We start from the raw sequence: 111,399 nt of genomic DNA, 5'->3' as shown, positions 1-111,399 counted from the left end.
ATGGGCCTGGGCCGCGGCGATCAGCGCATGCGCTGCGGCCACGGGGTCCAGCGCGCCTTCTGCTGGCGCATGGCAAGCAGACTCGGGCGGGTGTTTGAGATTGGGTTCAAGACCGACAATCTGCGTTCGACAGACCCTGTCAGCCGCGGACGAATCACTGGCAGGCGTCGGTGCCGCGCTGGACATCGTGCTGTAGGACAAGGCGCCAGTCCATCGCACCGTCAAGCCCGGCAACTCGGCCTCGAGTTGCCGGTACGCCTCGATTGCCGCGCCGCGCAGCGGGGCGATGGGGTCGGTTTCGGGGGCAGCGGTATTGATCCAGGCGAACGAGCGGCTCGTCACGCCTGACGCGATACCGTCAGCCTCGAGCACTGTGACATTGGCGCCTTTGCGCGCCAGGTGGTAGGCCAGTGATGCGCCGATGATGCCGGCACCAATGACAACGACCCGCTTGCCTTGACCTGTTGCCATATCAACCTCCGTGCTGTCGATGGGCCGAGGGTACGACAACGGCAGGCATCCATAAACCGAGGGCTGGGTTTTTTGCTTGTCGGGTGCCTGGGACCGTACCTTTCTCTACTAATTAAGGGCTTAGCCGCAGAGCCGAGCACATCATCAGGCGTCTTTTTTATTCAGGACCTACCCAGTCAAAGCCGGTATTGCAACAGCCGTGGCTGGCGAAGCATGAGGACAACCGAAGGGGTACGCTCAGACTGCCATGAGCTCGGCGAGGTTGCGGTATTGTCCCTTGAAGTACAGCAATGGCTGCGAATCTGCAGCCTTCTGCAGGTTGAACGCCTTCACCTCACCAATCACGATCAGGTGGTCGCCCGCTTCGTGCTCTGCGTGAATTTCGCAATCGAGCCAGTACAAGCTGCCAGCAATGGCTGGATTACCCAAAGGTGATTGCTGCCACTCCACGCCGTGCCACTTGTCCGTGCCTCGCCGAGCGAACTGGTTGGAGATCTTGGCCTGTTCAGCAGACAGAATGTTGACCGCGAACCGACCAGCCTGGCGAATTCTAGGGTAGCTTGCCGAGCTGCGCATTACGCTGAATGACACCAGCGGCGGGCTCATTGACACGCTGTAGAACGACTGGCAAGTAAAACCAATCGGTTCGTCATCAATGTGCGTTGTAATCACCGTGATGCCGGAGGCGTAGTGCCCAAGCGCTTCGCGGAAGCTCAACGGCTCGATAGCAGTACTGGGGAGTGACATATTGGGTCCTGGCTATTGATTACCGCTCGAAGGTGCAGGGAAAGGCCGAATCAGCCCAAGTATTTGGGCTGAACTTCATCTGAGCATTCGCTGACCACCTTCGACATAGGCTCAGCGCTTGTTTAGTAGCTCTTGACGGACAATTTCCGCGCCGGCACTCAGCGCATTGAGCTTGCCTCTTGCCACGTGACGCGGCAGGGGCGCCATACCGCAGTTGGTGCATGGATAGAGCTTGTCGGCGTCCACGAACTGCAGTGCGTTGCGCAGGGTATTGGCCACTTCTTCAGGGGTTTCGATAGCGTGGTTAGCCACATCGATGGCGCCTACCATCACTTTCTTGCCACGGATCAGCTCGATCAGGTCCATCGGCACGTGGGAGTTGTGGCACTCCAACGAGACGATATCGATGCTCGATTTTTGCAGCTTAGGGAAGGCTTCTTCGTATTGCCGCCACTCCGAGCCCAAGGTTTTTTTCCAATCGGTATTAGCCTTGATGCCGTAGCCGTAGCAGATGTGCACGGCGGTTTCGCACTTGAGGCCTTCGATGGCTCGCTCCAGCGTAGCGACGCCCCACTCGTTAACCTCGTCGAAGAAGACGTTGAAGGCGGGTTCGTCGAACTGGATGATGTCGACACCGGCCGCTTCGAGTTCGTGAGCTTCCTGGTTGAGGATCTTGGCGAATTCCCAAGCCAGCTTTTCGCGGCTCTTGTAATGCGCGTCATACAACGTGTCGATCATGGTCATGGGGCCTGGCAGCGCCCATTTGATCGGTTGCGAGGTTTGCTGACGCAGGAACTTGGCGTCTTCGACGAAGACGGGCTTGCGACGCGCAACGGCGCCTACCACCGTTGGTACGCTGGCATCGTAGCGATCACGAATCCTGACGGTTTCACGTTTTTCAAAATCCACGCCATCGAGATGTTCGATGAAGGTCGTGACGAAATGCTGACGTGTTTGCTCGCCATCGCTGACGATGTCGATACCGGCGTGCTGCTGCTCTTGCAAAGACAAGCGCAGCGCGTCGTGCTTGCCTTCGATCAGTTCATCACCTTCCAATTTCCACGGTGACCAAAGTTTTTCAGGTTCTGCGAGCCAGGAAGGTTTAGGCAAGCTGCCGGCAGTCGACGTAGGGAGCAATTTTTTCACAATAAAAGACCTTGTACAGGGGCGATTCAAGCGGCGTAACTGGCAGACCACTGCTCAAGAATGGCGTGGTAGGGTTTGATGAAGTGCTCTTCGGCAAACTTTCCCTGCTCAATAGCGAGGCGGCCACGTTCTTCTCGATCATAAATGATACGCGTCAGCGAATAATCCTGATGTTGCAAGCTAGGCTGATAGGACTTTCCAGCTGCGGAGTTCGCATTGTAGATTTCAGGGCGGTAAATTTTCTGGAAAGTGTCCATCGTGCTGATGGTACTGATCAGTTCCAGATTGGTGTAGTCACCCAGCAAGTCACCGGCAAAGTAGAAGGCCAGGGGGGCAACACTGTTCGGCGGCATGAAGTAACGAACCTTCAGGCCCATCTTCTTGAAATACTCATCCGTCAGGGAGTATTCATTTTGCTGGTATTCAACACCGAGTACCGGATGCTGGTTCTCCATCCGCTGGTAGGTCTTGGCACTGGAGACACTCAGGCAGATTACAGGCGGCTTGTCGAAGTGTTCCTTGTAAGCATCTGAGCTGACGAAAGACTTGAACAGCTTGCCGTGGAGGTCGCCGAAGTTAGCGGGCGTACTGAACTCAGCTTTGTCCTTGTTATGTCCCAGCAATAGCACGCTGAAGTCATAATCCCGCACATACGATGAGAAGTTGTTCCCCACCATTCCGGCAATGCGTTCGTTGGTTTGACGGTCAACGACCGTGGTTTTCAAGATTTCAATCAAGGGTAGAGCATGATCGCTGTGCTCGGCAGCAATGTTCATTTCGACAGAAATGATCTCAAGGCCTACCGAGTACCGATCAGCGCTGGGGTTGTCCCAGTGCGCCAGAGCATTGAAGCGATTATCAATCATCTTCAATGTGTTGCGCAGATTTTCCTGGCGACTTGCCCCTCTCGCCAAGTTGGCGAAGTTGGTGGTTATGCGCGTATTGTTCGATGGCTGGTAGTTTTCATCGAAACAAATGCTCTTAATGGCAAATGCAAAGTCATTGCTCATTTTAACCTGACACCCTAATCTCGTAATGGTTTCAGTGCACCGTATAGCTTTGCTACTCAGCTAATTGGTTGGACACTGTCTCTAATTAAGAGGCATTCTAGAGGGGGCTGTTGAGGGGTGGCTAATGAATTGATTTCAAAAAAACTTTAGTTCTGCTCATCTGCCCTTCGATGGTCACACGCCCATAGCTGCGGGCAATACTGTAGCGGGAGCTTTTGACCTGCTGAGTGATTTCCGGTAGCTGCTCAGGTGGCAAATCCATCTCGACCAATCAGGCTTTTCCTGACTTTTTGAACGAAGCTCAGGCGTTACCTTGTTCATCCTCTTCATCGCCGTAGTACTTCACGCCAATGCGAATGATGTCCCGGCCTTGCGCTTTGCGGTGATGGTTGGAGTCTCGCAGCGAGTAGATACAACCACAGTACTCCTGCTGATAGAAGCGCTCGCGCTTGCTGATCTCCACCATGCGCGCAGCTCCACCACCCTTGCGCCAGTTGTAGTCCCAATAGGTGATACCAGGATACTTGGCGGCCGAACGAAGACCGCAGCCGTTGATTTGCTGCATGTCCTTCCAGCGTGAAATACCCAGTGAGCTGCTGATCACCGAGAACCCATGCTCGTAGGCATACAAGGCGGTGCGCTCGAAACGCATATCGAAGCACATGGTGCAGCGCTCCCCGCGTTCTGGCGCTTGCTCCATGCCTTTGGCCCGCGCAAACCAGTTGTCGGTATCGTAATCGGCATCGACGAACGGCACATTGTGCTGCTCCGCGAAGCGAATGTTCTCTTCCTTGCGCAGCAGGTACTCACGCTCAGGATGGATGTTGGGGTTGTAAAAGAAAATCGTGTAGTCAATGCCGGAAGCCGTGATGGCCTCCATCACCTCACCGGAGCACGGCGCGCAGCAAGAGTGCAGAAGCAGGCGATTGGCGCCGTCCGGTAGGGTGAGTTTTGATCGATCGATAATGCTCACGGCTTTACCTCGCCCAGCGAGACGAAACCGGAGTGACGCCGAGGTTGAGTGTCAGTGTCAAAGTGCTCTGCCCTCAAACAGAAAATTCAATGAGGGGGATTGTCAGGGATCAAGGAGCCATGAGACAAACTCATTTTTTTTGCATTGAAATGTAGTTTTCCTCATGATCGACTTAAGGCACCTGCGTACTATCCATGCCCTGCGAGAAACAGAAAGCCTGCAGGAAGCAGCCGAGCGACTGTGCCTGACCCAGTCGGCGCTTTCGCACCAGTGCCGGCCTCAAGTTGCTTCAACTGGCCGAGCAGGTGCTGCCGCTGGTTCGCTCGGCGGAACGCGATTTGGGTAAGCTCACCAGTGGTAGCGCGGGCCGGCTGCACATCGCCATTGAGTGCCATAGTTGCTACCAATGGTTGATGCCTTCTGTGGACGAATTCCGCGGTGCCTGGCCGGAAGTTGAACTGGACTTGGCCTCCGGGTTTGCGTTCGCACCACTACCGGCGCTTGAGCGAGGAGACCTGGACCTGGTCGTGACCTCCGATCCTGTTGATCTACCGGGAATCACATACGTGCCGCTTTTCGGCTACGAGGCATTACTGGCCATCGATAACCACCACGCGCTGTGCGAAAAGCCGCACCTTGAGCCTGCAGACATCGCTGGCGAGACACTGATCACCTACCCGATCGAGCGAAATCGGCTGGACATCTTCACCCGATTCCTCGATCCGGCAGACATTGAACCGCCGCAAGTACGCACCTGCGAACTGACGGTGATGATGATGCAGCTTGTGGCCAGTGGGCGTGGCGTGTGCTGCCTACCCAACTGGGCGGTGCATGAGTACAGCTCCCGGGGCTACGTGACGGCCAAACGATTGGGAGAGAAAGGGCTACAGGCCACATTGTTCGCAGCTATTCGCTCCGACATGCTGGAAGTGCCCTATCTGAGCGACTTCTTGCTCACCGCCAAGGACACATCGTTTGCCACATTAGAGGGAGTTAACGCAGTCGCTGAACGCAAGGTCTGAAATGTCAACCATGCCGCTATGGGTCGATAGCTGTCCTCGCAAGTGACCACAATCGATCCAAAGCGGACGTTTGAATGCTCGGTGATTGCTTCGACGCTTTTCAATGAGCATCATCGGGGTTCGACAAGGAGACGTCTCTATGCACAAACCAGTGCTGCATCTCATCTCAGGAAAGATTGCATCCGGTAAGTCAACGCTAGCCAAAAGTTTGGCAACTGAAGGATCGACGGTTCTGCTGACTGAGGATCATTGGCTCTCACGGCTATACCCTGGACAGATCAAGTCAGTCACCGACTATGTGCGTTTTGCGCACCAGATTCGGGAGGTGCTGGGCCCGCTCGTCATTGATGTTCTTCGGGCTGGAGTGACTGTCGTTTTGGATTTTCCTGCCAATACTCCTCAAGATCGACAATGGCTGCGCGGCCTGGCTGACGCCGCCGAGGTTTCACATTGCGTCCACTATATCGAGGTGGACGATGACACCTGTCGAGACAGGTTGCATATTCGTAATCACCATGGCGAGCATGAGTTTGCGGCAACTGACGCGGAGTTCGATCTGATCACTAGCTACTTTCGAGCGCCACATGAGAATGAAGGGCTCCAGATTGAAATTCACCGATAACGAGTAGCCCCTGTGGGATTGAGTTATCTCTAATGCGGCATTGGGCCGCTAACGGCCCACATCGGATGGCCTCCATGGGACGGTAGCAGCCCTTCAATGCCGGCAGCTTTCGACCCATGGCGGACATTGCTGTGAGTTGTCCAAATCTAATCGAACCAGGTTTGCTGATGCGCGCCAGTGCGAAATTCAAAGGCACGCTCAATGTCTTCAAGCACGACGCGATCGGTGCATAGCGCCGGAAGCGCATCGATACTGAAAAATTTCACTGCCAGCGTCTCGGCACCAGGTTGAGGTGCAGCATCATCGATGCGATCGCAAAGAAAGTAGAGTTTGTAGAAGTCTCGGATATCAGGCTTGAACGGCCCCTTAGCCTTGTGCCTCACGCTGTACAAAGCCTCCGCGGTGACGGCGATACACGCTTCTTCGAGGACTTCTTTGGCCACATTTTCGGCAGCGGAAAGACCTACTTCAGCGAATCCGCCGGGCATAGTCCATAATTCGTTATCCCTTTCTTGAACCAGGAGAATCTGATCATCCCTGATCACTGCCGCGCGCACGTCGACTTTGGGTGTTGGGTAGCTCTTGCTGTCGGGGCTCAGTTCGATAATTCGCTCAAGAGGGGTAGAGCTCAACTGGGCAAGCATCTGAGCAGTGATGAGGTTGATTTGCTCAAATCGCTCTTGGTCGTATTGGTCACGACTATAAGCCAGACCGGTTGCAGACAGAGCCTGGAGTCTCTTGATCTGGTTCAACCATGTTGCTTCCATGCTTACTCTCCCAGCATCGCAATCAAAAGATTGAGCTTGCTCAAATCCTTGCACAACTGGACTGGATTAGTAAAGTGAGTGGTACGCATCCCGCCGGCTGCTGCCTCGACATTTTCTGTACGTCGTCAATGAAAAGCGTTCTGGACGTAGTGAGATCGTAGCGATGGTTCAGCAGCTGGAATATTTCCGGTCATGGTTTCAGCAATTTTTCCTGACCGCAGATGAGTATTTTTTCGAGCCTTCTGAGGAAATCGAAGCGCTCCTCTGCAACGTCGAAGGTCCCGGCTGGCCGGGTCGTAAGCGCCAATAGGCAATCTCGAGATTGACCGAGCTCATCACGTATATGTACCGTTTTTAGGGCTCCGCCCGGCATCTTGTCCCAGCGATCGCGATACGCACGGATGGACGGTGCAGGTTGAGACAGGCTGAGCATCGATCAGAGGAATTGGGATGATCGCCTCTCTGGCCGAGAGGCCCACGTCCGGCCCGGATCAATCCAGGTGAGCAAACAACTACTATTGACACGTTTCGCACTCTTCTGACCTTAGTGCGCTTTTTCGATCTGACGGGCTTGTTCGGAGTTGCCTTAACGGCGAAAAGCGATCAGTTGGCAGATTCACCATAAGCGAGTCCGCTCTAGTGGGAAATCAGCCATAGGCGGGGTATATCTGTCAGGTATTATTTAACACTGGCGTAGCGCTGACTAAGTTCCCTCGCGGTAGCTGCTAAACAAAGGAATGTGAATATGCGGCACTGGTTTGACTCAGGAGTGGCGAAAAGAATCTTCACTGTCTCGTTTCCGTTGATGGGAACGATGGTCGGCAATTTACTGATGATGCTGGTCGACAGACTATGCCTGGCGCACTACTCACAAGATACGCTGGCCGCGTCTGGCCCTGCGGTATTCACAAGCATGGCGATTATCGCGCTTTTCTGTAGCACCGTGGGGGTGTCACGTTCCTTTATTGCGCAGGCGCATGGTCGATCAGGGCTCAGTGCAGCTTCGCGTGAAGCTGCACTGGGGTTGCTCCTTGGTATGGTCTGTGGGGTCCTGCTGTTCATCGCCGCTCCGCTGATCGCGATGATCCCACAGCTCAGCTCTCGACCTGCGCAGATTGTCAACCTAGAGTCGCGGTACATGCTCTGGGCGGCGCTCTTCGGTGGCGTAATGACGATCGACACGGCGCTGTCCTCGTTTTTCAACGGTGTCGGTCGCACCCGCGAAACACTTATAGTGGGCATCATGGGTCAAGTAATCGACTCGATCTTCACTGTCGGCCTGGTCTTCGGCAAGTTCGGGCTACCCGAAATGGGCATGACCGGGGCCGCTGTCGGTACATTGATCGGCACGCTATCCATGCTGGCATGCTATGCCGTAATGCTGCCTCGAGAAATCTGGCTTGAGTTGCTGAACATCTTCATTGCCCGCAGCGAGCACCTAGTGCCGCAGCTGTTTTTTCGGTTGCGTAGAGGTGTTCCCGGTGGCCTATCCGCCGGAGTGGATCAGCTTGGCAACACTGCGTTCATCTGGATTGTGGCGGTACTGGGCGCCAGTGCACTAGCGGCAAACAACGTCAACCTGACGGTCAATTACCTGGGCATCATCCCGATCATCGGTTTAGGCATTGGTTGCAGCATTCTGTGTGCCACTGCAGTGGGCAAGGGGCGCTACACCGAGTTGGCAATGATCCTGCGGGTGACGGTGATCATCGAGCTGCTCTACGTCCTGCTGGTTTCCACCGTTCAAATCACTATGCCGCAAGTCTTGCTCAGGGCGTTTGGTGACCTGGGACAAAACGCGCAGACCATGGCCCTGGCCATCGATACACAACGCGTGCTGTGGACATTCTCCGCCGCCTTTGTCTTCTCGATGACCGGGGCCGCCGTCCTGGAGAGTATTGGCATGGCCCGATTTTCACTGGTCGTGCGCCTGACGCTGATGTGGTGCATAAGCATTCCGTTGATCTATTGCGTCGCCATGAGCAATCGTGACGCCCCGTCGTCGCTAATAACCTGCTGGGTTATTGGTTCGGTGTTCGAACTTTTGATTGGCTTAATTTATTTCTGGCGAATCGCCAAAGCCATTCGGGGGGCCGAAAACCGTCTTCACATGGAGTCTGATTCAGCTAGCGAGAACGCTTTGCGAGCTTCAAGGAAGTAATTCATTTCGCATGTTATAGCGATCACTGAGTCACCCCAGGTTATGAAAACGCCTTCGGCAAACGTCCTTGCGTCGATAGCGGCCGCTGCTCACCGTCCTCTATGGTTCGTACGGCGACGGTCATATCGGCCCAGAGCCGCTAACCGACCCATAGGGGACAGTCATTAGCTCTGTGTTGTTGGTATCCGCCCCCCCTCCGAAAGTCGTGGCCCATGGTGATACGCCAGTCACCGGCAGCTCTAAGTATCAGGGCAGGCGGGCTCTACGATTGCAGCCTGACCAACGTCCACAATCTCGGCCTGCCATTGCCTGCCCGAATAGGGCTAAGTGTTGGCACTTGCGACGGCGCCGACGGGCTCTAGGTTTACCGGGCTGGCCGCAATCCTCTGAATCCGTCCTGCACTCCCTGCATGCATATCTAATTGATTTATAAGTGATAAAAAATTCTTGTAGCGTGCTAGTGGCATTGCTGATCAAATGTATCGTCAAGAGTTGGTCAATTGATCTAGTCTAGCGACCATGATCCTGGGGCTGCCGCCCCGATGAGAGGGTTGGATGAACCAACAACCTCCCTGGCCTGGGGCTGAAAATTGGTAGAGGGTCGGTATGAGAATAATAATCGTTGCATCACTGGTAGCATCGCTTTCGGGTTGCGGGCTGGATGAACAGCCGGCTGAGAAATCCAACACGGACTGGGAGTTTCTTGGAAACTCCAGCGAGATGCAGCATTCCTCTTCGCTGAAGGCCATCAACAGGGACACCGTCGGTGCACTGGGCCTGGCCTGGTGGGTGGACCTCCCGGTTAGTGACGGTCTGGTGGGTAACCCCCTGGTCAAGGACGGTATTGTTTTTCAAGGGGCACCCAACGGCCAGGTCATTGCCAACGATGTAAAGACAGGTCAGTTGATCTGGAATTTCAAAGATGAGAATGCGCAGCAGGGCTCATCGTTTGCAGGCTACTGGGGGCGTCGATTCAATCGCGGAGTGGCACTGAGTGGCAGCAATGTCATCATCGCCTCGGGTGACTGCCGTCTGATCGCGGTCGACCAGCGCACGGGCAAGAAAGTGTGGGAAGCGACATCGTGCGACTCCGCCGACATGTACGCGATTACCGCGGCGCCGCGGGTGGGCAACGGCTTGGTATTCACCGGCAATGCCTGCCTCGATACCGGAACGACCCGTGGCTATGTCGATGCCTTCGACGCCAAGAGCGGCGCTCATCGCTGGCGTTTCTACACGGTGCCTGACGATCCCTCGAAGCCGCAATCGGCGCTGTATGAGAATGCGGCCAAGACCTGGGGTAAAGACTGGTACTCGAAGACCCACGGGTGTGGCAGCGCCTGGGACGCCATGACCTATGACCCACAGCTGAATCTGCTCTACATAGGGGTAGGGGGGCCGGCACCGTTCGATCCGTCGAAGCGTGGCGAACAGGCAGGCGATGAGCTGTTCACCAACTCCATCGTGGCCCTGGATGCCAGCACGGGCGAGTACAAATGGCATTTCAAGCAAACCCCCCAGGATGCTTGGAACTATGACTCCAGCGTCGGCATCATGGTTGCCAATATCACCGTGAACGGGCAGGCGACACGGGCGGTGCTGAGCGTGCCGAAGAGTGGCTTCGCCTACGCCCTGGATGCGCAGACCGGCAAGTTCATTTCCGGCGGTGCCTACATGCCGATGGAGTGGGCTTCAGGATTGGACGCCAATGGTCGTCCGATCATGAAGCGGGAGGGACAGTATTGGCTCAATGACGCCAAGCAGTACATGCAACTGCCCAATGGCCTGGGTGCCCATGGCTGGGAAGCGCTGGCCTTCAACCCGGACGACGAGACGGTGTTCATTCCCGCCATGTCTCAGCCGACGCTGGTCAAGGATGATCCCGATTCCGCGCTCGGCGGCCAGTCGTTCGAGCCTGTTCAGCGCTCTGCCGATGGCCAGTACGAGACCTACGGCGAAACCGTTGCCTGGGATGTACGTCACAACAGTGTGAAGTGGCGGTCGCGCTTGCCGATGCCTACCAACGGCGGCCTGCTGCATACGGCTGGAGGCCTGGTGTTCCAAGGCACCGGCGACGGGCGCATGCAGGTGCTGGACGCGGCGACGGGCAAGACACTGTGGAGTCACGAGATCGGTGGCGCGGTGCGTGCCGCGCCGTCGACCGTAATGCTTGACGGTGAACAATACGTTTTGCTGGCGACCGGTACCGGCACCGCGGCCGCGACTGGGTCGTTGAACGCAGACTCAGCTTCCGCGCCGAAGGCCAGGACCACGCCACGGTTACTGGCGTTCAAGTTGGGCGGCGTCAAGGACTACCCACCGTTCGCACAAGTGCAAAAGGTGCCTGCGCCGCTCACCCCCCGGCAGCCAGAAGCACTGACAGCACTTGGTCGCAAGCTGTTCGAGGGCAGTGGCTGCATCGAGTGCCATGGTTTGCGTGGCAATGCTGCCGGTGGCCGTGTGCCCAACCTCATCTACGCGCCACCACCGAGCTACGACTTCTTCGAAGCCGTTGTGCGCCAAGGCCTACTTTCCAAGGCTGGCGGCGGCATGCCAGCGTTTGCGGATTTTACCGATGATCAACTCAAGGCCGTTTTTGCCTACCTGATCAACCAGGCTTGGGACGCTCATGAGGGTAAGGAGCCGCTGGCTGGCACTCACTGACCGAACACGAGGTTTGTGCGGCGGACAAGGACGTGCGCTGCCTTTTATCAATCAAACAACCGAGAGAGCACGCACTATGTGGACCAAACCCAGCTTTACCGACTTGCGCATTGGCTTTGAAGTGACGATGTACTTTGCCAATCGTTGAGTGCTAAGGCAGCACCAGGGTGCCGCCAGCAACCAGTGCCTGGGGTGATTAGGTTTCGAAGGACCTGACCAGGTTCGTCGAGCTGATGGGCCATGCTAAGAATATGGGAGCGAAAGCGATCACCCACGACTGGCAGCTTTTGGCCGTGTAGTACCAGCTTGGAGGGGCAGCGATGGGTGGATAGCTACCCTTCACCACGGGCAGCTTTAGGTCGAAAGCGGTTGCCCACGGAGGGCGGCTATCGACCCAATGCGGACCTTCACTCAACCAATTGAAGCCATGGCCAACTTGACCGCTAGCAGATGGCTATTCGAGTGCGCAGATGAGATTTCGGCTAAATAGGCGTTGACGGCAGAATCTATGATAGAGCTGGGGGCGGTCGTGGCTGTCATTATCGGCTCCGTGGACATTGTCACACCTGCGCTGACAAGCCGCTTACTCGACAGCCTCAAACGCCTCGTGATACTGCACCGTGCCTACTGGCGATTCACCGGCAAATAGCCGGGCCTGGAAGTATTCCTGGGGAACCCCCGGCAGTTGCAAACCTGGGAGGGTGTTGAAACCGAAGCGCCCATAATAGCCAGGATCTCCCAGTACCACGCAGCCAACGCCACCGAGCTGTTGCAACCGCGCCAACGCGGCTTTCATCAAGGCCGAGCCGATGCCTCGGCCCTGCCGATCTGGCCGCACGGAGATCGGCCCGAGCCCGAACCAGCCCCTTGCGCCAGACGAAACCCGAACGGGAGAAATGGCCACATGGCCGACGATCTGGTCGTTCTCCAGCGCCACCAGGGACAGGGTGAGCTGCTGGCTGCGGCGTAGCGCATTGACGATAAATTGCTCGGTGTGGCTGGAGTGCTCTTGGTGTTCGAATGCCGCCGTGGTCAGCCGTGTAATAGTGTCGATGTCGTCGAGGTGTTCGTTGCGGATTTCTATGTTCACAGATGTTTCCCTTTCTAGAGCGATATATTGCGCGTATTCCGAGTACAGTCCCGAGTGATGCTGCCTTGCCTGAAAGCCGCAGGCGCCCTTGGCTGTCATAAGCTGATGGCCGGTCTTGAGGGCACTTAGCACTGGGGCTGCTATGCACCTTGCTTGCGCAAGACGAACAGTTGATAGCCATATTCGCCAAGGTATTGCTGGTGAATGCCCAGCTCTTGATCGATGTCTGCCAGTGCGCTTGAGGAAAAGGCATGTGGCGCAAGGCTTGCGACCTTCTCGCGCAGTGGCGCCAGGTAGTTTGCCCACGCTTGCCGGCTCAGAGGGAAGCTGCTCAGCACCTGGTAATCCAGCTTGGCAATGCTGGCCAAGCGCTCGTCCACTGTGGTCATGCCTGGGTATCGTTGCTGCCAGAATGCCAAGGCTTGCCGATGAGGTTCAGCGGTTAGCCACACCAGGTCGCTGACCACCAGAAAGCCTTGCGGCTTGATAAACGACTTCCAGCGTTCCAAGGCCTTGGCAAAACCCATGATGTAAGCACTGCCTTCGGCCCAGATCGCATCGAACTGCGCTGTTGCAAACGGCAGTTCGGTCATGCTTGCGCACAGCAGCTGCACCCTGTCCTGCAACGCGCTTTCCCGAAGGGTTTCCTGCAGGCGGGCCAAGTTGTACTCGTCATTGTCCAGGGCGGTAATCAGGCCCAGTGTGTGTTCAGCCAACAGCACGCTGGTGACGCCTCTGCCGCAACCAATCTCCAGCACCGTGCGGGGCAGTGCAGGCAGCGCCTGTAGTGCTTGCAAGCTATCCTCGGCGCAGCCGGGCCCCAGACGATCCAAACCGGTAAAAATCTGCTCGAAATCGGCCATGTATTGCTCATGGGCATTCATGTCCTTGGACAGCCACTTCAGGCGCAGCGCTTGCTTTTCACTGAAACCTTGCTTGAGCAGCCACGCCAGGTGCGCGCCTGGCGCCTGGTTTTCCAGGGCCTGGTGCCAGCCGCGCATGGGGGCCATCCCCAGCATGCAGGCCAGCAGATCCCGGGAGCGCTGTTTTTCGGCGATTTCTTGCTCCAAGGTGCGCAGGCGCTCCAGCAGCAAGCCGCGATCGATGCGTGTTTCCAGGCATGCCTGGCACTCCTTCAACGTCAGGCCGCCTGCCTGAAGCTGCTGCAGCAACCTCAGTTGCTGGAGATCCTGATCCGAGTACCCGCGATAGCCGTTGGCTTGGCGTATTGATGAGATCAGCCCGATCTTTTCGTAATAGAGCAGCGTGGAGCGGCTCAAGCCCACCTCAGTCGCCAACTCGGAAATGCGATACATAGCCAGTCCCTCACGTTGTCGACTACGACGATAAACTATGAAGTCATAGACAGGTAAAGGGGCAATGTGCGCGGTTGCGTCGCGGGCAGGCACATGGCGATGCGGGTAAACCTCGACCGGCCGTCCTTGGGTTGGAAAAAGCGTTTGTTGCGCTGTTGCGGGCCTGTCGACATGCCGCCTCTAAGTCCCCCGGGTAACCTGACCAGGCGTGTTTGCGACGCTCGCGAGAAAAACCTCGGCCTCCCGGTTGCAACGCAGGCAGACCACACGGCAACCCGAGGGTGCCGTCGCCACCAGTTGCTTCATCTTCGCCCGTGCTGAGGTTTTCGTTCGCCACATGAAGCGGAAAAACGCCGGTAGATTGCCCAGCAGCTCTGGGCAGCCGTCTGGCAGGTCCGGCCGGGTCTGCCCGCGGTGTCGCAGCGCCCTGAGCAATACGCGCCAGAATCGGAGCGGCGTCGGGCGGTCGATCCAGATCAACAGGTCGGCGCGGGCAACCCGGTTGTGCCACGTCGCGCTATGGCCGCCTTCGAATATCCAGCGCTCACCGGCCTCGACCTCGTGACAAAGACGGGTCTTTTCGTCGCGGCTGCGTTCGACCCAGCCTGGCTGCCAGTGAATGGTGTCGATATGCACGACCGGCAAGCCCGTGCGCTCGCCAAGCTGTCGGGCCAGGGTGCTTTTCCCGGACCCAGGCTGACCCACTATCATCACCCGTTGCATTGCCGCTCCGTATTGCCACGCCGGCTGATTTTGGGGGCGCGATTGTAGTAATGGACGATGCCGTCAACGGCGAGTCAAGGCCCATGATCGATGGCTTACAGGCGGCCGTCTTTGCCCTCGGCGGGCTGTGCCAGAAACGCGCTGATCAGCCCGGCCAACTGCTGCTGGATCACTTCCCGTGGGCGACCGTGCTCGGCATCGGTGCAGATGATGCCATCGCCGGGTACTGCCTCTTCGAGCACGGCCACCGCGCCCGGCTTGCACACGGCCATGAAGGTGAAGTGGCTGGCGTCGTTGATTTCGACGTAGCGGCTCGAGGCCGAGGGCAGGCGTTTGGCCAGATCGGCAGACTCCAGCCGCGCGGGCAGCGCTTTGGACGGGACGCCGGCAGCGATCACCAGCACGGGTACCGGCAGCGCGGCCAGGCTTTCGTCGGTCAGCCCGCGAGATAGCCCCAGGTCCAGGGAGACCACGGCGCTGACTCGCTGGTCACGCCAGTCGGCGGCCAAGCTGTTCTTCAAGGCCGGAGTGCTGGCCGGATTCATCTGTTGGTAGACGCTGCAACTGGCCAGCTGCGGGTGGGCTTGGCAGTCGCGCGCGAAGCGCTCAGGGTCGAAACGGGCGCCGGCGATTTCCATGGCGGTCCAGCCACCCAGCGAATGGCCCACCACGGCGATTCGCTGCTTGGCGACCACGCCAAATTTGTCCGGTTGGGCCGTGACCGCATCGATGGCTCGGCTCAGATCGACGGGGCGCTGCCATAACTGCGCGGCGGCCGCGGCGCTACGGTCCCGGCTGGTGCTGCCAGGGTGGTTGACCGCGGCGACGATGTAGCCTTTCTGGGCCAGGGCGCTGGCCAGCCAGGCCTGGTTGCCCCAGTTGCCGGCAAAACCGTGGGACAGCACCACCATGGGATGTTCGCCGGCGGCCGGCGGCGTGTCACGAGCGGCAGGCACACCGACAAATACCGCGTTATCGGCGACCAATTGCGCCTTGGTAGCTGCTGCGCCGGGGTACCAGACGACCATCTCCAGCGTGCGCTCATGGTGCGGGTCTGGCAGGGTGGCGGCGTGGAAACCGACAGGGTTTTCTGTAGCGAATGCGCTGGCGGCCAGGCAGGTGAACAGCAGGGTGCTCAAAGCGGTTTTCATTGTAGTTGTCGTCCTTGACCAGGCACAGGCGTGGCTACCCTGACCAGGGCCCTACGCGCAGGCTGAGAAATCCAATATTGGATACCCGAAAGCCCCGCAGCTTAGTAGCACCGTCGGCCTGCCGGCAAGGGGGCCTCAGGCTCAGACCTTTCCGACCGCTCCGTACCGGGGCGTGCTCTTGTAGGCGCGGCCTTGTGTCGCGAAAGGGTCGCAAAGCGGCCCCGACAAGTCCAAGTCGAGTGCCAATTCTCAACACCCTGAGAGGACTGGCCCTCAGGCTCAGTACCCAATACCTAGGCGATGTCGAAGTCCGCCCAGATGCAATGGTGATCGGACGCCTCGGTGGTCGCAGTGACCCCGGCGAAGGAGGGCCAGAGCTTCGGGTGGTAGCTGCCACGGCGCTCGATGCCCACGCCGACCAGTTGCTCGCGCAGGGCCTTGGACATGATCAGGTAGTCGATCTTGTTGCTGGCGGTACCCGTGGCGAAGGTACCCGGGCGATCGGCCGGGTAGCCTGGATGGCTTTGTATGTCCGACCAACCGTCGAGCAGCAGCGGGGCGACGGCCGGGCTGTCCGGGGTGTCGTTCAAGTCGCCGCCGACCAGCACCCAGGGAATGGTCTTTTCCGCGGCCCTGGCGATTTGCGCCGCTCGCTTGCATTGGGCCAGCCGACGCGCCTGGGCGGCCTGATCGTTGCCCCCGCGCTTGGACTTGAAGTGGTTCGGGCAGATCACCAGTTGCTCGCCCGATGGCAAGGCCACCACGTATTCGGGGCAATCTCGCGAAAACACCAGTTTGCCGTCATGGCGGTCATCGACGTGCGAGCGAATGGTCACGATCGGGTAGCGACTCAGCAGGCCGACGTCGATACCCCGCGCATCGTTGCCATCGATGACCATGACATGAGGGAAGCGCTCTTCGAGCACCGCCCCGAGCACCTGGTCGTTGAAGCGCTGCAAGGTGGGGCGGTCCTCGACTTCCACGCAGATCAGGATATCGGGCTTGACCTCCTGGATGACCCGCCCGGTATTGAGCACGGCCTGCCAGGAGACATCATCGCGGCGCAGCTCGAACCAACCGGTCCAGTCGCCCCGGCCATTGGCCGCGACCGAGACGGTGCCGGCGGCTGTGCGATACAACTGCCCGCGCACCTTGTTCAAGCGCACCAACGCGTTTGCCGGGGGATTGAGCGCGGAAAAATGGTAGCGGCCATCCAGTGCCAGCAACTGCTGTTTGTCGGCCTCGCTGTAGGTCGGCTTGGCCACGATCAGGTTGGCCAAGGCATGGTCGTCCAGGGCACGCTGGCCTTCCTCGTTCTCCATCATCATTGCACTGGGGCGGGTGAACAGGTTCTCAAGGTTGAAGGATGCTATCCGGGTGACCATTGGGGCGTGCTCCTTGCTGAAGGTTTACACAGCGTAGCCAGTGTTTCGGTGATGCTGAGGCCGAATGGGAGTACGTAACCTTTCAGGGGCGGCTGGCACTGCATCTGGCCGGCAACAACTGCGCGAACGCCTTGGCTTAGCGGGCAAAACCCTCTAGCCTGCGCCCCTCGTTCATTGCCACAGGGCCCCGACATGCCATCGACCATCCGCCGCCGCCACCTGCTCCAGGGCGCCCTGGGCTGTTCCGCCGCCCTGGCGCTGCCGGCTTGGGCCGCAGACACCGTGCAACACCAACTGCAGCAACTCGAACACAGCGCCGGCATCACCCTTGGCCTGTGGGCCCTCGACACCGGCAGCGGCAAGCAACTGGCCTACCGCGCCGAACAACGCTTTGCTTTCTGCAGCACCTTCAAGGCCGTGCTGGCCGGCGCCATCCTGCACCGCAGCGAGACCGACAGCGGCCTGCTGAACCGCCGTATCGCCTACGCTGCCGAGCAGCTGGTGGTCTATTCGCCGATTACCGAAAAGCACGTGGGCGCGGGCATGACCGTCGCCGAGCTGTGCGCCGCCACCCTGCAATACAGCGACAACACCGCTGGCAACCTGCTGCTGGAGCAGGTCGGCGGCCCGGCGGGCCTCACTGCCTTCGCCCGCCAGCTCGGTGACCCGACGTTCCGCCTGGACCGCAACGAGCCGACGTTGAATACCGCGTTGCCCGACGACCCGCGCGACACCACCACGCCGCTGGCGATGGGTGTCACCCTGCAACGCCTACTGCTCGGCGATGCCCTGGCGCCGGCCGGGCGCGAGCAATTGCAGGCCTGGCTCAAGGGCAACACCACCGGCGATGCGCGGATCCGCGCCGGGGTGCCAAAGGGCTGGATAGTGGGAGACAAGACTGGTTCGGGCGACTACGGCGTGGCCAACGATGTCGGCATCGTCTGGCCCCAGGGGCGGGCGCCGTGGATCCTCGTGGTATTCAGCCGTGGGCCGCAGCAGTCCTCGCCATGGAGCCACGAGCCGATCGCCGCGGCGACCCGGCTGGTGGTGCAGGCGTGGCAGGGCTGAGCACCTCAAGGCCAGGGGCGAACACCGTCGCCCCCACCTGAGTCCACGCATTAACCTCGCTCAGAAGCCAAAGTCACTCAGCCCCGGGTGATCGTCCGGCCGCCGCCCCAGCGGCCAGCGGAACTTGCGTTCTGCCTCGCTGATGGGTTGCTCGTTGATGCTGGCATGGCGGTTGCGCATCAGGCCGTCTTCGGCGAACTCCCAATTCTCGTTGCCATAGGCGCGGAACCATTGGCCGCTGTCGTCGCGATACTCGTAGGCATAGCGCACGGCGATGCGGTTGTCGGTGAAGGCCCACAGCTCCTTGATCAGGCGGTATTCGAGCTCGCGGTTCCATTTGCGGGTGAGAAAGGCCTGCGCCTGCTTGCGGTTGTTGCAGAACTCGGCACGGTTACGCCAATGGGTGTCGGTGGTGTAGGCCAGGGCGACCTTGGCGGCATCGCGGCTGTTCCAGCCATCCTCGGCCAGGCGTACCTTCTCGATGGCGGTTTCACGGGTGAACGGGGGCAATGGCGGACGGGACATGCTGGCAATTCCTCTGGAGGGATGAGCGACAGGAGGGAGCGTAGACCGGCCCCCTGGCGCTGGGAATAACTGCCTTTGGCACTTCACAATTGCGCACGCGGGAACAATGTCCCGCCAGGCCGTCAGCTTGCACCGATGGCCAGGACGGCCTGACGGCAACGCTTGGGGTCTATAGTTAGCGCAGACACCTGCAGGAGCTCAGCCATGACCCTGATCAGCCGCGAACCCTGGTGGCTCGTGCCACCCAAGCCCGGGCAGACCGAGCAGGACCTGCACTGGGGCTACCTGGAAATCTATCGCGACGGCCGCACCCTGTTCGTCGACCAGCGCCCGAGCGAGCGGGAGCTGGCCGAACGCAAGAGTTGCCGCAACTTTCCCAAGGCCGAAACGCCCTGACTCAGCCCTCGAGTGCGGCCAGGCGCGCTTCCAGGGCCGCCACCCGTGCCTCCAGTGCCTCGATGCGCTCATCCGCCGCCTGCGCCGTGCTGGCCCGGGCGCCGCCTTCTTGCTGGCGGGCGGCGAGGATGGCTTCGATTTCTGCCGGGTCGCCCAGGGCATGGGTGTAGCGGTCTTCGCGCTGGCCTGCCTGGCGCGGCAGGTGCAGGGCCAGACCACGGGAGACCAGGCGCTCGAGCTGGTGCTGGACCTGGTCGACGTCCTCGAACTCATGCAGGCGGTTGCTGCGGGTCAACAGCTCGTTGAGGGTCTGCGGGCCGCGCAGGAACATCAGGCCTATCAGCACCAGTTGCGCCGGCACCAGCTCCAGGCCCTTGTCCACCCGGTGTTCCCAGCGGTCGGCGCGGCTGCCCATCTGCAGGCGGGCCATGTCCTGGCCTTCGAGGGCGCGCAGGGCCTGGCCGACCTGGCCGGGGGAGAGGTTCATGACCGGTTCGCGGCTGGTCTTCTGGTTGCAGGCCAGGACCAGGGCATTGAGGGTCAGGGGGTAGGTTTCCGGGCTGGTGGCCTGCTTTTCGATCAGCGCGCCCAGCACGCGGATCTCGGTGCTGGTGAAGCGGCCTTCGCCGGTGGTTTGGTGGTCTGACATGGCCCTGTCTCATTGCGAGGAAAAGGCCACTAGCGTAGGTAAAGCGCCTGGCTTAAGCAATCGCCGGGCGGTGCGTGGCTGTGGCCGGCTCCTGCGGGCAGGAGCCGGCCTTGGGCTCAGGCGTTACGCCGCTCCATGGCTTGGCAGGCGGCAGCGGTGAACAGCACGTCGGTGGAGGAGTTGAGCGCGGTTTCCGCCGAGTCCTGCAATACACCGATGATAAAGCCGACCGCCACCACCTGCATGGCGATTTCGCTGGGGATGCCGAACAGGCTGCAGGCCAGCGGGATCAGCAGCAGCGAACCGCCGGCCACACCCGAGGCGCCGCAGGCGCAGACCGCCGCCACCACGCTGAGCAGCACGGCGGTTGGCAGGTCTACCGGGATGCCGAGGGTGTGCACGGCGGCCAGGGTGAGCACGGTGATGGTGATTGCAGCGCCCGCCATGTTGATGGTCGCGCCCAGCGGGATCGACACCGAATAGGTGTCCTCGTGCAGGCCAAGTTTCTCCGACAGCGCCAGGTTGACCGGGATGTTGGCCGCCGAGCTGCGGGTGAAGAACGCGGTGATGCCGCTTTCGCGCAGGCACAGCAGAGTCAGCGGGTACGGGTTGCGGCGGATCTTCCAGAACACGATCAGCGGGTTCATCACCAGCGCCACGAACAGCATGCAGCCAATCAGCACACCCAGCAGGTGCAGGTAGCCGAGCAGCGCGTCCAGGCCAGACTGGGCCAGTGTGGCGCTGACCAGGCCGAAGATGCCCAGCGGGGCGAAGCGGATCACCACGCGCACGATCAGGGTCACGCCGTTGGACAGGTCCTCGACCACGGTGCGGGTGGTGTCACCGGCATGGCGCAGGGCCACGCCAAGGCCGATGGCCCAGGTCAGCACGCCGATGAAGTTGGCGTTGAGCAGCGCGTTGACCGGGTTGTCCACGGCACTGAGCAGCAGGTTCTGCATCACCTCGGCGATGCCGCCAGGAGCGCTGAGTGCGGCCTCTCCCGTGGTCAGTGCCAGGTTGGACGGGAACAGCATGCTCGCCACCACAGCCACCACTGCCGCGGCGAAGGTGCCCAGCAGGTACAGCCAGAGGATCGGGCGGATGTGGGTTTCCTGGCCATGGCGGTGGTTGGCGATCGAAGCCATCACCAGGATAAACACCAGGATCGGTGCCACGGCCTTCAGGGCGCTGACGAAGACCTTGCCGAGGAACCCCAGGTCGCGGGCCACGGAGGGGGCGAGCAAGGCCAGGGCGATGCCGGCCACCAGGCCGATGCAGATCTGCGTCACCAGGCCGGTGCGATTGATGAGGCGAAGGATGGGGGTCATGTGCAGCGCAATCCAGTTACGTGAAAGCGCGCGACTTTATCACAGTCCTTGCTGGCCCCTGTAGGCGCAGGGTTACCAGTGGAACAACTCCCGCCGCGCGCCCTCGGTGATCGCCAGGATCCCCGGGTGCTTGACCTTGCGCTCCACCGAAATGGCGTAGAACGACTCGTTCACCGCCTCGGTCTGGCCGATCAGGCGCACGCCGTACTGGCGGCAGACCTCTTCGGCAATCACGCTGGGAGCGACGAAGATGCCGCTGCCCGACTGGCCGAAGGCCTGCATCAGCGCACTGTCGTCGAATTCGCCGACGATCCGCGGTTGCACCTGCTGCTCGGCCAGCCAGCGCAGCAGGCGGCTGCGCAGCACGGTTTCCTGGCCTGGAATCAACAGCGGCGCGTCGTCCAGGCAGGCGGGGAAGGGCAGCTTCAGGCGCTCGGCCAGCGCAGGGGTGGCGAAGAAGCTCAGGCCGCACTCACCGAGCTTCTGGCTGTAACCCTTGATGTCCAGGTGGCTGGGCATGGGGCTGTCGGAAATCACCAGGTCCAGGCGCTGGATCGCCAGGTCCGCCAGCAGGCGTTCGAGCTTGTCCTCGCGGCAATTGATGCGCAGTACCTCGTCCAGTTCCATGGTCGGCGCCAGCAGGCGGTAGACAATGGACTTGGGCACCACGTCGGCCACGCCCACGCGAAACAGGATCTGCTCCTGCGGGCCGGCGCGCAGCATGGCCTCCAGTTCGCCGCCGATCTGGAACATCTGCTCGGCGTAGGCCAGGGCCTGGCGCCCGGTCTCGGTCAGTTCCAGCTGACGCCCGACGCGCTGGAACAGCTCCAGGTTCCAGGTCTGCTCGAACAGGCTGATCTGGCCGCTGATGGTCTGCGGTGTGAGGTTGAGCTGTTCGCTGGCGCGGGCAATGCTGCCGGTCTTGGCCACCGCCCAGAAATAGTGGAGCTGGCGATAGTTGAGCATGTTCGCATCGATTCGGAAAAACCGAAGTATACACGCTGTAAAATACGAATTTTCCGGATGTTTCAGCCCCTCTAGAATGCCACCCCATCAGGCGCATGACGCGCCGCCCGGCATTCGACAAGCGAGGACCTCATGCTACAACTCAAATCCATTGGCACACCGCTGGTGCTGGCCCTGGCCCTGTTCGCCATGTCTGGCTGCGACCAGGCCGAGAAATCCGCCCAGCAGATGCTTGACCAGGCCGCTGAAACGGCCAAGCAGGCCATCGACAAGACCAATGACGCCGCCCAGCAGGCCTTGAGCGACGCCATCGGCAGCGATGGCGCGAAAGCCAAGGCCGAAGACGACAAGCAAGACACCCAGGACATCTGAGAGCAGGACTGACCAATGGAATATTTGCTGGAACTCGCCGCAAGCCCCACCGCCTGGGTTGCCCTTGCCACCCTGGTAGCCATGGAAGTCGTGCTGGGCATCGACAACCTGATCTTCATCTCCATCCTCACCAACAAGCTGCCCGAGGCGTACCGCTCCAAGGCGCGACGCATCGGTATCAGCATGGCCCTGGTCATGCGCCTGGCGCTGCTCAGCACCGTGGCCTGGATCGTCCAGCTGACCGAACCGGTGCTCGATGTCTTCGGCCACACGTTCTCGTGGAAGGACATGATCCTCATCGCCGGTGGCTTGTTCCTGCTGTGGAAGGCGACCAAGGAGATCCACGAAAGCGTCGACCCCCATGGCGCCAAGGAAGAGTCCAAGCTCGGCAGCACCGTGACCATCGGCTTCACCGCGGCGATCTTCCAGATCCTGCTGCTGGACATCGTGTTCTCGATCGACAGCATCATCACCGCCGTGGGCATGACCGAGCACCTGCCGATCATGATCATCGCCGTGATCAGCGCGGTGATCGTGATGCTGGTGGCCGCCGACCCGCTGGCCAAGTTCATCAACGACAACCCGACCGTGGTGATGCTGGCCCTGGGCTTCCTGATCATGATCGGCATGACCCTGATCGCCGAAGGCTTCGGCGCCCATGTGCCAAAAGGCTACGTGTATGCCGCCATGGCGTTCTCGACCGCCATCGAGATCCTCAACATTATGGCCCGCCGGGCGCGCTTGAAGCGCGAGGCTGCCGAGGGCTGACCTGGCGTTAACCATCGCGGGGCCAGCCCGCCGCCACAAGACATGTAGCTTGTGGCGGCGGGCTGGCCCCGCGATGCGTTTCAGGAAAGCTTCAGCTCAATGCGCCCCGGCATGCCGACGGGCGCGGCGCACAGGTTGTGGTTTGACCAGGGCTTGAGGGGGCAGGTGATGTGGGTGTGCATGCCGGCGCACGATGCGCAGTACGCCCCAGAGCATGGCGGCTGCGACGCTCAGCCACATGCCTACCAGCATTAGAATCGCCATTGTCAGGCTCATGTGTGCCTCCTTCTCTCTGGCGAGCCAGGCCCGCCATCCAGACACTGCTTTAGTCTAGCCTGTCACCTGTGACGTTCCATTGACCGAAGGTCTAGTACTTGGGCCGTTTTGTTCCAAGCCCGTGCCGGGCTATACCCGAAGCCGCCCGCGCCCTATGATCGGCACTCATGGCCGGGCACCGCCTGCCTGGCGCTGGATCATGCGAGTGTCCATGTTGCAAAAACTCATCACCTCCCGGGCCCTTGGCCCACGTCGCCTGTTGGCCGCCTGCCTGGTGGTGGCCACGTTGTCGGGTTGCGCCAGCGCGCCGCCGGCTGCGCTCAAGGGCCAGCCGCAGCGGGTCGAGATCAGCAGCGTTCCCTTCTACGGCGGCAACGCCAACCACAGTGGCTCGATGGCCCTGGCCGCCGTGCTGTCGCAGCAGGGCGCGCCGATCACGCCGGGCCTGCTCGACAAGTCGCTGGGCCTGCCTGCCGCCGCAGAGTCGCTGGAAACCGGCATCCCTCGGGTTGCCCGTGAATACGGCAGGGTTGTCTATCCATTGGACAAACACCTGGATGCCTTGCTCGCCCAGGTGGCGGCCGGTTATCCGGTGCTGCTGCGTTTTCAGGAAGGTTCGGCCTGGTGGAGCGAGCCGCGCTATGCGGTGCTGATCGGCTATGACCGCTACAAGCAGCGGGTATTGCTGCGCTCGGGCATGCATAGGCGCCAGTTGATGGCCTTCGATGATTTCGAGTCGGCGTGGGCCAAGGAGGGGAACTGGGCGGTGTTGCTGCAATCGCCACGGCAACTTCCGGCCCAGGTGGATCGCCAGCGCTGGCTGCAGGCGGCGGATGAACTGGCCCGTTCGGGTCAGGAGATCGCGGCGAAGCAGGCTGTCACCAGCCTGGGACGTTGAGGCCGAAGTGATCGCGGGGCAAGCCCGCTCCCACAAGATTGGCCTTGTGGGAGCGGGCTTGCCCCGCGATGGCTTTACCTCAGAAGCCCAGGCGATCGCGCAGGCTGTAGTACCAGGCGCCGATGGCGCTGAACGGCACGCGCAGCATCTGCCCACCCGGGAACGGGTAGTGCGGCAGGCCGGCGAAGGCGTCGAAGCGTTCGGCCTGGCCGCGCAGGGCCTCGGCCAGCACCTTGCCCGCCAGGTGGGTATAGGTCACGCCATGGCCAGAGCAGCCCTGGGAGTAGTAGATGTTGTCGCCGATACGGCCGACCTGCGGCAGGCGCGACAGGGTCAGCAGGAAGTTGCCGGTCCAGGCGTAGTCGATCTTGACGTTCTTCAATTGCGGGAAGGCCTTGAGCATCTTCGGCCGGATGATCGCCTCGATGTTCGCCGGATCGCGTGCGCCGTAGACCACGCCGCCGCCGAAGATCAGGCGCTTGTCGCTGGTCAAGCGGTAGTAGTCGAGCAGGTAGTTGCAGTCCTCGACGCAGTAGTCCTGCGGCAGCAGGGTGCGCGCCAGTTCCTCGCCCAGCGGCTCGGTGGTGATCACCTGGGTGCCGCACGGCATGGACTTGGCGGCCAGCTCCGGCACCAGGTTGCCCAGGTAGGCGTTGCCGGCGACGATGATGAACTTGGCCCGCACCTTGCCTTGCGGGGTGTGCACCACCGGATTGGCGCCACGCTCGATGCGCACGGCCGGGGTCTGTTCATAGATGATGCCGCCCAGCGACTCGACCGCGGCGGCTTCGCCGAGGGCCAGGTTCAGTGGGTGGATATGGCCGCCGCTCATGTCGAGCATGCCGCCGATATAGCTGTCGCAGGCCACCACTTCGCGGATGCGCTTCTGGTCCATCAGCTCCAGCTGGTTGTGGCCGAAGCGTTCCCACAGGCGCTTCTGCGATTCCAGATGGCCCATCTGCTTGCTGGTCAACGCGGCGAACACGCCGCCGTCCTTCAGGTCGCACTGGATGTTGTACTTGGCCACCCGCTCACGGATGATGCGGCCGCCCTCGAAGGCCATCTGGCCCAGCAGTTGCGCCTGCTTGGGGCCGACGGTGCGTTCGATGACGTCGATGTCGCGGCTGTAGCTGTTGACGATCTGGCCGCCGTTGCGGCCCGAGGCGCCGAAGCCAACCTTGGCTGCTTCGACGATGCTTACCTTGAAGCCGTTCTCCAGCAGGAACAGGGCGCTGGACAGGCCGGTGTAGCCGGCGCCGATGATGCACACATCGGTTTCCACCTCACCCTGCAGCGCCGGACGTGGCGGCACCGGGTTGGCCGAGGCGGCGTAGTAGGACTGGGGGTAGGGGGTGTTGGCCATGGTCGAGGAACCTCGTGTTTTATATTTTTAACGAATGTACCGATGCTATCAATAATAATAAACACCCGCTAGTCATCCGGTAAAAATCCTTTACTGCCAGGGTGGCTTGAGGCTTCGACAAATGTTTTTAATATTCAGTGGGTTAGCGTGAAAAAAACAGTTGACACCTGGTCGTGATCAGGTAGAATGCGCCCCACACGACAGGCACATAGCTCAGTTGGTTAGAGCACCACCTTGACATGGTGGGGGTCGTTGGTTCGAGTCCAATTGTGCCTACCAAACAAAAGCCCCGGTTTCCGGGCACTTGAAGGGCGATCCGAGAGGGTCGCCCTTTTTGTTTTTGCAAAACTCTTGCAAAACCACTCCCCTCTATCTGGTCTTGGCTGGCGTTTACCGCTCGTCAGATGGCCAGGTGGTCGAGGTGCTCGGCGGCGGCAAGAACGTCGAACTGGCCCACCAGCAGGTTCCCTATGTCCGCCCGGTACATCGAGTACGGGCACAGCGAGGTGTTCGGGCACCCGTGCATTGACGTCTGGGTGTTCGATCCTGCTCTCGGAGCAGACATCATCCCGCGCCTGTTGGATGCCAAGGGAATGGCATGGGTTGCCTTGACCTGAACATCAGCGGGTTGGAAGAGGTTGATGCGGCGCTGTACGCGCAGTCGTGGTGGTGTCGAATTGAATGAAGTAGGCGGGGGATACCGCAGGGACCAGAACGCTGGGCCCCGCGGTAGCAGATCAGTTAACCAACTCTGATAATTGGCCCGTCATTTGCGCCGGTAGTTGTATCTTCCGACTGATTAAAGGTGAGCAAGACATTGCTCACGGTAAAGGTTTGATGTTGGCGTGCGTTGTTCGCCATGGTGGCCCAGCGGATTCGAGAGTATCCAGAAGTCTTGGCGGTACCTGAGCCATTGCCCTTGTCATCAATCCGGCCACACGTGAACTCCATGGATTGTAAGCCATCGGCCTCACCGACGCTCCACCACCGCACATTCGCGACCGTATTGTCGTTCTCTTTGACATTATTGAGCTTGATACTGAACGACGCCGATTTGAGGGCAATGCCCGAGGTGTTCTCCAAAACGGGAGCCAATATTGTGGTTTGGTCCGTTTCTGGAGGGTAAAACTCCTGGCTGTTCAGATTGAGCGACACTGGGGTTGGCAGCGTCAAGCTAATCTCGATGCCATTCTGCTTGTAGAGGGTGAATTTTTTAAGCGTCCCCAGGCTGTCATTCGATACTGTTGCTTTCTTGAGTGCTTCAGACATTTTAATTTCCCTTTTTTATTAAACTAGAAACTCTAATAGATAAGAGTTTCTCCCTGTTGTATGAATCCAGCACTTGCATACGCTCAGCTAGTAAAGGTTGGTAAATGGCCACTGTCAAATTGCATGGATCAGATCAGCGAGCGCTGGGGGCGGGCAGGCCTATTTGCAAAACCACACGCTAACTTATTAATTCTTTTAGATTGATTCCGACTTTTTTCAGGTCATTGGGTGTGGGATTAACTTTAAATAAGTCAATACCTTGTGTCGTATACAGCCACCACCTTGATAGGGTGGGGGGCGTTGGTTCGGGTCAAATTGTGCCTACCAAACATCGAGAAGGGCGGCCGCGAGGGTCGCCCTTTTTGCATTCTGGCGCTGCGCACTTCCCTGTAGGAGCGTCCTTGCGTCGCGATGGGGTGCGCAGCGCCCCCAGATTTCAGCTGCGCCGCGTAGATGGCCGGGGCCGCTGCGCGCCCCATCGCGACACGAGGCCGCACCTACAAGGCGGCGATATTCCGCGGACCGCTTGAGCAGAGCTCGAGTGAAGCTTTTGCGCAAAGTTTTTGATTTTTTTGAAAAAAACGCTTTACAGGTGTGTGTTCGATCTCTAATATGCGCCCCACACGACAGGCACATAGCTCAGTTGGTTAGAGCACCACCTTGACATGGTGGGGGTCGTTGGTTCGAGTCCAATTGTGCCTACCAAACATCGAGAAGGGCGATCCGCAAGGATCGCCCTTTTTGTTTTGCGTCGTTTTCAGCCTGTAAGCACCCTCGGCGCCGACAAAGCCCTGCGGGCTAGGGTGCGGATGCTCGGGCAGGCACCGACCTCGTCAGAGCCGTGCGTAATACGTCGATGGCCTGGTCGATGGAGGGCCCCTGTCTCGCTGGTGGCTCAGGACGCTCGCAAAACTCTCGCCACACATACAAGGTCAGTTCTGCGCCATCGGTTTGCGGCTCGCTAGTCTCGAGTGAGCCAAAAGCCTGGAGCGACCGGTATCGCTCGTCTTGCCAGAACAGGGTTTCGACCCAGGGGTAGATCGGGATGAAGTGGAAATGGATGGAGTGCCCTGCATCGTGACCGAACCGACTGATGTACAGGCGCCGTGGCTGCAGATGCGTTTCGATGGCCTGCTGGATGCACGCCTGCCACAAGCCTAGCTCTGTGAGCGCTGGTGCAGCCAGCGTGGCCAGCGAGTGGGTCATCTGCTTTGCGCTGAGGATCAGGTAGCCCGGCAACCCACAGTCGATACGGTGGTTCAAGAGCCAGTGCGTTGACTCATGAATGATGAAGCGCGGCGGTATGTCCATGTGACGGCCTTGTAGTGTGAGCGAGGCAGGGTATCACCCCCGTACCCATGGGCGCCGGCTGGCCGGCGATGGGCTGCATGGCAGCCCCTGACGGCTAGCAGACGCTGGCGCTCATCCCGCTACCTTGGCCAAGGCCTTGTCGCTGGCCTTGCCGCGCCCTCCCAGCCAGACCAGCAGCAACCCTGCCGCCGCCAGCAGGCCACCGGCCATTGGCACGGCAGCGTAGCCCAGGTTCAAGCTGATCACCGCGCCACCCAGCGCGGCGCCCACGGCGTTGCCCAGGTTGAACGCGCCGACGTTGATCGACGAGGCCAGGCCTGGCGCTTCGATGGCAGCGATCATCACTCGCATCTGCAGCGGAGGTACCACGGCGAAGGTGAACACGCCCCATAGCAGCAGGGCGATCGCCGCGCCGACCTGGCTGCCGAGCACCAGCGGCATCGCCAGCATGATCACTGCCAGCACCGCCAGGAAGATCCGCGCCGCGCCATCCAGCGACCAGTCCGCCAGCTTGCCACCCAGGCTGTTGCCGAGGGTGAAACCGACCCCGATCAGCACCAGGCCGAGGGTGACGAAGGCATCCGAAGCGCCGCTCAGCTCGGCGAGCACCGGGGCGACATAGGTATACAAGGTGAACATGGCGCCGGCGCCGAGCACCGTGGTGGCCATGGCCAACAGCACGCTGGGGCGGGCGATGACCGCCAGTTCCCGGCGCACATGCGGCACCTGGCCGCGCTCACCCTGGGGCAGGGCATACCACAGCGCGGCGATGGCCAACAGGCCAAGCACCGAGGTGCCGGCAAACGCCATGCGCCAACCGACCTGCTGGCCGAGCCAGGTGGCTGCCGGCACGCCGCCGATATTGGCGATGGTCAGGCCCATGAACATGGTGGCCACGGCGCTGGCCTGTTTCTCCTTGGGCACCACGCTGGCGGCCACTACCGCGCCCAGGCCGAAGAACGCGCCGTGGTTGAGGCTGGTGATCAGGCGGGAGGCAAGCAGGGTGTAGTAGTCCGGTGCCAGCGCCGAAAGCAGGTTGCCGATGGTGAAGATGCCCATCAGCATCATCAGCGCCGCGCGTTTACCGAAACGGCTGAACAGCAGGGTCATGATCGGGGCGCCGACCATCACACCGATGGCGTAGGCGGTGATCAGCATGCCCGCGCTGGGGATGCTGGCATTGACGCCTTCGGCGATCACCGGCAACAACCCCATGGGGGTGAACTCGGTAGTGCCAATAGCGAAGGCGCCGATGGCCAGGGCAAACAGGACGCGTCCGGGCTTCATGGCGTGCGCTCCTGGTTGTCCAGCGCGCTCTCCAGTGGTGCTCCCAGGCCGATGCTGAAGCCGCCGGCAGGCAAGCGTTCGAAGGGTATGGTCATGGCATCAATCCCAGATTGGCGCCAGCCCGTCAGGGCTGACTTCGCGGCCGTTGCGCTCCAGGCTGGCGATGCCTGCCATGTCGGCGGCATCCAGGCGCAGGTCGCGGGCAAGCAGGTTGCTGGCCAGGTTCTCGCGCTTGGTCGAGGATGGGATCACCGCGTAGCCCAGTTGCATGGCCCAGGCCAGGGCAACCTGGGCGACGGTGGCTTTGTGCTTGGCGGCGATCTGGGCCAGTAGCGGGTCCTTCAGCACCTTGCCGTAGGCCAGGGTCATGTAGGAGGTGGTGGTGATGCCTTGTTCCTTGAGGAACGCGGTCAGCTTGCTGTTCTGCAGGTACGGGCTGAGCTCGATCTGGTTGGTGGCGATCTCACCTTTGCCGACCACGGCGATGGCCTGGCGGGTCAGGTCGATATTGAAATTGGACACGCCGATCTGACGGGTCAGGCCCTGCTTCTTGGCTTCAGCCAGGGCCCCCATGTACTCGACCAGTTCAACGCCGTTGCCCGGGGCTGGCCAGTGGATCAGCAGCAGGTCGACATGGTCGGTGCGCAGTTTTTGCAGGCTGTCACGCAGGCTGCGGATCAGCTTGTCGGCGGCGTAGTTTTCAACCCAGATCTTGGTGGTGATGAACAGCTCGCTGCGCGCCACGCCGCTCTCGGCGATGGCCTGGCCGACGTCGGCTTCGTTCTGGTAGATCTGCGCGGTGTCGATGACACGGTAGCCCAGCTCCAGTGCCGACTTGACCGAATCGATGACGGCCTGACCGGTGAGGCGGAAGGTGCCGAGGCCGAAGGATGGAATGCTCATGGATCTACTCCTGGGGGATGAGGTGAGCGAACCCGAAACAATGTGCCACGGGTTCGAGCCAGTGAGCGAAGTGTGCGGGGTTCGCGGGGTTTGATTAAGGCCTCGGCGGGCCAAGGTCATTTGTCCTGGAGTCATGAATGTATTCGTGGGTTGTGATCAATACGGAGGAATCGGCGCAGAGGCCCGTTGCCATGCAAGCGTTGAGCAAACGCGGCTAGGCGGGTATAGGAGGGAATCGACGAAGCTGTGGTCGACCGTATTTCCAGGAGCATGTGCCTTGTCAGTCAACGCCCGCTATCAACAGCGCTTCGACGCTGTGCTCGCCTATATCGAGGGCAACCTTGAGGGCGACCTGTCGGTGGATACCTTGAGCGCCGTGGCGCATTTTTCGGCGTTTCATTTCCATCGACAGTTCAGCGCCTATGTAGGTGTGCCGGTGGCGCGCTACGTGCAACTGATGCGTCTGCGCCGGGCGGCCCATCGACTGCTTGGCGAGCCTCGGCATTCGGTGCTGGAGGCCGCCCTGGCTGCCGGCTTCGAAAGCCCCGAGGCGTTCAGCCGGGCGTTTCGCCGGGCCTTTGGCCAGGCGCCGGGCAGGTTTCGCCGCCAGCCCGACTGGCAGGTGTGGAATACGGTGTTCGCCATTCCCTATTTTTCCAGGAGCATCACCATGCAGGTACGAATCGTCGAGTTCGCCGCCGTCCGTCTCGCCGCGCTGGAGCACCGCGGGCCGCCCAACCAGGTCAGCGAGACCGTGCGTCGCTTCATTGACTGGCGCGCCAGCAGCGGCCAGTCGCCCGTGGCCAGCAGCCGCACGTTCGGGATTCCATTCAACAACCCCGATACCACCGCCCCCGAGGATTTTCGCTTTGCCGTGTGTGGCGAGATCGACCAGGCCCTGGCCGCCAATGCCCAGGGCGTGCATGAACTGAGCCTGCCGGCCGGGCGTTGCGCGGTGGTGCGGCATGTGGGGTCGCCGGATCACATCGGCGAGACAATCTACCCGATCTACCGTGACTGGTTGCCCGGCAGTGGCGAGGAGCTGCGGGACCAGCCGTTGTTCTTTCACTACCTGAGCGTCTATCCGCAGACGCCGTTGGAGCAGTGGCAGACGGACATCTATGTGCCGTTGCGCTGAGCGCAGGCGGGCTTGGTGGGGGCGGTTGGCTTACCGCAGCCTGTCAAGCTGGTGCGATTGCTGTGGGGGCGGGGGCGTGAGTACCGGCGCAGCCGGTGTCAGGTGTCGCGGCGCCTGCTTCGCCAGCAAGGCTGGCTCCTACAAGTTGCGCGGTAAAGCGGCCCGCCATGGGGCGGGCCGCTTGGTTGCAGCAGGTGCGTTCAGCGGCGGCGGAACAGCGGCAGTGGCTCGTCGGTGGCGCCCTGGTAGGTTACCGAGAAGTCCTTCAGGCTCTGCAGCGCGTCTTCCGGGTCCTTGTCGGCACGGATGGCGAACGCGTCGAAACCGCAGCGGGCCATGTAGAACAGCTGGTCGCGCAGCACGTCGCCAATGGCGCGCAGCTCGCCCTTGAACTTGTAGCGGTCACGTAGCAGGCGCGCGTTGGAGTAGCTGCGCCCGTCGGTGAAGGCCGGGAAGTTCAGGGCGATGACCTGGAAGTGCTCTACGTGCTCGCCGATTTCCTCGGCCTCTTCGTCGCTGTCCAGCCAGATGCCCAGGCCGCCGTCGCGGGCCTTGAGCAGGCTCGGATGGTCGCGCCACAGCTGCAGCGGCACGATGTAGTCGTCGCAGTTGGTCAGTTCGTCGATCGACACGTCCTTGGGCAGCAGGTGCCAGGTTTCGTCGACGATCTGGTTGTTCTTAATGATTCGCTGCATAGACGCGCTCCTTGAAGGGGTCGATGCCGATACGCTGGTAAGTGTCGATGAAACGCTCGTCTTCGGTGCGTCGTTCGACGTATACGCTGATCAGCTTCTCGATCACATCGGCCATGTCGTCCTGGGCGAACGACGGGCCGAGGATCTTGCCCAGGCTGGCGTCACGCGCGGCATTGCCGCCCAGCGATACCTGGTAGAACTCCTCGCCTTTCTTGTCCACGCCGAGGATGCCGATATGGCCGACGTGGTGGTGGCCGCAGGCGTTCATGCAACCCGAGATGTTCAGGTCGAGCTCGCCGATGTCGAACAGGTAGTCCAGGTCGTCGAAACGGCGCTGGATGGACTCGGCGATCGGGATCGACTTGGCGTTGGCCAGCGAGCAGAAGTCGCCACCTGGGCAGCAGATGATGTCGGTCAGCAGGCCGATGTTCGGCGTGGCGAAGCCTTGCTCGCGCAGCTCCAGCCACAGTGCGTGCAGTTGGCGCTGCTCGACGTCGGCAAGGATGATGTTCTGCTCGTGTGAGGTGCGCAGGTAGCCGAAGCTGTAACGCTCGGCCAGTTCGGCGACGGCATCGAGCTGCTTGTCGGTCAAATCGCCTGGGGCAACGCCGGTGGGCTTGAGCGACAGGGTCACGGCGACGTAGCCCGGCTTCTTGTGCGCGCGGGTGTTGCGCGAACGCCAGCGGGCGAAGCCTGGTTGCTCGGCGTCCAGGGCGCTGTAGTCGAGGTTGTCCAGGGCCAGGTACTCGGGGTCGACGAAGTGGCGGGCAACGCGCTGCACTTCGGCCTCGGTCAGGGTGGTGCTGCCGCCGCGCAGGTGGGCCATTTCGGCCTCGACCTTCTCGGCGAACACTTCTGGGGTGAGGGCCTTGACCAGGATCTTGATCCGCGCCTTGTACTTGTTGTCACGGCGGCCGTAACGGTTGTACACGCGCAGGATGGCGTCCAGGTAGCTGAGCAGGTCCTGCCAGGGCAGGAACTCGTTGATGAAGGCGCCAATCACCGGGGTACGGCCCAGGCCGCCACCGACCAGCACGCGGAAGCCCAGCTCGCCAGCGGCGTTGCGCACCGGCTCCAGGCCGATGTCGTGCACCTCGATGGCGGCGCGGTCGTCGCTCGAGCCGTTGACGGCGATCTTGAACTTGCGCGGCAGGTAGGCGAATTCCGGGTGGAAGGTGGTCCACTGGCGGACGATCTCGCACCAGGGGCGCGGGTCTACCAGCTCGTCGGCGGCGACACCGGCGAACTGATCGGTGGTGACGTTGCGCAGGCAGTTGCCGCTGGTCTGGATCGCGTGCATCTGCACGGTGGCAAGCTCGGCGAGAATCTCCGGGATGTCCTCCAGTGCCGGCCAGTTGTATTGCACGTTCTGGCGGGTACTGATGTGCGCGTAGCCCTTGTCGTAGTCGCGGGCGATCTTGGCCAGCATGCGCACCTGGCGGGCGTTCAACTGGCCGTACGGCACGGCGACCCGCAGCATCGGGGCGAAACGTTGGATATAGAGGCCGTTCTGCAGGCGCAGAGGGCGGAATTCTTCTTCGCTCAGCTCTCCGGCCAGGTAGCGGCGGGTCTGATCACGGAACTGCTTGACGCGGTCCTCGATGATCCGCTGATCGTACTCGTCGTATACGTACATAAAAGTCCTGTCTCAGGCTGCATGCAGCTAATCGCGCGCACGGCCGCGCACTCCGGTTCGGAGCCGAGGAACGATAGCAGAGTGGGTTTATGCGCTAAAGTGATGTTTTTGCATATGAAAAGAACTAATTGGACTAAGTGAGACTGACTGGCATTTATCCGCGCAGGGCCCTGCTGCCGGTATAATCCTGGGTTTGCTCTGCAGGGATGTAACGCATGCTCAAGGCCTTGTGCCAGGGCCTGTGCCTGAGCCTGCCGCTGATGGCGGGCGCACAGGCCGCTTCGGTGGTATTTCTCAACCCGGGCTATTCCAACGAGACCTTCTGGGTCGATTATTCGCGTTTCATGCAGGCCGCCGCGACAGACCTGGGCATGCAGTTGCGCGTGCAGTACAGCGAGCGTCGCGCCGATCTGGCCCTGACCCAGGCTCGGGCGCTGTTGCATGGGGCACGGCGCCCGGACTACCTGGTGCTGGTCAACGAGCAGTACGTGGCCCCGGAGATCATCCGCCTGTCACGGGGCACCGGGGTCAAGCTGTTCCTGGTCAACAACGGCCTGACCGACAGCCAGGCGCACAGCGTGCAGGCGCAGCCGGACAAATACCCCGAGGTGCTCGGCACCCTGGTGAGCAACGATGAAGCGGCCGGCTACCAGATGCTCAAGGAAATGGTGGCGCAGCTGCCGGCGAATGCGGGCGCGGTCGACCTGCTGGCGTTCGCCGGGGTCAAGACCACGCCGGCCTCGCAGTTGCGCGAGCAGGGCATGCGCCGAGCGCTGGCGGACTACCCCCAGGTGCGCCTGCGCCAGGTGGTGTATGGCGGCTGGAGCCGCCAGCGGGCGTTCGAGCAGGCGCAGCTATTGTTGCAGCGCTACCCCGAGACCCGGCTGGTGTGGTCGGCCAACGACCAGATGGCTTTTGGCGCCATGCAGGCGTTCGAGGCAGCGGGCCGCCAGCCGGGCCGGGATGCGATCTTCAGCGCGGTCAACAGCTCGCCCGAGGCATTGCGCGCGCGCATCGACGGGCGTTTGGGGGTGCTGATGGGCGGGCACTTCACCCTGGGTGGCTGGGCCATGGTCATGCTTCACGACGATGCCCTGGGCCTGGCCCTGGACCGCGACGGGCGGCGCGAGCACAGCGTGCCGGCGCTGCAGTTGATCGACCCGGCCAAGGCCCGGCGCTGGCTCCGGCTGCTGGAGCAGGACAACCACGGCATCGACTTCCAGCGCTACAGCGCCGAAGGGCGCCCGGCGGATTTTCGCTACCCGTTCCTGACGTCACCCGTCGACTACTGAAAGCCCCTGCTTGAGCGATGGGCATTGCTGGACTTAACTGCTGCTTGAAGTGCATTCCCAGAACCACTACAAGAGGCAATGCAATGGGAAACTCAACCAAGCTGCGCAAAACTGACAGCAGTGTCGACGCCTGGGCGATCCTGTGTTTGATCGTGCTGGTGGTGGTCACTGCGGTGTATTGGGTCAGCCATCAGTAGCGACGCCCCCTTCAGACCGTGAAACCCGCCTGAACCGCCCGCGGAAGGGATATCCGCGGGCGGCTTGCGTTTCGCGACCAGGCGTCCCCCTGTAGGAGCCGGCTTGCCGGCGAACACCGGCAAAGCCGGTGCCAGCCACCGAGACGCCTGGTTCGCCAGCAAGGCTGGCTCCTACGGGGCGTGAGCCAGGTCCGCGCCGCTAGCGCGCGGTCAGGTGCATCGCCAGTTGCACCAGGCCGATCAGCACGAAGATGAAGATCAGGGTAAACAGCGTGCCCATGACGATGAAATGGCTGGCCTTGCCGTAGGTGAAGTCGCGGGCGCGATTCTTGCCGCTCTGCACGCCGAAGGCGGCGGCCAGGATGCTTTGCAGCATCTGCCAGAAGGTCGGCGGTTTGCCCGGGGTGTGGTCGTCCATGAGTGGCTCCTTGGTCAGAGGCAATCAGGGACAGTGTAGGCGAGTCTGCGTGGGAGCCAGTCTGGCTGGCTCCCGCAGGGACGATATCAGGCTTCGTAGCCCAGGTTCGGCGCCAGCCAGCGCTCGCTCACGCTCAGGTCCTGGCCTTTGCGCGCGCTGTACCGCTCGACCTGGTCCTTGTCCACCTTGCCCACGGCGAAGTACTGCGCCTGTGGGTGGGCGAAGTACCAGCCGCTGACCGCCGCCGCCGGGAACATGGCGAAGTGCTCGGTGAGGAACACGCCACTGGGGCCGGTCTCGCCGATGGCGCTGCCGTCGAGCAGGCGGAACAGCGTGGCCTTCTCGGTGTGGTCCGGGCAGGCCGGGTAGCCTGGGGCAGGGCGAATGCCGCTGTACTGCTCCTTGATCAGCGCCTCGTTGTCCAGGTGCTCGTCCTTGGCATAGCCCCAGTGCTCCTTGCGCACCTGTTCGTGCAGCCACTCGGCGCAGGCCTCGGCCAGGCGGTCGGCCAGGGCCTTGACCATGATCGAGCTGTAGTCGTCGCCCTTGTCCTGGTAGGCCTTGGCCACTTCCTCGGCGCCGATCCCCGCGGTGGTGATGAAGCCGCCGACGTAGTCGGTCACGCCGCTGGCCTTCGGCGCGACGAAGTCGGCCAGCGACCAGTTCGGCTTGCCGTCGGGCTTGATGGTCTGCTGGCGCAGGTGGTGCAGGGTGGCCAGGGTCTCACCCTGATCGCCGTAGACTTCGATATCGTCATCGGCGACCTGGTTGGCCGGCCAGAAGCCGAACACGGCACGGGCGCTGATCAGTTTTTCGTCGATCAGCTTGTCGAGCATTTCGCGGGCGTCCTGGTACAGCGCCGTGGCGGCTTCGCCGACCACTTCGTCGGTGAGGATGCGCGGGAACTTGCCGGCCAGGTCCCAGGAGATGAAGAACGGCGTCCAGTCGATGTACTCGGCCAGGGTGCGCAGGTCGATGTTCTCCAGCACCTTGACGCCGGTGAAGCTGGGCACCGCGGCCTGGTAGGCGGCCCAGTCGTACTGCGGCTTGGCGGCGATGGCCTGGGCGTAGCTCAGGCGCTCGGTGCGGGCGCTGCGGTTGGCGGTGCGTTCGCGCACCTCGACGTACTCCTGGCGAGTCTTGTCGACGAAGCCGGGCTTGAGCTCCTTGGACAGCAGTTGCGTGGCCACGCCCACCGCGCGCGAGGCGTCGGTGACGTAGACCACGGCATCGTTGGCGTACTTGGGTTCGATCTTCACCGCCGTGTGCGCCTTGGAGGTGGTGGCGCCACCGATCATCAGCGGCAGGTGGAAATCCTGGCGCTGCATTTCGCGGGCGACGTGCACCATCTCGTCCAGCGACGGGGTGATCAGGCCCGACAGGCCAATGATGTCGCACTTCTGCTCGCGGGCGGTCTGCAGGATCTTCTCGGCCGGCACCATCACGCCCATGTCGACGATGTCGTAGCCGTTGCAGCCGAGCACCACGCCGACGATGTTCTTGCCGATGTCGTGCACATCGCCCTTGACCGTGGCCATGAGGATCTTGCCCTTGGCTTCGGGCTTGTCGCCTTTCTCGGCCTCGATGAATGGAATCAGGTGGGCCACGGCCTGCTTCATCACGCGGGCGGACTTCACCACCTGGGGCAGGAACATCTTGCCGGCGCCGAACAGGTCGCCGACCACGTTCATGCCGCTCATCAGCGGGCCTTCGATGACTTCGATGGGGCGCGCGCATTGCTGGCGGCACTCCTCGGTGTCTTCGACGATGAACGCGGTGATGCCCTTGACCAGCGCATGCTCCAGGCGCTTGGCCACTGGCAGCGCGCGCCACTCTTCGTTTTCCACTTCCTTGGTCGCGCCGCCGCCTTTATAGTCGTCGGCGATGGCCAGCAGCGCATCGGTGCCGTGCGGGGTGCGGTTGAGCACCACGTCCTCGACCTTGTCGCGCAGGGCGGCGGGGATCTCGTCGTAGATCTCCAGCTGGCCGGCGTTGACGATACCCATGGTCAGGCCGTTGCGGATGGCGTGGTAGAGGAACACCGAGTGGATCGCCTCGCGCACCGGATTGTTGCCGCGGAACGAGAACGACACGTTGGATACGCCGCCCGAGCTCAGCGCGTACGGCAAGTGGTCGCGGATATAGGCGCAGGCTTCGATGAAGTCCACGGCATAGTTGTTGTGCTCTTCGATGCCGGTGGCGACGGCGAAGATATTCGGGTCGAAGATGATGTCTTCCGGCGGGAAGCCGACTTCGTTGACCAGGATGTCGTAGCTGCGCTGGCAGATCTCGCGCTTGCGCGCGGCGGTGTCGGCCTGGCCGACCTCGTCGAAGGCCATCACCACCACGGCGGCGCCATAGCGCTTGCACAGGCGGGCGTGGTGCTTGAACTGCTCGACGCCTTCCTTCATCGAGATCGAGTTGACGATGCCCTTGCCCTGGATGCACTTCAGGCCCGCCTCGATCACCTCCCACTTGGAGGAGTCGATCATGATCGGCACCCGGGAGATGTCCGGCTCGCCGGCGATCAGGTTGAGGAAGCGGACCATGGCGGCCTGGGAGTCGAGCATCCCTTCGTCCATGTTGATGTCGATCACCTGGGCGCCGGCCTCGACCTGCTGCAGGGCGACTTCCAGCGCCTCGGTGTAGTTTTCCTCGCGGATCAGCCGGGCGAACTTGGCGGAACCTGTGATGTTGGTGCGCTCGCCGACGTTGACGAACAGCGACTGGCGATCGATGGTGAACGGCTCAAGACCCGACAGGCGGCAGGCCTTGGGGATGTCCGGGATCGCCCGTGGCTTGTACTTGGCCACGGCCTCGGCGATGGCCTGGATATGCGGCGGGGTGGTGCCGCAGCAGCCGCCGATGATGTTGAGAAAACCGCTGGCGGCGAATTCCTCGACTACCGCGGCCATCTCGGCCGGGGTCTCGTCGTACTCGCCGAAGGCGTTGGGCAGGCCGGCGTTGGGGTGGGCGGACACGTGGGTGTCGGCCTTGGTCGACAGCTCTTCGAGGTAGGGGCGCAGGTCCTTGGCGCCGAGGGCGCAGTTCAGGCCGACCGAGATCGGCTTGGCGTGGCGCACCGAGTTCCAGAACGCTTCGGTGGTCTGACCCGACAGGGTGCGGCCGGAGGCGTCGGTGATGGTGCCGGAGATCATGATCGGCAGTTCGACATCGTCCTCCTCGAACACCTGCTGCACGGCGAAGATCGCCGCCTTGGCGTTGAGGGTGTCGAAGATGGTCTCGATCAGGATCAGGTCGGCGCCGCCCTCGATCAGGCCGCGGGTAGCCTCGATGTAGTTCACTACCAGTTCGTCGAAGGTGACGTTGCGATAGCCAGGGTCGTTGACGTCCGGGGAGATCGAGCAGGTGCGACTGGTCGGGCCGAGCACGCCAGCGACGAAGCGTGGCTTGTCGGGGGTTTCCAGGGTCTTGGCATCGGCGACCTGGCGGGCGATGCGCGCGCCTTGCACGTTGAGCTCGTACACCAGCGCTTCCATGCCGTAGTCGGCCTGGGAAATCTGCGTGGCGTTGAAGGTGTTGGTCTCGAGGATATCGGCGCCGGCGTCCAGGTAGGCCTTCTCGATGGCGGCGATGACATCGGGGCGGCTGAGCAGGAGCAAATCATTATTGCCTTTGACATCGCTTGGCCAATCGGCGAAGCGCGTGCCACGATAGTCGTGTTCCTCGAGACGGTAACTCTGGATCATAGTACCCATGCCGCCGTCGAGGATCAGAATGCGCTCTTTGAGTGCGTGCTGGAGTGCTTGTAAACGAGCGCTGCGGTCGGACATAGGACTACCTGGTCGGGCAAATATCAGAAGGTGCCGATAATAACAAAGCTGCACGGATTTTAGGCGCATCGCCCATTTGCATGAATTTCCCTCATGTTGGTGCCGCGCCCCCAACACCTCAGGACCCGCCAGGCTCATCGTGATGGCTTCAAATTACCAGGACTATCGGCACATGCTGTATCGCATACTTGCCAGCGCCTTCGCCTTGCTCATCAGCGGCGTGGCGTTCGCGCAGGCCCCCCAATCGAGCCCGACGATTTCATATACCCGGGACATCCAACCGATCTTCACCGAGAAGTGCGTGGCCTGCCACGCCTGCAACGACGCGGCCTGCCAGCTCAACCTGGGCAGCGCCGAGGGCGCCGAGCGCGGCGCGTCGAAGGTGCCGGTCTACCAGGGCGAGCGCAGCCAGGCGGTGCCCACCACGCGGCTGTTCTACGACGCCCGCGATGAAGCCGGCTGGCGCAAGCAGGGCTTCTACTCGGTGCTCGACAAGCAGGGCAGCCAGGCCGCGCTGATGGCGCGCATGCTCGAGCTCGGCCACAAGACGCCGCTCACCCCCAATGCCAAGTTGCCCGAGGAGATCGTCCTGGGGCTGACCCGCAACAACATGTGCCCGCTGCCCCACGAGTTCGACGCCTACGCCGGCGCCCATCCCAAGGAGGGCATGCCGCTGGCGGTCACCGGGCTGACCGACCAGGAGTACCAGACCCTGCAGCGCTGGCTGGCCGCTGGCGCGCCGGTGGAGAAGACGCCGATCCAGCCCAGCGCGGCGGAGGCGAAGCAGATCGCCGACTGGGAAGAGTTGCTCAACCGTCCCGGCTCGACCGAGGCGCTGGTCGGCCGCTGGTTGTACGAGCACCTGTTCCTGGCGCACATCTACTTTGTTGGCGGCGAACCCGGCCACTTCTTCCAGTGGGTGCGCTCGCGCACGCCAAGCGGCCAGCCGGTCGACTTGATCGCCACGCGGCGGCCCAACGACCCACCGGGCACCGATTTCTACTATCGGCTGATCCCGGTGCAGGGCGTGATCGTGCACAAGACCCACATCACCTACCCCATGGGCCCGCAGAAGCTCAAGCGAGTCAAGCAGCTGTTCTACAGCGGCGACTGGCATGCCAGCGCGCTGCCGGGCTACGGCCCGCGTCACCGCGCCAACCCCTTCGAGACCTTCGAGGCGATCCCGGCGGTGGCCCGCTACCAGTTCATGCTGGATAACGCCGAGTACTTCGTGCGCACCTTCATCCGTGGCCCGGTGTGCCGTGGGCAGATTGCCACCGATGTGATCCGCGACAACTTCTGGGCGTTGTTCCAGGAGCCGGCCCACGACCTGTACATCACCGATGCCCAGTACCGTGGCCAGGCCACGCCGCTGCTGGCCATGCCGGGGCAGATCGACGATGTCGGCAGCGTGCTGAGCCTGTGGCATGCCTACCGCGACAAACGCAACGAATACGAGGCGCTGCGCCGTGAAGCCTACGCCGAGCAACCGGCGCCGAGCTGGTCGACTCTGTGGGCCGGCAACGACAATGCGCTGCTGAGCATCTTCCGCCACTTCGACAGCGCCTCGGTGACCAAGGGCCTGATCGGTGACGTGCCGCTGACCATGTGGCTGTTCGACTACCCGTTGTTCGAGCGCACCTACTACCAACTGGCGGTCAACTTCGATGTGTTCGGCAATGTCTCGCACCAGTTGCAGACCCGCCTGTACTTCGACTTGATCCGCAACGGCGCCGAGATCAACTTCCTGCGCCTGATGCCGGCTGACGCTCGTGGGCATATCCTCAGCGACTGGTATCAGAACAGCGGCAAGGTGAAGATGTGGATGGACTACGAGGACATCGACACCAGTACCGCGAGCGCGTTGAAGCTGGACCCGCGCGATCCCAAGCGCGACTTCGGCCTGAAACTGCTGGAGCGCACCGGCAGCCTCAACGCCGCGCCCGATCCGATCAACCGCTGCAAGGGCGCCCACTGCTCGCGCGCGCAGATGCCGGTCGAGTTCCGTGACGCCGAGCAGACCCTCAGCCGCCTGGTGTCGCGCCCGGCAGCGGGGCTGAAGGTGATCGGCCAGTTGCCCGAGGCGACCATGTTGCGCATCGAAGGGCAGGGTGGCCAGCGCCAGGTCTACAGCCTGTTGCGCAACCGCGCCCACAGCAACGTGGCATTCCTGCTGGGCGAGGCCTCGCGCTACCAGCCGGGGTTGGACAGCCTGACCCTGTACCCGGGTGTGCTCAGCAGCTACCCGAACTTCATCTTCAACATCCCGGTGGCCGATGTGCCCGAGTTCGTCGAGGACATGGAGGCGGCGCGGGACGACAGCGCCAGGTTCGAGCGCATCGTCATGCGCTGGGGCGTGCGCCGCAGCCATCCACGGTTCTGGCAGTACTTCCATGACCTGAACCGCTACATCCAGGAAACCGACCCGGTGGAAGCGGGCGTGCTCGACATGAACCGCTACGAGAACCTCTGATCGGTTAGCCGGGACTTTCCTGACCTGCCGTGGTCGGAACTGCTGGATGGTTTCGGTTGAAATGGCTCTGCAGCCATCACCGGGGTAGGAGCGACCTTGTGCCGCGAAAGGGCTGCAAAGCAGCCCCAGGGGCCTTCGGCAACGCTGCAAAGATTGCCGGGGCCGCGCAGCGGCCCTTTCGCGGCACAAGGCCGCTCCTACCCCGCGATGGCGATAGCCTGATCGCCGATGCCTCAACGCACCGCCGATCGCAGGGTATTTCATGCTGTATTCGCTTCAGGCTCTTCGCGCATTCGCCGCCTGGGTGGTGGTCTGCCACCACTTCATGCAGATCTTCTTCGACTTCCACGCCAGCGGCCCCATCGGCCAATTGCTGGCCGACCGCGGTGCGGTGGGGGTGGACATCTTCTTTGTCATCAGCGGGCTGGTGATCTACCTGTCGACCCGCGACAAAGCCATCGCCCCCGGGCAGTTCCTGCTCAATCGCGCGCTGCGCATCGTGCCCGCCTACTGGTTCTACACCTTGCTGATGGCCGTGCTGATGCTGATCGCCAGCCGCTGGATGCCGCACCAGGTGTTCGAATGGCAGCATCTGCTGCTGTCGCTGCTGTTCATTCCGGCCGAGAACCCGGGCGGCTACGGGCTGTACCCGACTCTCAACGTCGGCTGGACGCTGAACTTCGAGATGTTCTTCTACCTGCTGTTCGGCCTGGCCTTCCTGGTGCGCCAGCGCCACCACCTGCTGCTGGTCACCGCGGCGTTGCTGCTGGTCTGCGAAGTGCTGGGGCGCCTGGGCGTGCTCAGCCGCTTCTACAACAACGACATCGTCTACGAGTTCCTGCTCGGCATCGGCCTGGGCGTACTGTACCGCCGCGGGCTGATCCGCGAAGGCCTGTGGTTGCCGCTGGGGCTGCTCGGCCTGGCAGGGTTCGCGCTCTATCACCTCGACGCATCACAGCGCCTGTTGCACTGGGGCCTGCCGAGCGCGCTGGTGGTGCTGGCGTTCATTGCCCTGGAGCCGTACTTCAAGGGCAACCAGGTGCTCAAGGCCCTCGGTGACTGTTCCTATTCTGTGTACCTGGTGCATGTGCTGGTGCTGTACGCCGGCCTGTTCATCAGCGAGCGGTTGCGCCTGAACCCTTACCTGGTGTTTGCCTTGTGCGTGCCGTCAATCGGACTAATGTCGTGGCTCAGTTTCCAATGGCTGGAACGTGGCCTGTATTGGCGACTCAAGGGCTGGTTGGCCGTCGGTGCGGCGCGGGAACCGGCGTTGGCGCTATCCCGAGTCAAATGCTAGGACTTTGTTACCCGGCCGGGTTGGCGTACACTGCCGGCAAGTCTGTGAGGAACTTCCATGAGCGCTATAACCATTACCGACGCCGCCCATGATTACCTGGCCGATCTGCTCTCCAAGCAGAACACGCCTGGCATCGGCATTCGTATTTTCATCACCCAGCCGGGCACCCAGTACGCCGAGACCTGCATCGCCTACTGCAAGCCGGGCGAAGAGAAACCCGACGACGAGCCGGTGGGCCTGAAAAGCTTCACCGCCTACCTGGACGCCGTCAGCGTGCCGTTCCTGGAGGACGCGCTGGTCGACTACGCCACCGATCGCATGGGCGGCCAACTGACCATCAAGGCGCCGAACGCCAAGGTGCCGATGGTCAACGAGGACAGCCCGATCAACGAGCGCATCAACTACTACCTGCAGACCGAGATCAACCCGGGCCTGGCCAGCCACGGCGGCGCCGTGAGCCTGGTGGACGTGGTCGACGACGGCATTGCCGTGCTGCAGTTCGGCGGTGGTTGCCAAGGTTGCGGCCAGGCCGACGTGACCCTGAAGGAAGGCATCGAGCGCACCTTGCTCGAGCGCATTCCCGAGCTCAAGGGCGTGCGTGACGTGACCGACCACAGCAACAAGGAAAACGCCTACTACTAAGGTGTGTTTCACCCTCGCGGGGCAAGCCCGCTCCCACGCCTGGATGCAGCTGCTGCCCAGATGTGGGAGCGGGCTTGCCCCGCGATGCGTTGGGTTACTTTCATTCGACTGAACAAGGACGCTCGGTATGAACCGCTCCTGTATCACGCTGTTTGCCCTGATGCTCTCGACCCAGGTCCTGGGGGCCTACCAGCCCCCCGGCGACAGCGAGGCCGACTACCGCCAGGCCGTGGCCAGCCTCGATGCGGTCGAGCCACAGCTGATGCGGATGATCCAACAGTTGGCCGAAGGCACCGCTGCCCAGGACCTGGAGCCCCGCCTGAGCCAATTGCGCGGTGAATGGAGCCCGGCGCTGCAACAGTTGCAGCGCGCAGTCGATGCAGGCCATGCCGTGGCCCAGTATCGAATGGCGCTCTACCGGTTCGCCTATCAGCCGGATGCGCCTGTGCTCGACGATCCTGGCCAATGCACGCTGTTGGTCAAGAGCCTGGAGCAAGGCTTCGCGCCAGCCGCTTTGCGTATTGCCAACCAATGCATCGGCTATGTCGATGGGCCTGCCTACGCGCCAGCGTTGAGCAAGGCGCTTGACGATTTTTCCCAGTTCTCTGGCTACTACCCGCAGCCGGCGGTGACCCTGGAGTGTGTCAAGCAGGACCCGAAAGACATCCAGTTGCAATGGGGCGACGCGCCGTCCTACCAGGCCGAACTCTACCGCCTGCTCGGCTTTGCCGCGAATCGCCGCGGCCCGCTGCGTGATGAGTTCTGGCAGAAGGCCGTCGACATCAACGGCTGCCCGGCGATCGCCAGACGCATGGACAGGTTGCAGAACTGAATCGGTACGTAGCAATAAACTGTTACCAATTCAACCCCTGCGACAACAGGTCGCGCCCCGTATTCAAAGGGCTGCAGGCCGATCAGCCTTGTGTCGGGTAGATGGGGTGGGGGTGGCGTGACAGAATGCCCCGGTTTTCTGGCCGGCCCATCCCAGGGGTCGGCACCTTCCCTGTAAAGGATGGTTCCATGAATGATCTGTTGACCCGGCGCGCGGTTGTCGCCGGGATGGGCGTACTGGGGCTTGGCCTGCTGGCGGGCTGCAGCCCGGCCCGGGGCCTGGACTTCAAGTACGGCAAGAACATGAGCAACGAGATCCTCGGGCGCAAGTTCAAGCTCAAGGATACGCAAGGCAACGAGCGGACCCTGTCGAGCTTCTATGGCTCGATGCCGATGATCTTCTTCGGCTTCACCCAGTGCCCGGCCGTCTGCCCGACCGCCATGGCGCGCGTGGCGCAGATCCGCAAGATCCTCCGTGGCCGCGACCGCGACCTGTTCCAGCCGGTATTCATCACCCTGGACCCGGAGCGCGACACCCCCGAGGTGCTCGACGCCTACGTCAAGGCCTTCGACCCGTCGATCGTCGCCCTGACCGGCACGCCCGAGGAAATCGACGCGGTGGCCCGGGAGTTCAAGGTGTTCTACGAAAAGGTCCCGGCCGGCGACACCTACACCATCTCTCACTCGTCCACCAGCTACGTCTACGATACGCGTAGCACCCTGCGCCTGAGCCTGGGCCATTCCCTGAACGCCAAGGAATGCGCCGAGGACCTGGTCACCCTGATGGAGATCTGCTGAATGTCGATGCAACCGATCAAGCGCGGCCTGGCCGCCCTGGCCCTGCTGGGCCTGACCTTGCCAGCCCTGGCCCAGACCACCGTGAGCGATGCCTGGGTGCGCGCCAGCGTGCCGCAGCAGCAGGCCACCGGCGCCTTCATGACCCTGACCGCCAGCAGCGACAGCAAGCTGGTGGGCGTGGCTTCGCCCGTGGCCAAGACCGTGCAGGTGCACGAGATGACCATGAACGGCGAGGTGATGGGCATGCGTGAGGTCAAGGCGGTCGAGCTGCCGGCGGGCAAGGCGGTGACCCTCGACCCGAATGGGTATCATGTGATGCTGATGGGCCTGAAACAGCAGGTGAAGGAAGGGCAGCAAGTGCCCCTGACCCTGACCATCGAAGATGCCAAGGGCCAGCAGCAGACGCTCGAGGTGCAAGCGCAGGTCAAGCCCCTGACTGCCGAGATGGGCGGCGGGCACGACCACTCGCACATGAAGCACTGACCGATAGACCACCACTGGGGCCGCGAAAGCGGCCCCAGTCGTTTCAGCTACGCACGCGTGGCGACGGGCGATCGATGCTCAGCGAGGTCGAGGTCTTGCGCACCTTTGAGTGCAGCAGTGCCCCGCAAATACGGCGTTGTCGGCCTGTCCAAGACTCTGATTACTCGAGTGGATGTAAAATGCAGAGGTAAATAAGCGAATGATTAAAGTGTTTTGAAGTTATTTCAAAGGTATTGGGCGGTCTGGGGTGCGGGGTATAGTATTTCCAGATGTATATATTACGAATTACATGTTTTTTTACAGTTGCTCAGTTGTCGCACCTTTTTTTCTTGCTTAGTGTTTGCTTGCATGAAATCTGCCATCGAACTGTTCAAGGCCGATGTAACCGACGTCAACACCAAGGGCGTCTGCATGTGGTTATACTCGGGGCGGCCATCGGCCGCTCATTTCTTCTTTGGATGAGAGTCATGGTCTATGGACGATCGGGGTTGTCACACCATCTGCGACATTGCCGGCGCCAGCGTCCAATTGCTGGCAACCCTACAGGCTTCGGGTTTCACCGCCATCAGCGACATGGTTCACAAATTTTCAGTGGGCGCAGAGGGCGTGACCGGCTTGTTTCTATTGTCCGAGTCGCACCTTTCCTATCTCTATACGCTTGAGTGAGGCGCCGGCTGGGGAGCGCAAGTTCATTCATGTCGACATGGACTCGTTCTTCGTATCCGTCGAGTTGCTCGACGCGCCTTGGCTGCGCGATCGCCCTGTGGCGGTGGGTGGTAGTGCGGCGGAACGTGGGGTCATCAGTACGGCCAGCTACCGCGCCCGGGAATTTGGCGTGAAGAGCGGCATGGCCACCGCCACGGCGCAGCGCTTGTGCCCGGAGCTGGTGTTGCTGCCGGTGCGTTTCGAGCGCTACGAGGCAGTGACGGCGAAACTCGACGCCATCTTCCGGCGCTACACCTGCAAGGTTGAATTCCTGTCCTTGGACGAGGCGACGCTGGATGTGTCAGGCCAGCCCCACTGCAAGGGTTCAGCCACCTACATGGCCCGGCAGATCCGTGCGGCAATCGAGCAGGAGCTGCAACTGACTGCTTCGGCGGGTATGCGCCGCTGAAGTACCTGGCCAAGATCGCCTCGGAAGTGAACAAGCCCAACGGCCAGTTCGTGGTTACTCCTGATCAGGTGTTGGCTTTTCTTTCAACGTTGGATATTCGCAAGATTCCCGGCGTTGGCCCCAAGACCTGGGCGGTGCTCGAACGCTTGGGGTGCCGGGTGTGTGGCGATGTCTGCGCAGACAAGATTCCCCCATTGTTGCGTCACTTGGGCGTGCACGGGTTCTATGTTTGGGAGCGTTGCCAAGGCAAGGAAGAACACGAGGAAAAGACCACGGACCTGCGCTCGGTCGGCGTCGAACACACCCTGCCAGCCGACTGCCACGACTTGAGCGCCTGCACCGAGCAACTGGACACCTTGATGGCGGAGCTACGCAGGCGTCTGGAAGATCTTGGCGAGGACATCCATATCGTCAGGAACCAGGTCAAGCTCAAGTTCGCCGACTTTGCCATCGCCAGCACCGAAGCCCCGGCGTTGGGGTTGCAGCCGAAGGTCGTGCATGGCCTTTGCAGCGGGCTTTGGAACAGCAAGCGTCAGGGGCGTGCGGTGCGTTTGGTAGGGGTGTCGGTGAAGATCAGGCGCAAGGAGGCCGACCGCCTGCAACTGGAACTGCCGTGGTGAGTTGGCAGGCCTGAAGGCAGGCGCCGGGGATGGCCCTATGCACATGAATCACTGAGCTTGGATCGGGGCGCGCTGCGCCGCGTGCCGCAAAAGGGCTGCAAAGCAGCCCTATCAGCTACGGAACCTGGGCAGCGGCCGTTCGATATTCAGCGAGGTCAGGGTCTTGCGCACCTGGGCGTCCTCGGCCTCCAGGGCCTTGAGGCTGGCGCGGATCTTGCCCGCAGCGGGTATGTCGCCTTGGCGGTCGATCCAGTCGGCGATTTCCTTGCAGGCGCTGCTCAGGCAGGCCTGGCGCTGGTTCATCAGGGTGATCAGGGTGGTGATCTCTCGTTCGGACATGGCGGGTTCCTCCGTTCAGCCCCTTGAGTGTAGCAGTGGCGCGCGCGGTTGCCTGGGCGCTCAGGCGCGGTAGCCGGCGGCCAGGGCGCAGGCCAGCAACGCGCAAGCCAGCAGCGTCGCCGCCAGTGCCTGGGTGGCCCCCACCAGCATCAGCCCCACGCCGATCTGCAGGTAGTAGAAGAGCCCGAACAGCGCCCCGGCGCTGCCGCGGCAATCGCCGTAGTCGACCAGTGCCGAGCTGAGCACCAGTGGGATGGCCATGGCGAAGGCGACCATCACCAGCAGCATGGCCGCCACTGCCCACAGGCTGTCGGCCAACCCCAGCATCGCCACCGCCGCCAGCAGGTCGAGCAGGCAGGCCAGGCGCAGCAGGCGGGCAACCCCGAGCCCGCGCCGCAACTGCCAGCCATTGAGTCGCGCGCCAAGCAATGCGCCGCCGGCCAGGGCCGCGCCGGAATAACCCATCCAGGCGCTGGCGCCGAGCCGCTCGAACATGAAGGGCGCCAAGCTGTACCAACTGAACACGCTGACGTTGAACACTGCCACCAGGGCGCTGGCCCGCTGGATGCGGCGATCGCTGAGCAGGCGCCAGAGCAGGTGGCCGATGGCGGGCGCCTGGCGCGGACCGCCGTGGGTCTCCGGCAGGCAGCGCCAGGCCCAGGCCAGCAAGGTCGCGGCCATCAGCAACTGACCGGCCAGCACACCCTGGTAGCCAAGGGCGTGCTCCAACCAGGCGCCGCTGAGCAGGCCCAGGGCCGGGCTGAGGGCCAGGCAGGCACCGATCAGGGTGAATACCCGGGCCAGTTCCTCGCCCTGATGGCGATCGCGCAATATGGTCTGGGTCACCACCGAGCCCACCGCCGCCGCGAAAGCCGCCACCACCCGGGCACCCAGCAACTGGCTGAAGTCGCGCGCCAGCAGCGCGGCCAGGGCCGCCAAGCTATACAGCAGCAGCCCGGCGAGCATGCTCGGGCGCCGCCCCCAGCGGTCGCACAGGCGCCCCCAGGCCAGCACCCCGGCGGCGAACGCCATGAAGTACAGCGACAGGGTCAGCGAGGCCTGGGCGGCGGTCACGCCAAAGTGCTCGGCCAGCGAAACCAGGGCCGGGCTGTACAGGGTTTCGGCGATCTGCGGGAACATCAGCAGGGCACTGGCCAGGGCCAGCCAAGAGCGGGAAAGCATGGTGTCGACGCCTTGGGCGGGAAGGGGCGGCCATGGTAGATGCGCGGGCGGCTGGGCTATTATCGCGAGTTGAACAATTTACCATCGTAATCGGACAACCCTGCATGGCCTGGCTGGACCCCGACTCACCTTTCGATCCCGATGCTTTCAGCGCCCCCCTGCTGGGCATCTGCTCGGCCCTGGGCGAGCACGACTCCGGGCGGCATCGGCATGACCGCGGCCAGTTGCTGTTCACCCGTCAGGGCTGCGTGCGTATCGACACACCCGGGCGCCTGTGCCTGTTGCCACCGACCCAGGCGGCGTGGATCCCGGCGGGGCTCGAACACCGCGCGCGGATGCGCGAGACCGTGGATTATCGTTCGCTGTATTTCACCGCGGCGCTGTGCGAGGGCTTGCCGACCCAGGTCACGATCTTCAGCGTCAACCCGCTGCTGCGCGAGCTGGTCGAGCGCATCGCCCTGGCGCCGTTCGCCACGGCCTGGGACCAGGGCGCCGCGACGCACCTGCTGGCGCTGTGCCTGAGCGAGCTGCAGCAGGCCCAGCGCCAGCCGATGTTCCTGCCATTGCCGAGTGATCGGCGTTTGGCGCGGCTGCTGGAGCAGTTGGACCGCCTGCCGCCAGCCTTGAGCGAGTTGGCGGGGCAGGTGGGCGCCAGCGAAAAAACCATCAGCCGCCTGTTCAGGCGCGATACCGGCCTGTCCTATCAGCAGTGGCGGCAACAGTGGCGTCTGTTGCGCGCGGTGGAGCAGTTGGCGCTGCAGCGCCCGCTCGGGGCGATTGCCGACGAGTTGGGCTTTGCCACCGACAGCGCCTTCATCGCCTTCTTCCGTGGCCTGACCGGGCTGACCCCGGGCGCCTGGAGCCGCTCGACTAGCTCAGGTTGAGGCAGGCCTGGCGGTAGGCGCCGGGGGTGACCCCATAGGCCTGCTTGAACTGCCGGCTCAGGTGGCTCTGGTCGGCGAAGCCGAGCAGGAAGGCGACCTCCAGGGCCGGTTGGCCGCGCTTGAGCAACTCCCGGGCCCGGGCCAGGCGCCGCTGCTTGAGCCAGGCATGGGGCGGCAGGCCGGTGGCCTGGCGGAACACCCGGGCGAAGTGGAAAGGTGACAGGTGCACCGCCGCCGCCAAGGCCTCCAGCGACGGCGGATCGGCCAGCTGGCTTTCCAGCAATTCGCGGGCGCGGGCCACGGCCAGGGGCTCGTTGCCGGGTGCGGCCGGTTCGGCGCAGTGACCATGGCGCTGCACCAGTGCCAGCACGGCCTGGCGCCAGGCGGTCTGTTGCTCCAGGGCGCTGGCGTCGGTCTCGGACAGCCGGTGCAGATGACTGAACGTGGCGGCCAGGGTCGGGTCCTGAATCACGCTGTCCTTGAACCGCGGCATGCCGTGGCGGCCCAGCTCCAGTTCCTCGAGCACGCCGGTGACGCGCTCATGATCGGGGTAGAACCCTCGGTAGCGCCATCCGGCCTCGTGGGCGGTGGCGCCAGTATGAAGCTCGTCGGGGTTGATCAGCACCATGCTGCCCACCGGCGCCAGGTGCTCGCTGCCGCGGTGCCAGAAGCGCTGGGCACCGGACTCGATCACCGTGAACACATAGCCTTCGTGCACATGTGGGGCGAAGCGCTGCTGGAAGTAACGGGCGTGCAGCATCTCGACATCGCCCAGGGCCGGCGCCTGCCACAGGTGGGTTTGTTCGCGCAGGGGCGTGCTCATGCCAGCCAGCTGCGCAGGAGGAAGAAGATCAACATGCTCGCCAGCATGCTCAGCAACACGCTGCGGGTCAACAGCACCAGGGTGATGGCCACCAGCGAACCGAGCAGGTAGGGGTTGAGCGGGCTGAGGTCGAGCTGATGCTCGGGCAGGAAGATGATCGGCCCGCAGATCGCGGTGAGCATGCCCGGCACGGCGAAGCCGAGGAACTGCCGGGCGTTGGAGCTCAGGCGCAGTGGCAGGCGCGGCTCGAGAAAAGCGTAGCGGTTGAGGAATACCACCGCGCCCATGGCGAAGATCAGTAACCAGATCATGCACGGCCTCCGGAGAATTTCTGGCAGATGAAACCGGCGGCCATGCCCAGCAGGCCGGCGGCGACCAGGGCGGTTTCCCAGTGCCAGTAGCTGAACAGCACCGAGCAGAACAGCGACACCGCCACGCACACCAGGGTCGGCAGGTTGCGCACCAGCGGCGCGATCAGCGCGACGAAGGTGGCGACGATGGAGAAGTCCAGGCCCAGTTGGTCCAGGTGCGGGATGTTCTGGCCCAGGATGATGCCGGCCAGGGTGAACAGGTTCCACGCCACGTAGAAGGTCAGGCCGACACCCAGGGCGTACCAGCGGTTGAACTGCTGCTGGTCGTGGTGGCTGGTCAAGGCGAAGAACTCGTCGGTCAGCAAGAAGCCCAGGCCCAGCCGCCAGCGGGTGGGCAGGCCCGACAGCACGGGGCGCATCGACAGCCCGTAGAGCAGGTGCTGCGAGGTCAGCAGCAGTGTGGTAAGCAGGATCGAGAACAGGTTGGCGCCGCCCTTGAGCATGCCGATCGCCACCAGTTGCGCGGCGCCGGCGAAGACGATGGCCGACAGCCCCTGGCCTTGCCAGGCGCTGAGGTTGGCCTCGATGGCCATGGAACCGGCCAGCAAGCCCCAGGGCGCGACCGCCAGGGACAAGGGCAAAATGGCGATGGCGCCGTGGAGGAAGGCTTGGCGGGCGAGGGGCGGGCTGGACATGAAGGCGGCAACGAATCGACAGGGCAGACCAGCATGCCAGAGCAGGGTGTGGGTGGCTTGAACGATCTTGCTTTGTTGGCCCCGCTCCACAGGCCTTGCGCAACCCTTGTAGGAGCGGCCTTGTGTCGCGAAAGGGGCGCGTAGCGGCCCCAGCGATTCTTGCTTCAATGCTGAAACCCGGGGGCTGCTGCGCAGCCCTTTCGCGACACAAGGCCGCTCCTACAGGAGAGCGTCTGATCGGCGGTCGCAGCTGTGGATTCAGCGCAGCTCCACCTGAGCGCACAGCCCACCTTCGGCGCGGTTGCGCAAGGTCAGGTTGCCACCCATGGCCTGGGTCAACTGCTGGGCGATCGCCAAGCCCAGCCCGGTGCCGCCAGTGCTGCGGTTGCGCGAGCCTTCGACGCGGTAGAACGGCTTGAGCACATCGTCCAGTTCCGCCTCGGGGATGCCGGGGCCGTTATCGAGCACGCGGATCCAGGTCACGCCGTCCTCGCGGCCGACCTCCAACTGTGCGGCACCGGCGAATTTCAGCGCGTTGTCCACCAGGTTCGCCAACACTCGACGCAGCGCGTGGGGGCGGGTGTGCAGTGTGGTTTGCGCGCTGCCCTGGCGGTCCACCTTGGCGCCGCTGTCCTGATAGTCGAACACCAGGCTGTCGAGGAAGGCGTCGAGGTTGACCTTGCACGGCGCCTCGGTGCTGCTGTCCATGCTGCGGGCATAGGCCACACCCTCGCGCACCAGGTGCTCCATGGCGTCGAGGTCGTGCCATAGCTTGTCCTTCTCCACACCATCGTCCATCTGCTCGACACGCAGCTTCATGCGCGTGATTGGCGTCTGCAGGTCGTGGGAGATGGCGGCCAGCAGTTGCATGCGTTCCTTGAGGTAGGCGGCGATGCGCGCCCGCAGCGCATTGAAGGCCACGGCGGCGTAGCGCACCTCGCGTGGGCCGCTTTCGTCGAGCAGAGGCCCTGGGCTGTTCGGGTCGAGGTTGTCCAGCGCCTGTACCAGCCGGGTCAGCGGGCCGATGGCCAGGCGCACGGCGAGCCAGGTGCAGGCCAACAGTACCGCCAGCTGGATCAGCAGCACCACCGGCAGCCAGGTGGCCACTGGCACAGGCGCAGGGGTGACATCGATGGTTAGCGGCGCACCGTCGGCCAGGCGCAAGTGGGCCTGGAAGTGCGCGTTGGGGCCGGGGATTTCCTGGAAGGTCAGGCGGTAGCGGTCGCCGATGGCCTTGACGATGGAGTCGGCGGCCATGGGTGGGTTCTCGCTGGGCATCGCCTCGCCGGCCAGACCGCCGTCCAACCGGTAGCGGTAGGTGCGCCGCTCCAGGCGCGGTAACCAGCTCGGGCGCTCGGCGGCGGGCAGGCGGTCGAGAATGGCCACCGAGGTCGAGACGTCCAGCTCAAGGTTGCTGAGCATCATCGAGCGGCTGCTGACGTAGCGTTCATAGGCTTGCAGGCTGAACGACAAGCCATAGGCCAGCACCAGCCCGGTGAAGAAGATCAGCGCCAGGCGCGAGGCCAGGGTGCGTGGCCATTTCATGCCGGTGACTCCAGCAGCTGTACCGGCAGCGAGAAGACATAGCCTTCGCTGCGCACGGTCTTGATGCAGGTGGGTTCGCGGGCGTCGTCGCCCAGGCGCTGGCGCAGGCGGCTGACCAACAGGTCAATGGAACGGTCGAAGATATCCGCCTCGCGGCCCTGGGTGAGGTTGAGCAGCTGCTCGCGGCTGAGCACCCGCTGCGGATGGTCGAGGAACACCCGCAGCAGGCGGTATTCGGCGCCTGACAAGGCCACCAGGGTGCCCTCGCTGTCGAGCAAGTGGCGGGCGGTGGTGTCCAGCCGCCAGGGGCCGAAGGCGAGCAGCCGGCTGCTTTCGCTGATGGTCAGGTTGGGCGGCAGCATCCGCGTGCGGCGCAACACGGCGTTGATCCGGGCCAGCAGTTCACGGGCCGAGAATGGCTTGGTCAGGTAGTCGTCGGCGCCCATTTCCAGGCCAATGATGCGGTCGGTCTCGTCGTTGCGCGCGGTGAGCATCAGCACCGGTGTGTTGCGGTGCTTGCCGGCGCGCAGCTCGCGGCACAGCAGCAGGCCGTCGTCGCCGGGCATCATGATATCGAGCACGATCAGGTCGACCGCGTTGTTCTCCAGGAAGGCGCGCATCTGCCGGCCGTCGGCGACGATGCTGGTACGCAGGCCGTTCTTCTTCAGGTAGTTGCCGACCAGTTCGCGGATTTCGCGGTCGTCGTCGACGACCAGGATGTGATCGACATGGTCCATCGGGGTGTCCTTGTAGAGGTGGGTGGGCGCAGTGTACCGAGCCAGTCCGGGCTTGCCTGCCCAGGTTTGTATTGCAGTGTATCTGGGGTTGTCGCAGATACAGGAGGACGCACGTCACGGCTCGGGTGGACACAAGTGGGATACCTGGCGGGGGTGAAATGGCTCTCGACCGGGGAGTGAAGCCCCCACCCCAAGCCCCTGCACCAGGAGACATGCCATGACCCTCAAGACCCTCGCCAGCGCCGCCCTGTTCGCCGCCCTCGGCCTCGGCGCCATCACCGCCCAGGCCAGTAGCGCTGCGCTCAACCAGGCCAACGTGATGCAGTACCGCTACGGTGATAAGCTCGACATCCACAAGGTAGTGTCGGTCAAGGACGAGCAGCGCAATACCTGCGGCGTGGTCAACACCCGCATGGACTACCTGGATTCCCAGGGCAAGGCGCAGAGCGTCGAGTACCGTACCTACGCTACCAGTGGCTGCCATGACAACTGAGGTGCGTGGCAAGCGCCGCCTGCTCAGGGCCGGCGGCGTGGCCCTGGCCCTGGTCGGGTTGGGGCTGGCCGGGCACTTGCTGGCCAGTGACGGTTATGGCCCCATGCCATCATTGGCCGGTGCCCAGCAGTGGCTCAACTCACCGCCGCTGGACGCCGCGACCCTCAAGGGCAAGGTGGTGCTGGTGGACTTCTGGACCTACGACTGCGTCAACTGTCGGCGCAGCCTGCCGCAGGTCAACGCCTGGGCCCGGCGCTACGCCGACCAGGGCCTGGTGGTGATTGGCGTGCATACCCCGGAGTACGCCTACGAGCATGATGTCGATAGCCTGCGCGCCCAGGTTCGCCAACTGGGTATCGACTACCCGGTGGCGGTGGACAACGACTACCGGATCTGGAACGCCTGGGGCAACCAGTTCTGGCCGGCGCACTATTTCGTCGATCGCCAGGGCCAGGTGCGCCATGTACATTTTGGCGAGGGCGGCCACGCCGGGCAGGAGCAGGTGATCCGCACCCTGCTGGACGAGCAGGGCTGAACCGATCGCCTTGCAGGTCGGCGGATGTGGTTTAGGCTCATTGCATCGCACGTTTTCCAATCACACAGCGAAACAGCGGAGTAGTGCAGCATGGGATACCAGAAAATCAAGGTTCCGGCCGACGGCAGCAAGATCACCGTCAATGCAGACCATTCGCTCAATGTGCCCGACAACCCCATCATTCCCTACATCGAAGGCGACGGCATCGGCGTGGACGTCTCGCCGGTGATGATCAAGGTGGTCGACGCCGCCGTGCTCAAGGCCTATGGCGGCAAGCGCAAGATCGCCTGGATGGAGGTGTACGCCGGCGAGAAGGCCACCCAGGTGTACGACCAGGACACCTGGCTGCCTCAGGAGACACTGGATGCGGTGAAAGACTACGTGGTGTCGATCAAGGGGCCGCTGACCACCCCGGTCGGCGGCGGCATCCGTTCGCTCAACGTGGCCCTGCGCCAGCAACTCGACCTGTATGTGTGCCTGCGTCCGGTGGTGTGGTTCCAGGGCGTGCCCAGCCCGGTGAAAAAGCCAGGCGACGTCGACATGGTGATCTTCCGCGAGAACTCCGAGGACATCTATGCCGGTATCGAGTGGAAAGCCGGTTCGCCCGAGGCGAACAAGGTGATCAAGTTCCTCAAGGAGGAGATGGGCGTCACCAAGATCCGCTTCGACCAGGACTGCGGCATCGGCGTCAAGCCGGTGTCGAAGGAAGGCACCAAGCGCCTGGTGCGCAAGGCCCTGCAATATGTGGTGGACAACGACCGCAAGTCGCTGACCCTGGTGCACAAGGGCAACATCATGAAGTTCACCGAAGGCGCGTTCAAGGATTGGGGCTATGAAGTGGCCCGCGACGAGTTCGGCGCCGAGCTGCTCGATGGCGGCCCATGGATGAAGTTCAAGAACCCCAGGACCGGCCGCGAGGTGATCGTCAAGGATGCCATCGCCGATGCCATGCTCCAGCAGATCCTGCTGCGCCCGGCCGAATACGACGTGATCGCCACCCTAAACCTCAACGGTGACTACCTGTCCGACGCCTTGGCGGCGGAGGTGGGCGGCATCGGCATCGCCCCGGGCGCCAACCTGTCCGACACAGTGGCCATGTTCGAAGCCACCCACGGCACCGCGCCCAAGTATGCCGGCAAGGACCAGGTCAATCCGGGCTCGGTGATTCTTTCAGCCGAGATGATGCTGCGGCACATGGGCTGGACCGAGGCGGCGGACCTGATCATCAAAGGCACCAATGGAGCAATTGGTGCCAAGACGGTGACCTATGATTTTGAGCGCCTGATGGACGGTGCGACGCTGGTTGGCAGTTCTGGTTTTGGCGAGGCAATGATCAAGCACATGTAAGGCGGGTAAAAAAAGCGGCCGCCTCTTTATAAAGAAGCGGCCGTTTTTTTCGTATACCGGCAATATGCAGGGATCAGGCTTGCAGGGGGACGGCCGAAGCGGCGCTGCCTGTGCTGGATCCAGTTTTATCGGCGTCGGCGCTCTCGATTTTCACAGCATGCAGGCCCTTGGGGCCCTGAATGATGTCGAAGTTTACGGCTTGCCCGGCTTTCAGCGTCTTGTAACCGTCCATCTGGATCGCCGAATAATGAGCGAACAGGTCATCGGTCTTGCCGTCTTCGTTGATGAATCCGTAGCCCTTGGCATTGTTGAACCACTTGACTTTACCGCTTGCCATCCCTATGTCCCTCTGCAAAGGACTCCATCACTGGAGTATCATCCACTTCATCCGCATACGCACCATGCGAGAAAATCTGGTTGACTGCGCGGATCTTTATCGACCACGGTGGGTTCTTATTGGTTGTAACACCGTTTTGCCGATAGTCAAGGTCAGGCGGCGCCCGCGCCAAGCATGGCCTGCGCGGTCAACCCACAACCTTAACCTGTCGATCATGATGAAATTCTTTCCATGCATGTACTCAGTAAGATTCGACTAACATTCAATCAGGATCGCCCCCAGTCGCATGAAGACGGGCATGAGGACGACGGCGCGGGTCTCGCGGTTCAGGAGGCCAAGCCGATCCTGCAGGCGCCACCGATGTACAAGGTGGTTTTGTTCAACGATGACTACACGCCAATGGATTTCGTCGTCGAAGTGCTCGAGACGTTCTTCAATCTGAACCGCGAGCTGGCGACCAAGATCATGCTGACCGTCCATACCGAAGGGCGGGCAGTGTGCGGATTGTTTACCCGTGACATCGCCGAAACAAAGGCCATGCAGGTCAACCAATACGCCAGGGAAAGCCAGCATCCGCTACTCTGTGAAATCGAGAAGGACGGTTAATCGCCGACCACTTGGGTATGAGGTGAAGCTATGTTAAACCGCGAGCTCGAAGTCACCCTCAATCTGGCCTTCAAGGAGGCCCGTTCGAAGCGTCATGAGTTCATGACCGTCGAACACCTGTTGCTGGCACTCCTTGACAATGAGGCTGCCGCGACCGTTCTGCGCGCCTGTGGCGCCAATCTCGACAAGCTCAAGCACGACCTGCAAGAGTTCATCGATTCGACCACGCCGCTGATCCCCGTGCATGACGAGGACCGCGAAACCCAACCGACCCTGGGCTTCCAGCGTGTCCTGCAGCGTGCCGTGTTCCACGTGCAAAGCTCCGGCAAGCGCGAAGTGACCGGCGCCAACGTGTTGGTGGCGATTTTCAGCGAACAGGAAAGCCAGGCCGTGTTCCTGCTCAAGCAGCAGAGCGTGGCGCGCATCGACGTGGTCAACTATATCGCCCACGGCATCAGCAAGGTGCCGGGCCATGGGCCGAACAGCGACAGCGACCAGGACATGCAGGACGAGGAGGGCGGCGAGGCGTCGTCTTCCAGCAATCCGCTGGACGCCTACGCCAGCAACCTCAATGAACTGGCCCGTGCCGGGCGCATCGACCCACTGGTGGGCCGCGAGCAGGAGGTCGAGCGTGTTGCGCAGATCCTCGCCCGCCGCCGCAAGAACAACCCGCTGCTGGTGGGCGAGGCCGGGGTGGGCAAGACCGCCATCGCCGAAGGCCTGGCCAAGCGCATCGTCGACGGCCAGGTGCCCGACCTGCTGGCCCAGAGCGTGGTCTACTCGCTGGACCTCGGCGCGCTGTTGGCCGGCACCAAGTACCGCGGTGACTTCGAGAAGCGCTTCAAGGCGCTGCTCGGCGAGCTGCGCAAGCGTCCGCAGGCGATCCTGTTCATCGACGAGATCCACACCATCATTGGTGCCGGCGCGGCCTCTGGTGGCGTGATGGACGCTTCCAACCTGCTCAAGCCGCTGCTGTCGTCCGGCGATATCCGTTGCATCGGCTCGACCACCTTCCAGGAGTTTCGTGGCATCTTCGAGAAGGATCGCGCCCTGGCGCGACGCTTCCAGAAGGTCGATGTCAGCGAGCCTTCGGTGGAAGACACCGTGGGTATCCTGCGTGGGCTCAAGGGCCGCTTCGAGAGCCACCACAACATCGAGTACAGCGACGAGGCCCTGCGCGCCGCCGCCGAGCTGGCCTCGCGCTACATCAATGACCGGCACATGCCGGACAAGGCCATCGATGTGATCGACGAAGCCGGCGCCTACCAGCGCCTGCAACCGGAAGCCAACCGGGTCAAGCGCATCGACGTGCCGCAGGTCGAGGACATCGTCGCCAAGATCGCGCGGATTCCGCCCAAGCATGTCACCAGTTCCGACAAGGAACTGCTGCGCAACCTCGAGCGTGACCTGAAGCTGACCGTGTTCGGCCAGGACCCGGCCATCGACTCGCTGGCCACCGCGATCAAGCTGTCCCGTGCCGGGCTCAAGGCGCCGGACAAGCCGGTCGGCTCGTTCCTGTTCGCCGGCCCTACCGGTGTCGGCAAGACCGAAGCCGCGCGCCAGCTGGCCAAGGCGCTGGGGGTGGAGCTGGTGCGCTTCGACATGTCCGAGTACATGGAGCGGCACACCGTGTCGCGCCTGATCGGTGCGCCACCGGGCTATGTCGGCTTTGACCAGGGTGGCCTGCTGACCGAAGCGATCACCAAGCAACCGCATTGCGTGCTGCTGCTCGATGAAATCGAGAAGGCCCACCCGGAAGTCTTCAACCTGCTGCTGCAGGTGATGGACCACGGGACCCTGACCGACAACAACGGGCGCAAGGCGGACTTCCGCAACGTGATCCTGATCATGACCACCAACGCCGGCGCCGAAACCGCCGCGCGGGCCTCGATCGGCTTTACCCACCAGGACCACTCGTCCGATGCCATGGAAGTCATCCGCAAGAGCTTCACGCCAGAGTTCCGCAACCGCCTGGATACCATCATCCAGTTCGGCCGCCTGTCCCACGAGACGATCAAGAGCATCGTCGACAAGTTCCTCATCGAACTGCAGGCCCAACTGGAGGACAAGCGTGTGTTGCTGGAAGTCAGCGATGCCGCCCGCGGCTGGCTGGCGGCCTCGGGTTACGACGTGCAGATGGGCGCGCGGCCAATGGCGCGGCTGATCCAGGACAAGATCAAGCGGCCGCTGGCCGAGGAGATCCTGTTCGGCGAGCTGGCCGAGCATGGCGGCGTGGTGCACATCGACCTGCGCGATGGCGAGTTGGTATTCGACTTCGAGACCACGGCAGAAGTCGCGTAAGGCTGGGGCCGCTGTGCGGCCCGTTCGCGGCATAAGGCCGCTCCTACAGGGAATTACATATTTCTGTGGGGGCGGCCTTGTGCCGCGAACGGGCTGCCAAGCAGCCCCGTATTATGAAAGCCCACAAAAAAGCCCGGCACAATGGCCGGGCTTTTTCATGGCTGGAGCTTAGCGCGCACGGTAGGTGATGCGGCCCTTGCTCAGGTCGTAGGGCGTCAGTTCGACGCGGACCTTGTCGCCAGTGAGAATACGGATGTAGTTCTTGCGCATCTTGCCGGAGATGTGCGCGGTAACGACGTGCCCGTTTTCCAACTCCACGCGGAACATGGTGTTGGGCAGGGTGTCGACGACAGTGCCTTCCATTTCGAAGCTGTCTTCTTTCGACATGCAGTAAAGCCCTCGGTGTCCAGTGATGGCCCGACGCACGACTGCACCGGGCAAAAAAAGTGGCGTGGATTATGCCCGAAAATTGTGTTTCAAGCCAATGCTTTCAATTGAGGGTGACCCAGCGCTGGTTGATCAGCAGCTCGATCGGGCGGTACTGGGTCTTGTAGTTCATCTTCTTGCAGTTCTTGATCCAGTAGCCCAGGTACACCGCCTCGAGGTTCTGGCGCAGCGCCTCGGTGATCTGCCAGAGGATGGCGTAGCGGCCCAGGCTGCGGCGTTCCTCCTCGGGCTCATAGAAGGTGTATACCGCCGACAGGCCGTTGGGCAGCAAGTCGCACACTGCCACCGCCAGCAGCCGGCCGGCCAGGCGGAACTCGTAGAACCAGCAGAATGGCAGGTCGCGCACCAGAAAGGTGGAGAACTGGTCGCGACTGGGCGGGTACATGTCGCCATCGGCGTGGCGTTGCTCGATGTAGCGCCGGTACAGGTCGAAGTACTCTTCCTTGAATACCGGGCGCACGGCGGTCACGGCCAGGTCGGCGTTGCGCTTGAGAATGCGCCGCTGCTGGCGGTTGGGGATGAAGCGCGCGGCCGGAATGCGCGCTGGCACGCAGGCGTTGCAGTTCTGGCAATGCGGGCGGTACAGGTGGTCGCCACTGCGGCGAAAGCCCATTTCCGACAGGTCGGCATACACGTGCACGTCCATCGGCTGGCTCGGATCGAGAAACAGCGTGGTCGCCTGCTCGTCCGGCAGGTAGCTGCAAGAGTGGGGTTGAGTGGCATAGAACTTCAACCGCGCCAGCTCTGTCATGATCCACCCCTTCGGTGAGACGTTGTCTCTAAGTGTAAGCCAGCTCTGGGAACTCGCCTAGGCGACCCAGCTGGCGCCGTTGGGTTGCTCCAGGTAGGTGGCCAGGTACTCGGCGAAGCTGGCCCGGTCGATGGCGCGGGCGCCCAGGCTGTGCAGGTGTTCGGTCGGCATCTGGCAGTCGATGAGCACGAAGCCGGCTTGTTGCAAGTGCCGCACCAGCGTCACGAAGCCGACCTTGGAGGCATTGTCGGCGCGGCTGAACATCGATTCACCGAAGAACAGCCGGCCCATGGCCAGGCCGTACAGGCCGCCGACCAACTCGCCGTCCTGGCGGACCTCCACCGAATGGGCGATGCCGCGGCGGTGCAGTTCAAGGTAGGCGGCGCGCATGTTGTCGGTGATCCAGGTGCCGTCGGCATAGTCGCGGGGCGCGGCGCAGGCGGCGATCACCGCCGCGAAGTCGCGGTCGAAGCTCACCTGGTAACGGCCCTGGCGCATCAGCTTGGCCAGCGAGCGGGACACGTGCAGTTCGTCTGGCAACAGCACGGTGCGCGGGTCTGGTGACCACCAGAGAATCGGCTGGCCATCCTGGTACCAGGGGAAGCAGCCATGTCGATAGGCGGCGACCAGGCGCTCGGGGCTCAGGTCGCCGCCCACGGCGAGCAGGCCGTTGGGGTCGTGCAGGGCCTTTGCCAGGGGTGGGAAGGTCAGCGAGTCGCGGGTCAGCCAGGTGAGCATGGTGGTCTTGGGCAGCAGGCAGCAGGGGCGCCCAGCATGGCGCGCCGGCTGGGCAGGGTCAACTGGGCTGGCCAACAAGGCGTGCTTCAGCGGTGCTTGAGCGCGTAGACCTCGCGCACGTCACTGGCCCAGCCATCGAGCACGGCCCTGACGTTGTCGAGGGTCATCACCTGGCGGTCGTTGTCCAGTGGCACGCCGGTGCCACTGAGCATGGCCTCGGCGATGACCCGGCCGCTGGTGCCGGCTTCGAACACAAGCTCGGTGGCAATTTCGCTGTCGCGGTCGCGGATGCCCGCGGCGCTGCTGACCCCGGCCGCGACCAGGGTGACCGGCAACCATTCGTAGAACCGCAGGCCCTGGGTGCTAGCGCTGACCCGGGTGATCACCGGCCTGACCACCAGGGTGTTCGGACCTGGGGCGTCGACCACGGTCATGACCTTGCCCAGTTCACTGCGCAGGGCGAGGTCATAGTAGCGGGCGATGCGATCGAGGGTTGCCTGGGGGATACGTGCGCACGCCGCTGGGCGAGGATAGAAGCGGCTGGCATCGAGATAGACCTGGATATAGCGACCCCGCGGCCATTTGGGGTCGGTCCAGCCCATCAGGGTACGGCCGGACGGCGCTTGCTGGGGTGTGAGCAGTCCGTAGTCATGCAATACACCATTGGCAATTGGTTTGTTGCTGCTGCAGGCGCAAAGGCCCAAGGCGGCCAAGAGTGCCCATTTCTTCATGGGCGTACGCCTTGCCGGTCTTGCATGGTGGTCGTGGTCTGTGGGGATTCGATGCGCAACTGGCCGTGGGTCATTAGCCATTGGACGAGTTCACGGGTGCTCACCGAGTGGGTGTACTCGACCCAATCGCCACAGTCCTGCTGGTAGTGCTCGAAGTAACGGCGCAGGGTGATCTGGCTCTTGTCCTGGGTCAGCTGCAAGCTGACCTGCTGTACGATCAAGGCCGCATCGCCAGCGCGCTTCGACGCCCGTTGGCTGAGTATCATGGGGCTGTTGTCGCTGTTGCATCCAATGTTCATGAGCTAACCCTGGTCTGTGAGAGCGCGCAGGGTGGCGGATGCGTTTTGCCAGATGATGTCTGTTTCATGTCTTGCGCGACGAAATGTTGCCCGGTTGAAATATATGACCGGGACCGGCCAATGGCAGTAGATTGGTCCTTTTGATCCTGGACCCGAGTGCCCGTGAGCCGACTGCTGATCGTCGACGACGATGTGGAAATCCTCGCCTTGCTGAAGAAGTTCTTCGTCCAGCATGGCTATGACGTGGACCTGGCCGCCGAAGGGCAGGCGATGTGGGCGGCGATTGCCCAGCAACGCCCCGATACCCTGATCCTCGACCTGATGCTGCCGGGCGAGGGCGGCTTGAGCCTGTGCCAGAAGGTGCGCGCGCAAACGGGTATTCCGATCATCATGCTCACCGCCATGGCCGAGCTCAGCGACCGCATTGTCGGCCTGGAGCTGGGCGCCGACGACTACCTGACCAAGCCGTTCGACCCCCGTGAACTGTTGGCGCGGGTGCGTGCCTTGCAGCGCCGTGCCGGCGAGGCAGGCGCGCTCGTCGAGGCGGCGCGGCCACTGATTGGCTTCGCCGGTTGGCAATTGGACATCACCTGTCGCGAGCTGCGCTCGCCCGAGCAGGTGATGATCCCGTTGTCCGGCGCCGAGTTCGACCTGCTGGTGGTGTTTCTCGAGCACCCGCAGCGCATCCTCACCCGCGAGCAGCTGATCGACCTGACCCGCGGTCACGGGCATGACGCCTATGACCGCAGCATCGATGTGCAAGTCAGCCGTCTGCGGCGCAAGATCGAGCCGGATAGCAAGCGCCCGGAGCTGATCCGCACGGTGCGCAATGGCGGCTACCTGTTCACCGGCAAGGTCAGCCGTCGATGATCCGCCGTCTGCGCTGGCGCGATACCCTCAGGCGGCGTATTGCCCTGACGATCCTGGCTGCCATGTTGGTATCGCTGGCGTTCAACGTGCTGTTCGTCCAGCTCGCCGGCAACTGGGCGCGGCCACCCATCGAGCGTACTGGGCTGCTTGAGCAGATCGCCGTGATCACGCGGCTGATCGAGACGGCCCCGGCGCCGCTGCGCGAGCGACTGGTCCAGGCGGCAAGCACCCCGACGTTGCAGGTGAACTGGCAGGCACAACGCAGCGGATTCGGGCTGCCCGGCCAAGGGGTACTGCTTGAGCCGGCAGCGGAGCCTGTACTGCGTGCGTTGTACGGCGCAAGCCGGCATATGGAGGTGTTCAACCCGGGCGACTGGCCGCCTGGCAGCCCTGATGGGCACTACATGGCACTGTTGCAACTGACCGATGGCAGCTGGCTGGCGTTCGTGCCCCCCGAACGCAGTTGGGGGTTGAGCGCGCAGGCGCGGTTCGCGGTCATTCTCGGCCTTGGCCTGGTGGCCACGTTGCTGGTGGCCTGGCTCGCCACGCGCCAGCTGGCCAACCCGTTGCAACGCTTTACCAGTGCCGTGCGGCGTTTCGGTGGTGACCTGCAAGCACCACCCATCGCTATCGAAGGCCCGGAGGAAATCCGCCAGGCGATCGTCGCCTTCAACACCATGCAGGCGCAAATCCAGCATTTCATTGGCGAGCGCACGCACATGCTCGCGGCCATCTCCCACGACCTGCGCGCGCCACTGACGCGCATGCGCCTGCGCAGCGTGTTCATGGAGGATCAGGAGCTGCAGGCCAAGCTGGTGCGCGATGTCGAGGAAATGCAGACGATGATCAACGCCGCTCTGGCGTTCTTCCGCGAGGGTACGCAGTTGGAGCAGCGCACCGCCTACGATCTGTCGGAACTGTTGCAGACGATTGTCGACGATTATCGCGACCAGGGCATTGTCGTGGGCTTCAGTGGGCCGGCGCACCTGGTGCACGACGGTCGCCCGTTGGCGACCAAGCGGGTGATCGTCAACCTGCTGGAGAACGCCGTGAAGTACGCCTGCGATCCGCGGATTGCCTTGCGCCGCGAAGCGCAGCGGCTGGTGATCGAGGTCAGCGACGAGGGCCCCGGCATCCCCGAGGCGGCGCTGCAACGGGTGTTCGATCCGTTCTTTCGCCTGGAAGGCTCGCGCAACCGCGACACCGGCGGGGTGGGCCTGGGCCTGTCGGCGGCGCGGGCGAGCATTCGCGAGCAGGGCGGCGAGCTGGTCTTGCGCAACCGCAGCGGCGCTGGCCTGCTGGCGCGGGTCGAGCTGCCCGACGAGCACTGAATAGCTCAGTACACCCAGACCTCGACCCGCCGGTTGCGCTGGCGCCCTTGCTCCAGGTCGTTGCCGGCCACCGGCAGCTCGTCTCCCAGGCCGGCCACGGCCTTGACCTCTACCCCGACGCGGGCCAGCTCGCGACGCACGGCCATGCCCCGCAGGCGTGAGAGCAGGGCCGCACGGCCAGGGGTTTGCTTGGGGTCGCCAAAACCCACCAAGACCGCCTTGCCGTGCAGCTTGCCGGCCTGGCGCAGGTAATCGCCTACCCGCTGCACATCGCGCAGGGCCTTGTTGTCGAGGCTGGCGCTGCCCGCCTGGAAGCGGAAGTTGACACTCAGGCGCTGCGCTTCGCTGGCCAGGGCGCGATAACGTGGCGGCATGTCGGCCTGGCTGGCGACCGGCAGGGCCTTGATCTGCTGTGAGACGAAGCCCTGCTCGGCAACGATGGCCTGGCCTGCCGGGCTCTGGGCGAACTCGGCCAGGGCTCGGGCCTGGGGTTTGGCATTGGCCGGCAGGTAGAAGAACAGGCGGCGCGACAGCGGGTAGTCCTCGCTGGCTACCAGTGCGCGGCTGGGTGGCAGGGCCGGGGCGTCGCCGGCAGCCACCGCCAGCACCTTGGCCCCATGCACGGTAGCCAGGCCGCTGAAGCCGATGGCCTGGCGACCGGCCTTGACCTGCGCTGCCAGCGCGTCGGCAGATTCGAAGCGGCGGGCTCGTTCGGACAGGTTGCTCCGCTCGGGGTCGAGCACCAGCGCCTTGAAGGTTTCGAAAGTGCCGGAGCGGTCGTCGCGGGCGTACAGGTGGATGGTGCCGCCGGCAACACCCAGTTGCTCCCAGCGTTGCAACTGGCCGGAAAACACCTGGGCCAGCTGCGCGGTGGTCAACTGCGCCAGTGGGTTGTCCGGATGCACGATCACCGCCACGCCGTCCAGGCCGATCACTTGCTCGGCGTTGGCGCCGCGCAGGTTACCAAGGGCCTGGAGCTGCAACGCTTCGCGGTCGCTGATGGGGCGCGAGGCGGCGGCCAGGTCGGCATCGCCCTTGGCCAGGGCGATAAAGCCGGTACTCGAGCCATGGGCGGCGATGTCGATGCGCACCGGCTGGCCGTTGCGGTCGCGGGCATGGATCTGGGTTTCGTTGGCCTGGGCGCCGGGCTGGGTGTCGATGGCGCTGGCCCCTTGGGCCTGCAACAGGCCATGGACCAGTGCCGGGGCGAGGGCGGCGCCGATGGTGTTGGAACCCTGCAGGCGCAGTTGCACAGGCTCGGCGCAGGCCAGGCTCGACAGCAGGCACAGCAGGGAGGGAAGCAGGCGAGGCATGCCGATGACCTTTGGCACCAGGGGGCGCCGCAGATTACGACAGTTGCATGACGGTGGCGTGACAGTGTTGGAGGTGGGCGCCCGATGCCTGGCAGGCAGGGCGCCACAACGCTTGATGGCGAATGCCTAGGGTGTTCAGTTCCCCTCAGGCACCACGATCCGCGCCGGCGCCTGCGCCGCCCGTCCGCGCGCCACGCAGTAGTACAGCACGCTTGGCACCACCAGCCCGATCAACCATGACACATCCACCCCACCCAGGTGCGCGACCATGGGGCCGGTGTACAGCTTGGTGTCGATGAACGGCATTTGCACCAGCACGCCAAAGGTGTACACGCCGATCCCTGGCCAGTTCCAACGCCCATAGCGCCCGTCCGGGTCGGCCAGCGCCGGGATGTCATAGCGTTCTTTGGTGATGAAGTAGTAATCCACCAGGTTCACTGCGCTCCATGGCACGAAGAACGTCAGCAGGAACAGGATGAACGACTTGAACGCGCTGAGGAACGAATGCTGGCCGAGCAATGCCACCAGGGTGGCCGCGCCGACGATGCCGAGCACGAACACCAGGCGCTGCACCCGGCTGATCTGCAGATGGCCCTTGAAGCCACTGATGATCGTGGCAATGCACATGAAGCTGCCGTAGCTGTTGAGGGTGGAGATGGTCACCTTGCCGAAGGCGATGCTGAAGTACAGCAGCGCCGCGGTGCTGCCGGCGCCACCAAGGCCGACGATGTAGGCCACTTCGCGTCCGGAGAACTGGCCGCCGGCAATCGCCGCGGCGAACACGCCTAGGATCATCGAGGCCTGGGCGCCGAGCACCGAACCCAGGCCTGCGGCGAGGAAGGTCTTCAGCGGCGAAGTGGCGCTCGGCAGGTAGCGCGAGTAGTCGGCCACGTAGGGGCCGAAGGCGATCTGCCAGGAGGCGGCCAGCGACACCGCCAGCAGGAAGCTGGCCCAGCTGAAATGGCGGTTGTCGAGCAACTGGCCGATATCGGCCAGCAGCAGGATGCGGCTGAACAGGTAGACGAAGGCGATGATGCCCAGCACGCTGGCCACGCGGCCGATCCAGTGGATCACCCGGTAGCCGGCCAGGGTCGCCAGCACGATCACCCCGGCGAAGATCAGGATGCCGGCGCTGTCGCTGATGCTCAGCAACTGGCCGATGGCCTGGCCGGAAAGCACCGTGCCGGTGGCGGTGAAGCCCAGGTACATCAGGCATACCAGGGCCATGGGAATGGCGGCGCCATACACGCCGAACTGCACGCGGCTGGAGATCATCTGCGGCAGCCCCAGGCGTGGCCCCTGGGCGGCGTGCAGGGCCATCACCGCGCCGCCGACCAGTTGTCCGATGAACAGGCCGATCAGCGACCAGAACACATCGCCGCCGAGCACTACGGCCAGGGCGCCGGTGACGATCGCGGTGATCTGCAGGTTGGCACCCAGCCACAGGGTGAACTGGCTGTAGACGCGTCCATGGCGTTCGGATTCCGGGATGTAGTCGATCGAGCGGCGCTCGATCACAGGTTTGCTGGACATCGGGGAGGGCTCCGCTTCGTTGTTTTTGTGAGGGCGGCGGCGGTCGGCGGGACGCAGGGCGGACGGCCATGGCTTGATATGAGCATGTATATACAAGTCTGGTCAAGTGAAGCCTGAGACTGATCGCAGCCTCATCACAGCCCACTGTTGCGCAAGCCTGGCGTCCAACTGTGCTGGTTCGGGGTGGCGGAATCACCTTATGCTGTAACTAAATATGACTAAAACAAGCCGGTAAAAGGAATGCGTGCCATGCCACTGAAAGACCTGCTGATCGCCCTGGTGGTGATCATCGCCTGGGGCGTCAATTTCGTGGTGATCAAGGTCGGCCTCGATGGCCTGCCGCCGATGCTGCTGGGGGCCCTGCGCTTCTTGTTGGTGGCCTTTCCGGCGGTGTTCCTGGTGCGCCGCCCGAACCTGCCGTGGCGCTGGCTGATCGCCTACGGCGCGAGCATCTCGCTGGGGCAGTTCGCCTTCCTGTTCCAGGCCATGTACAGCGGCATGCCGCCGGGGCTGGCATCGTTGGTGCTGCAGTCCCAGGCGTTCTTCACCCTCGGTTTCGCCGCGTTGTTCCTCGGCGAGCGGCTGCGCCTGGCCAGTGTCCTGGGGCTGCTGGTGGCGGCCGGTGGGCTTGCGGTGATCGGCAGCGAGGACAGCGGGCATGTGCCGTTGATCGCGCTGCTGTTGACGCTGTGCGCGGGCGCCATGTGGGGCATGGGCAACATCATCACTCGACGCTTTGGCCAGGTCGATCTGGTGGCCTTGGTGATCTGGGGCGGGTTGATTCCGCCGTTGCCGTTTCTCGCCTTGTCCTGGTGGCTGGAGGGGCCCGAGCGGATTGGCCATGCGCTGGCCAATATTGGCTGGAGTTCGGTGCTGGCCCTGGCCTACCTGGCGTTCGTCGCCACCATGGTCGGCTATAGCCTGTGGAGCACGCTGCTATCGCGCCATCCGGCGGGCAAGGTGGCGCCGTTTTCGTTGCTGGTGCCGGTGATCGGCTTGAGTTCGTCGGCGTTGTTGCTGGGCGAGCGGTTGACCGAGGTGCAGGGCTGGGGAGCGCTGCTGGTGATGCTCGGCTTGCTGATCAATGTATTCGGGCCGCGGCTGGGGCAGCGGCTGCGAGCGGTCGTCAGCACCTGACTTGTAGGAGCCAGCTTGCTGGCGAACCAGGCGACGCGATGGATGGCACCGGCTGCGCCGGTGTTCGCGGGTGAACCCGCTGCCACAGACCTCAAGCCATGCGGGCTACCTGTAGGCGCCAGCCTTGCCTGGCGATGCACAAGCCCTGACCCATGTCAACGCCCATCCCACCCCACGCGCCCGTAATAGCAACGCTTGTGTATCGGCAAGGCTGCCACTAATATCCAAGCGTTTTCTTGTGTAATTGCCTGGGCACCCCAAACCAGGCCATCGATACGGAAGTTGATATGGATTTGCACACCTCCCTGTGGCTGTTCCAGGCCATCCAGGCCGTGGGCCTGGCGCTGTGGCTGAGCATCGCGGTACTGAACAACCTGCAGGCGTTTTCCAGCTCCGTCGGCGCCATCGGCGCCACCCTGGCCATGGCGCCGTTGCGCCAACCACCGGCCATCGAATTCCCCCTGTTGCGCCGCGCCTGCCAATCGCCGACCCTGGCCCGGTTGGCGCTGCTGGTGATCTTGCTGTTGCAGATTGTCGCCAGCCTTTCGGCCTGGGCCGGCAGTTATGGCCTGGTCATCGCCCAGGACCCGCTCATGGCCCGGGCCTGGCTAAACCTGGCGCTGTGCGCCATGCTCGCCTTCACCTTCGCGATGTTGCTCGGCGGCCTGTGGTTCGGTTACTGGATCCGCCAGGAAGGCCTGCAATTGACCCACCTGGTGCTGGTGCTCTGGTCGATCCTGGCGTTCTTCCTGTTCAACCTGAACTGGGCATGAAGGGAGGACGCGCAATGAATGGCAAAGCGATACTCGCCAGCGCCTTGGTGCTGGCGCTGGTCAGCGCCGCTGGCCTGGCCTGGCACCATGCCGGTCAAGCCCAGGCCACGGCCACGGCGCCGCGGCAGTTGGTCAAGGTGGCCTTGGCCAGCGTGCAGAAGGGCCCGGAGAACCGCTCCTTCGCCGGGGTCGGCGAGCTGGAGGCGGTACACCAGGTGCTGGTCTCCGCCGAAATCGGCGGGCGGGTCACGGCGATCAACTTCACCTCCGGCCAGCGGGTGCGCAAGGGCGATGTGCTGATCACCCTCAACGATGCCCCGGAGCAGGCCGAGCGCCTGCGCCTGAAGGCCCAGCTGGACAATGCGCGCACCAACCACCGCCGGGTCAAGGACCTGTTGCGCGAGAACGCCGCCACCCAGGAGCAGTTGGACAACGCCCTGGCCGCCCGCGACATGGCCCAGGGCGAGCTGGCCCGCACCGAGGCGGTGATCGCCCAGAAGACCGTGCGCGCGCCCTTCGACGGGCGCCTGGGCATCCGCCGGGTGAATCAGGGCCAGTACCTGAACGTCGGCGATCCGGTGGTCAGCCTGATCGATACCCGTAGCCTGTACGTCAACTTCTCCCTCGAGGAGCAGCTCAGCGCCCAACTGCGCCCCGGCCAGCCAGTGCAGGTGCGTCTCGACGCCTTCCCCGACACCGAGTTCACCGCGCGCATCAGCGCCATCGACCCGCTGATCGGCCGTTCGCGCACGGTGCAGGTCCAGGCGACCCTGGCCAACCCCGATGCGCGTTTGGCGGCCGGTATGTATGCCAGTGTACGGGTGGCCAGCGCCGAGGTCGGCCAGGTGCTGAGCGTGCCGGAAACCGCGGTGGCCTATACCGCCTATGGCGACACGGTGTTCGTCGCCCGCCACGATGCCGCCGCCGGTGCCCTGGTGGTGCAACGTGTCTCGGTGCGTACCGGCGAGCGCCAGGCCGGCCGGGTGGTGATCGAACAGGGCCTGGGCGAGAACGACCAAGTGGTGGTCTCCGGGCAGTTGCGCCTGACCGACGGCACCGCCGTGCAAGCCACCGAAGACACCCTGCAGACCCCGCCCAGCGGCGCCTGACCCCCCGCGAGAACCCGCCATGACATTTACCGACCTGTTCGTGCGCCGGCCAGTGCTGGCGCTGGTGGTCAGCACCCTGATCCTGCTGCTGGGGTTGCTGTCGTTGCTGCAATTGCCGATCCGCCAGTACCCGTTGCTGGAAAGCTCGACCATCACCGTCACCACCGAATACCCCGGCGCCCCCGCCGAGCTGATGCAGGGCTTCGTCACCCAGCCGATCGCGCAGGCGGTGTCCTCGGTGGAAGGGATCGACTACCTGTCGTCGTCCTCGGTGCAAGGCCGTAGCCTGGTGACCGTGCGCATGGAGCTCAACCGTGACTCCACCCAGGCGCTGACCGAGGTGATGGCCAAGGTCAACCAGGTGCGCTACCGCCTGCCGGAACGGGCCTACGACCCGGTGATCGAACGCTCCGCTGGCGAGTCGACGGCGGTGGCCTATATCGGCTTCGCCAGCCCGAGCCTGCCGATTCCGGCGATGACCGACTACCTCACCCGGGTGGTCGAACCCTTGCTCAGCACCATCGAGGGGGTGGCCAAGGTCCAGGTATTCGGTGGCCAGACCCTGTCCATGCGCCTGTGGATCGACCCAGCGCGCCTGGCCGCTCGCGGCCTGACCGCGGCTGACGTGGCCGAGGCGGTGCGGCGCAACAACTACCAGGCCGCCCCCGGCAAGGTGAAGGGCCAGTACGTGATCGCCAACATTCGCGTCGACACCGACCTGACCTCGGTCGGTGATTTCCGCGAGCTGGTGATCCGCAACGACGGCAACGGCCTGGTGCGCATCCGCGACATTGGCACCGTCGAACTGGGCGCCGCCTCGGCCGAGACCAGCGCCAGCATGGACGGCGTCTCGGCGGTGCACCTGGGGCTGTTCGCCACCCCCGGCGGCAACCCGCTGGTGATCGTCGACGGCATCCGCCAACTGCTGCCGCAGATTCGCCAGACCCTGCCGCCGGACACCAAGGCCGAGCTGGCCTTCGAGACCGCGCGCTTTATCCAGGCGTCGATCGACGAAGTGAGCAAGACCTTGCTCGAGGCGCTGCTGATCGTGGTGGTGGTGATCTACCTGTGCCTGGGCTCGCTGCGCACGGTGCTGATCCCGGTGGTGACCATCCCGCTGTCGATGCTCGGCGCCGCGGCGCTGATGCTGGCGTTCGGCTTCAGCATCAACCTGCTGACGCTGCTGGCCATGGTGCTGGCGGTAGGGCTGGTGGTGGACGATGCCATCGTCGTGGTGGAGAACGTGCACCGCCATATCGAGGAGGGGCGCACGCCAGTGGCCGCGGCGCTGATCGGCGCCCGCGAGGTGGCCGGGCCGGTGATCGCCATGACCATCACCCTGGCGGCGGTGTACGCGCCAATCGGCATGATGGGCGGGCTGACCGGCGCGCTGTTTCGTGAATTCGCCCTGACCCTGGCTGGGGCGGTAGTGGTGTCCGGGGTGGTGGCGCTGACCCTGTCGCCGGTGATGAGCTCGTTCCTGCTCGACGCCCGTCAGTCCGAGGGGCGCATGGCCCATGCCGCCAACCGCTTCTTCGAATGGCTGGCCGGGCGCTACGTCCATGTGCTGGGTTTTTCGCTGAAGCATCGCTGGATCAGCGTCGGCTTCGCCCTGCTGGTGCTGGTCAGCCTGCCACTGTTGTACAGCCTGGCGCAGCGCGAGCTGGCGCCGACCGAGGACCAGGCCGGCCTGCTGACCGCGATCAAGGCTCCGCAGCACGCCAACCTGGCCTATGTCGAACGCTTCGCCGACAAGCTCGACGCGGTCTATCGCACCCTGCCGGAGACTGTCAGCACCTGGATCATCAACGGCAGCGACGGCATCGCCTCGGGCATCGGCGGCATCAACCTGCAGCCTTGGAACGAGCGCGAACGCAATGCTTCGCAGATTCAGCTCGAGTTGCAGGCGGCGGTGAACGATGTCGAGGGCACCAGCATCTTCGCCTTCCAGCTGCCGGCGTTGCCGGGCTCCACTGGTGGGCTGCCGGTGCAGATGGTGCTGCGCAGCTCCCAGGACTACCGCGTGCTGTTCGACACCATGGAGCAAGTCAAGGCCAAGGCGCGCCAGAGCGGCCTGTTCGCCGTGGTCGACAGCGACCTGGACTACAACAACCCGGTGGTGCAGGTGCGCGTCGACCGGGCCAAGGCCAACAGCATGGGCATCCGCATGCAGGACATCGGCGAGTCGCTGGCGGTGCTGGTGGGCGAGAACTACCTCAACCGCTTCGGCCTCGATGGCCGCTCCTACGACGTGATCGCCCAGAGTCCGCGTGACCAGCGCCTGACCCCGCAAGCGCTGACCCGCCAGTACGTGCGTAGCGAGGAGGGCCGGCTGGTGCCGCTGTCCACCGTGGTGCAGGTCAGCGAGCAGGTCGAGCCCAACCGGCTGACCCAGTTCAACCAGCAGAACGCCGCGACCTTCCAGGCCATCCCCGCCGCTGGCGTGACCCTGGGCGACACCGTGGCTTTCCTCGAGCAGGTGGCCGCGCAACTGCCGGCGGGCTTCAGCATCGACTGGCAGTCCGACGCGCGTCAGTACCAGCAGGAGGGCAACGCGCTGATGCTGGCATTCCTTGCCGCGGTGGTGGTGATCTACCTGGTGCTGGCGGCGCAGTACGAGAGCCTGGTCGACCCGCTGATCATCCTGATCACCGTGCCGCTGTCGATCAGCGGCGCCTTGCTGCCCCTGGCCCTGGGGGTGGCCACGGTGAACATCTACACCCAGATCGGCCTGGTCACCCTGATCGGCTTGATCAGCAAGCACGGCATCCTCATGGTCGAGTTCGCCAATACCTTGCAGGCCGAGCAGCACCTCGACCGCCGGGCGGCCATCGGCCAGGCGGCGCAGATCCGCTTGCGGCCGATCCTGATGACCACGGCGGCCATGGTGGTGGGGCTGATCCCGCTGCTGTTCGCCTCAGGCGCCGGGGCCGCCAGCCGTTTCGGGCTGGGCGTGGTGATCGTCACCGGGATGCTGGTGGGCACCTTGTTCACCCTGTTCGTGCTGCCGACCATCTACAGCCTGCTTGCCCGCGATCATGCCAGCACGGTGCGCTCGCCGCGTGCCCGGTCGCTGGCCGAAACCTTGGAGCGCCAGCCATGAAGCGCCTGTTGCCTATCGCATTGCTGACGCTGGGCGCCTGTAGCGTCGGCCCGGATTATCGCAAGCCGGAGCTTGCCGCCAGCGGCGTGCACAGCCCGCAAAGGGCCGCGTTCGCCGCGCGTGGCGAGCTGCCGGCGCAGTGGTGGCGCTTCTTCGACGACCCGCAGCTGGTGCGCCTGGTGGACCAGGCCCTGGCCCACAACCACGATATTCGCCAGGCCCACGCCAACCTGCTGGCGGCGCGCGCGCTGTTCGACGACCGCAGCCTCGACCGCTATCCCTGGGTCACTGCCCGGGCCGGCTACAACCAGAGCCTGCAACAGCAGCAACCGGCCGATGGCAGCGACCCACGGCGCATGCGCAGCGAGCAGTACCGCGCCGGCTTCGACGTGCAGTGGGAGGTCGACCTGTTTGGCCGCCTGCAACGCCTGACGGACGCCGCCGAGGCCCGCGCCGACGCGGCGGTGGCCGACCTGCGGCAGGCCCGCTTGAGCATTGCCGCAGAGGTGGCGCGCAATTACTACCTCAGGCTTGGGCTCAAGCGCAGCCTTACCGTGGCCGAGGACCAGGTCGAGGCCTGGCGCGAAACCTTGCAACTGACCACGGCCCAGGTGCGTGCTGGCAGCGGCCAGTACGAAGACCAGCAAAACGCCCACGCCAACCTGTTGCTCAGCGAGGCAGCGGTGCCGCCGTTGCAGGCGGCGATCCAGCAGGCCAGCTACCGCCTCGATGTGCTCACTGGCGAAGTCCCGGGTAGCCAGGCCCAGGCCGATGCGGCGTTTCTGCCACCGCTGGCGCGACAATTGCCGCTGGGCGATGTCGACGCCTTGATCGGCCAGCGCCCGGACGTGGTCAGCGCCGAGCGTGAGCTGGCCGCCAGCACCGAGGAGGTGGGCGCGGCCACAGCCGAGCTGTACCCGCGCCTGGATCTGGGCGGCTTCATCGGCTTCTTCGCCCTGCGCAGCGGCGACCTGGGCAGTGCCGCCCGGGCCTACGAACTGGCGCCGGTGGTCACCTGGCCGGCCCTGCGCCTGGGCAATGCCCGGGCCCGCTTGCGCGCGCGCGAGGCATTGGCCGATGGCACGCGGGCACGCTATGAGCAGACCGTGCTGCTGGCCCGTGAAGAGGTGGAGAACGCGGTGACCCAGCTGGTGCGCAACCAGGCGCGGCTGCAAAGCCTGGTGGCGTCCGCCGGGCATGGCAGCGAAGCCATCGACATTGCCAACAAGCGTTATCGGCGGGGGGCGGGGACTTACCTGGCGGTGCTGGAGAACCAGCGCGCGTTGTTCGCCATCAAGCGCGAGGTGGCGGACGCGGAGACCGCTTCGTACCTGGATGCGATTACGTTGTACAAGGCATTGGGGTGGGGGAGCGAGGGAGGGTAGCCTGGCCTGATGGTGTCGCAGATTGTGGGAGCAACAGTCTTGCCCGCGAATGCCGGTAGCCGGTGCCAGGCGGCGCCTCGCCTGGTTCGCCAGCAAGGCTGGCTGCTACAGGGGGCGCGCATTCCATCTTTGCAAATCCTGCCGTCTATTTCGGCGAAATCCTATAGACACAGCGGCGATCACCAGAGATCAGGTGCTCGCAGCGCTCCACCGTGGCCTGCTCGCCAATCGCCGCCTGGAATACCTGTAGCTCGCTGCGGCAAAACCCCTGGCAGCGGGTCGCGGCGATGCAGATCGGGCAGTGGTTCTCGACGATCAGCCAGGCCTGGCCATCGGCCTGCATCTCGGCCATGTAGCCGGCGCGTTCTCGTAGTTGCACCAGGATGCGCACCTTGTCTTCCAGGGTTTGCGCACTGGCACAGGCCTGCTGGTACTCGCGGCTGTTGCTGTCTTCCATGCGGCTGATCAGGCGGTCGACGCCGTCGCTACCGAACACCTGCTCGACGCTTTCGATCAACTGCAGGGTCAGCACGCTGTGAGAATCGGGAAAACGCCGCTGGGCCGTGGCGGTCAGCGTCCATTTCTGCGAGGGGCGGCCAGCACCCTTGGCCGGCACGCTGATGCCGCTGATCAGCTCCGTGGCCTGCAGCTTCTGCACCTGTTGGCGCGTGGCTTCGAAGGTAATGCCGAGCAGTTGGGCAAGATCGGCGGTTTTGAGCGGCCCGCGGGTCTTGAGCAGGAACAGGATGCGGTCGGTGGTGCAGTTCGGGTCAACGGAGGTCGAGGTCATGGAGCGTTGCAAACCGGGGTGAATGAGCGGGTCGGGCACTCTCCTGGGCCGTCCTTTGCGCAGGCAAGTGGGCGAAGGATAGCCTGTATTCATGCGGATAGGTGCAAGGTGAACGAGTATCGATAGGAAAATTTATATTCGATAAAAATATAAAAGTTTGTGGTTGTATTTCTTTGCCTCAGGTCTAGGCTCTTTTGCGGAGCCTGTGCTTGCCGGTCCCAGGGAGGGTTGCGTGCAAGTTCGTGGAATTCCTTGGCTGGCCCATGGCCGGGCGCAGGTCCTACTCCAATAACTCGACAGGGACGTGAGTGCATGAATGCCCAGAAACCCGTGACCATCTACGAGCATGCCGACGAGGTGAACAGCCTGCAGGGCGTGGTCGACCTGGTGAAACTGTCCGATCAGTACCGTCAATCCGCCATTCTGCATTCGGCGTTGGCCCAGCGCGTGTTCGACCACGCCCGCCAGCCAATCGCGGCCCAGGCGTTGAGCGATGCGCTGGGCTGGGTGCCGAACAAGGGCCGGATCTTCCTCAACGCGCTGGTCGCCATGGGCCTGCTCAAGCGCAGCGCGCAAGGCTACGAGAACCTGCCGTTGAGCCAGCGCTTCCTGGTCAGCGACAGCGCCGAGTTCATTGGCCCGATCATCGATCACCAGCGCCTGCAATGGCACAACTGGCCACGCCTGGGCGAGGTGCTGCGCAGCCGCGACTCGCTGGATTTCCAGCAGGAAAACCGCTTCAAGCACGATATCGCCGCCCGCGATGCGTTCAACGACGCCATGGTCCGTTTCAGCCAGCCGATGGTCGACGTGCTGCGCGACCTGCCACTGTTCGACAAGGCGCGGCGGGTGATCGACCTGGCCGGCGGCCACGGCACCTACCTGGCGGAGATCGCCAGCCGTCATCCGCAGGTCAAGGGTGAAGTCTGGGACCTGGAGCCGACCCGTGACGCCGCCGCAACCACCTTCGGCAAATACAAGCTGGAAGAGCGTCTGGGCTTCCACGCGCGCAACCTGCTGGACCTGGCCCAGTACCAGGGCGAGCGCGCCGACGTGGTGATGCTCAACGACTGCCTGCACTACTTTACCCGTGAGCAGGTGCGCACCTTGATCGCCGGTGCCGCCGGCATGGTCGAGGACGGCGGCGCGCTGCTGGTGCTGAGCATGGCGCTGGAGGACGACGAGATACATCCGGCGTTGTCGGCCGACTTCTCCTTGCACATGATGCTCAACACGGTCAACGGCGAGCTGCACTCGACCCGCTACCTGATCGACAGCATGGCTTCGGCGGGGCTTGCAGTGGAGCAGGAGCCGATCGGCCGCTACACCCTGCTGGTTGGACGGAGGGCTGCCTGATGCTGCGTCTATTGGCATTGCATGCCGCGCCGCTGGGCGACGCGGCGGCCCAGGCCCTCGACAGCCTCGGCAGCGCGGCGGCGAAGGCGGGCTTCAGCCTGCAGGTTAGCCAGCAGGCGGCCGGGCAGGGGCCGGTGGATGCGGTCTGCCTGCTGCTCGACAGCGCGACGCCGCCAGCGGCGCTGGGCAACTTGCTCAATGAGGCCCGCGGGCTGTGCCACAACACCGCCCTGGTGCTGATTCGCGTGCAAGGCACGTTGGCGCAACTACCATCGGCCAGCGGTGTGCTCGCGCAATGGCAGCAGGCAAGCCAAGGGTTCCTGTACCCTTATGCGCTGGATATCGCCAGCGGCCAGGTGGCAGAGCAGGTGATCAAGGCCTGGTTGCCGGGCTTCGCCAAGTTCGCCGCCGCCAGCAAGCTGTGGCGCTCCCTCGACGGCCTGGGGCTGGACGAGGCGGCCCGGGCCAAGCAGCGCCCGGAGATGAACCACGTCAATATCCTCACCCGCGACCTGGAAGCCTCCAAGGCGTTCTACGCCGACATCCTCGGCGCCAACTACTGCTACAACCTCGGCCCACGCAAGGCGGTGATGGAACTCAACGGCTTCGACTTCTTCATCGAGCAGAGCGAGGCCTTCAGCTATCCGGCCGGCTACCACATCGGCATCCGCGCGCTGCCCGAGGATGTGCGGCGCATCGCCGAGCAGGTCACGGCCGCCGGCAGCATCAAGCTGGTCAAGGGCAACGGCCCGGCTCCTGGCTACCACCATGGCCCGGACCAGGTCCGCAGCGCAGTGTATTTCGAAGACCCGGACGGCCTGGTCATCGAGGTCTACAGCGCCGAAGTGGAAATGATCGAAAGCAACCCGCGATTGCTCACCGATCGCCTCTGACCCCAGCTCGCCACACCCTGCCGCGGCGCGCGGCAGGCGTGGGCCCAGGCAGGTATTTGCATGAACAGCTACAAACAGTGGCATTGGCCGCGGCTGCCCAGCCCCTTGCCCAAGGATGTCAGTGACCGGGCCCTGATGGGCTACCCGGAGCACTACCTGGAGCAACCGCTGCAAACCAAGGTCGGCGAAGCCTTCGACGCCTTGCTCGACGACCCGCTGGAAACCTTGCTGAGGATTGTCCAGCAACCCAGCGAGCCCCTGGCCCGGCGTATCGCCGCCGGCGAGGTGCTGGGCTTGCGCGGCGATCCGCGCATCGACACCTTCGCCCCACAGATGATCGACATCCCGGCGGCGCGGGTACATATCGGCCTCGACCCGCGCGCGGTAGAGCAGGTGATGGACCAGTTCGACGGCTTGGGCCTGGACCGCAGCTGGATCGCCAAGGAAACCCCGCGCCACGCGGTGGAACTGGCGGCATTTCGCATCGCCCGGTTTCCGGTGACGCACCAGGAGTACCGCCAATTCCTGCTCGACAGCAGCCACCCTGGCATCCCCGAGGGCTGGGCCTTTGGCCGTTACCCGCGGCACCACGCCAACCACCCGGTGTACAGCGTCGCCGCCAGTGATGCCGACGCCTATGCGCGCTGGTTGAGCAAGCGCACCGGACGGCGTTTCGCCCTGCCCAGCGAGGCGCAGTGGGAATACGCCGCAGCGGGCACCGAGGGGCGGCAGTTCCCATGGGGCGACAGTTACCAGGTCGAGCATGCCAACACCGCCGAGCTGGGCTACCTGGACAGCACCCCGGTCGGCGTCTTCGTCGACGCCGCCTCACCCTTCGGCGTGCTGGACATGGCCGGCAATGTCGAGGAGTACGTGGCCGAGGACTACCAGGCGTACCCCGGTGGCCCACGCATCGAGGACGACCTGGTGCTCGATGTCGGCACCCACCGCGTGGCCCGCGGTGGCAGCTTCACCCGCTTTCGCGACCTGGCGCGTACCGCGCGCCGCCACGGGCGTTACCCACGGCCGATCTACGTCATGGGCTTTCGCCTGGTGGAACACCACAACTAAGCAACCGCGTCTTCCGTGCAAGAGGTCTGATCCCATGAACAAGGATGTTTCGCTGCATACCATCGTGCCGATCTCTATTCTCGGCGGCGATGTCGACGCCCATTTCTATGGTTTCCATGGTTTCGAGCGCCACCAGGAGCACTTCGCCGTGGGCATCGGCCCAGGTCGGGACGAGGTGCCCCTGGTACGGGTGCACTCCGAGTGCATCACTGGCGATGTGTTCGGCTCGCAGCGCTGCGATTGCGGCCCCCAGTTGCAGGAGGCCCTGCGCACGCTGCACGAGGTTGGCGGCTACCTGATCTACCTGCGCCAGGAAGGGCGGGGTATCGGCCTGTACTCCAAGTTCGAGGCCTACCTGCTGCAGGACAAGGGTTTTGACACCTACGAGGCCAACCTGCGCCTGAACCACCTGGCCGACTCGCGCAGCTTCGACCCGGCGGTGCAGATGTTGCGCGCCCTGGGCGTGGACAAGTGCCGGCTGCTGACCAACAACCCGGAGAAAGTCGCGCAGTTGCGCGCCGGCGGCATCGATGTGGTCGAGCAAGTGCCCACCGGGGTGTTCCTGACCCAGCACAACCGTAACTACCTGCAGGCGAAAGCCGACAAGTCCAGCCATTCGATCAAGCTCTGATCGCTCGCGAAAAAGGATCTTTCGATGAAACACATTGGCCCTATCAGCGGCATCGCCGCCCATGCCGCGCACTTCGTCGCCACTGCCGGCTACGACAATCAGGTGATTTTGTGGAACGCCAGCACCGGCGAGCCGATTCACCGCGTGCACCACGATCACCTGGCCAACCAGTGCGCCTTCAGCGCCGACGGCAAGTACCTGGTCAGCGCCAGCAGCGACTACACCGCGCGCATCTGGGAAGTGCCGAGCATGCGCCTGAAGGCCGTGTTGCAGGGGCACAACGACGACGTCGAGATGGCGGTGTTCTCACCAGACAGCCAGCGCGTGGCGACCTGCTCGCGTGACCACGTGCTGCGTATCTTCGACCTCGATGGCGTGCAACTGCAGGCATTCCATGGCCACCAGGCCGACGTGATCTCGGTGGTCTGGTCGCCGGATGGCCAGCGCCTGATTTCCAGCAGCGATGACGGCACCGTGCGCCAGTGGGACACCCGCAGCGGCCAGCAATGCGACGAGGTGGACATCGGCGGCGTGGAAACCGACACCATTGCCATCACCCGTGAAGGCGTGGTGTTCGCCGGCGATGATGAGGGGCGCATCTCGATCATCGCCGACGGCCAGGTGCAGACCGTGCCGGCCCATGCCGCCGGGATCAAGCGCATTGTCTGGAACGACGACAAGCGCCTGCTGGTTAGCCTGAGCTATGACCGCTCGGCGATCCTCTGGACGTTTGATGCCGGGCGCAACCTGGTCAAGCGTCGCAGCACCGCGCTGCCGAGCATCGTCTGGCCACGCAGCTGCGCCTTCGTCGGCGACGAGCAGCTGGTGTTCGCCACCTTCGGCTCGCGCTACGCCACCTGGAACTACGAGCAGGACCAGTGGCAGGTATCGGGCATCGAGCCGGCGGTGAGCATCAATGCCGTGGTGCGCAGCGAAGAGCGCCAGTACAGCATCGGCGACGCTGGCATCCTGCACCGTGACGACCAGCCGGTGACCTGTGTCGGCAGCCTGTGCAACTTCCTCCTGCCGTTCGGCCCGCTGCTGCTGACCGGTGGCCAGATGGGCCAGGTGTTCGATGGCCTGTCCGGGCGCATGCTCTACCAGCACCGTTCTCCGCTCAACTGTGGCGCAACCTTCGTCAAGCAGGGCGAGGACCTGGCGCTGATCGGCACCTACACCGGCGAAGGCCTGGTGTTCGGCCATGACGGCAAGGGCGGCCTGCGCCTGGTGGCGTCGATCCCCATGCACGACAACGCGATCAAGGGCGTGGCCGCCGACGAGCGTCACCTGTTCAGCGTCTGCGCTTCGGCCGACGCCGCGTTGCACAGCATCGCCGACTTCAGCTGCGTGCGACACATCGAGGCGGCGCATACGCGCATTTCCAACGGCTGCTGCCCGATCACCGGCGGTTTCGCCAGTATCGGCCGCGACCTCAAGTTGCGCCTGTGGCTGGAAACCGGCGACGAAGTGTTCGATTCGCCGCACCAGCACTCGATCAAGTGCATCGCCGCCTCCAGCGATGGCCGGGTGATCGCCACCGCCGCCTACAACGGCACCGTGGCGCTGTTCGACCTGGCCTCGCGGCGCTGGCTGCCGGTTCAAAGGCCCACGGCCAGCGGCATTTCCTGCCTGACCCATGACGCGGCCAGCGATGCGTTCCTGGCCAGTTCCTATGATGGGCGCATCTACGGCATCGACGCGCGCCTGGCATCCTGACGGAGGATTGCGATGAGCAAGCAAGCACAGGGCTTCATGGCCCAGGACGCCTACCGCAAGGCTCTCGATACCTCGTTCGTGCACCGCTATAGCCATGGCGAGGACGAATGGTCGTGGGATGTCGGCATGATCCAGGCGGCCCAGGTGTTCCTCGAGCGGCTCGACCCGCAGGGCGACCAGCATGTGCTGGATATCGGCGTGGGTCGTGGCCGCGATGCCTCCACCTTTATCCTCGCCGGGCACCGCGTCACCGGGCTGGATATCGTCGAGAACTCCAGCTGGCCGTTGCTGCGCAAGCGCTGGGGTGATCGCCTCGACCTGGTGAACAAGGCCATGCAGGACTGGCAGCCGGCACCGGGGACGGTGTTCGACGCGGCCCTGGACAACGGCTGCTTCCACCACCAGCACCCGGACGAATGGGGCCCTTACCTGGCCCATGTGCGTCGCCTGCTGCGCCCCGGCGCGCTGGTCGGGCTGAACGTGTTCGGGGTCGATGATGCCCACCCCGAGGCGGGGTGGCGGGAAATGGATAACCAGCGCCAGGGCTATTTCTTCACTGACGCTGGCATCCGCCAGACACTGGAGGCCCACGGCTTCACCTGGCAGGGCCTGGAGGTGATCGAGCGTCAGCATGGCGAGGCCCGCTATCTGCTGGCGCTGGTCCGCACGTGAGTGCGCTCGACCGCCACTACCTGGATATGGCCCTGGCGCTCGCCAGCCAGGGCCTGTACAGCACCATGCCCAACCCGCGGGTCGGCTGCGTGATCGTCAACGATGGCCAGGTGGTGGGGCGCGGATGGCACCAGCGCGCCGGCGAAGCCCATGCCGAGGTACATGCGTTGCGCGAGGCCGGAGAAGCGGCGCGTGGCGCCACCGCCTATGTCACCCTCGAGCCGTGCGGCCGGCATGGGCGCACGCCGCCCTGCGCCGATGCGTTGGTGGCCGCGGGGGTGAGCCGGGTGGTCAGCGCCAGCGCCGATGCCTCTCAGTGTGGTGGTGGCGAACGCCTGCGCCAGGCCAGCATCGTCGTCGAAGTATTGCCGTGCCCGGAAGCGCGGGCGCTCAATCGTGGGTTCTTCTCGCGCATCGAGCGCCAGCGCCCCTGGGTACGAGTATTGCGGCCCGACGCGTTGGCGATCGGCACGCTGGGCGACGGCGCGATGCTCAGTCATTGCGATGAGCAAGCACCACTGGCCCACTGGCGGGGGCGGGCATCGGCCTTGCTGACCACCTGCGAATGGGTCAAGGCGTGCGACACGTCACTGCTGGCGCCGGTGTCGGCGCAACGTGCCACGCCAGTAGCACCATTGCGCGTGGTGGTAGACCAGGGGCTCGAGTGTCCAGCGTCGGCCGAGGTGCTCGACGGTCGTGCGCCGACCCTGGTGTTGCATGACAGGCGGGTGATGGCTGGTGGGCGCTTTGCCCAGGTTCGTTGCCGCATGCTCGATGAGTTCGGTGCGTCGCGGGTGTTGCAGGTGCTGCACGAATTGGACTGCAACGAGGTGCAGGTCGAGGCCGAGCCAGCGTGGTGCGAGGCCTTGGCGCGCCAGGGACTGGTGGATGAGTGGCTGGTGAGGGTCTGAACGTTGGGCAGCCTTGCCGCGTCGGCTTCTGCGCAGGCGTGGGAAGGCGGGCCGGTTCGATGGTAGGGTGGTGGTTTACGCCCTGGCTGCAGGAGGTTGACGCATCATGCTCCACACCACCCTGGACGCATTGCCGATCAAGGAAATGCTGAGGCAGATTCCATCGCTCAAGGCACCGCTACCCGACCTTGATCTGTCGGCTATGCCGGCCACGCCCCAGGAGGCCTTCGCGCTGTGGTTGGACGCGGCGTTGGCCGCGGGTGTGCGCGAGCCCCATGCAATGACGCTATCGACCGTCGATGAACAGGGCTGGCCCGATGCGCGGGTGTTGATCCTGAAAAATGTCGATGCGCGTGGGTGGCACTTCGCGGTCAAGCGTGAAAGCCCGAAGGTCAGGCAAATCGAACATCAGCCCAAGGTGGCGCTTACCTTCTACTGGCCTGCGCTGGGGCGGCAGATCCGCCTGCGCGGTGAAGCCGTGGCATTGTCAGCGCAGGAGTGCGCCGAGGATTTTCTGGGGCGCCCTGTCAGTTCGCGCGCCAGTGCCATGGCCTCCCGGCAAAGCGAGATCATGGAGGATCCCCAGTCGCTGGCGAGGCGTCTTGCCCAAGCTCAGGCTTTTCTTGAGGGCCACCCCGGTCATGTCGAAGCCGGTTGGCAAGTTTATGCCGTTGCGCCGACGGTCGTGGAATTCTGGCAGGGCGCCACTGACCGCAATCACAAGCGTTGGCGCTATACGGCCACCCAGGGGGACCTCGCGTGGAGCGCGGTCCGGCTGTGGCCATGAGCGGGCCGATCGCGCCAGGCAATGGCTGGGTCTTGCGCCGTGCCAGTGCAGAGGATGCCCCCGCGGTACTGGGCCTGTTCGATGAAGCCATCGCCTGGTTTCGCGAAATAGGCAACCCGGGGCAGTGGGGCACGGAGCCTTGGTCGGCCCAGCCGCAGCGGGTCGAACGCGTGACACAGGCGTGTGCGTTGCCGGGCGCCTGGGTGGCGCACACACAATCTGGCACCCTTGGCGCGGCCTTGGTGCTGGGAGAGGCGATGCCCTACGTACCCGCTGCGACGGAGCCGGAAGTCTATGTGCGGCTGCTGGTTGCCTCGCGCCGTCTTAGTGCGCGGGGCGTTGGTCGGCACTTGATGGCGTTCGCCGATGAGCAGGCGAGGGCGGCAGGCGTTGGGCACCTGCGCGTCGATTGCTACGGTGGCGGGTCGGGAGCGCTGGTGCGTTTCTACGAGTCCTGCGGTTATCAGCGTGTCTGCACCTTCGAGGTCGATGGCTGGCCGGGCCAGTTGTTGGCGCGAAGCCTGTGAACAGGCTCGCAGGCGGCATTGCTCGACTCAGCGGCTGCAGATCAGGCCAACCTGCAGGCTGTTGCCTTCGAACAGGTCCCAATACCCCGCTGGGTGTGCCTTCTTGCGAATGCCGCTGATCAGCGGGGCGATCCAGCGCACGTTGCGCAGGCCCACGTCGTGGGCAGCCTGTTCATACACCGACTTGTGCCAGCGGTAGTAGGTGAAATCAGCGGGCGGCGTGCTCATGAACTGGCCCTGGCAGCGAAAACCGCCTTCCACCGGCTGCTCGTCCAGGACACGGATGCCGTAATCGGTGAAATTGCCTCGGGCCAGGTCGAACGTGGGGTTGGCGGTGTAGGCGATCAGGTGCCCATCGGGCTTGAGGTTGAGCGCGACGGCCTGGAACATGCGCCGCAGTTCCTCGACGCTACCGGCATAGTTGAACAGCCAGGCGGCGGTGACCTTGTCGAACTGGCCGATCTCGCCCATTTGCGCCACATCGCGCACTTCGTAGGCGATGCCGTCATTGGCCTGGCGGGCTTGGTGGATCATGCTCGGCGAGATATCCACGCCATGCACCCGTGCCGCGCCCCAGTCCTTGAACCGACGGCTGAAGAACCCGTGGCCGCAGGCCAGGTCGAGGATTGCGTTGCCGGCCACCCCACCGAGCAAGTCGTGAACCATGTAGCGGACGGTATCGACCTCGACGCCACGCTGGCTGGCATGGCTGGTGAAGTCTTCGAATTGATCGCTGATACGCTCGTAGACTTCCTGTGATTCTTTCATGGTTGTTCCTTGCGAGCAGAGGGGCCGGTGATGCGCAGCGCCAGCGGGATGGCCAGCAGCGGCGCGCAGGCGAACAGGGCGAACAGCCAGGTCGCGGCCTGGCGCGCGCCGTCGAGGCCGCCGGGTTCGACCAGGCCCGCGCTGTTGCTGACCAAGCCGGCGAGGGCGGCGGCCAGGGCGGTGGCGTAGAGCTGCACGGTGGTGATCGACGCCGAGGCGAGGTTCTCCTCGCCGGGGCGCGCGGCCTGCAGCACGCGGGTGAGCAGATGCGGCCAGCCCAGGCCGATGCCCAGGCCGACACCGGCCAGGGCCACGGCATACAGTGCCAGGCCGGGGGCTTGGGCCAGCCAGGCCGGGTGCGGTGTGAGCAGGGCCAGGGCCAGCAAGGCAAGCGCCACCAGCAATGGGCCGAGGCGGATCTGTCGGGCGCCGCCGTTGCGGTCGCGCCCGGCGCTGGCCAGGGCGCCGATGGTCCAGCCTGCGGCCATTACCGCTGTCAGGTAGCCGGCCGCCAGCGGCCCGAAGCCGTGGATCTGCTGGAGGAAGTAGGGCACGTAGATTTCAGTGGTGATGGCCGCCACCAGCAGGCACATGATGGCGAACAGCGCGCCCATCGGTTGGCGTAGGCTGTAGGCGCCGCTGGGCAACAGGTGATGGCGCGCGCGCGGATCGAGACGGGCGATCAGCGCGGCAATCGCCAAGCCCACGGCGATGCCCACCAGGTTGATCCACAGCACCTCGGACAGGCTGGCCGCGCAGATCGCCAGCACCGAGGCGACCAGGCAGGCGATGAGCCCATAGGCCGGGCGGGCGTCGTTGTCGTCCAGCGCCTGGCGCCCCGGCAGACGCAGGCAGACGATCAGCGCCAGCAGCGCGGCCACCGGCAGCAATGCCCAAAAAGCCCAGCGCCAATGGCCGCCCTCGGCGAACACACCGCCCACCGCCGGGCCACACAAGGTGGCCACGCCCCACATCGCCGACACCAGGGCCATGGCCCGCGGCCACAAGCGGCGCTCGAACACCAGGTGGATCAGCGCATAGCTGAGGGCGAACAGGATACCGCCGCCCAGGCCTTGCACGCTGCGCCCCAGCAGCAGCATCGGCATGCTGGCGGCCTGGGCGCAGAGCACGGAGCCGGCAGCGAACACCAGCAGTGCCAGCAGGTAGGTAAGCCGTGGCCCGCTGCGGGCCAGCAGGCGAGTGGAGAGGGTGGAACCGATGATCGAGGCCACCACGAATAGCGTGGTGCTCCAGGCATAGAAGGACAGCCCGCCGATTTCGCCGATCACCGTCGGCAACAGCGTGGTGACGATGTACACATTGATGGCATGCAGGGCGACACCCCCGGCCAAGGCGATCGAGCGCAAGGCGTTGCCGCCGCTGAGCAGCTCGTTCCAGCGCGCCGGAGGGTGTTCGGGAAGGGCGGTCATGAAGGCTCCTTGGGTGATCCTGCGCAGGGAGTCTAGGAGCCGTATGTCAAATATTCAAGAAGGCACTTGTGTAATTGGTGGGCCATGAATTTGCTAGGATCGCCTTCTTTTGTTCGTAGCAGGAGTACCACTCATGATCATCAGCACCACCAGCCAGCTCGAAGGCCGCCCTGTCGCCGAGTACCTCGGCGTGGTCAGCGCCGAATCGGTGCAGGGGATCAACTTCGTGCGCGATTTCTTCGCACGTTTTCGCGACTTCTTCGGCGGCCGTTCGCAGACCCTGGAGAGCGCGCTGAAGCTGGCCCGCGAGCAGGCCACCGAGGAACTCATGGCGCGGGCACGGCAGTTGCAAGCCGATGCCGTGCTGGGGGTGGACTTCGAGATCAGCATGCCGTCGGTGCAAGGAGGCATGGTCGTGGTGTTCGCCACCGGCACGGCGGTGCGGCTGAAGTAAGCGCTTGCCACTGGTCGGGCTGTGTCTGATTGCCCGGTTAGTCTGCAAATGACCGGCTAGTCTCACTTCAGCGGACCGCCGCTTCTCTAGGCAAGCGCGTTGCTTGTCGGCACGGTCACCATTGGAGGGAGACAGGGCATGAGCGAATCCTATTACGAAGACTTGAACGATGCGTTTCCGATCAACAGCCAGGTGCGTTGTGGCCAGGCGGCCTTGCGCCTGGGTTTTGCCAACATGACTCTGGACGAGTCGGAGCAGTTACAGCCTGCCCATTTGCAGCGGGCCAAGAAGGGCCGGTTCATGCCGCGGGTGCCCTCGAAAAAGTAAATCGACGTTGATCCCAGCGCGGGGCAAGCCCGCTGCCACAGGTGCCGTGCAATGGCCTGTGGCAGCGGGCTTGCCCCGCGCTTGCGTTCAGGCGCCCGCCCAACGGCGCGATTTTCCCAGCATTTGTTGACCCCGCTCATGGTATCGGCGCGTCACCCTCGCCGGGTGGCTGCGACTGTGCTTTTCTTGCGCGGCATTTCAGACTCGGAGTAATCAGCGCAATGCGAATCAGGGAAGAGACCTACTGGCAATGGGCCGATGCGCAGTTGCACAGCCGCAGCCATGATGAGGAATTGAGCGATGGCACCAGCATCGATGTGCAGGTGCGGCTTTCCCGGCTTGGCGCCACGCAGTTGTTCGTGGGCGTGTACGCCCAGGGGGGCAAGGCCCTGCTCGAGGAGTATTACCCGGCGCGGCCTGGTGAAACCATGACCCGCGCGTTGGTATGGGGTGTCGACCGGGCCAGGGCAGTGGCCACGGGTGCCTTGCCGCTGCCTGAGGAGGCGGCACGAAGGCTTCGGGCCTGAGACACTGGCGGCGAACCCCGGCGTAGCCGGGGCCAGGCACCGCGGCGCTGGCTTCGTCAGCACTACGGATTGGGCGTCGCGCGCAGATTGCGCACATGAAAAAGCCCGGCCTTGCAGGGCCGGGCTCAAGCAGCGCTGTACGCTTGGTTGAGACACGCTCAGTTCAGCGTATCGATCACCTTGACTGCCTGCCGCTCACGGGCGGTAGGCCATTCTTGTTGCAGGGTCTGGAGGACGCGACCGACGAAGGTGGTGTCGGCGGCGGCCTTCTTGCCGACGTAGCCCTGGCCACGACGGTAGACCTTGAAGCGGGCGCGCATGCTGGGCATGTGCGATTCGAATTCAGCTTCGACCGTGTTCGGCGGCAGACGGTCCAGGCGGACGTCGCCGGACTGGCTGACCCACAGCAGGTGGTCGTCGAGGCTGTCTTTGCGCGCGGCGAACAGCTGGGCCAATTGGTCGATGGTTGGATTGTTGTTCAAGTTCATCATAAAGCCCCCATTACTCTCATTCGTTGGTGAAGTTCGGCTGAAGTTCACATTCGGCGCCACACCATGTAGCGCGCTAACCAAGGCTGCTACAGCAGCATCGCAACAGGGGCTTTCTCACGCTGCCTTCTGGGCAGTTTCCCTCTCCACGGACGGCCTGCGTTACCGCGCAGGCCGTCTGGAACACCCTTGCCACCGCTCCCGATCAGGGAGACGGCCTCATCATGCACAAGGCGCGGGAAGGGCGTCAATGGTTTTGTAGTGATTATTTTTTGTCACTACATCTTGTCGGACAATCCAGCTCGTTCTGTCAGGCCAGGCCGTTATCACCGTGTTCCAGGTAGCCCGGGCGCTCGCGCAGGCGCCAGTGGTAGGCCTCCAGCGCCGGCAGTGACGGGTGCTCCAGCGGTGTGCGTCGCCAGCGGTTGAGCGACAAGCCAATGGCCACGTCGGCGATGCTGAAATCGCTGCCGGCGACATAGGCGCCGGTGGTCTGCAGGCGCTGCTCGAGCAGGCGCATCCTGGCCGTCCACTGGGCGCTGGCGGCGGCCAGCAAGGCCGGGTCCTGGTGGGCCGGGGACTGACGCACCAGCGACATGAACGGGTAGCGCCAGGCGTCGTTGAGGTCGGTGGCCTGCCAGTCCAGCCACTGGTCCACCGCGGCGCGGCTGCGCGGGGCGCTGGGGTAGAGGTGTTCACCGCCGTACTGGTTGACCAGGTAGCGCAGGATGCTGTTGGACTCCCATAGCACGAAATCGCCATCGACGATCACCGGCACCATGGCGTTTGGGTTCAGGGCCAGGAACTCGGGGCTGTCGGTGGCGCGAAAGCCGCTGCCCCAGTCTTCGCGCTGGAACGCAAGGCCCAGTTCCGCGCAGGTCCACAGCACCTTGCGCACGTTGATCGAGGACGCTTTGCCAAGGATCTTCAGCATGTCAGTGCTCCAGGCTGGACAGGATGCGTTGTGCCGCGCGCACGCGTTCTTCGTTGGGGTAGTTGCGGTTGGCCAGCAGCACGATGCCCATCTGCTTGGCGGGCACGAAGGCGACATAGGCGCCGAAGCCACCGGTGGCGCCGGTCTTGTTGTACCAGGCGGCAGGGTCGGCGGGCAGCGCTGGTTGCAGCGCGCGGACGGGGTTTTCCCCGTGGATGATCTTGGCGCCGTTGTACTCTAGCAGGGTGTCGAGAGCGACGGGGTATGGATAGCGCTCCCAGCCCAGGCCCTGGGTCATCGGGCCGACCTGGAAGAAGCCGGATTGGGTGATGGCGATGGCGTTGCGCAAGGCCGGGTCCAGCGTGGTCGGTTGCAGTTGCAGTTGTACGTAGCGAAGCAGGTCGCTGGCGCTGGTCTTGATGCCGTAGGCCTCGTCGGCGTAAGGGCCCGGGTTGACCCGCAGCGGTTTGTCGTCGGCGTCATAGCCCTGGGCGTACAGGCCGCGTGCGTGGGCCGGTACTTCCAGGTAGGTATGCTTGAGGCCCAGGCGCGGCAGCAGCCCCTGGGTCATCAGCTCGGCGAATGGCCGCTGCTGGGCACGGGCGGCCAGGTCACCGAACAGGCCCAGGCTGGGGTTGGAGTAGCAGCGGTAGGTGCCCGGCGCGTGGCGGCGTTGCCAATGCTGGTACCAGGCCAGGGTCTGCTCGGGCGTTTGCACGGCATCCGGGAATTGCAGCGGTAGGCAGTCGCCGCTGTAGGTGCCCAGTTGCAGCACGCTGGCGCTGCCGATCGGTGCCTTGGCCAGGGCCGGCTGGTAGCGGCTGGCGGGGGCCTGGAGGTCGAGCGTGCCTTCGGCGCTGGCCAGGGCGGCGAGGGTGGCGGTGTAGGTCTTGCTGATCGAGCCGATCTCGAACAGGGTGTCGCGGCTCACCGCCTGCTTGTCGACCTTGTTCGCCCAGCCGTAGTTGAAGTAATGCGACTGACCGTTGGCATAGACCGCCACCGCCATGCCCGCGATATGTTGCTCGCGCATCAGCGGTTCGATCACATCGTCGACGGTGGCTTGCAAATCATTGGCCAGCAGCGGGGGGGCCGCGAGGGTCAGGGCGGTGGCCAGCAGCCAGGGCGTGGGGCGTTTCATGGTCGGGGCGTTCCTTGTCATCAGTCTCGGGGAGGCGAAGCGCTGCTCGGTGTGTCCGTTGGGCGACATCGCAGGGGGGGCCGGCGTTAGCGGCAGAAGGGCCGAGACCTTATCGTCCAGGCTTGCACAAAGACAAGACGGAATCTGTGATGAGATATTTGCGCATGCTGTTCGACAACTTCACCCTGGCCTTGCTTGCAGTGGTGTTCATCGCCACCGTGCTGCCGTGCTCCGGTGACGGCGCGGTACTGTTCGGCTGGCTGACCAATCTGGCCATCGGCCTGCTGTTCTTCCTGCACGGCGCCAAGTTGTCGCGCGAGGCGATCATCGCCGGCGCCGGGCACTGGCGCCTGCACCTGCTGGTATTCGCCTGCACCTTCGTGCTGTTTCCGCTACTGGGGCTGGCGTTCAAACCGTTGTTCGTGCCGCTGGTGGGCAACGAGCTGTACCTGGGCGTGCTCTACCTGTGCGCCTTGCCGGCCACGGTGCAGTCGGCCATCGCCTTCACCTCGCTGGCCCGCGGCAACGTGCCGGCGGCGATCTGCAGCGCGGCGGCCTCGAGCCTGCTGGGGATCTTCCTTACGCCCCTGCTGGTGATGCTGTTGCTGGGGGCGTCGGGCGATACCGGCTCGGGGTTGGACGCGGTGCTGAAGATCACCCTGCAACTGCTGGTGCCCTTCGTTGCCGGTCAGCTTGCCCGGCGTTGGATCGGAGCCTGGGTCAAACGCAACGCGCGCTGGTTGAAGGTGGTGGACCAGGGATCGATCCTGCTGGTGGTGTATACCGCGTTCAGCGAGGCGGTGGTCACCGGTTTGTGGCACACGGTTTCACCGCAACACCTGGCGGGGTTGTTCGCCGTGTGCGGGATCTTGCTGGCGGTGGTGCTGCTGGGGACGCGCTTGTTGGGGCGGGTGCTTGGGTTCAATGTCGAGGACCGCATCACCATTTTGTTCGCCGGGTCCAAGAAGAGCCTGGCCACGGGGGTACCGATGGCCCAGGTGCTGTTCGTGGGCGGTGGGATCGGGGCGATGATCTTGCCGTTGATGTTGTTCCACCAGATCCAGCTGATGGTCTGCGCGGTGTTGGCCCAGCGCTACGCGGCGCGGGCGGAGGCGGCGCCAGTGGTGCCCTGAACGCTGCGGCTTGGGCTTGCAGGGGGCGCCTGGTGGGATGGCGCCTGCTCTGATGGAGGCTAAAAAAACTATTGTCCAACACCTGGCGACACCACCAACGTCTGCAACCTTGCCAACGCCGGCCCCTCGCCCTGGCGATCGAATACCTGCAGCGATACCTCCAGCAACCCACCCTGCGCCTGGGCGATGCGCTGCTCGCAGCGCAGGCGCAAGCGCCCCTGGTCACAGTCGAACTGCCGGGTGCCGGGCTTCGCGCCGCCCTCCAGGCGCAACTCGGCCAGCCGCCCCTGGGCCGCCAGCAACGCCAGCGCCTTGTCGCGTAGCAACCCGTTGCCCTGGGTCATCAGCCCGGTGGCGCGCACGGCTGCGGCCATGGCCACGGCGACAATGGTCAGCGCCACCAGCACTTCGATCAGGGTGAAGCCTTGTTCCTGGCGGCGCACGGCATCTGCTCGCTTCGAGGCAAAGGGGCACTCTAGAGCGGCGCGATGACCGTTTGACGACGCCGACTCCCGAGCTTTTTCAATATCAGTGACATACCCGCTTGCCACAATCGGCCCCCGATTCGAACTCACGCAAGGAATGCCGAGATGCAGATCGCCCGCCGCAGCGCCACAGGCCGCCGTTTCCGCCAGCAGGGCTTTACCCTGATCGAGATCATGGTGGTGGTGGTGATCCTCGGGATTCTCGCGGCCATGGTGGTGCCCAAGGTGCTCGACCGCCCCGACCAGGCCCGCGCCACCGCGGCACGCCAGGATATCGCCGGGTTGATGCAGGCGCTCAAGCTCTACCGCCTGGACAACGGCGGCTACCCGAACCAGAACCAGGGTCTGAAGGTATTGGTGGAGAAGCCGGCCCAGGCCAAGGACGGCCAATGGCGCGCCTACCTCGACCGCCTGCCCAACGACCCCTGGGGCCGCCCTTACCAGTACCTGAACCCGGGGGCCAACGGCGAGGTCGATGTGTTCTCCCTGGGGGCCGACGGCCAGGCCGGCGGCGACGGGGTGAATGCCGATATCGGCTCGTGGCAGTTGTGACCGGCCATGGCGCGCGAAGAGGGCATGGCCGTGATCAGCGCCTTGCTGATTGCCGCGGTGGTGGCAGTGATCGCCGCAGGCATGATCGAGCGCCAGGGGCTGCTCGCCCGGCAGTTGGAGAACCGCCAGCTGGCGTTGCAGGGGCAATGGGCGCTGGAGGGCGGCTTGCAGCTCAGCCGCCAGCGGCTGCTGGAACAACGAATGAGTGACCCGCTGGTGCGCAGCGGGCAGCCCTGGGCGCGTCCGATCCTTGGCCTGCCTTCGGCTACGGTGCCGTTCGATGGGCGCCTGGAGGACGAGCAGGGCAAGTTCAACCTGCGCAACCTGGTGGTCGACGGCCAGCTCGATGCCGAGGCGCTGGCCACCTTCCAGCGCTTGTGCGCGTTGATCGGCGTCGAGGCGCGCCTGGCCACGGCGATTGCCGGCCAGGTGATCGACAGTTACCCGCAGCGCCCTGCGCAAACGCCGGCCACGGCCGAGCAAGGCCTGGGCAGCGGGCGCCTGACTTCGCCGGCGGTGGCCGCGCAGCCCTTGCCGGCCAAGCGCCCGATGTTGCGTAACCTGGATGCCCTGGCCTCGCTCAAGGGCATGGATGGCAAGACCTTGCGGCACTTGCAGCGTTTCGTCACGGTGTTGCCGGCCCTGACCTGGGTCAACGGCAACACTGCCAGCGCCGAAGTGCTCGCCGCCCAGGTGCCGGGGCTGTCATTGCCGCAGGCCACTGCGTTGGTGGCCGAGCGCGACGCTGGGCGCTGGTTCATCAATCGCGGTGACTTCGTCAACCGCTTGCGCATGCCGCAGTTGGCTACGACCGATGTGCGGGTGGGCATCAACAGCGACTGGTTCCGCTTCCATGGCCAGGCGCGCCTGGGCGCTCGCGCGTTGCCGATGCAGGCACTGCTGCGCCAGCGCGAAGGCCAGTTGGCGGATGTGATTTGGACGCGGGTGGGCGCATGAACATGCTGCTGGAGATCCAATTGCCGCCGCTGGCCGAGTTGACGGCGCAATCGCCGCTCGACTATCGCCATGGCGAGCAGCACGGCCAGGCGACGCGTGGGCAACTGGCGGCGCGGGCCAAGGGCATGGTGTGGCGCCTGCATCTGCATGAAGACGACAGCCTGGCCCTGGCCATCGCACTGCCGCCGCTGACCGGCAAACGCCTGGCGGCGGCGGTACGCTGCGCGGTCCAGGGCCTGGTGCTGGGCGATGCCGGGCAGCTACATGTGGCCCATGGTCTGCGCCAGCCCGATGGTCGCGTCGCCGTGGCCTGGTTGGGGCAGCCGCAGCTGGCGCACTTGCAGGCTTGGTTGCAGGGCGAGCGGGTTCGCCTGGGCGGTGTGTTCGCCCAGCCCGCCGACGGCCTGCCGGCGCCGGACCTGGCAGGCGGCCTGCAGGGGCCGGCGAAACCGCTGGGCTGGGGGCCGGTGGTGGCGATCTGGGGCGTGGCGGCAACGGTCTGGTGCCTGGGGCTGAACCTGCACGCCGCGCAGCTGGCCAGCGCCGGCGAACAGCTGGGCGCGCGCATGGTCAGCCAGGTGCGCCAGGCGTTTCCACACTTGCCGGTGGTGCTCAACCCGTTGCAGCAGGCGCGCCAGCAGTTGCAGGGCGGGCAGGGAGCGGCGGCATCGGGTTTGCCGGCGCTGCTCGAAGGCGCCGGGCAGAGCATGCCGTTTCTGGCCGGTAACGTAGCGGCGCTGAGCTTCCAGGACGGGGTGCTGCGCATCACCCCGTTGGCCGAAGGCACCCAGGCGCCGACAGGCAGTACTTGGCAGGCCGACCTGGCGGCGCGCGGCATCGAGGCGGGTGTCGATGCCCAGGGCTGGACCTTGCGCGCCGGTGGGGCCCGGCAAGAGGAGCTGGCCCATGTCGATTAAAACGCGCCTGGGCGTCGCGCGGACGCAGGTGCGCCAGCGCTGGCAAGCCCTGGCCCCTCGCGAGCGGCGTGCCGTGGGCCTGACTGCCGGCTTGCTCGCTGCGCTGTTCTGCTGGCAGGTGCTGATTGCGCCGGCCTTGGCCAGTATCGCCCACTGGGAGGCCGAAACGCCCAAATTGCGCAGCCAGGCCCAGGCCCTTGACGCATTGCTGGCCCAGCGTGCCGTAGCGCCCCCGGCCGACCTCGAACAGGCCTTGCGCCAAAGCCTGACCCAGGCGGGGCTGCACAACCAGTCGCGCCTCGCGCGCATGGACGGCGCCTGGCAACTGGACTGGCAGCACGCACCTGGCGAAGCCGCGGTGGCCTGGTTGCAGCAGGTACCCGCGCGCCTGGGGCTGAGCATCGGCCAGCTGGTGCTGCAGCGCGATGCGGACCACGCGCCGGCCGGGCCTGTGACGTTTTCTGGAACTCTTCGCATGGATCAGGCGCCTGGCGCTAAGGACCCTTCATGACCTGCCTTCACTCCCGGTTGCTGCCGTTCGCGCCCCTGGCGCTGGCCTTGGCGCTTGCGGCCTGCACCACCTCGCCGGCCGTGCAGACACCCCTGGCCAGCAGCGAGCTGGGCAGGCCGCTCGCCGCGCTCGGCGGCGCCCCGACTACCTTGGACCATCAAGCCCAGGCCAGCCCAAGCCCGCGCCCGGCCGCGCGGCAGATGCCTGCGCGAGTCGGCCAGCGGCACAGCCGCGCGACGCCGCTGGCGGCGCAGAGCAACCCCCTGGGCGACCAGCCGGTGCAGTTGAATTTCGTCGACGCCGATATCCAGGCCGTGGTGCGCGGCCTGTCCCGCGCCACGGGCCGGCAGTTTCTGATCGATCCGCGGGTCAAGGGCCAGCTGACCCTGGTCTCCGAAGGCGAGGTGCCCGCGGCCAAGGCCTACGCCATGCTGCTGGCGGCCTTGCGCATGCAGGGCTTGAGCGTGGTCGACGTCGGCGGCGTGGCCCAGGTGGTGCCCCAGGCCGACGCCAAGCTGCTCGGTGGTGCGCTGGCCAACGACGATCGTGTGGCCGGCAACGGCATGCTCACCCGCACTTTCCGCTTGCAGTACGAAAACGCCGTCAACCTGATCCCGGTGTTGCGCCCGATCGTTTCGCCCGACAACCCGATCAACGCCTACCCGGGCAACAATACCCTGGTCGTAACCGACTACGCCGAGAACCTCGAGCGGGTGGCGCAGATCCTCGACCGGGTCGATATTCCCAGCGCCATCGACACTGATGTGGTGGCGATCCAGAACGGCATCGCCAGCGACATCGCCAGCATGGTCAACGAACTGCTCGACAGCCAGGGCAGCGACCCGACGCAGAAGATCAGCGTGCTCGGCGACCCGCGTTCGAACAGCGTGGTGATTCGCTCGGGCAGCCCTGAGCGCACCCAGTTGGCCCGCGACCTGATCTACAAGCTCGACAATGCGCAGAACAGTGCCGGCAACCTGCACGTGGTATACCTGCGCAACGCCCAGGCCGACAAGCTGGCGCAGAGCCTGCGAGGGTTGCTCACCGGCGAAAGCGATAGCGCCAGCAGCGACGGCACCCGGGCGCTGCTCAGCGGTGGCGGTATGCTCACCGGGGGTAATGGCAACGGCGTCAATGGCACCAGCGGCACGCCGCAGGGCAACAGCAACCGCGGCGCCAACTCGAGTCAGGGCCACAACGGCCTGGGCGCCGGCAGCACGCCCAATGGCTATGGCAACGGCCTGGCCCAGGGCGAGCAGGGCACGGCGTTCTCTGCCGGCGGCGCGACCATCCAGGCCGACAAAACCACCAACACCCTGCTGATTTCCGCGCCGGAGCCGCTGTACCGCAGCCTGCGCGAGGTGATCGACCAGCTCGACCAGCGCCGCGCCCAGGTGGTGGTGGAGAGCCTGATCGTCGAAGTGGGCGAGGACGATGCCAACGAGTTCGGCATCCAGTGGCAGGCTGGCAACCTGGGCAAGAATGGCGCGTTCGGTGGTGCCAACCTTGGCGGCAGTGGCCTGACCAAGGGCGCCACCAGCATCGATGTGCTGCCCAAGGGGTTGTCGGTGGGGGTGGTCGACGGCACGGTGAAGATCCCCGGTATCGGCGAGGTGCTGGACCTCAAGGTGCTGGCCCATGCACTCAAGAGCAAGGGCGGCAGCAACGTGCTGTCGACGCCCAACCTGCTGACCCTGGACAACGAGGCGGCGAGCATCTTCGTCGGCCAGACCATCCCGTTCGTCAGCGGCCAGTACGTCACCGACGGTGGCGGCAACAGCAACAACCCGTTCCAGACCATCCAGCGCGAGGAGGTTGGCCTGCGCCTGAACGTGCGCCCGCAAATCTCCGAGGGCGGCACGGTCAAGCTGGACGTCTACCAGGAGGTCAGCAGCGTCGATGAGCGCGCCTCCAGCGCCGCCGGTACCGTCACCAACAAGCGCGCCATCGACACCAGCATCTTGCTCGACGACGGCCAGATCATGGTGCTCGGCGGCCTGTTGCAGGACGGTTATACCCAAAGCAACGAAGGTATCCCGTGGCTGTCCAGCCTGCCTGGGGTCGGCGCGTTGTTTCGCAACGAGCGCCGGGCCAGCAACAAGACCAACCTGATGGTTTTCCTGCGCCCGTATATCGTGCGTGATGCCGGGGTCGGGCGCAGCATCACCCTCAACCGTTACGACTTCATCCGCCGCGCCCAGGGCAACCTCAAGCCCGAGCACTCCTGGGCCCTGCCCGACATGGACATGCCGTTGTTGCCGCCGGTGGAGCAGGGCGTGCCGGACCAGGGGCGGGCACAACCGGCGGCGCTGCGAACGCCCCGGGCAGCGCTGCGCGCGGTGCCGGTGGACGAGGTCGCCCGGTGAGCCGGCTGCCCTATGCCTGGGCCAAGGCCCAGCGCCTGGTGTTGCAGGCCGACGGCGAGGCCGCGGCGCTGCTGTCGCGTTGCCCGTCGAGCCCTGGCTGGGCGCTGGCCGAGGTGCGCAGGCGGCATGGTCAGGTGCGAGTCGAGATGCTCAGCGATGCGCAGATGGATGCCCTGCTGGTCAGCGCCTATGCCGACACCGGCAGCGCCGCGGCCGTGGTCGGCGCCGCCGAGAACGAGGTCGACCTCGACCGGCTGTTGCAGGACATCCCGGAGGTCACCGACCTGCTCGAAGCCCAGGACGACGCGCCGGTGATCCGCATGATCAACGCCTTGCTCACCCAGGCCGCACGCGACCAGGCCAGCGATATCCATATCGAGCCGTTCGAGAGCCACTGCCTGGTGCGCTACCGGGTCGACGGCACCCTGCGCGACGTGGTCTCGCCACGCAAGGCCCTGCACGGCGCGCTGGTATCGCGGATCAAGATCATGGCGCAACTGGACATCGCCGAGAAACGCCTGCCCCAGGATGGCCGCATCGCCCTGCGTGTGGCCGGGCGGCCGATCGACATCCGCGTGTCCACCGTGCCCACCGGCCACGGCGAGCGGGTGGTGATGCGTCTGCTGGACAAGCAGGCCGGGCGCCTGCGCCTGGAGGCGCTGGGCATGGATGGCAACCTGCTGGCGCGGCTCGACCAACTGATCCGCCAGCCCCACGGCATCGTGCTGGTCACCGGCCCCACCGGCTCGGGCAAGACCACCAGCCTGTACGCCGCGCTGGCGCGCCTGGACGCCAGCGTCAGCAACATCCTCACCGTCGAGGACCCGGTGGAGTACGACCTGCCGGGGATCAGCCAGATCCAGGTCAACGCGCGCATCGACATGAGCTTTGCGGTGGCCCTGCGGGCCATTTTGCGCCAGGACCCGGACGTGATCATGATCGGCGAGATCCGCGACCTGGAAACCGCGCAGATCGCCGTGCAGGCCTCGCTGACCGGGCACCTGGTGCTGGCCACCCTGCACACCAACGATGCGGTGTCGGCGGTCAACCGCCTGGTCGACATGGGCGTCGAGCCGTTCCTGCTGGCCTCGGCGTTGCTTGGGGTATTGGCCCAGCGCCTGGTACGGCGCCTGTGCCCGCATTGCCGCCAGCCGGACCCGGCCGCGCCCGGACAGTACCGTGCCGTGGGGTGCGCGCAGTGCAATCATTGCGGCTACAGCGGCCGTACCGGCATCCACGAGTTGTTCTGTGTCGACGACCAGGTACGCGCCCTGGTGCACCAAAGCGCCGACGAGCAGGCCTTGCGCGCCGCCGCCCGGCGCAATGGCATGCGCAGCATGCGCGAGGATGGCCAGCGCTGGGTCGACAACGGCAGCACCTGCCTGGAAGAAATCCTTCGCGTGACACGGGATGCCTGATGAACCGCTATCGCTATGAAGCCGCCGACGCCCAAGGCCAAATCGTCAATGGCCTGCTCGAAGCCGACGGCCCGGGCGCGGCCCTGGCGCAATTGCGCGCGCTGGGCCTGACCGCCTTGCAGGTGGAGGCGCAGACAGCGCCTGGGCAGGGCGGTGGGTTGTTCAGCCCGAAGCTTGCCGATGGCGACCTGGCCTGGGCCACACGTCAACTGGCCAGCCTGCTGGCCGCTGGCCTGCCGCTGGAGGCGGCGCTGGGGGCGACCTTGGAGCAGGCCGAGCGCAAGCATATCGCCCAGGTGTTCGCTGCCGTGCGCGGCGATGTGCGCAGCGGCATGCGCCTGGCCGATGCCCTGGCCGAGCGGCCGCGGGATTTCCCGGACATTTACCGGGCGCTGGTGGCGGCGGGCGAGGAGTCCGGCGACCTGGCCCAGGTGATGGAACGCCTGGCCGACTACATCGAGCAGCGCAACACCCTGCGCGGCAAGATCCTCACCGCCTTCATCTACCCCGGCGTGGTCGGCCTGGTGTCGGTGGGCATCGTGATTTTTTTGCTCAGCTATGTGGTGCCGCAGGTGGTCAGCGCGTTTACCCAGGCGCGCCAGGACCTGCCTGGGTTGACCCTGGCCATGCTCAGCGCCAGTGACTTCGTGCGCGCGTGGGGGCTGTTGTGTTTCACCGCCCTGGCGGCGGCCGTGTGGGGCTGGCGGGTCTATTTGCGCGCCCCGGCGGCGCGCTTGGCCTGGCACGCGAGGATCCTGCGGCTGCCGTTGCTCGGACGCTTCGTGCTGGGCCTGAACACCGCGCGCTTCGCCTCCACCCTGGCGATCCTCGGCAGCGCCGGGGTGCCGCTGCTGCGCGCGCTGGAGGCGGCGCGCCAGACCTTGGGCAACGACCGCCTCGACCAGTGCGTCAGCCAGGCCACCGCGCGGGTGCGCGAAGGCACGAGCCTGGCCCCGGCGTTGGCGGTGGAGAAAGTGTTCCCGCCGCTGCTCATCCACCTGATCGCCAGTGGCGAGAAAACCGGCAACCTGCCGCCGATGCTCGACCGTGCCGCCGACAGCCTGGCCAAGGACATCGAGCGCCGGGCCATGGGCATGACCGCGTTGCTTGAGCCGCTGATGATCGTGGTAATGGGCGCTGTGGTGCTGCTGATCGTCATGGCGGTACTGATGCCGATCATCGAAATCAACCAGCTGGTGCAGTGACCTGTGCCGCCACCGTCCACACCTGCTGGAGCAGTTGGAGGCCGCACCGCGCTAAAGGCCAGCTCTTTGCGAGCGGCCCGACGCAATCCCCTGTAGGAGCGGCCTTGTGTCGCGAAGGGTCGCAAAGCGACCCCATCAATCTAGAATTGGAACGCGCAAATCCGAAACAATCGCAAAGGCCTCGAAAGGGCTGCCGCCAAGGGCGATCAGCGTTTGCTCGGCCGGGTAATGCCGTCCACCAGCAGCACAGCGGCGCCGGCCATGATGGCGATGTCGGCCAGGTTGAACACACCGGTGTGCAGGCTGCCGATGTTGAGCACCAGGTAGTCGACCACGTGGCCGTCACGAAACACCCGGTCGATCAGGTTGCCCAGCCCGCCCACGGCGATGAACCAGGCGGCGCTGGCCTTGACCGGCGCCGATTGCCAGTGGCGCCAGGCCCAGACCATGGCCCAGCCGCACACCACGCCGACGGCGGCCACGAATATCAGTTGCTTGAGCCACGGCGCCAGCCCGGCGCCGAGGCTGAGAAACGCGCCGGGGTTGAGGCTCAGGGCCAGGTCCAGCCAGACGCTCTGGTTGCCATAGACATAGCTGTGCTGGTCCAGGGCGACCAGGGCGATCAGTTTTACCCACTGGTCGATAATGATGAAGGCGATGCCCAGGGTCAGGACAAGGGTGCGGCTGGAAAACATGCTGGCAGTTCCTTTTGTGCGCGAATGCGGCTGTCGGGCACGCCCGCAGCGCGGCGAAGATAGCGCAGGCGGGTCTAGACTTAAAGCCCGGGTCTGTTGCAGGCGCGACCCGATCATCCATCCGACCACCGCCCCCGGACCGGACGTCGCCGACGGTGGCCTACTGGCAAGAGGAGGGCAGGTCATGGACGAGACGCGGCTTCACGAATTCATGGGTAGGCTGGTGGGCGATATGGGCGCGGCGGCGACGCTGGCCAATGTCATCCTTGGGGATGAACTCGGGCTGTACCGTGCCATGGCCGACAGCCAGCCGATCACGCCCGAGGGGCTGGCCGAGCGCACCGGCTGCCAGCCGCGACTGGTGCGCGAGTGGCTCAATGCCCAGGCGGCGGCAGGCTACATGAGCCACCACGATGGCTGCTTCACCCTGCCTGAAGAGCAGGCCATGGCCCTGGCGCTGGAGGATTCTCCCGCCTACATGGCCGGTGGCGCCGCAGTGGTCGCGGCGCTGTTCCACGACAAGGACAAGCTGGTGGCGGCCATGCGCGGCGATGGCGGCGTGCCCTGGGGCGATCATCATCCGTGCATGTTCAGCGGCACCGAGCGTTTCTTCCGCCCCGGTTACCGGACGTTCCTGGTGGCCGATTGGTTGCCGGCGCTGGAGGGAGTGGTGGCCAAGTTGCAGGCCGGCGCCAAGGTGGCGGATGTCGGCTGCGGCCACGGGGCGTCGACCATCGTCATGGCCCAGGCTTTTGCAGCCTCGCATTTTGTCGGCTACGACTATCACGCTCCCTCGGTGCAGACTGCCAGCGAGCGGGCGCGCGAGGCGGGCGTGACAGACCGGGTGCGCTTCCAGCAGGCGTCGGCCAAGGACTATCCGGGCAACGACCTGGACCTGGTGTGCTTCTTCGATTGCCTGCACGACATGGGCGACCCGGTGGGGGCGGCGCGCCATGCCTATCGGGCGCTCAAGGCCGATGGCACGGTGATGCTGGTGGAGCCGTTCGCCGAGGATACGCTGGATGCCAACATCAACCCGGTCGGCAGGCTGTTCTACGCGGCGTCCACCTTCATCTGCACACCTAATTCGCTGTCTCAGGAAGTGGGGCTGGGGTTGGGGGCGCAGGCCGGGGAGGCCAGGTTGCGGGCAGTGTTCGAGGAGGCGGGTTTCACGCGGTTCCGGCGGGCGACGCAGACGCCGTTCAACCTGATCCTGGAGGCCAGGAAGTAGCGATCAGCACAAACAGAAGGGGCGCCATTGGGCGCCCCTTCGTTTTGCAGCTTAGGCTTCAGCGTCCCACGGACGATCGCCTTTTTCATCCTTGACGCGGGTCGGCAGGCCCATCACGTCCAGCGCCTTGAGGAACGGCTCGGCTGGCAGCTCCTCGACGTTGACCATGCGTCCGGCGTCCCATTGGCCGCGGGCGACCAGCAGCGCCGCCGCCACTGGCGGCACGCCGGCGGTGTAGGAGATACCCTGGCTGTCGGTCTCGGCGTAGGCTTCTGCGTGGTCGGCCACGTTGTAGATGAACACCTCGCGCGGCTGACCGTCCTTGGTGCCCTTGACCAGGTCGCCGATGCAGGTCTTGCCGGTGTAGCCCGGGGCCAGCGAAGCCGGGTCGGGCAGCACGGCCTTGACCACTTTCAGCGGCACCACTTCCAGGCCTTCGGCGGTCTTCACCGGTTGCTCGGAGAGCAGGCCGAGGTTTTTCAGGACGGTGAACACGTTGATGTAGTGCTCGCCGAAGCTCATCCAGAAACGCACGTTCGGCACGTTGAGGTTCTTCGAGATCGAGTGAACTTCATCATGGCCGGTCAGGTACAGGTTCTGCGCACCTACCACTGGCAGGTCGTCGGTGCGCTTGACCTCGAACATGCTGTTGCTGGTCCACTGGCTGTTCTGCCAGCTCCACACTTGCCCGGTGAACTCGCGGAAGTTGATTTCCGGGTCGAAGTTGGTGGCGAAGTACTTGCCGTGGGAACCGGCATTGACGTCGAGGATGTCGATCGAGTCGATGCGGTCGAAATACTGCTGCTGCGCGAGTTTCGCGTAGCTGTTCACCACACCCGGGTCGAAGCCGACACCGAGAATGGCGGTAATGTTCTTCTGCTGGCACTCTTCGAGGTGTTTCCACTCGTAGTTGCCATACCAGGGCGGGGTTTCGCAGATCTTGCCCGGTTCTTCGTGAATCGCGGTGTCCAGGTAGGCGACACCGGTATCGATGCAGGCGCGCAGCACCGACATGTTGAGGAAGGCGGAACCAACGTTGATCACGATCTGCGATTCGGTCTCGCGGATCAGTGCCTTGGTCGCCTCGACATCGAGGGCATTGAGCGAGAAGGCCTGGATGTCGGCGGGTACCTTGAGGCTACCCTTGGCCTTGACGCTGTCGATGATGGCCTGGCATTTGGAGATGTTCCGTGACGCGATGGCAATACGACCGAGTTCGTCGTTATGCTGCGCGCACTTGTGGGCCACCACCTTGGCGACACCTCCTGCACCAATGATAAGAACGTTCTTCTTCAATTTACCTTGTGCTCCTTACTGAAAAGGCCTGCCCATCAGGACAGGCTGGAAACGTAGTCGTCGAAGCCGAATTCGCGCACCAGTTCGACGCTGCCGTCGAGCTGCTTGACCGCGATGGACGGCATTTTCAGACCGTTGAACCAGTTTTTCTTGACCATGGTGTAGCCGGCCGTGTCGACGAACGACAGGCGGTCACCAATCTGCAGCGGCTTGTCGAATTGGTACTCGCCGAAGATATCGCCGGCCAGGCACGATTTGCCGCAGACCATGTAGGCGTGCGCGCCATCGTTGGGGGCCATCTTGGCGTTGAGGCGGTAGATCAGCAGGTCAAGCAGGTGCGCTTCGATCGAGCTGTCGACCACGGCCAGGTGCTTGCCGTTGTACAGGGTGTCGAGCACGGTCACTTCCAGCGAGGCGCTGTTGGTGATGGCCGCTTCGCCTGGTTCCAGGTACACCTGCACGCCGTATTTCTCGGCGAAGCCCTTGAGGCGGGCGCAGAAGGCGTCCACGGCGTAGTCTTCGCCGGTGAAGTGGATGCCACCACCGAGGCTGACCCACTCGACCTTGTGCAGCAGGTGGCCGAAGCGTTCCTCGATGTGCGTGAGCATCTTGTCGAACAGGCCGAAGTCACCGTTCTCGCAGTTGTTGTGGAACATGAAGCCGGAGATCTTCTCGATCACCTTCTCGATCTTTTCCGGGTCCCACTCACCGAGGCGGCTGAACGGGCGCGCCGGGTCGGCCAGCAGGTAGTCGGAGCTGCTCACCTGCGGGTTGACGCGCAGGCCGCGAACCTTGCCCTCGGACTGCTCGGCGAAGCGCTCGAGCTGGCCGATGGAGTTGAAGATGATCTTGTCGCAGTTCTCCAGCATCTCTTCGACTTCGTCGTCGGCCCAGGCCACGCTGTAGGCGTGGGTTTCGCCGGCGAACTTCTGGCGGCCGAGCTTGAGCTCGAACAGCGAGGAAGAGGTGGTGCCATCCATGTACTGCTGCATCAGGTCGAATACCGACCAGGTGGCGAAGCACTTGAGGGCGAGCAGGGCCTTGGCCCCGGACTGCTGGCGGACATAGGCGATCTTTTCCATGTTGCCCAGCAGTTTCTGTTTATCGATGAGGTAATACGGCGTCTTGATCATTTAAAGGCCCCCGGCCAGGCCGGCCAAAAAAAGGACACGCATTGTGCCTTCACTTGTCGCGGTACGAAAGGGCGCGGGGCGCATTTCGTCCGAGTTGCCGGCGCATGCTCAGTTGAACAGGATAATGTGACCATCCGAAGCGGCCCCGCTGTGAGGCGCCGCTTGGCTGGGTCATGTTGCAGGGGCCGGCTTGCCGGCGAACACCGATATGGCCGGCGCCTACCGCGACGCGGTCAGCTCAGCAGGTCTTCGTAGAAGGCGCCGTAAGGCAGTTCGGGATGGGCGATCTGGATTTCCAGGATCCACAACCCCGCACTGGGTTGCCCGGCAAAATCGCCCAGGTTGCCACCGCGATAAATGGCGTGGGGGAAGTCGCTGACGCGGTGGCCCTTGATATCCATGTTGAGCCGCCAGCCCAGCTGCTGGGCGCGCTCGGCGGCGAAGCGGTAGAGTTCCACGCCGTTCACCCGCTGTGAGCGCCAATGGGCTTCGACCTCTTCGAACAGCGTCTTGGCGGCCTGGGCGCAGGCATGCATCTGCGGATCGTTGCCGGTGACGAAGGTGGCACCAGCATCTCCTTCATGGCCTTCGAAGACCACGCCCATGTCGATGAAATAGATGTCGTGCTTCCCCAGCAGCGGATCCCCCTCGGAACGCTCCTTGAAGGTTTTCAGTGTATTGCTGCCAAAGCGGATATGGGTGGGGTGCCAGATTCTTTGCATGCCCAGTTCCTCCAGCACGCTTTGGCCCAAGGCCCGTGCTTCGGACTCGCGCATGCCGGGGCCGATGCCCTGGGCGATGCGCTCGACGGCCTGCCAGGTCATGCGCTGGGCATGTTTCATCAGTTCCAGCTGATAGGGGGCGCCCACAGCTTCCTTTGCAGTGTTGGCGGCAGTCATGCCGGTACTCCTCATCGGGTGTCTATCGTTATGGTTATGCTCATATAGCGATAAGCTTCGCTGCCTCGATCTCTGGGCGCACGCCACGCAGGAACAGATTGGCCAAGGCCTGGGTCGACGCCCGCGTCGGCTTCAGCCGCGCCGAACTGCCGGGCGCCTCGCCAAAGCGGAAGCTGGCCAGGGGCGTGGACCAGAGGAACAGTAGCAGGTGCTCCGGCGCAGTCCGGGCAATCAGGCCTTGCTCCATCCACTGCGCCAGGCACGCCAGGTTCTGCCGGGCGCTCTGGCGCAGGGCCTCGCTGCGCTCGTCGGGCAGGCGCCGCCCGCCATGGAGCATCTCCTTGAGCCAGACGCGCGTGGCATGGGGGTGCCGGCGGGCCACTTCGGCCTTGGCCTTGAAGTAACGGGGCAGGGCCTGTTGCGGCTGCGCCTCGGGCGCCAGGCTACGCGCGGCGCGCAGCAAGGGCTCCATTACCAGGTCCAGCACGGCGCTGTAGAGCTGTTGCTTGTTGCGAAAGTAATAGAACACATTGGCCCTGGGCAGGCCGGCGCGGTTGGCGATGGCGTCGACCCGGGCGGCGGCGAAGCCGTGGTGGGCGAACTCCTCGCTGGCGGCAGTGAGGATCAGTTGCAGGTTGCGGTCACGGATACTGGGCATGGCTAAGGCAGGATGTCTGATTCGCTATATCGAAAAGTATATAGCGTTAACTGTCCTGCCTGCTATCGGTGTTCCGTGCCGGGGCGGAATCAGGCCAGTTGTTCGCGCCAGGCGCGCATTTGCTCCAGGGTCGCCGTTGCGCCACCGCAGACGATTACCAGTACATTTGCGTAGGGGGCAAGCACTTCTGGGCGCTGGAGCAACGCCAGCGCGGCGCCGCAGGCCGGTTCCACCAGTAGTCGCTGGTCGAGCAGCAGGCGCTCGCAGGCATCCAGCGCTTCACGGTCGCTGACCAGGTGGCTGAGCACGGTATGGGTGTGGCAGCAGGCCAGCGCCTGTTCGGCCACCCGCTTGGCCCCCAGCGAGGTCGCCACCGATTGGATGCCGGGCAGTTCCACGGTATGCCCGGCCGCGATGGCCGCGTGCAGCGAAGCCGCGCCCTCGGTCTCCACCGCCAGCACCGGTACGTCGTGCCAGCCATTGCGCTGCAATCCTTCGACCACGCCGCTGAGCAGCCCGCCGCCACCGACCGAGAGCACCACCGCGTCGGGTTTGAAGCCCGCCACAGCCACCTCGTCGATCATGCTGGCATGGCCGCTCCATAGCAGTGGATCGTCGAATGGATGGATGAACGCAGCGTTTGGCCCCAGCAGCGTTTGTGCGTGGGCGTTGGCCTCTTGCCAGGAACTGCCATGCACCACCACGCTGGCGTCTTCCTGGCGCAACAGCTCCTTGGCCCGCTCGGTGGTGGTTTCGGGCACCACCACAGTTACTGGCAACCCCAGCTTGCGCCCGGCATAGGCCACCGCCAGTCCGGCGTTGCCGCCTGAAGACGAGACGAAATGCTGCGCGCCACGGGCCTGGTGTATTTCACAGGCGTGGCCGACCCCACGCAGCTTGAACGAGCCGCAGGGTTGCAGGGCCTCCAGCTTGAGCCAAACCGGGCGCCCGGCAGTGCGCGACAGGGGACGGGACTCGATCAGCGGGGTATGGATATGCAATGGCATGGGAGCTCCTGAGGTCAGTCGCGGGCAGCTGGCGTGTGCTCGCCGCGCAGCTGCTCCAGGTAGTTGTAGACGGTGTAGCGGGTGACGCCGAGGGCCTCGGCGGCCTTTTCCACGCCGCCCTTGACGATGAACAGGCCGCGTTCCTGCATGACCCGCACGGCCTCGACCTTGGCCTGTTTGTTCAGCCGGCCCTGGCCGCTGCGCAGCAGCGCGTCCTGGATGATCTCGGTCATCAGCACCGCCATGTCGGCGGGCTCGGCGTTGCTGGGCGTGGCGCAGGCCGCGCCCAGCGGCTGGAAGTGCTGGAGGAAGGCCATGGCCGCGTCGAGGCCGGTGACGTCGCTGTTCACGCACAGGCTGGCGAAGGGGTGGCCGGTGCTGTCGCGGAAGATCGCCGTGGCGCTGCGCAGGGTGCGGCCCTTGAGGGTGGTGGGGTAATTGGGCAATACCACTGGGTCGCAGCCACGCTGCTCGACCGTGGCGCGCATCAGCGCCTCGAAGCCTTGGTCCTGCTCAGGGGCGGCGAGGATCGGGCTGCCGACCTGGCGGCCGGAAAGATGGCCATTGACGATGGCCACCACGGAGTGCTCCGGGTGGTCGAGGTCGTGCAGGAGGATTTCCAGGTTGTTGGGCACGACGCTGCCCAGGGCCTTGAGGGTGGCCTTGAGGACGGTAAGGGTGAGCTGGCGTTCGTGAAAAGGATCGGAAGGGGGCATGGAAACTCGCCAAATTCAATATTGTGTTGAATTTTACACAATTGGTTGAATTTGGCGAGCGTTGTTCAAGCGCTTCGCGGGGCGTGGATCAGCCCAGTTTTGGCGTGCGCGGTGGGATCATCCGGCGCGACCCGGTCGACTCGAACGCGGCGGCGAATTTCAACAGGTTGTTGTCGCTGTAGGCGCGGCCTGCGAAGGTCAGCCCCACCGGCATGCCGATATCGGCCATCACGCCCATCGGCACGGTGACGGTCGGCACGCCCAGGTGACGAATCGCCAGGTTGCCGTTGGCCACCCAGATACCGTTGCTCCAGGCGATGTCCGCCGACACCGGGTTGACGTCGGCATCGGCCGGGCCGACATCGGCCACGGTGGGGAACAGCACCGCATCCAGGCCCTGGGCGTCCATCCAGTCTTCCAGGTCGAGCTTGCGCGTGGCCTCCAGGCCGCGCAGGCCATCGGGCACGGTGGCGATCTGGTCCCAGCTCTTCAGGCCGCGCTTGGCCATGTTGACGTATTCATCCATGCCGGCGGCCAGGTCGTCCTCACGGTTGGGCAGGGTACCCGGGTCGTGGGGGAAGATCTGTGGGCCGTCTACATCGGCCAGACGGTTGAGCTTGGGATCGTCGTTGGCGCGCAGGAAGTCGTCGAAGGCCCAGCCGGACAGCTCCCAGAGCTCGTCATGGAGGAACTCCTTGCTGACGATGCCGCGGTTGAACACGGTCGGCGCGCCGGGGCGGTCGCCTTCACAGTTGGAGACCAGCGGGAAGTCGGTTTCGACCACTTCGGCGCCGGCGGCTTCCAGGGCCTGGCGGGCCTGGTTCCACAGCTCGATCACGCTGGCGCGGGTGTTGATGCGCTGGCCAGTCGGGCCGCCGATGCCCGGCTTTTCCGAGGTGCCGGCTTCGGCGTCGGCATTGATGTACATGCGTGGCACTGCGAAGCGCTTGCCCTTGAGCGAGTCGGCGGTCACTGCCAGGTCCAGGTACGACTGCGGGCGCACGCTGGAGGCGGCCGGGATTGGCACCCACGGTTGCAGGCGCCACAGGTCGCCGCGCTGGTTGGCGTCGTCAGCCACTACCACGTCGAGGATCTCCAGCAAGTCGGCCATGGTCCGAGCGTAGGGCACGACCACGTCCATGGTCGGGGTCAGCGGCCAGTTGCCGCGCACCGAGATCACTCCGCGTGACGGGGTGTAGGCGCACAGGCCGTTGTTCGAGGCCGGGCCGCGGCCGCTGGACCAGGTTTCCTCGGCCAGGCCGAAGGCGCTGAAGCTGGCGGCGGTGGCGGTTCCGGCGCCGTTGGAGGAGCCCGAGGCGAACGGCGCGGTCAGGTAGTTGGCGTTGTACGGGCTTTCGGCGCGGCCATAGACCCCGCGCTGCATGCCGCCGTTGGCCATCGGCGGCATGTTGGTCTTGCCCAGGCAGATGGCGCCGCCAGCGCGCAGGCGCTCGACGGTGAAGGCATCGCGCTGGGCGACCAGGTCCTTGAATGCCGGGCTGCCGGAGGCGGCGGTCAGGCCCTTGACCAGGTAGCTGTCCTTGGCGGTGTAGGGGATGCCGTCCAGCGGGCCGAGCGTCTGGCCACGGGCGCGACGGGCGTCGGAGGCTTCGGCTTCTTTCAGGGCTTCAGGGTTGCGCACCACCACGGCGTTGAGTGTGGTGGCGGTGCCCTGGCCATCATAGGCGTCGATGCGCGCCAGGTAGGCCTTGACCAGTTCGACGGCGGTCGTGCGGCCGGACTCGAGCGCGTCGCGCAGCTCGGCAATGGAAACCTCGGTTACCTCGATCATGCTGTCACCACAGTTGTGCAGGTGGAAAAATCATGGCGGCGAGTGTAGCAAGAAGGTCCCGAGGGGCGCAGGCATGCAGTGGGGAAATGCTTCGTTGCAGCGCGGCATTCTGGCCGTGCCACGCGGTCCTTGCAGACGCGGCCTTGCCGACGCCTCGGCAAGGCCGCTCAGGGTCAGTCCAGGTCCGCCGCGCAATGGCGCTCTGGCACCTGGCTGGCTTCGTCGCCCCAGGTGCGGTTGACCCGGGTGCCGCGCTGCACGGCTGGGCGTTGGGCAATGGCTTCGGCCCAGCGTTGCACATGCCGGTATTCATCCACCGCGAGGAACTCGGCGGCGCCGTACAGGTTGCCGCGCACCAGCTGGCCATACCAGGGCCAGACGGCGATGTCGGCGATGCTGTACTCGTCGCCGCCCAGGTAAGGGCTTTCGGCCAGGCGCCGGTCGAGCACGTCGAGCTGACGCTTGGCCTCCATGGTGAAGCGGTTGATGGCGTATTCGAACTTCTCTGGCGCATACACATAGAAATGGCCGAAACCGCCGCCCAGGTAGGGTGCCGAGCCCATCTGCCAGAACAGCCAGTTCAGGCTCTCGGTGCGCGCGGCCGCTGCCTTGGACAGCAAGGCGCCGAATTTTTCCGCCAGGTACAGCAGGATCGAGCCGGACTCGAATACCCGTACGGGCGGTTCGACGCTGTTGTCGAGCAGGGCGGGGATCTTCGAGTTCGGGTTGACCGCGACGAAGCCGCTGGCGAACTGGTCGCCTTCACCGATGCGGATCAACCAGGCGTCGTACTCGGCGCCGGCATGGCCGAGGGCGAGCAGTTCTTCCAGGAGGATGGTGACCTTGACGCCGTTGGGCGTGGCCAGGGAGTAAAGCTGCAGCGGCTGCTTGCCGATCGGCAACGGTTTGTCGTAGGTAGGGCCGGCGACGGGGCGGTTGATGCTGGCGAACTGGCCTCCAGAGGGGGCCTGGTGGGTCCAGACCTTGGGCGGAATGTACTCGGGCTTGCTCATGCGCGGAATCTCCTGGAAGGCGGAATGCGGCCAAGTAAAGGCGTTGACCTGCATTCATGCCATGGGTTCGGCGCGAGGGACAAATGCAATCGATGCATAACTGATATCGAGCCGCGAGGATTTACAGGTAGGGCCAGGTGTGAAGCAACCCCGCCAAGCACTTGAGGCACCGCTTCGCCTGGTTCGCCAGCAAGGCTGGCTCCTACGGGGCGGGGTTTGCCGCAAACGTGTAGGAGCCGGCTTGCCGGCGAACACCGGCATAGCCGGTGCCAACCACCGCGT

Annotated in this window: 111 protein-coding genes, 2 tRNA genes and 1 pseudogene (1 of these 114 only partly in view); 57 read left to right on the top strand and 57 right to left on the bottom strand. The window is 64.2% G+C overall.

Translation table 11 applies throughout. The features are described 5' to 3' along the window. The 5 genes from ACODS5_RS09635 to ACODS5_RS09615 form a co-directional block, all read right to left on the bottom strand. Positions 1–471, bottom strand: partial view of an NAD(P)/FAD-dependent oxidoreductase gene (locus tag ACODS5_RS09635; protein ID WP_134691932.1) — the 5' end (the start) only. Its footprint begins 603 nt before the window's first position; 471 of the gene's 1,074 nt are visible here — the first part of the coding sequence; it begins with the start codon at positions 469–471; its stop codon lies beyond the left edge, outside the window. Between the two features lie 237 nt (positions 472–708). Then, positions 709–1,218, bottom strand: a complete 510-nt coding sequence (locus ACODS5_RS09630; RefSeq protein ID WP_134691933.1) for a flavin reductase family protein — start codon at positions 1,216–1,218, stop codon at positions 709–711. Between the two features lie 111 nt (positions 1,219–1,329). Next, positions 1,330–2,364 carry a methionine synthase gene (locus ACODS5_RS09625; protein ID WP_489108497.1) on the bottom strand — a complete coding sequence of 345 codons (1,035 nt, stop codon included), beginning with the start codon at positions 2,362–2,364 and terminating at the stop codon, positions 1,330–1,332. 26 nt (positions 2,365–2,390) lie between these two features. Next, entirely contained in the window at positions 2,391–3,374 is a 984-nt protein-coding gene (locus tag ACODS5_RS09620; protein ID WP_489108496.1) for a DUF1852 domain-containing protein, read from the bottom strand. A gap of 301 nt (positions 3,375–3,675) precedes the next feature. Then, the gene (locus ACODS5_RS09615) at positions 3,676–4,347 is read right to left on the bottom strand and encodes an epoxyqueuosine reductase QueH (protein ID WP_489108495.1); all 672 of its coding nucleotides are present in this window, start codon (positions 4,345–4,347) and stop codon (positions 3,676–3,678) included. 163 nt (positions 4,348–4,510) lie between these two features. Between ACODS5_RS09615 and ACODS5_RS09610 the strand changes: the two are divergent. Next, positions 4,511–5,369: pseudogene (locus ACODS5_RS09610) on the top strand (LysR substrate-binding domain-containing protein). 139 nt (positions 5,370–5,508) lie between these two features. Next, positions 5,509–5,991: a P-loop nucleotide/nucleoside kinase family protein gene (locus ACODS5_RS09605; protein WP_134691938.1), complete on the top strand. Its 483-nt coding sequence runs from the start codon at positions 5,509–5,511 to the stop codon at positions 5,989–5,991. A 146-nt stretch (positions 5,992–6,137) separates the two neighbouring features. On the opposite strand, the gene ACODS5_RS09600 is transcribed toward ACODS5_RS09605, so the two are convergent. Beyond that, a complete protein-coding gene (locus ACODS5_RS09600; RefSeq protein ID WP_134691939.1) occupies positions 6,138–6,758 on the bottom strand; it encodes an NUDIX hydrolase in 621 nt (206 codons plus the stop codon). A 745-nt stretch (positions 6,759–7,503) separates the two neighbouring features. On the opposite strand from ACODS5_RS09600, the gene ACODS5_RS09595 reads away from it, so the two are divergent. From ACODS5_RS09595 to pqqA, 3 genes are all read left to right on the top strand, one after another. Next, the gene (locus ACODS5_RS09595) at positions 7,504–8,919 is read left to right on the top strand and encodes an MATE family efflux transporter (protein WP_489108494.1); all 1,416 of its coding nucleotides are present in this window, start codon (positions 7,504–7,506) and stop codon (positions 8,917–8,919) included. 606 nt (positions 8,920–9,525) lie between these two features. Beyond that, the gene (locus ACODS5_RS09590) at positions 9,526–11,583 is read left to right on the top strand and encodes an outer membrane protein assembly factor BamB family protein (protein WP_489108493.1); all 2,058 of its coding nucleotides are present in this window, start codon (positions 9,526–9,528) and stop codon (positions 11,581–11,583) included. Between the two features lie 76 nt (positions 11,584–11,659). Further along, positions 11,660–11,731: a pyrroloquinoline quinone precursor peptide PqqA gene (gene pqqA / locus ACODS5_RS09585; RefSeq protein WP_081941331.1), complete on the top strand. Its 72-nt coding sequence runs from the start codon at positions 11,660–11,662 to the stop codon at positions 11,729–11,731. Positions 11,732–12,166: 435 nt separating this feature from the next. On the opposite strand, the gene ACODS5_RS09580 is transcribed toward pqqA, so the two are convergent. The 5 genes from ACODS5_RS09580 to ACODS5_RS09560 all read right to left on the bottom strand — a co-directional run bounded on the left by ACODS5_RS09580 (position 12,167) and on the right by ACODS5_RS09560 (position 17,248). After that, on the bottom strand, positions 12,167–12,673 hold the full coding sequence (locus ACODS5_RS09580; RefSeq protein ID WP_489108492.1) for a GNAT family N-acetyltransferase: 507 nt from the start codon (positions 12,671–12,673) through the stop codon (positions 12,167–12,169). 140 nt (positions 12,674–12,813) lie between these two features. After that, positions 12,814–13,989 carry a MerR family transcriptional regulator gene (locus tag ACODS5_RS09575; protein WP_489108491.1) on the bottom strand — a complete coding sequence of 392 codons (1,176 nt, stop codon included), beginning with the start codon at positions 13,987–13,989 and terminating at the stop codon, positions 12,814–12,816. Between the two features lie 180 nt (positions 13,990–14,169). Continuing rightward, the gene (locus ACODS5_RS09570; RefSeq protein WP_489108490.1) at positions 14,170–14,712 is read right to left on the bottom strand and encodes an AAA family ATPase; all 543 of its coding nucleotides are present in this window, start codon (positions 14,710–14,712) and stop codon (positions 14,170–14,172) included. Between the two features lie 95 nt (positions 14,713–14,807). Continuing rightward, positions 14,808–15,863, bottom strand: a complete 1,056-nt coding sequence (locus ACODS5_RS09565; RefSeq protein ID WP_489108489.1) for an alpha/beta hydrolase family protein — start codon at positions 15,861–15,863, stop codon at positions 14,808–14,810. 293 nt (positions 15,864–16,156) lie between these two features. Continuing rightward, a complete protein-coding gene (locus ACODS5_RS09560) occupies positions 16,157–17,248 on the bottom strand; it encodes an endonuclease/exonuclease/phosphatase family protein (protein ID WP_489108488.1) in 1,092 nt (363 codons plus the stop codon). Positions 17,249–17,440: 192 nt separating this feature from the next. Here ACODS5_RS09560 and bla point away from each other — a divergent pair, with 192 nt between their 5' ends. Continuing rightward, positions 17,441–18,316 (top strand): class A beta-lactamase, encoded by an 876-nt coding sequence (gene bla / locus ACODS5_RS09555; protein ID WP_489108487.1) that lies wholly within the window; start codon positions 17,441–17,443, stop codon positions 18,314–18,316. Between the two features lie 60 nt (positions 18,317–18,376). Here the strand turns inward: bla and ACODS5_RS09550 are convergent, their stop codons facing one another. Beyond that, positions 18,377–18,841, bottom strand: a complete 465-nt coding sequence (locus tag ACODS5_RS09550; protein ID WP_489108486.1) for a nuclear transport factor 2 family protein — start codon at positions 18,839–18,841, stop codon at positions 18,377–18,379. A 204-nt stretch (positions 18,842–19,045) separates the two neighbouring features. Here ACODS5_RS09550 and ACODS5_RS09545 point away from each other — a divergent pair, with 204 nt between their 5' ends. Next, positions 19,046–19,237, top strand: coding sequence for a hypothetical protein (locus tag ACODS5_RS09545; RefSeq protein ID WP_134691950.1), 192 nt, complete (start codon positions 19,046–19,048; stop codon positions 19,235–19,237). A gap of 1 nt (position 19,238) precedes the next feature. Here the strand turns inward: ACODS5_RS09545 and ACODS5_RS09540 are convergent, their stop codons facing one another. The 3 genes from ACODS5_RS09540 to nhaR form a co-directional block, all read right to left on the bottom strand. Further along, complete coding sequence (locus ACODS5_RS09540; protein WP_489108485.1) at positions 19,239–19,886, bottom strand: YceH family protein; 648 nt, start codon at positions 19,884–19,886, stop codon at positions 19,239–19,241. 116 nt (positions 19,887–20,002) lie between these two features. Then, entirely contained in the window at positions 20,003–21,214 is a 1,212-nt protein-coding gene (gene sstT / locus ACODS5_RS09535; RefSeq protein WP_489108484.1) for a serine/threonine transporter SstT, read from the bottom strand. Between the two features lie 72 nt (positions 21,215–21,286). Then, positions 21,287–22,180, bottom strand: coding sequence for a transcriptional activator NhaR (gene nhaR / locus ACODS5_RS09530; RefSeq protein WP_134691953.1), 894 nt, complete (start codon positions 22,178–22,180; stop codon positions 21,287–21,289). Positions 22,181–22,312: 132 nt separating this feature from the next. On the opposite strand from nhaR, the gene ACODS5_RS09525 reads away from it, so the two are divergent. Then, the gene (locus tag ACODS5_RS09525; RefSeq protein WP_134691954.1) at positions 22,313–22,552 is read left to right on the top strand and encodes a hypothetical protein; all 240 of its coding nucleotides are present in this window, start codon (positions 22,313–22,315) and stop codon (positions 22,550–22,552) included. Between the two features lie 15 nt (positions 22,553–22,567). After that, positions 22,568–23,320, top strand: a complete 753-nt coding sequence (locus tag ACODS5_RS09520) for a TerC family protein (RefSeq protein ID WP_134691955.1) — start codon at positions 22,568–22,570, stop codon at positions 23,318–23,320. A gap of 96 nt (positions 23,321–23,416) precedes the next feature. Here ACODS5_RS09520 and ACODS5_RS09515 read toward each other — a convergent pair whose 3' ends face one another. Continuing rightward, positions 23,417–23,596: a hypothetical protein gene (locus ACODS5_RS09515; protein ID WP_081941225.1), complete on the bottom strand. Its 180-nt coding sequence runs from the start codon at positions 23,594–23,596 to the stop codon at positions 23,417–23,419. Between the two features lie 154 nt (positions 23,597–23,750). Here ACODS5_RS09515 and ACODS5_RS09510 point away from each other — a divergent pair, with 154 nt between their 5' ends. After that, a complete protein-coding gene (locus ACODS5_RS09510) occupies positions 23,751–24,494 on the top strand; it encodes a peptidase C39 family protein (RefSeq protein ID WP_134691956.1) in 744 nt (247 codons plus the stop codon). Positions 24,495–24,573: 79 nt separating this feature from the next. Here the strand turns inward: ACODS5_RS09510 and ACODS5_RS09505 are convergent, their stop codons facing one another. Continuing rightward, positions 24,574–25,857: an NAD(P)/FAD-dependent oxidoreductase gene (locus ACODS5_RS09505; RefSeq protein WP_134691957.1), complete on the bottom strand. Its 1,284-nt coding sequence runs from the start codon at positions 25,855–25,857 to the stop codon at positions 24,574–24,576. A 202-nt stretch (positions 25,858–26,059) separates the two neighbouring features. On the opposite strand from ACODS5_RS09505, the gene ACODS5_RS09500 reads away from it, so the two are divergent. Next, positions 26,060–26,136 (top strand) — tRNA-Val (locus ACODS5_RS09500). A 121-nt stretch (positions 26,137–26,257) separates the two neighbouring features. Here ACODS5_RS09500 and ACODS5_RS09495 read toward each other — a convergent pair. Next, positions 26,258–26,422, bottom strand: a complete 165-nt coding sequence (locus ACODS5_RS09495) for a hypothetical protein (RefSeq protein ID WP_167659483.1) — start codon at positions 26,420–26,422, stop codon at positions 26,258–26,260. Between the two features lie 176 nt (positions 26,423–26,598). Continuing rightward, entirely contained in the window at positions 26,599–27,126 is a 528-nt protein-coding gene (locus ACODS5_RS09490) for a hypothetical protein (RefSeq protein WP_134691958.1), read from the bottom strand. 628 nt (positions 27,127–27,754) lie between these two features. Between ACODS5_RS09490 and ACODS5_RS09485 the strand changes: the two genes are divergently transcribed. Next, positions 27,755–27,831, top strand: a tRNA-Val gene (locus ACODS5_RS09485). 93 nt (positions 27,832–27,924) lie between these two features. On the opposite strand, the gene ACODS5_RS09480 is transcribed toward ACODS5_RS09485, so the two are convergent. From ACODS5_RS09480 to dkgB, 3 genes are all read right to left on the bottom strand, one after another. Further along, entirely contained in the window at positions 27,925–28,437 is a 513-nt protein-coding gene (locus tag ACODS5_RS09480; protein WP_489108483.1) for an HIT family protein, read from the bottom strand. Positions 28,438–28,548: 111 nt separating this feature from the next. Then, complete coding sequence (locus tag ACODS5_RS09475) at positions 28,549–29,724, bottom strand: MFS transporter (protein WP_489108482.1); 1,176 nt, start codon at positions 29,722–29,724, stop codon at positions 28,549–28,551. Positions 29,725–29,823: 99 nt separating this feature from the next. Beyond that, positions 29,824–30,627 carry a 2,5-didehydrogluconate reductase DkgB gene (dkgB, locus tag ACODS5_RS09470; RefSeq protein ID WP_489108481.1) on the bottom strand — a complete coding sequence of 268 codons (804 nt, stop codon included), beginning with the start codon at positions 30,625–30,627 and terminating at the stop codon, positions 29,824–29,826. Between the two features lie 277 nt (positions 30,628–30,904). Here dkgB and ACODS5_RS09465 point away from each other — a divergent pair, with 277 nt between their 5' ends. Next, entirely contained in the window at positions 30,905–31,765 is an 861-nt protein-coding gene (locus ACODS5_RS09465; RefSeq protein ID WP_489108480.1) for an AraC family transcriptional regulator, read from the top strand. Between the two features lie 200 nt (positions 31,766–31,965). On the opposite strand, the gene ACODS5_RS09460 is transcribed toward ACODS5_RS09465, so the two are convergent. Continuing rightward, complete coding sequence (locus ACODS5_RS09460) at positions 31,966–32,460, bottom strand: DUF934 domain-containing protein (RefSeq protein ID WP_023629994.1); 495 nt, start codon at positions 32,458–32,460, stop codon at positions 31,966–31,968. Next, positions 32,444–34,096 carry a nitrite/sulfite reductase gene (locus ACODS5_RS09455; protein WP_134691963.1) on the bottom strand — a complete coding sequence of 551 codons (1,653 nt, stop codon included), beginning with the start codon at positions 34,094–34,096 and terminating at the stop codon, positions 32,444–32,446. The genes ACODS5_RS09460 and ACODS5_RS09455 overlap by 17 nt, the downstream gene beginning before the upstream one ends. Before the next feature lie 215 nt (positions 34,097–34,311). Between ACODS5_RS09455 and ACODS5_RS09450 the strand changes: the two genes are divergently transcribed. Next, positions 34,312–35,388, top strand: coding sequence for an ABC transporter substrate-binding protein (locus tag ACODS5_RS09450; protein WP_134691964.1), 1,077 nt, complete (start codon positions 34,312–34,314; stop codon positions 35,386–35,388). A 396-nt stretch (positions 35,389–35,784) separates the two neighbouring features. Here the strand turns inward: ACODS5_RS09450 and ACODS5_RS09445 are convergent, their stop codons facing one another. Together ACODS5_RS09445 and metH are read right to left on the bottom strand one after the other, a co-directional pair. Then, complete coding sequence (locus tag ACODS5_RS09445) at positions 35,785–36,003, bottom strand: DUF2970 domain-containing protein (RefSeq protein ID WP_134691965.1); 219 nt, start codon at positions 36,001–36,003, stop codon at positions 35,785–35,787. Positions 36,004–36,089: 86 nt separating this feature from the next. Continuing rightward, positions 36,090–39,797 carry a methionine synthase gene (gene metH / locus ACODS5_RS09440; protein WP_489108479.1) on the bottom strand — a complete coding sequence of 1,236 codons (3,708 nt, stop codon included), beginning with the start codon at positions 39,795–39,797 and terminating at the stop codon, positions 36,090–36,092. Positions 39,798–39,969: 172 nt separating this feature from the next. Between metH and ACODS5_RS09435 the strand changes: the two genes are divergently transcribed. From ACODS5_RS09435 to ACODS5_RS09395, 9 genes are all read left to right on the top strand, one after another. Continuing rightward, positions 39,970–42,270 (top strand): fatty acid cis/trans isomerase, encoded by a 2,301-nt coding sequence (locus ACODS5_RS09435; protein ID WP_489108478.1) that lies wholly within the window; start codon positions 39,970–39,972, stop codon positions 42,268–42,270. 262 nt (positions 42,271–42,532) lie between these two features. Next, entirely contained in the window at positions 42,533–43,567 is a 1,035-nt protein-coding gene (locus tag ACODS5_RS09430) for an acyltransferase family protein (RefSeq protein WP_134691967.1), read from the top strand. A 57-nt stretch (positions 43,568–43,624) separates the two neighbouring features. Continuing rightward, on the top strand, positions 43,625–44,209 hold the full coding sequence (gene nfuA / locus ACODS5_RS09425) for a Fe-S biogenesis protein NfuA (protein ID WP_134691968.1): 585 nt from the start codon (positions 43,625–43,627) through the stop codon (positions 44,207–44,209). A 127-nt stretch (positions 44,210–44,336) separates the two neighbouring features. After that, complete coding sequence (locus tag ACODS5_RS09420) at positions 44,337–45,041, top strand: hypothetical protein (protein ID WP_489108477.1); 705 nt, start codon at positions 44,337–44,339, stop codon at positions 45,039–45,041. 188 nt (positions 45,042–45,229) lie between these two features. Further along, the gene (locus ACODS5_RS09415) at positions 45,230–45,838 is read left to right on the top strand and encodes an SCO family protein (protein ID WP_186659663.1); all 609 of its coding nucleotides are present in this window, start codon (positions 45,230–45,232) and stop codon (positions 45,836–45,838) included. Next, positions 45,839–46,321, top strand: a complete 483-nt coding sequence (locus ACODS5_RS09410; RefSeq protein ID WP_134691971.1) for a copper chaperone PCu(A)C — start codon at positions 45,839–45,841, stop codon at positions 46,319–46,321. A 474-nt stretch (positions 46,322–46,795) separates the two neighbouring features. Then, positions 46,796–46,987, top strand: a complete 192-nt coding sequence (locus ACODS5_RS09405) for a hypothetical protein (RefSeq protein ID WP_489108476.1) — start codon at positions 46,796–46,798, stop codon at positions 46,985–46,987. 37 nt (positions 46,988–47,024) lie between these two features. After that, positions 47,025–47,435, top strand: coding sequence for a Y-family DNA polymerase (locus tag ACODS5_RS09400; protein WP_489108475.1), 411 nt, complete (start codon positions 47,025–47,027; stop codon positions 47,433–47,435). A 26-nt stretch (positions 47,436–47,461) separates the two neighbouring features. Next, positions 47,462–48,055, top strand: a complete 594-nt coding sequence (locus tag ACODS5_RS09395) for a DinB/UmuC family translesion DNA polymerase (RefSeq protein WP_489108474.1) — start codon at positions 47,462–47,464, stop codon at positions 48,053–48,055. Between the two features lie 111 nt (positions 48,056–48,166). Here the strand turns inward: ACODS5_RS09395 and ACODS5_RS09390 are convergent, their stop codons facing one another. Continuing rightward, positions 48,167–48,394 (bottom strand): hypothetical protein, encoded by a 228-nt coding sequence (locus tag ACODS5_RS09390; RefSeq protein ID WP_186659667.1) that lies wholly within the window; start codon positions 48,392–48,394, stop codon positions 48,167–48,169. Positions 48,395–48,454: 60 nt separating this feature from the next. Next, positions 48,455–49,576 (bottom strand): MFS transporter, encoded by a 1,122-nt coding sequence (locus ACODS5_RS09385; protein WP_489108473.1) that lies wholly within the window; start codon positions 49,574–49,576, stop codon positions 48,455–48,457. 104 nt (positions 49,577–49,680) lie between these two features. Between ACODS5_RS09385 and ACODS5_RS09380 the strand changes: the two genes are divergently transcribed. After that, a complete protein-coding gene (locus ACODS5_RS09380) occupies positions 49,681–50,460 on the top strand; it encodes an AraC family transcriptional regulator (protein WP_489108472.1) in 780 nt (259 codons plus the stop codon). On the opposite strand, the gene ACODS5_RS09375 is transcribed toward ACODS5_RS09380, so the two are convergent. The 5 genes from ACODS5_RS09375 to ACODS5_RS09355 form a co-directional block, all read right to left on the bottom strand. Beyond that, a complete protein-coding gene (locus tag ACODS5_RS09375) occupies positions 50,447–51,283 on the bottom strand; it encodes an AraC family transcriptional regulator (RefSeq protein ID WP_134691976.1) in 837 nt (278 codons plus the stop codon). The genes ACODS5_RS09380 and ACODS5_RS09375 overlap by 14 nt on opposite strands. After that, on the bottom strand, positions 51,280–51,594 hold the full coding sequence (locus tag ACODS5_RS09370; RefSeq protein ID WP_134691977.1) for an AzlD domain-containing protein: 315 nt from the start codon (positions 51,592–51,594) through the stop codon (positions 51,280–51,282). The genes ACODS5_RS09375 and ACODS5_RS09370 overlap by 4 nt, the downstream gene beginning before the upstream one ends. Then, entirely contained in the window at positions 51,591–52,289 is a 699-nt protein-coding gene (locus ACODS5_RS09365; RefSeq protein ID WP_134691978.1) for an AzlC family ABC transporter permease, read from the bottom strand. The genes ACODS5_RS09370 and ACODS5_RS09365 overlap by 4 nt, the downstream gene beginning before the upstream one ends. 258 nt (positions 52,290–52,547) lie before the next feature. Next, positions 52,548–53,834 carry an ATP-binding protein gene (locus ACODS5_RS09360; RefSeq protein WP_134691979.1) on the bottom strand — a complete coding sequence of 429 codons (1,287 nt, stop codon included), beginning with the start codon at positions 53,832–53,834 and terminating at the stop codon, positions 52,548–52,550. Further along, entirely contained in the window at positions 53,831–54,571 is a 741-nt protein-coding gene (locus ACODS5_RS09355; RefSeq protein WP_134691980.1) for a response regulator, read from the bottom strand. The genes ACODS5_RS09360 and ACODS5_RS09355 overlap by 4 nt, the downstream gene beginning before the upstream one ends. 217 nt (positions 54,572–54,788) lie before the next feature. Between ACODS5_RS09355 and ACODS5_RS09350 the strand changes: the two genes are divergently transcribed. From ACODS5_RS09350 to icd, 3 genes are all read left to right on the top strand, one after another. After that, on the top strand, positions 54,789–55,064 hold the full coding sequence (locus ACODS5_RS09350; RefSeq protein ID WP_489108471.1) for a DUF2790 domain-containing protein: 276 nt from the start codon (positions 54,789–54,791) through the stop codon (positions 55,062–55,064). Positions 55,065–55,083: 19 nt separating this feature from the next. Next, the gene (locus ACODS5_RS09345; RefSeq protein WP_489108515.1) at positions 55,084–55,599 is read left to right on the top strand and encodes a thioredoxin family protein; all 516 of its coding nucleotides are present in this window, start codon (positions 55,084–55,086) and stop codon (positions 55,597–55,599) included. Between the two features lie 90 nt (positions 55,600–55,689). Continuing rightward, positions 55,690–56,946, top strand: coding sequence for an NADP-dependent isocitrate dehydrogenase (gene icd, locus ACODS5_RS09340; protein WP_134691982.1), 1,257 nt, complete (start codon positions 55,690–55,692; stop codon positions 56,944–56,946). Positions 56,947–57,019: 73 nt separating this feature from the next. Here icd and cspD read toward each other — a convergent pair whose 3' ends face one another. Then, positions 57,020–57,283 carry a cold shock domain-containing protein CspD gene (gene cspD / locus ACODS5_RS09335; RefSeq protein ID WP_134691983.1) on the bottom strand — a complete coding sequence of 88 codons (264 nt, stop codon included), beginning with the start codon at positions 57,281–57,283 and terminating at the stop codon, positions 57,020–57,022. Positions 57,284–57,514: 231 nt separating this feature from the next. Between cspD and clpS the strand changes: the two genes are divergently transcribed. Together clpS and clpA are read left to right on the top strand one after the other, a co-directional pair. Further along, entirely contained in the window at positions 57,515–57,889 is a 375-nt protein-coding gene (gene clpS, locus ACODS5_RS09330; protein ID WP_134691984.1) for an ATP-dependent Clp protease adapter ClpS, read from the top strand. Between the two features lie 30 nt (positions 57,890–57,919). After that, positions 57,920–60,190 (top strand): ATP-dependent Clp protease ATP-binding subunit ClpA, encoded by a 2,271-nt coding sequence (gene clpA / locus ACODS5_RS09325; RefSeq protein WP_134691985.1) that lies wholly within the window; start codon positions 57,920–57,922, stop codon positions 60,188–60,190. A gap of 168 nt (positions 60,191–60,358) precedes the next feature. On the opposite strand, the gene infA is transcribed toward clpA, so the two are convergent. From infA to ACODS5_RS09300, 5 genes are all read right to left on the bottom strand, one after another. Beyond that, positions 60,359–60,577 carry a translation initiation factor IF-1 gene (infA, locus tag ACODS5_RS09320; protein WP_002553999.1) on the bottom strand — a complete coding sequence of 73 codons (219 nt, stop codon included), beginning with the start codon at positions 60,575–60,577 and terminating at the stop codon, positions 60,359–60,361. A gap of 103 nt (positions 60,578–60,680) precedes the next feature. Then, entirely contained in the window at positions 60,681–61,388 is a 708-nt protein-coding gene (locus tag ACODS5_RS09315; RefSeq protein ID WP_134694097.1) for an arginyltransferase, read from the bottom strand. Between the two features lie 57 nt (positions 61,389–61,445). After that, positions 61,446–62,126, bottom strand: coding sequence for a leucyl/phenylalanyl-tRNA--protein transferase (gene aat / locus ACODS5_RS09310; protein WP_134694098.1), 681 nt, complete (start codon positions 62,124–62,126; stop codon positions 61,446–61,448). An 86-nt stretch (positions 62,127–62,212) separates the two neighbouring features. Then, the gene (locus ACODS5_RS09305) at positions 62,213–62,857 is read right to left on the bottom strand and encodes a DUF3313 domain-containing protein (protein ID WP_134694099.1); all 645 of its coding nucleotides are present in this window, start codon (positions 62,855–62,857) and stop codon (positions 62,213–62,215) included. Further along, a complete protein-coding gene (locus tag ACODS5_RS09300; protein WP_489108470.1) occupies positions 62,854–63,156 on the bottom strand; it encodes a hypothetical protein in 303 nt (100 codons plus the stop codon). Before ACODS5_RS09300 ends, ACODS5_RS09305 begins: the two co-directional genes overlap by 4 nt. Positions 63,157–63,318: 162 nt before the next feature. Between ACODS5_RS09300 and ACODS5_RS09295 the strand changes: the two genes are divergently transcribed. Then, positions 63,319–64,026 carry a response regulator gene (locus ACODS5_RS09295; protein WP_134694101.1) on the top strand — a complete coding sequence of 236 codons (708 nt, stop codon included), beginning with the start codon at positions 63,319–63,321 and terminating at the stop codon, positions 64,024–64,026. Next, positions 64,023–65,357: an ATP-binding protein gene (locus ACODS5_RS09290; RefSeq protein ID WP_134694102.1), complete on the top strand. Its 1,335-nt coding sequence runs from the start codon at positions 64,023–64,025 to the stop codon at positions 65,355–65,357. Before ACODS5_RS09295 ends, ACODS5_RS09290 begins: the two co-directional genes overlap by 4 nt. Positions 65,358–65,362: 5 nt before the next feature. On the opposite strand, the gene ACODS5_RS09285 is transcribed toward ACODS5_RS09290, so the two are convergent. Then, entirely contained in the window at positions 65,363–66,670 is a 1,308-nt protein-coding gene (locus tag ACODS5_RS09285; protein ID WP_489108469.1) for a substrate-binding domain-containing protein, read from the bottom strand. Between the two features lie 135 nt (positions 66,671–66,805). Continuing rightward, the gene (locus tag ACODS5_RS09280) at positions 66,806–68,203 is read right to left on the bottom strand and encodes a purine-cytosine permease family protein (protein WP_134694104.1); all 1,398 of its coding nucleotides are present in this window, start codon (positions 68,201–68,203) and stop codon (positions 66,806–66,808) included. Positions 68,204–68,452: 249 nt separating this feature from the next. Between ACODS5_RS09280 and ACODS5_RS09275 the strand changes: the two genes are divergently transcribed. The 5 genes from ACODS5_RS09275 (at position 68,453) to ACODS5_RS09255 (ending at position 75,710) form a co-directional block, all read left to right on the top strand. Continuing rightward, positions 68,453–69,340, top strand: a complete 888-nt coding sequence (locus ACODS5_RS09275; RefSeq protein ID WP_134694105.1) for an EamA family transporter — start codon at positions 68,453–68,455, stop codon at positions 69,338–69,340. A 287-nt stretch (positions 69,341–69,627) separates the two neighbouring features. Further along, the gene (locus tag ACODS5_RS09270; RefSeq protein WP_134694106.1) at positions 69,628–70,113 is read left to right on the top strand and encodes a DUF2165 family protein; all 486 of its coding nucleotides are present in this window, start codon (positions 69,628–69,630) and stop codon (positions 70,111–70,113) included. Between the two features lie 14 nt (positions 70,114–70,127). Beyond that, positions 70,128–71,222, top strand: coding sequence for an efflux RND transporter periplasmic adaptor subunit (locus ACODS5_RS09265; protein ID WP_489108468.1), 1,095 nt, complete (start codon positions 70,128–70,130; stop codon positions 71,220–71,222). Positions 71,223–71,241: 19 nt separating this feature from the next. Then, positions 71,242–74,325, top strand: coding sequence for a MexW/MexI family multidrug efflux RND transporter permease subunit (locus ACODS5_RS09260; RefSeq protein ID WP_134694108.1), 3,084 nt, complete (start codon positions 71,242–71,244; stop codon positions 74,323–74,325). Further along, positions 74,322–75,710, top strand: coding sequence for an efflux transporter outer membrane subunit (locus ACODS5_RS09255; RefSeq protein ID WP_489108467.1), 1,389 nt, complete (start codon positions 74,322–74,324; stop codon positions 75,708–75,710). Before ACODS5_RS09260 ends, ACODS5_RS09255 begins: the two co-directional genes overlap by 4 nt. A gap of 145 nt (positions 75,711–75,855) precedes the next feature. On the opposite strand, the gene ACODS5_RS09250 is transcribed toward ACODS5_RS09255, so the two are convergent. Continuing rightward, complete coding sequence (locus tag ACODS5_RS09250; RefSeq protein ID WP_134693994.1) at positions 75,856–76,500, bottom strand: helix-turn-helix transcriptional regulator; 645 nt, start codon at positions 76,498–76,500, stop codon at positions 75,856–75,858. 312 nt (positions 76,501–76,812) lie between these two features. Between ACODS5_RS09250 and ACODS5_RS09245 the strand changes: the two genes are divergently transcribed. From ACODS5_RS09245 to ACODS5_RS09205, 9 genes are all read left to right on the top strand, one after another. After that, complete coding sequence (locus ACODS5_RS09245) at positions 76,813–77,856, top strand: methyltransferase (protein WP_489108466.1); 1,044 nt, start codon at positions 76,813–76,815, stop codon at positions 77,854–77,856. Next, positions 77,856–78,749, top strand: coding sequence for a VOC family protein (locus tag ACODS5_RS09240; protein WP_134693992.1), 894 nt, complete (start codon positions 77,856–77,858; stop codon positions 78,747–78,749). The genes ACODS5_RS09245 and ACODS5_RS09240 overlap by 1 nt, the downstream gene beginning before the upstream one ends. A 60-nt stretch (positions 78,750–78,809) precedes the next feature. Next, entirely contained in the window at positions 78,810–79,820 is a 1,011-nt protein-coding gene (locus ACODS5_RS09235; RefSeq protein ID WP_489108465.1) for a formylglycine-generating enzyme family protein, read from the top strand. Positions 79,821–79,854: 34 nt separating this feature from the next. Then, on the top strand, positions 79,855–80,451 hold the full coding sequence (locus ACODS5_RS09230) for a GTP cyclohydrolase II (protein WP_489108464.1): 597 nt from the start codon (positions 79,855–79,857) through the stop codon (positions 80,449–80,451). A gap of 24 nt (positions 80,452–80,475) precedes the next feature. Next, positions 80,476–82,167: a WD40 repeat domain-containing protein gene (locus ACODS5_RS09225; protein ID WP_134693989.1), complete on the top strand. Its 1,692-nt coding sequence runs from the start codon at positions 80,476–80,478 to the stop codon at positions 82,165–82,167. A 12-nt stretch (positions 82,168–82,179) separates the two neighbouring features. Then, positions 82,180–82,839, top strand: coding sequence for an SAM-dependent methyltransferase (locus ACODS5_RS09220; protein ID WP_134693988.1), 660 nt, complete (start codon positions 82,180–82,182; stop codon positions 82,837–82,839). Beyond that, the gene (ribD, locus tag ACODS5_RS09215; RefSeq protein WP_134693987.1) at positions 82,836–83,750 is read left to right on the top strand and encodes a bifunctional diaminohydroxyphosphoribosylaminopyrimidine deaminase/5-amino-6-(5-phosphoribosylamino)uracil reductase RibD; all 915 of its coding nucleotides are present in this window, start codon (positions 82,836–82,838) and stop codon (positions 83,748–83,750) included. The genes ACODS5_RS09220 and ribD overlap by 4 nt, the downstream gene beginning before the upstream one ends. Before the next feature lie 106 nt (positions 83,751–83,856). Then, positions 83,857–84,537, top strand: a complete 681-nt coding sequence (locus tag ACODS5_RS09210) for a pyridoxine/pyridoxamine 5'-phosphate oxidase (RefSeq protein ID WP_489108463.1) — start codon at positions 83,857–83,859, stop codon at positions 84,535–84,537. Continuing rightward, entirely contained in the window at positions 84,534–85,064 is a 531-nt protein-coding gene (locus ACODS5_RS09205) for a GNAT family N-acetyltransferase (protein WP_489108462.1), read from the top strand. Before ACODS5_RS09210 ends, ACODS5_RS09205 begins: the two co-directional genes overlap by 4 nt. 27 nt (positions 85,065–85,091) lie before the next feature. On the opposite strand, the gene ACODS5_RS09200 is transcribed toward ACODS5_RS09205, so the two are convergent. Together ACODS5_RS09200 and ACODS5_RS09195 are read right to left on the bottom strand one after the other, a co-directional pair. Continuing rightward, the gene (locus ACODS5_RS09200) at positions 85,092–85,832 is read right to left on the bottom strand and encodes a class I SAM-dependent DNA methyltransferase (protein WP_489108461.1); all 741 of its coding nucleotides are present in this window, start codon (positions 85,830–85,832) and stop codon (positions 85,092–85,094) included. Then, entirely contained in the window at positions 85,829–87,262 is a 1,434-nt protein-coding gene (locus ACODS5_RS09195; protein WP_489108460.1) for an MFS transporter, read from the bottom strand. Before ACODS5_RS09195 ends, ACODS5_RS09200 begins: the two co-directional genes overlap by 4 nt. Before the next feature lie 133 nt (positions 87,263–87,395). Here ACODS5_RS09195 and ACODS5_RS09190 point away from each other — a divergent pair, with 133 nt between their 5' ends. The 3 genes from ACODS5_RS09190 to ACODS5_RS09180 all read left to right on the top strand — a co-directional run bounded on the left by ACODS5_RS09190 (position 87,396) and on the right by ACODS5_RS09180 (position 88,570). Next, a complete protein-coding gene (locus ACODS5_RS09190; RefSeq protein ID WP_134693982.1) occupies positions 87,396–87,716 on the top strand; it encodes a YbjQ family protein in 321 nt (106 codons plus the stop codon). A 138-nt stretch (positions 87,717–87,854) separates the two neighbouring features. Then, entirely contained in the window at positions 87,855–88,043 is a 189-nt protein-coding gene (locus tag ACODS5_RS09185) for a hypothetical protein (protein ID WP_134693981.1), read from the top strand. A gap of 221 nt (positions 88,044–88,264) precedes the next feature. Next, positions 88,265–88,570 (top strand): hypothetical protein, encoded by a 306-nt coding sequence (locus tag ACODS5_RS09180; RefSeq protein WP_134693980.1) that lies wholly within the window; start codon positions 88,265–88,267, stop codon positions 88,568–88,570. Between the two features lie 158 nt (positions 88,571–88,728). Here ACODS5_RS09180 and ACODS5_RS09175 read toward each other — a convergent pair whose 3' ends face one another. From ACODS5_RS09175 to ampC, 3 genes are all read right to left on the bottom strand, one after another. After that, complete coding sequence (locus ACODS5_RS09175; RefSeq protein WP_217848383.1) at positions 88,729–89,061, bottom strand: hypothetical protein; 333 nt, start codon at positions 89,059–89,061, stop codon at positions 88,729–88,731. 307 nt (positions 89,062–89,368) lie between these two features. Further along, a complete protein-coding gene (locus tag ACODS5_RS09170) occupies positions 89,369–89,992 on the bottom strand; it encodes a glutathione S-transferase family protein (protein WP_134693977.1) in 624 nt (207 codons plus the stop codon). 1 nt (position 89,993) lies between these two features. Next, a complete protein-coding gene (gene ampC / locus ACODS5_RS09165; protein ID WP_489108459.1) occupies positions 89,994–91,133 on the bottom strand; it encodes a class C beta-lactamase in 1,140 nt (379 codons plus the stop codon). A gap of 149 nt (positions 91,134–91,282) precedes the next feature. On the opposite strand from ampC, the gene ACODS5_RS09160 reads away from it, so the two are divergent. Then, entirely contained in the window at positions 91,283–92,266 is a 984-nt protein-coding gene (locus ACODS5_RS09160; RefSeq protein ID WP_489108458.1) for a bile acid:sodium symporter family protein, read from the top strand. Between the two features lie 68 nt (positions 92,267–92,334). Here ACODS5_RS09160 and gspI read toward each other — a convergent pair whose 3' ends face one another. Then, the gene (gspI, locus tag ACODS5_RS09155) at positions 92,335–92,709 is read right to left on the bottom strand and encodes a type II secretion system minor pseudopilin GspI (RefSeq protein WP_489108457.1); all 375 of its coding nucleotides are present in this window, start codon (positions 92,707–92,709) and stop codon (positions 92,335–92,337) included. A 147-nt stretch (positions 92,710–92,856) separates the two neighbouring features. On the opposite strand from gspI, the gene gspG reads away from it, so the two are divergent. From gspG to gspF, 7 genes are read left to right on the top strand one after another with little or no spacing between them, the layout of a single operon-like run. Then, on the top strand, positions 92,857–93,303 hold the full coding sequence (gene gspG, locus ACODS5_RS09150; RefSeq protein WP_253093590.1) for a type II secretion system major pseudopilin GspG: 447 nt from the start codon (positions 92,857–92,859) through the stop codon (positions 93,301–93,303). A gap of 6 nt (positions 93,304–93,309) precedes the next feature. Then, on the top strand, positions 93,310–94,260 hold the full coding sequence (gene gspK / locus ACODS5_RS09145; RefSeq protein WP_489108456.1) for a type II secretion system minor pseudopilin GspK: 951 nt from the start codon (positions 93,310–93,312) through the stop codon (positions 94,258–94,260). Continuing rightward, positions 94,257–95,177, top strand: a complete 921-nt coding sequence (gspL, locus tag ACODS5_RS09140; protein WP_134693971.1) for a type II secretion system protein GspL — start codon at positions 94,257–94,259, stop codon at positions 95,175–95,177. Before gspK ends, gspL begins: the two co-directional genes overlap by 4 nt. Continuing rightward, positions 95,167–95,688, top strand: a complete 522-nt coding sequence (gene gspM, locus ACODS5_RS09135; RefSeq protein WP_489108455.1) for a type II secretion system protein GspM — start codon at positions 95,167–95,169, stop codon at positions 95,686–95,688. The genes gspL and gspM overlap by 11 nt, the downstream gene beginning before the upstream one ends. Then, complete coding sequence (gspD, locus tag ACODS5_RS09130) at positions 95,685–98,054, top strand: type II secretion system secretin GspD (RefSeq protein ID WP_489108454.1); 2,370 nt, start codon at positions 95,685–95,687, stop codon at positions 98,052–98,054. Before gspM ends, gspD begins: the two co-directional genes overlap by 4 nt. Then, the gene (gene gspE / locus ACODS5_RS09125) at positions 98,051–99,472 is read left to right on the top strand and encodes a type II secretion system ATPase GspE (protein ID WP_489108453.1); all 1,422 of its coding nucleotides are present in this window, start codon (positions 98,051–98,053) and stop codon (positions 99,470–99,472) included. Before gspD ends, gspE begins: the two co-directional genes overlap by 4 nt. Then, positions 99,472–100,677, top strand: a complete 1,206-nt coding sequence (gene gspF / locus ACODS5_RS09120) for a type II secretion system inner membrane protein GspF (RefSeq protein WP_489108452.1) — start codon at positions 99,472–99,474, stop codon at positions 100,675–100,677. Before gspE ends, gspF begins: the two co-directional genes overlap by 1 nt. 206 nt (positions 100,678–100,883) lie before the next feature. On the opposite strand, the gene ACODS5_RS09115 is transcribed toward gspF, so the two are convergent. Continuing rightward, positions 100,884–101,372: a signal peptidase II gene (locus ACODS5_RS09115; RefSeq protein ID WP_134693966.1), complete on the bottom strand. Its 489-nt coding sequence runs from the start codon at positions 101,370–101,372 to the stop codon at positions 100,884–100,886. A gap of 184 nt (positions 101,373–101,556) precedes the next feature. Between ACODS5_RS09115 and ACODS5_RS09110 the strand changes: the two genes are divergently transcribed. Further along, positions 101,557–102,603, top strand: coding sequence for a class I SAM-dependent methyltransferase (locus ACODS5_RS09110; RefSeq protein WP_489108451.1), 1,047 nt, complete (start codon positions 101,557–101,559; stop codon positions 102,601–102,603). 51 nt (positions 102,604–102,654) lie between these two features. Here ACODS5_RS09110 and ACODS5_RS09105 read toward each other — a convergent pair whose 3' ends face one another. From ACODS5_RS09105 to yghU, 8 genes are all read right to left on the bottom strand, one after another. Next, positions 102,655–103,899 (bottom strand): saccharopine dehydrogenase family protein, encoded by a 1,245-nt coding sequence (locus ACODS5_RS09105; protein ID WP_489108450.1) that lies wholly within the window; start codon positions 103,897–103,899, stop codon positions 102,655–102,657. Positions 103,900–103,934: 35 nt separating this feature from the next. Beyond that, positions 103,935–105,032: a carboxynorspermidine decarboxylase gene (gene nspC, locus ACODS5_RS09100; protein WP_489108449.1), complete on the bottom strand. Its 1,098-nt coding sequence runs from the start codon at positions 105,030–105,032 to the stop codon at positions 103,935–103,937. Positions 105,033–105,265: 233 nt separating this feature from the next. Next, positions 105,266–105,931 carry a M24 family metallopeptidase gene (locus ACODS5_RS09095; RefSeq protein WP_134694161.1) on the bottom strand — a complete coding sequence of 222 codons (666 nt, stop codon included), beginning with the start codon at positions 105,929–105,931 and terminating at the stop codon, positions 105,266–105,268. Between the two features lie 40 nt (positions 105,932–105,971). Further along, complete coding sequence (locus ACODS5_RS09090; RefSeq protein ID WP_489108448.1) at positions 105,972–106,589, bottom strand: TetR/AcrR family transcriptional regulator; 618 nt, start codon at positions 106,587–106,589, stop codon at positions 105,972–105,974. 89 nt (positions 106,590–106,678) lie between these two features. Further along, entirely contained in the window at positions 106,679–107,596 is a 918-nt protein-coding gene (locus ACODS5_RS09085) for a pyridoxal-phosphate dependent enzyme (protein ID WP_489108447.1), read from the bottom strand. Between the two features lie 14 nt (positions 107,597–107,610). Continuing rightward, positions 107,611–108,312 (bottom strand): helix-turn-helix transcriptional regulator, encoded by a 702-nt coding sequence (locus ACODS5_RS09080; protein WP_489108446.1) that lies wholly within the window; start codon positions 108,310–108,312, stop codon positions 107,611–107,613. Positions 108,313–108,400: 88 nt separating this feature from the next. Beyond that, the gene (locus ACODS5_RS09075) at positions 108,401–110,104 is read right to left on the bottom strand and encodes an amidase (protein ID WP_489108445.1); all 1,704 of its coding nucleotides are present in this window, start codon (positions 110,102–110,104) and stop codon (positions 108,401–108,403) included. Positions 110,105–110,277: 173 nt separating this feature from the next. Next, complete coding sequence (yghU, locus tag ACODS5_RS09070; protein WP_489108444.1) at positions 110,278–111,117, bottom strand: glutathione-dependent disulfide-bond oxidoreductase; 840 nt, start codon at positions 111,115–111,117, stop codon at positions 110,278–110,280. Positions 111,118–111,399 lie beyond the last annotated feature (282 nt).

The sequence above is a fragment of the Pseudomonas sp. FG47 genome (assembly GCF_057809115.1).
The sequence above is the reverse complement of the archived record's forward strand: the minus strand, read 5'-3'. Positions and strand labels throughout refer to the sequence as shown.

Coding starts and splice junctions, on each gene's coding strand:
- ACODS5_RS09245 (WP_489108466.1), top strand. CDS start 76,813: ATGAATGCCCAGAAACCCGTGACCATCTACGAGCATGCCGACGAGGTG.
- ACODS5_RS09550 (WP_489108486.1), bottom strand. CDS start 18,841: ATGTCCCGTCCGCCATTGCCCCCGTTCACCCGTGAAACCGCCATCGAG.
- gspK (WP_489108456.1), top strand. CDS start 93,310: ATGGCGCGCGAAGAGGGCATGGCCGTGATCAGCGCCTTGCTGATTGCC.
- ACODS5_RS09235 (WP_489108465.1), top strand. CDS start 78,810: ATGAACAGCTACAAACAGTGGCATTGGCCGCGGCTGCCCAGCCCCTTG.
- ACODS5_RS09415 (WP_186659663.1), top strand. CDS start 45,230: ATGAATGATCTGTTGACCCGGCGCGCGGTTGTCGCCGGGATGGGCGTA.
- ACODS5_RS09380 (WP_489108472.1), top strand. CDS start 49,681: ATGGCCTGGCTGGACCCCGACTCACCTTTCGATCCCGATGCTTTCAGC.
- ACODS5_RS09290 (WP_134694102.1), top strand. CDS start 64,023: ATGATCCGCCGTCTGCGCTGGCGCGATACCCTCAGGCGGCGTATTGCC.
- nhaR (WP_134691953.1), bottom strand. CDS start 22,180: ATGCTCAACTATCGCCAGCTCCACTATTTCTGGGCGGTGGCCAAGACC.
- ACODS5_RS09305 (WP_134694099.1), bottom strand. CDS start 62,857: ATGAAGAAATGGGCACTCTTGGCCGCCTTGGGCCTTTGCGCCTGCAGC.
- ACODS5_RS09410 (WP_134691971.1), top strand. CDS start 45,839: ATGTCGATGCAACCGATCAAGCGCGGCCTGGCCGCCCTGGCCCTGCTG.
- ACODS5_RS09510 (WP_134691956.1), top strand. CDS start 23,751: ATGATCGGCACTCATGGCCGGGCACCGCCTGCCTGGCGCTGGATCATG.
- cspD (WP_134691983.1), bottom strand. CDS start 57,283: ATGGCAAGCGGTAAAGTCAAGTGGTTCAACAATGCCAAGGGCTACGGA.
- ACODS5_RS09175 (WP_217848383.1), bottom strand. CDS start 89,061: ATGATGAACTTGAACAACAATCCAACCATCGACCAATTGGCCCAGCTG.
- ACODS5_RS09605 (WP_134691938.1), top strand. CDS start 5,509: ATGCACAAACCAGTGCTGCATCTCATCTCAGGAAAGATTGCATCCGGT.
- ACODS5_RS09315 (WP_134694097.1), bottom strand. CDS start 61,388: ATGACAGAGCTGGCGCGGTTGAAGTTCTATGCCACTCAACCCCACTCT.
- ACODS5_RS09090 (WP_489108448.1), bottom strand. CDS start 106,589: ATGCCCAGTATCCGTGACCGCAACCTGCAACTGATCCTCACTGCCGCC.
- ACODS5_RS09405 (WP_489108476.1), top strand. CDS start 46,796: ATGGACGATCGGGGTTGTCACACCATCTGCGACATTGCCGGCGCCAGC.
- ACODS5_RS09525 (WP_134691954.1), top strand. CDS start 22,313: ATGCTACAACTCAAATCCATTGGCACACCGCTGGTGCTGGCCCTGGCC.
- ACODS5_RS09115 (WP_134693966.1), bottom strand. CDS start 101,372: ATGTTTTCCAGCCGCACCCTTGTCCTGACCCTGGGCATCGCCTTCATC.
- ACODS5_RS09280 (WP_134694104.1), bottom strand. CDS start 68,203: ATGTCCAGCAAACCTGTGATCGAGCGCCGCTCGATCGACTACATCCCG.
- ACODS5_RS09400 (WP_489108475.1), top strand. CDS start 47,025: ATGGACTCGTTCTTCGTATCCGTCGAGTTGCTCGACGCGCCTTGGCTG.
- ACODS5_RS09300 (WP_489108470.1), bottom strand. CDS start 63,156: ATGAACATTGGATGCAACAGCGACAACAGCCCCATGATACTCAGCCAA.
- ACODS5_RS09270 (WP_134694106.1), top strand. CDS start 69,628: ATGGATTTGCACACCTCCCTGTGGCTGTTCCAGGCCATCCAGGCCGTG.
- metH (WP_489108479.1), bottom strand. CDS start 39,797: ATGTCCGACCGCAGCGCTCGTTTACAAGCACTCCAGCACGCACTCAAA.
- ACODS5_RS09540 (WP_489108485.1), bottom strand. CDS start 19,886: ATGTCAGACCACCAAACCACCGGCGAAGGCCGCTTCACCAGCACCGAG.
- ACODS5_RS09435 (WP_489108478.1), top strand. CDS start 39,970: ATGCTGTATCGCATACTTGCCAGCGCCTTCGCCTTGCTCATCAGCGGC.
- ACODS5_RS09490 (WP_134691958.1), bottom strand. CDS start 27,126: ATGTCTGAAGCACTCAAGAAAGCAACAGTATCGAATGACAGCCTGGGG.
- ACODS5_RS09285 (WP_489108469.1), bottom strand. CDS start 66,670: ATGCCTCGCCTGCTTCCCTCCCTGCTGTGCCTGCTGTCGAGCCTGGCC.
- ACODS5_RS09565 (WP_489108489.1), bottom strand. CDS start 15,863: ATGAAAACCGCTTTGAGCACCCTGCTGTTCACCTGCCTGGCCGCCAGC.
- ACODS5_RS09620 (WP_489108496.1), bottom strand. CDS start 3,374: ATGAGCAATGACTTTGCATTTGCCATTAAGAGCATTTGTTTCGATGAA.
- ACODS5_RS09575 (WP_489108491.1), bottom strand. CDS start 13,989: ATGTATCGCATTTCCGAGTTGGCGACTGAGGTGGGCTTGAGCCGCTCC.
- ACODS5_RS09480 (WP_489108483.1), bottom strand. CDS start 28,437: ATGGACATACCGCCGCGCTTCATCATTCATGAGTCAACGCACTGGCTC.
- ACODS5_RS09205 (WP_489108462.1), top strand. CDS start 84,534: ATGAGCGGGCCGATCGCGCCAGGCAATGGCTGGGTCTTGCGCCGTGCC.
- ACODS5_RS09450 (WP_134691964.1), top strand. CDS start 34,312: ATGCTCAAGGCCTTGTGCCAGGGCCTGTGCCTGAGCCTGCCGCTGATG.
- ACODS5_RS09505 (WP_134691957.1), bottom strand. CDS start 25,857: ATGGCCAACACCCCCTACCCCCAGTCCTACTACGCCGCCTCGGCCAAC.
- ACODS5_RS09200 (WP_489108461.1), bottom strand. CDS start 85,832: ATGAAAGAATCACAGGAAGTCTACGAGCGTATCAGCGATCAATTCGAA.
- ACODS5_RS09220 (WP_134693988.1), top strand. CDS start 82,180: ATGAGCAAGCAAGCACAGGGCTTCATGGCCCAGGACGCCTACCGCAAG.
- ACODS5_RS09190 (WP_134693982.1), top strand. CDS start 87,396: ATGATCATCAGCACCACCAGCCAGCTCGAAGGCCGCCCTGTCGCCGAG.
- gspG (WP_253093590.1), top strand. CDS start 92,857: ATGCAGATCGCCCGCCGCAGCGCCACAGGCCGCCGTTTCCGCCAGCAG.
- ACODS5_RS09250 (WP_134693994.1), bottom strand. CDS start 76,500: ATGACCTCGACCTCCGTTGACCCGAACTGCACCACCGACCGCATCCTG.
- ACODS5_RS09180 (WP_134693980.1), top strand. CDS start 88,265: ATGCGAATCAGGGAAGAGACCTACTGGCAATGGGCCGATGCGCAGTTG.
- ACODS5_RS09590 (WP_489108493.1), top strand. CDS start 9,526: ATGAGAATAATAATCGTTGCATCACTGGTAGCATCGCTTTCGGGTTGC.
- ACODS5_RS09230 (WP_489108464.1), top strand. CDS start 79,855: ATGAACAAGGATGTTTCGCTGCATACCATCGTGCCGATCTCTATTCTC.
- sstT (WP_489108484.1), bottom strand. CDS start 21,214: ATGACCCCCATCCTTCGCCTCATCAATCGCACCGGCCTGGTGACGCAG.
- ACODS5_RS09275 (WP_134694105.1), top strand. CDS start 68,453: ATGCCACTGAAAGACCTGCTGATCGCCCTGGTGGTGATCATCGCCTGG.
- ACODS5_RS09570 (WP_489108490.1), bottom strand. CDS start 14,712: ATGCAACGGGTGATGATAGTGGGTCAGCCTGGGTCCGGGAAAAGCACC.
- nspC (WP_489108449.1), bottom strand. CDS start 105,032: ATGATCAAGACGCCGTATTACCTCATCGATAAACAGAAACTGCTGGGC.
- ACODS5_RS09370 (WP_134691977.1), bottom strand. CDS start 51,594: ATGATCTGGTTACTGATCTTCGCCATGGGCGCGGTGGTATTCCTCAAC.
- ACODS5_RS09375 (WP_134691976.1), bottom strand. CDS start 51,283: ATGAGCACGCCCCTGCGCGAACAAACCCACCTGTGGCAGGCGCCGGCC.
- nfuA (WP_134691968.1), top strand. CDS start 43,625: ATGAGCGCTATAACCATTACCGACGCCGCCCATGATTACCTGGCCGAT.
- ACODS5_RS09240 (WP_134693992.1), top strand. CDS start 77,856: ATGCTGCGTCTATTGGCATTGCATGCCGCGCCGCTGGGCGACGCGGCG.
- ACODS5_RS09355 (WP_134691980.1), bottom strand. CDS start 54,571: ATGGACCATGTCGATCACATCCTGGTCGTCGACGACGACCGCGAAATC.
- gspD (WP_489108454.1), top strand. CDS start 95,685: ATGACCTGCCTTCACTCCCGGTTGCTGCCGTTCGCGCCCCTGGCGCTG.
- clpA (WP_134691985.1), top strand. CDS start 57,920: ATGTTAAACCGCGAGCTCGAAGTCACCCTCAATCTGGCCTTCAAGGAG.
- ACODS5_RS09080 (WP_489108446.1), bottom strand. CDS start 108,312: ATGCCCCCTTCCGATCCTTTTCACGAACGCCAGCTCACCCTTACCGTC.
- icd (WP_134691982.1), top strand. CDS start 55,690: ATGGGATACCAGAAAATCAAGGTTCCGGCCGACGGCAGCAAGATCACC.
- gspF (WP_489108452.1), top strand. CDS start 99,472: ATGAACCGCTATCGCTATGAAGCCGCCGACGCCCAAGGCCAAATCGTC.
- ACODS5_RS09160 (WP_489108458.1), top strand. CDS start 91,283: ATGAGATATTTGCGCATGCTGTTCGACAACTTCACCCTGGCCTTGCTT.
- aat (WP_134694098.1), bottom strand. CDS start 62,126: ATGCTCACCTGGCTGACCCGCGACTCGCTGACCTTCCCACCCCTGGCA.
- bla (WP_489108487.1), top strand. CDS start 17,441: ATGCCATCGACCATCCGCCGCCGCCACCTGCTCCAGGGCGCCCTGGGC.
- ACODS5_RS09560 (WP_489108488.1), bottom strand. CDS start 17,248: ATGGTCACCCGGATAGCATCCTTCAACCTTGAGAACCTGTTCACCCGC.
- yghU (WP_489108444.1), bottom strand. CDS start 111,117: ATGAGCAAGCCCGAGTACATTCCGCCCAAGGTCTGGACCCACCAGGCC.
- ACODS5_RS09420 (WP_489108477.1), top strand. CDS start 44,337: ATGAACCGCTCCTGTATCACGCTGTTTGCCCTGATGCTCTCGACCCAG.
- ACODS5_RS09595 (WP_489108494.1), top strand. CDS start 7,504: ATGCGGCACTGGTTTGACTCAGGAGTGGCGAAAAGAATCTTCACTGTC.
- ACODS5_RS09475 (WP_489108482.1), bottom strand. CDS start 29,724: ATGAAGCCCGGACGCGTCCTGTTTGCCCTGGCCATCGGCGCCTTCGCT.
- ACODS5_RS09430 (WP_134691967.1), top strand. CDS start 42,533: ATGCTGTATTCGCTTCAGGCTCTTCGCGCATTCGCCGCCTGGGTGGTG.
- ampC (WP_489108459.1), bottom strand. CDS start 91,133: ATGAAACGCCCCACGCCCTGGCTGCTGGCCACCGCCCTGACCCTCGCG.
- ACODS5_RS09085 (WP_489108447.1), bottom strand. CDS start 107,596: ATGCCATTGCATATCCATACCCCGCTGATCGAGTCCCGTCCCCTGTCG.
- gspM (WP_489108455.1), top strand. CDS start 95,167: ATGTCGATTAAAACGCGCCTGGGCGTCGCGCGGACGCAGGTGCGCCAG.
- ACODS5_RS09185 (WP_134693981.1), top strand. CDS start 87,855: ATGAGCGAATCCTATTACGAAGACTTGAACGATGCGTTTCCGATCAAC.
- ACODS5_RS09385 (WP_489108473.1), bottom strand. CDS start 49,576: ATGCTTTCCCGCTCTTGGCTGGCCCTGGCCAGTGCCCTGCTGATGTTC.
- ACODS5_RS09460 (WP_023629994.1), bottom strand. CDS start 32,460: ATGCAGCGAATCATTAAGAACAACCAGATCGTCGACGAAACCTGGCAC.
- ACODS5_RS09360 (WP_134691979.1), bottom strand. CDS start 53,834: ATGAAATGGCCACGCACCCTGGCCTCGCGCCTGGCGCTGATCTTCTTC.
- ACODS5_RS09545 (WP_134691950.1), top strand. CDS start 19,046: ATGACCCTGATCAGCCGCGAACCCTGGTGGCTCGTGCCACCCAAGCCC.
- ACODS5_RS09630 (WP_134691933.1), bottom strand. CDS start 1,218: ATGTCACTCCCCAGTACTGCTATCGAGCCGTTGAGCTTCCGCGAAGCG.
- ACODS5_RS09195 (WP_489108460.1), bottom strand. CDS start 87,262: ATGACCGCCCTTCCCGAACACCCTCCGGCGCGCTGGAACGAGCTGCTC.
- gspL (WP_134693971.1), top strand. CDS start 94,257: ATGAACATGCTGCTGGAGATCCAATTGCCGCCGCTGGCCGAGTTGACG.
- ACODS5_RS09260 (WP_134694108.1), top strand. CDS start 71,242: ATGACATTTACCGACCTGTTCGTGCGCCGGCCAGTGCTGGCGCTGGTG.
- infA (WP_002553999.1), bottom strand. CDS start 60,577: ATGTCGAAAGAAGACAGCTTCGAAATGGAAGGCACTGTCGTCGACACC.
- ACODS5_RS09445 (WP_134691965.1), bottom strand. CDS start 36,003: ATGGACGACCACACCCCGGGCAAACCGCCGACCTTCTGGCAGATGCTG.
- ACODS5_RS09390 (WP_186659667.1), bottom strand. CDS start 48,394: ATGTCCGAACGAGAGATCACCACCCTGATCACCCTGATGAACCAGCGC.
- dkgB (WP_489108481.1), bottom strand. CDS start 30,627: ATGAGCATTCCATCCTTCGGCCTCGGCACCTTCCGCCTCACCGGTCAG.
- ACODS5_RS09170 (WP_134693977.1), bottom strand. CDS start 89,992: ATGCTGAAGATCCTTGGCAAAGCGTCCTCGATCAACGTGCGCAAGGTG.
- ACODS5_RS09265 (WP_489108468.1), top strand. CDS start 70,128: ATGAATGGCAAAGCGATACTCGCCAGCGCCTTGGTGCTGGCGCTGGTC.
- ACODS5_RS09365 (WP_134691978.1), bottom strand. CDS start 52,289: ATGTCCAGCCCGCCCCTCGCCCGCCAAGCCTTCCTCCACGGCGCCATC.
- ACODS5_RS09225 (WP_134693989.1), top strand. CDS start 80,476: ATGAAACACATTGGCCCTATCAGCGGCATCGCCGCCCATGCCGCGCAC.
- ACODS5_RS09075 (WP_489108445.1), bottom strand. CDS start 110,104: ATGATCGAGGTAACCGAGGTTTCCATTGCCGAGCTGCGCGACGCGCTC.
- ACODS5_RS09520 (WP_134691955.1), top strand. CDS start 22,568: ATGGAATATTTGCTGGAACTCGCCGCAAGCCCCACCGCCTGGGTTGCC.
- ACODS5_RS09350 (WP_489108471.1), top strand. CDS start 54,789: ATGACCCTCAAGACCCTCGCCAGCGCCGCCCTGTTCGCCGCCCTCGGC.
- ACODS5_RS09600 (WP_134691939.1), bottom strand. CDS start 6,758: ATGGAAGCAACATGGTTGAACCAGATCAAGAGACTCCAGGCTCTGTCT.
- ACODS5_RS09515 (WP_081941225.1), bottom strand. CDS start 23,596: ATGAGCCTGACAATGGCGATTCTAATGCTGGTAGGCATGTGGCTGAGC.
- clpS (WP_134691984.1), top strand. CDS start 57,515: ATGCATGTACTCAGTAAGATTCGACTAACATTCAATCAGGATCGCCCC.
- ACODS5_RS09210 (WP_489108463.1), top strand. CDS start 83,857: ATGCTCCACACCACCCTGGACGCATTGCCGATCAAGGAAATGCTGAGG.
- ACODS5_RS09495 (WP_167659483.1), bottom strand. CDS start 26,422: ATGTCTGCTCCGAGAGCAGGATCGAACACCCAGACGTCAATGCACGGG.
- ACODS5_RS09255 (WP_489108467.1), top strand. CDS start 74,322: ATGAAGCGCCTGTTGCCTATCGCATTGCTGACGCTGGGCGCCTGTAGC.
- ACODS5_RS09455 (WP_134691963.1), bottom strand. CDS start 34,096: ATGTACGTATACGACGAGTACGATCAGCGGATCATCGAGGACCGCGTC.
- ACODS5_RS09095 (WP_134694161.1), bottom strand. CDS start 105,931: ATGACTGCCGCCAACACTGCAAAGGAAGCTGTGGGCGCCCCCTATCAG.
- ACODS5_RS09110 (WP_489108451.1), top strand. CDS start 101,557: ATGGACGAGACGCGGCTTCACGAATTCATGGGTAGGCTGGTGGGCGAT.